A 114,699-nucleotide genomic window follows, 5' to 3' on the forward strand; every position below is an offset into this window, starting at 1 on the left:
CGGGTCGCCTGCACCGGGGCCACAAAACCGAGATCCACGTCCAGCCGGGTCGCCTCTCGCAGCTCGGCCGGGTTATGGATCGACGCCGATAACCAGCTGTGCTCCGCCACAGGCCGGGCAGAAAACCGCGACAGAGCACTGGCCGGCAGATGAAAACCGTCCACCGGCAGATGAGCGAACTGCGTCGGATCGGCATTGAGCAATACCTGGCAATCGTGGGCATGGCACAGGGCCAGCGCCTTGCGCGTCAGCGCATCGACCCGATCCGCGGCCAGATCCTTGAGCCGTAACTGGACCAGCCGCACGCCCTGTTGCAGGTTTTTTTTCAGCACGGACAACCACTGTTCCTCACTCTCGAGCGGCGGGGTAATCAGGCACTCGGGGGGCAGGCGCACGGCGTTCACAATCGGGCGATTGGCGGCGGGCATGGCATACTCGTTCAGCTTTTCCGGCGCCACCCAGCGCAACAGCTGTCCCTCGCCCCCGTGCGCCTCACCGCTAAAGGCCCGCACTGTGTGAACATCCAGCACGACATGACGATCGGCATACTCATGCGGGATGCGAATCAACGGCTCGCTGTGGCCTGGCGTAATCCCGACCTCCTCAAGGAGTTCGCGGGCCAGTGCCTGTTCCACCGTCTCACCGGCTTCCACCTTGCCACCGGGAAATTCCCACAGCCCGCCCTGGTGGCGATGTTCCGCCCGCCGGGCCAGCAACACCTCGCCAGCCGCGTTATAGATCACTCCTGCAGCAATATGGGTTACTTCAGCCATCGCCAGGAAAACAGCTCCGGCTATTGAGTCGGCCCCATTTTTCAGGGCGGGAATTAAACGCAGAGGACGCGGAGTCACAGAGGCGCGGAGTAAAAATGGTTTCTGGCGTTAAAATTACATCATTCATTTTGTTTGGCTGAAATTTTGAGAAGCGGATCGGTTTTCAATTGAACTTCTCTGCGTCTTCGCGTCTTCGCGTCTTCGCGTCTTCGCGTCTTCGCGTCTTCGCGTCTTCGCGAGAGTTCATCTGTTGTCTTCTCGCATTGCATAACAAATTAACCACCGAGGGAGCAGTTTATTGAGCATTATCAGTGTTGTTCGGTGTTTTCAGTGTTTCGATAGTCTTCAGACATCAGTCCAACACAGATCTTCCTGCGAGTTCTGGCAAGGCGACGAACACCGCGCGCTCTGATCCTAGTGACTAGCCGCTAGTGACTAGCCACTGCAGTTCATGTTCTGTATTCGGCGTTGATGCGCACGTAATCGTAGGAAAAATCACAGGTCCAGACCGTGGCTGTCACGTCGCCGCGCTGCAGATCGACCGTGACGGTGATCTCCGGCTGCTGCATGACCTTTTGGCCCCGTTCTTCGGTATAGCTGGCGGCGCGTCCGCCCGCCTCGGCCAGCAGCACATCATCCAGCCACAGGCGGACTTTTTCGACATCCAGATTGGCCACGCCGGCCCGGCCGACCGCCGCCAGCAAGCGTCCCCAGTTGGGATCGCTGGCGAAAAAGGCGGTTTTGACCAGTGGCGAGTGAGCGAGGGTATAGGCCACGGCCAGGCACTCGGCCTCATCCTGTCCGCCGTTGACCACGATATTGATCAGCTTGGTCGCCCCTTCCCCGTCGCGCACGATGGCCCGGGCCAGCTCAACACAGACCGCCGCCACCGCTTCACCCAGCTGACGGGCAGCTTCACTGTCAGCAGTCACCTGGAAGCCGCTTGCACCGGTAGCCACCAGCAAACAGGCGTCGTTGGTGGAGGTGTCACCGTCGACGGTGATGCGATTGAAAGAGTGATCCACGGCCTCTTGCAGCAAGCTCTGCGACAGGGGCGGGTCGACGGCCGCATCGGTGGCGATATAGGCCAGCATGGTCGCCATGTCGGGGCGGATCATGCCGCTGCCCTTGGCCATGCCGGTAACGGTGATCGGGCGCCCGTCCAGCTCAAGACGGCGTGAGACGAGCTTGGGGACGGTGTCGGTGGTCAGAATGCCATGGGCAGCATCAGGCCAGCCTGCTTCGCTGAGCGCCGCGCAGGCCGCCGGCAGGCCGTCGGCAATCCGCGTCACCGGCAATGGCTCGCCGATCACACCGGTGGAAAACGGCAATACCTCTTGCGGCCTGCAACCGACCTGTTCGGCCAGCGCCGCACAGCACTGGCGGGCATCGGCAACTCCGGCGGCCCCGGTGCCGGCATTGGCATTACCGGTATTGATCAGCAGATAGCGGGGTGTAGTCTGTTGCAGATGTTCGCGGGCTACCGTGACTGGCGCAGCACAAAAGGCGTTGCGGGTGAACACGGCGGCAGTCTGACTGCCCGGGGCCAGCTCCATCACCACAAGATCGCGACGAGCGGGCTTTTTGATGCCGGCACAGGCGGTGCCCAGTCGGATACCCGGGACCGGTTCGAATGCCAGGGCCTGATCAGAATCCGCCATGCAAGAGTCCGTTCAGCTCAGTTTGCCGTGGCAGTGCTTGTATTTTTTTCCAGAACCACAGGGGCAGGGTTCATTACGGCCAACCTTGCGACCTTCACGTACATACGGCGCTGCAGGGGCAGTTTCGTCCGCCGAAGCGGCCTCCTGCCCCTCTTCCATAGCACTGACTTCCCGGTGCTGGAATTCCATCTCCTCGGCATGCTGCTGGCGACGGCGCTGTTCTTCCAGCGCCTCCACATCATCCTCGCTGCGCACATGCAAACGACTGAGCGTGGTAATCGCTTCCTGTTTGATGCGATCCAGCATCTCGGAGAACAGCTGGAAGGATTCGCGTTTGTATTCCTGTTTCGGGTTCTTCTGGGCATAACCGCGCAGATGAATTCCCTGGCGTAGCTGGTCCATCATCGCCAGGTGTTCGCGCCACTGGCCGTCGAGCACCTGCAGCATCACCGCTTTTTCAACCTGACGCATGACTTCGTTGCCGACACTGGCCTCTTTGGCGGCATAGGCGGCCTCGATCTCGGTCAGAATTTTCTCGCGCAGCGACTCTTCATGCAGACTGTCGTCTTCTTCCAGCCACTGACGCACCGGCAGCTTGACGGCGAACTCGGCCTCCAGCATCTCTTCGAGCCCCGGGAGATCCCACTGCTCTTCGATGCTCTGCGGCGGTACGTAGAGACTGACCATGCTATGCACGACATCCTCGCGGAGTGCCTTGACAGTGTCGCTGATGTCGTTGGAGGACAGTAGCTCATTGCGCTGTTCGTAAATCACCTTGCGCTGGTCGTTGGCCACATCATCGTATTCGAGCAGCTGCTTACGCAGATCGAAGTTGTGGCCCTCGACCTTGCGCTGGGCATTTTCAATCGCGCGACTGACCCACGGATGCTCGATGGATTCTCCCTCCTTCATGCCCAGGCGTTGCATCAGCGCGGAGACCTTTTCGGAGGCGAAAATACGCATCAGATTGTCTTCCAGCGACAGATAAAAGCGTGAAGAGCCGGGATCGCCCTGGCGTCCGGAGCGGCCGCGTAGCTGGTTATCGATACGCCGGGATTCATGACGCTCGGTGCCGATAATATGCAGACCGCCGGCGGCGACGACCTGATCGTGACGTTGTTGCCACTCCTTGCGGGTACGCTCGCGGGCAACTTCGTCACTCTCGTCCCCGTCCCCCGATCCGGTGCCCATATTGCCACCGAGAACAATATCGGTTCCGCGACCGGCCATGTTGGTAGCGATGGTGACGGCACCGGGACTCCCCGCCTGGGCGATGATGTCGGCTTCGCGTTCATGTTGCTTGGCATTGAGCACTTCGTGGGAGATGCCTTCTTTTTTCAACACCCCGGAGAGAAACTCCGACACTTCGATAGAGGTGGTACCTACCAGTACCGGCTGACCGCGCTGGCGACAATCGCGAATGTCATCCAGTACCGCCTGATATTTTTCCGGTTGAGTCAGGTAAACCTTGTCCACCATATCCTGGCGAATCATCGGCTTATGGGTCGGAACAACGACCACCTCCAGACCGTAGATGGTCTGGAACTCGTAGGCCTCGGTATCGGCGGTGCCGGTCATGCCCGACAGCTTGTCGTAGAGCCGGAAATAGTTCTGGAAAGTAATCGAGGCAACGGTCTGGTTCTCCCGCTGGATCTCCACCCCTTCCTTGGCCTCCACCGCCTGATGCAGTCCGTCAGACCAGCGCCGGCCGGGCATGGTGCGGCCGGTAAATTCATCGACGATGACGATCTCATTATTCTGCACGATGTAATCGACATCTTTCTGGAACAGCACGTGGGCGCGCAGCGCCGCATTGACGTGATGCAACAGACCGATGTTGGTGGCGTCATACAGACTCTCGCCTTCTTGCAGCAATCCGGCCTCGGTCAGCAACTCTTCAACGTGCTGATGCCCCTCTTCGGTCAGATAAATCTGTTTGTTCTTTTCCTCGACGCTGTAATCGCCGGGGCCATCCTCTTCTTCCTGTTTGATCAGTTTGGGAACCAGGGCATTGATCTTGTAATAGTGCCCGGAGCTGTCTTCGGAAGGGCCGGAAATAATCAATGGTGTGCGTGCTTCATCGATCAGAATCGAATCCACCTCATCGATCACGGCAAAACCCAGATTACGCTGAAACTGCTCTTCCTTGCTAAAGGCCATGTTGTCGCGCAGATAGTCGAAGCCGAATTCGTTGTTGGTGCCGTAAGTAATGTCCGCCGCGTAAGCGGCCTTCTTCTCCTCGAACGGCATCCCCGAACCGATGGTGCCGACCGTCATACCGAGAAATTCATACACTTTGCCCATCCACTGGGCGTCACGCTGGGCCAGATAGTCATTGACTGTCACCACATGCACGCCGGTCTGTGGCAGGGCATTCAGATAGCATGGCAGGGTCGCCATCAGAGTTTTGCCCTCGCCGGTCCGCATTTCGGCAATCTTGCCCTGATGCAATACCATGCCGCCAATCAGCTGCACATCATAATGGCGCAGGCCCAGCGCCCTTTGTGCAGCTTCACGCACCACGGCAAACGCTTCAGGCAGCAGTTCGTCCAGTCTGGCACCCTCTGCCAGGCGCTGGCGAAATTCTGCGGTCTTGTTTCGCAGGGCGTCGTCGGAGAGCGACTGAATCCCGGGTTCCAGGGCATTGATCCGTTCGACGTTTTTGCCCATCTGTTTGACCAGCCGCTCGTTGCGACTGCCGAAGACTTTCTTGAATACTGTTTTGAGCATATATTTGCCTGTGGCGAGCCTTCGATGTAAGGACTCACTTACTGATTTAATTACTTACGCAGGGAAAAACACCTTTGCCCTGTTAAAAAGAACTATTGTACCTGCCGTCGCCGGTTTTGTCCGCTTCCGGCACAAAAGGTTCATGACGCGGATAAAGATAACCCTTACGATCGAACGCCAGCGACGGTGTTGCAAAATCTTCGGCCGTCAGCCGCGCCATGAGCCGCGCCGCCTGTTGCTGCGCATCCGGCACCGGGCCACGCGGTCGTTGCTGAACAAAAGCATGGATACGCCCCTGCACAAACCGGCCATCGGCGGCCAGCTGTGCCTCGAGTAACGGCGCCAGACCGTTCACACCACGCACGCTCATGCCAAGGTACGTGGCAAAATTGCCCAGGCTGTAGGCAATCAGGCGGCCGCGATACAGCTCCAGGGCCCGGGGCACATGGGGGCCGTGGCCGATCACCAGATCCGCGCCAGCTTCGACCGCACGTCGGGCAAAAGCGACCACATCGCCGCGTCGTTCTCCATAATAACGCTCCTCGGCAAATGGCAGATGCAGAGCCGCCTCTCCCTCGGCACCGCCATGAAAGGAGACCAGTACGATATCGTGCTGCCGCTTGAGTCCGTTGACCAGTCCCACCATGCGGGCCGTATCCAGCATATCGTGCGAATTAATAAACGGCGCAAAGGCAATAGCCGCTACCTGCAACCCGTTGACCTCCCAGCGGGCGACATCCCCATGGCGTCCGGTATGCCGGATACCGTGCTCGCGCAGGATCCGCATGCTGGCCGAGCGGCCTTCCTCGCCAAAATCGCGGGCATGATTATTGGCCAGACTCATGAGCGTGAACCCGGCAGCGCGCAGATGGTCAGCATAGCGGGCCGGTGATCGAAACAGATAACAGGCGGATGGATCCTTGCACGTTTTCACCGGCTCCCCGCCATCGAGCAGGACACCTTCGAGATTGCCGAAGGCGATATCCGCCGCCTGTAGCAGCGGGGCGGCATCGAGCAGTAGTTGAGTACCATCGCGGGGAGGCAGGCGATTACGCGGGAAATCGGTCCCCAGCATCACATCGCCAACTGCTGCTACGGTAAGCACCGGAGCGGGAAACTGAACGGAAGCAGAAGAAACAGGTTCGGGGCCAGCCGGCGGCGGGGCGACGCAGGCGCCCAGCCACAACACCGGTAACAGGGCGAATAACCGGGGCAAGCAAAATGACATACCGGTCAACCGGAGTGAGAGTGGAACAACGACTTACTTGCTGGCAAGAATATACTTTTTCGGGTCCACCGCGCGACCATTCACCAGCACTTCGAAGTGAACATGGGGACCGGTGGAACGCCCGGACGATCCCATTCTGGCAATCACCTGACCTTTTTTGACCGTCTCGCCAACTTCCACCAGATGTTCCTTGTTATGGCCGTAACGGGTGACATAGCCTTTGCCATGATTTATCTCGACCAGCTGCCCATAACCGGAACGCTTGCCGGAATAGGTCACGACCCCGGCGGCGACTGCAACGACATCCGAACCTTCCTTACCGGCAAAGTCGATGCCCGAATGATGGGCCCGGCGGCCACTGAAAGGATCGGTACGCATGCCGTAATAGGAGGATAACCAGCCACGGGTGATGGGCCGTCCCGCGGGCACGACTTCAGCCTGCAGGTTACGGGTCATCAGCATGTCTTCAAGTACACCGAGTTGCTCGCCGCGATCCTCAATCTGGGAAGAAAGTTGTTGCAGAGACTGGAGGAAATCCGGCACGGCCATGGAACTACCTGCCGCCATTTCATCGCTGCTGGTAAGCGGTCCGCCCTGAGCCGGGGGTTGCTCGAAGTTGAATTCACCGTTATCCAGGTTGGCCATCTGGGTCAGGCGCTGACCGAGGGCATCCAGGCGCACGACATGGGATTGCAGGTTTCCCAAACGCAATGCCAGCGCATCCATGTTTTCCTGGGCATTACGGGTCACTTCCTCAATTTTCAATCTTTGCGCATCGAGCTCCGATTGCAGAGCCAGGTTGAGGTCGTCCGGATTGGCTTTCATATGTGCGACCCCCAGGTAATAACCCGCGCCGATAAATGCGGCCGGCAACACGATAACCGTTCCCAGAACAAGGCTGATCAGGCGGTGCCGGGTCAGGGTCAGCAATCCTGAACTTCTTTTATTGCGTCTCAATACGACTATATTCATAGTGACAGCACAGCTCTTGTTATTTTACTGTAAGGTTAAAGTGAATTTTCCGATTAACAGGATAAATCCTTCATTAACCAGTATGAATTCTCCCAGACCATTGTACAAGCTTCTGCAGGGGGAAAAGAACCAGCTTGCGGACCTCATCACAACCACCCGCCGGCTGCGTCACCTCAACCAGTCGCTGTTATCGGTACTCGATCAGCCGTTGACAGATCACTGCCGGATCGCACGTTATGATAGCGAACAACTGGTGATTCAGACTGACTCTCCGGTCTGGGCATCACGTTTGCGCTATTACGTACCCACTCTGCTGCAAGAGCTTAAGCAAAATATCCCTGATTTACAAGGACTTAAGTCCATAAAAATCCATGTTGCCCCGGTCACACCGGCCCCGGTGGAAAAGCCCCCGCCGCAACGCGAAATCAGCCCCGCCGCCAGCCGGGACATCTACGCCATGGCCGAGGCCATCGAGGATCCGGCCCTGCGCGCAGCCCTGCAACGTCTGGGGCGGTCCCGCCGCACTGAAGATTAAGCCGTCAGTTTTACTATATTGAGTAGATTTTCGCAGATAATCAGACCAAATCACTGCCTTGCGAATTTGTCAGGCAGGCCCGAATAATCATGCAAAAACGCCGACGAAAGTCGGCGTTTGAGTTCAGTCGCTACATTTTTAACAAATTTCAGGTAGCCTGCACCGGTTGAACAAAGGAGATCGGCGCCTTGGCCGGATCTTCGAATGTAACCTCTTCCCAGGCTTCCTTATTATCCAGCAGGGTACGCAAAAGACGGTTGTTGAGGGCATGCCCCGATTTGTGGCCGCTGAAGGCCCCGATCAGGCTGTGACCCAGCAAATAGAGATCGCCAATGGAGTCCAGGATCTTGTGTTTGACGAACTCGTCTACATAACGCAGGCCGTCTTCATTCAGTACCCGGTATTCATCCACCACCACGGCATTATCCAGACTGCCGCCCAGCGCCAGATTATTGGCGCGCAGGGATTCGATCTGGCTCATGAAACCGAATGTCCGGGCCCGGCTCACTTCCTTCACAAAGGACGTAGTGGAAAAATCGACTTCGGCGGTCTGATTCTGGTCCTTGAAAACCGGATGGTCAAAATCGATGGTGAACGCGACCTTGAATCCATCAAACGGTTCAAATCGGACCCACTTGTCGTCTTCTTCGACGACAATCGGCTTTTTAATCCGAATGAACCGTTTCGGTGCTTTCTGTTCCTGAATCCCGGCGGATTGCACCAGAAAGACAAATGGTCCCGCGCTACCATCCATAATAGGAACTTCCGGCGCGTTGAGATCAATATAGGCGTTGTCGATGCCCAGCCCGGCCAGTGCCGATAGCAGATGCTCGACCGTCGAAACCCGCACGCCATCCTTGATCAGAGTCGTGGACAGGGTCGTGTCCCCGACATTCTCCGGAACTGCAGGTATTTCAACGGGTTCCGGCAGATCCACGCGCCTGAAAACAATGCCTGTATCCGCTGCGGCAGGTCGAAGGGTCAGGTAGACTTTTTCTCCGGTGTGAAGGCCCACGCCGGTTGCGCGAATGACATTTTTCAGTGTACGCTGGTTAATCACTAGCCAAATTCTCCTTTGGAAATCCAGGTCTCCCTGTGTGGTGCAAGGTGTGATGCAAGTTTCGGGCCTGTTTCACTACAAACGCATATATGACGCAAGTATAACACCGTAAGAAAACGTTCATAATAAAACAAGTTCACATCTTACAGCAACTTATACCCATCAGCGGCGGGTTATCCGAAAACTTGATACCCCGGTCACACATCTTTGCCAGCCGTTTGCAGCCCCCTCAGGGGGGGCTAATCAATCCGCCTGACGCCGCAGAAAAGCCGGAATATCCAGATATTCCATATTTCCGTCTCCCTGACGCCCCTTGTCATCCGCCGTACTCTTGTTGCGCATCACGGTCGGCCGATCCAGCTGGTTATAATCAACTTCGCCATCGCTCTTCTTGTTAACCACCAGTTTCGGTTTCTCGCCCTGTTTCAACTCGTTGCCCAGCCCGGTCGCCACCACGGTAACCCGCAATTCACCGGACATCCCGGGGTCGATGACGGTCCCGACCACAACAGTCGCGTTTTCCGAGGCAAACTGCTTGACCGTGTTACCCACTTCCTCGAATTCACCGATGGACATATCCATGCCTGCAGTGACGTTGACAAGAATCCCGCGCGCGCCGGCCAGGTTGACGTCTTCCAGCAACGGACTGGCAATCGCCGCTTCGGCCGCCTCACGAGCGCGCTCTTCACCCGAGGCCCGGCCAGATCCCATCATGGCCATCCCCATTTCGGACATCACGGTCCGCACGTCGGCAAAGTCGACGTTGATCAGACCCGGTCGGGTAATCAGTTCGGCAATGCCCTGCACCGCACCCAACAACACATCGTTGGCCGCCTTGAAGGCATCCAGCAGACTGATGTTCTTGCCCAGCACACTCAGCAGCTTTTCATTGGGAATGGTAATCAATGAATCGACATACTGCTTGAGTTCCTCCATCCCGGCCAGGGCGACTTCCATGCGCTTCTTGCCTTCGAAGGGAAACGGCTTGGTCACGACCGCAACGGTCAGTATCCCCATATCGCGGGCGATTTGCGCCACGACCGGGGCACCGCCGGTGCCGGTTCCGCCACCCATGCCGGCGGTGATAAAGACCATGTCGGCGCCTTCCAGCACTTCCTGGATGCGTTCACGATCTTCCATCGCGGCATTGCGGCCGGTTTCCGGATTGGCCCCGGCGCCGAGTCCCTTGGTGACCCCGCCGCCCAGCTGCAACAAAGTCCTGGCGGAACTGTTTTTCATGGCCTGAGCATCGGTATTGGCGCAGATAAAATCCACACCTTCAATACTCTGTACCACCATATGTTCAACGGCATTACCACCACCGCCACCGACACCGATCACTTTTATCACGGCGTTCTGACTGTAAGTATCCATTAGTTCAAACATTTTACCCCTCCTCACTGTCAATGCAGTTGTTGGTACATTGTGTCTACGTCACAAATCCTTTAGAAATTTCCCTGAAACCAGCTCTTCATCCGTCGCATGACGGTTGTAAAACCACCGCCCATGCGTGTTTCCACTTCACGCAAGGCACGATTCTGATAACCAAACAGCAATAATCCGACCCCGGTGGAGTAAATGGGGTTACGCACCACATCCACCAGGCCACTGACATATTGCGGCAGACCCTGACGAACCGGCATATGGAATATCTCCTCGGCCAGTTCCACTGTGCCTTCCATCTTGGAGCTGCCCCCGGTCAGCACGATGCCGGCAGCACACAAATCTTCAAACCCGCTACGCCGCAATTCGGCCTGAATCAGCGTAAACAGTTCTTCGTAGCGCGGTTCGACCACCTCAGCCAGGGTCTGGCGCGCCAGACGACGTACCGGCCGCTCACCGACACTCGGTACTTCAATCGTTTCGTCTGCACTGGCCAGCTGGGTGAGTGCACAGGCGTATTTGATCTTGATCTCCTCGGCATGTTGGGTCGGAGTACGCAGAGCCACGGCAATATCGTTGGTTACCTGATCGCCGGCAATCGGGATCACTGCGGTATGGCGGATGGCACCTTCGGTGAACACCGCTATATCAGTAGTACCGCCACCAATATCCACCAGGCAAACCCCCAGCTCCTTTTCATCCTCGGTCAATACAGAATGGCTGGACGCCAGTTGTTCGAGAATGATGTCATCGACTTCCAGCCCGCAGCGACGAACACATTTGATAATATTCTGTGCCGCACTCACTGCGCCGGTCACCATGTGTACCTTGGCTTCCAGCCGCACCCCCGACATCCCGATGGGTTCGCGAATACTTTCCTGATCATCGATAATGAATTCCTGCGGCATAATATGCAGGACTTTCTGATCGGCCGGTATAGCCACGGCTCTGGCCGCATCAATAACCCGCTCGACATCATATTGAGTCACTTCCTTGTCGCGAATTGCCACGATACCGTGCGAGTTGAGACTGCGAATATGACTCCCCGCTATTCCGGCATAAACGGAATGAATCTGGCAGCCGGCCATCAGCTCGGCTTCTTCCACAGCTCGCTGTATCGACTGGACGGTGGATTCAATGTTAACCACCACCCCTTTTTTCAGGCCGCGAGAAGGGTGCGAACCCAGTCCGATAATCTCGATATCATTTTCGGGGGTTACCTCGCCGACAATTGCAACCACCTTGGAGGTACCGATATCCAGGCCAACAATCAGGTTTTTTTCTGTTTTCTTAGACATTCACTGCCACTCCCCGAATCCTTTTATGCACTTTTTGATTCCCACGCGACCGCCATGCCATTGGTGTAACGCAAATCGATCCGCTTGACGTTGCCACGCTCCAGCATCTTGAGCCGGGGATAACTGCGAACAAACCGTGCCAGTCGCTCAAATTCATGTTCGCGTCCCAGTTTCAGACGCATGCCACTATGCAAGTCAATCTGCCAGGCATGACGTCTGTCCAGTTTCAACTCGCTGATTTGCATATCCAGCGGCGCCAGCAACCTGGAAAACTGTTGATATGATTTCAGCATTTTTTCCCGCAGCTTTTCTGGCCCGTGAAATACGGGCAATCCGGATGGGTAGGTCGATTGCGCCGGGCGGAATATCTCGCCACGAGTACTTAACAAACCGCCCTGTGACCACACCGCAAAAGGTTGGCGCTCGATAAAATGAATCGCCAGGGTCTCGGGCCAGATCCGGCGCACCGTTGCCTGTTCGATCCAGGGCAGGTTTTCGACCTGTTGCTGGATAGCGTCGACATTGATATCGAAATAACCCACACCTGAGACCTGCTTTGACAATGGTTTCAGCATATTTTCAGTCACATTAATAAAGCTGCCCTGTACCCGGATTTTGCTTACCGGGACATTCATCGGATTGAGCAATTGCTCAACAGCCCAGTAGAGCAATACCGCCAGCATTACCGCAGATACGACAAACAAGCTGCGGCCCGGACGAAATGTCAGCTTCGATAACGTTGATACTGGCAGGGTTTGTCTAGCCTGCGCCGACATGATTGCCCTCCTGTTGTCGATGGCCATTGTGTCCTGTCAGGGTCCTGGCGAGTATCGCGTAAACCAGCTGGTCGAAATCCATCCCGACGGCCTTCGCAGCCATCGGCACCAGAGAGTGATCCGTCATCCCCGGCACGGTATTCAATTCAATTACCCATGGCTTACCCTCTGCCGAGCAGAGAATATCGACCCGTCCCCAGTCCCGGGCTCCCACTGCCTTGAAGGCCGCCAGCGCCAGGCGTTGTAACTGACCCTCCTGTTCAACTTGCAGGCCACAGGGACACAGATAGCGAGTCTGATCTGACTGGTATTTGGCTTCATAGTCATAAAATGCATTGGGTGTCTCGAGCTTGATGACCGGCAGGGCCTGTTCACCCAGAATGGTGACGGTATATTCTCCACCCTCGATCCAGCGCTCGGCAATTACCGCACCGGAAAACTGAGCGGCCGTCGCATATGCCTCGCGCATTTGTTGCGGTTCATCGACCCGACTCATACCGATACTTGATCCTTCCAGGGCCGGCTTCACCATCAACGGCAGCCCAAGACTGGCCACGACATACTCGGGATCGGTATCGTCATCCAGCACCATGTAATCAGGGGTAGGCAAACCGGCCGCCTCAAGAATCATTTTGCTGCGCAACTTGTCCATGGCCAGTGCCGAGGAAAGTACATCGCTGCCGGTATAGGGTATATCCAGGATTTCCAGCACGGCCTGAATCCGGCCATCCTCCCCACCGGAACCATGCAGTACGATAAAGGCCCGATCGTAATTGCCGTTCTCCAGTTCCTGCAGGATCGTTTGTTTTTTTACATCGATTCCGTATGCCTCGACACCACAGCGCAACAGGGCATCCAGTACGGCCTGTCCGCTGCGCAACGAAACGGCCCGTTCGGACGACCATCCTCCCATCAGGACAGCTACCTTGCCAAGGCTCTGCGGTTTGACATTATCGCTGTTATTAATGCGACTCATCAGGTTCTCCGACGATTTGCACTTCCTTTACCAGCGTTATACCCGTTGTCTGTTTGACTTCATCGGCAACATGCTGCATCAGTAGTTCAATATCCCGAGCTGTCGCGGTCCCGGTGTTGATAATGAAATTGGCATGTTTTTCTGACACACAGGCTCCGCCGATACAGGTATTTTTCAATCCACATTGCTCGATCAGTCGCGCGGCATAATCTCCCGGTGGATTGCGAAATACTGAACCGGCAGTGGGCTGACTGGTCGGCTGCGTTGCACCACGTCGTGCCAGGTGTTGTTTGATTTTTTGCAGCCCCTCTTCCGTATTCCCGGTTTCCAGTTTCAGGGTTGCGCCGACAAACCATTCATCGATGTATCCCTTGACATAGCGATAGCCAGTTTCAAATTCACCAGCCAGCCGGGTTTTCAGGTTCCCCTGTCGATCAATAACCTGTACCGACTCGACAATACTCCAGGTCTCCCCACCCATAGCACCGGCGTTCATGGCCAATGCACCACCAAATGTCCCCGGTATTCCACAGAGAAATTCAGCTCCGTGTAACCCTTGCCTGGCGGTTTGCCGCGCCAGCTGCGGCGAGGCCAGTCCGGCTTCAACATAAACCCGGTTCCCCTCCAGCCATTCAATCCGGTTGAGTACACCACTGGTACAGATCACGGTGCCCGGCAAACCACTGTCCCGTACCAGCAGATTACTACCCAGGCCGACCCAGAACAGAGGCTCTTCCGGCGGCAGCTGTTGCAATAACTGCTGCAGATCGGTCAGGTCCGAGGGCTGATAGAAACACTCGGCAACACCGCCTGCGCGCCACGAGGTGTGACGGCTCATCGGCTCGTGTTGCTTCATGATCCCGCGTAGCTGCATTATTTCTGCCTCAAACCTGTCCATCGGTAACATCGTGTTAGGTTGCATTTAATTGCTGTTCGAGTCGGGCCGCCACGGCGCCGATATTCCCCGCTCCAAGAGTTAACAAAATATCCTGATCCTGTAATACCCCATTCAGCACTGCCGGTAACTCATCAAGTTGCTCGACAAACACCGGCTCCACCTGACCCCGCATACGAATCGCACGGGTTAATGAACGCCCATCGGCGCCGGTAATTGGTGACTCCCCGGCGGGATAAACCTCGAGCAAAACCAGAGCGTCTACTTCGGACAACACCCGGGTAAAGTCCTCGAATAAATCCCGGGTACGGGTATAACGATGAGGCTGAAATACGACCACCAGGCGTCGCTGCGGCCAACCAGCGCGGATCGCCTGAATAGTTGCCGCCACTTCGCGCGGGTGATGTCCATAGTCATCGACATGAATGACACGCCCCCGATCCACCTGGTATTCACCATAAATCTGGAAACGGCGTCCGATACCCTGAAAATTGTCCAGTGCCCGTGCAATCGCCTGATTGTCGATGCCAATTTCATGTGCCACAGCAATTGCCGCCAGAGCATTGAGTACATTGTGATGTCCCGGCATATTCAGCGTAATTTCAATCTCTTCCCCGCTGCTGCGTAACATTACGGTGAAATGAGTCTGGTTTGCCGTCTGGGTAATATTGACTGCCCGGACATCTGCTTCTTCATTCAATCCATAGGTAATCATCGGACGACTTATCACGGGCATCAGATTACGGATTTCTTCATCATCAATACAAACAACCGCCAATCCGTAAAATGGGAGATGATGCAAGAATTCCAGGAACGTCTGGCGAAGTTTTTCAAAATCGCCACCGTAAGTTTCCATATGATCGGCATCAATATTGGTCACAACTGCCATCATGGGCTGCAAGTGCATAAAGGAAGCATCGCTTTCATCCGCTTCGGCTACCAGGTAACGTCCTGCACCCAGACGAGCGTGAGTCCCGGCACTGTTGAGGCGCCCGCCAATAACAAATGTCGGGTCCACGCCACCTTCGGCCAGAACACTGGCAACCAGACTGGTCGTGGTAGTTTTGCCGTGGGTGCCGGCCACCGCAATGCCGTAACGAAACCGCATCAGCTCTGCAAGCATCTCCGCTCGCGGAACAACCGGAATACGTTGTTCCTGTGCCGCTTTCACTTCCGGGTTTTCCGAAACAATGGCACTGGAGACCACCACGACATCACAGTTGCAAATATTTTCCGCCGCATGTCCCAATGTGATACGGGCGCCGAGTTGGGCGAGATGACGCGTCACCGCATTTTCATGAATATCCGAACCGGTCACTTCATAACCCAGATTCAGCAGTACTTCGGCAATCCCACCCATACCGACCCCGCCGATACCGACAAAATGAAGACAGCTGATCCGCCCCATACCCGGTTCGCCATGACTGCTCGGCAGATCGGTTATACGTCGTGCCTGTTTAGACATGCATCACCTCCAGGCAGTGTTGCCCTACCAGCCGGGTTGCATCCGGCATAGCCTGCTGTCGTGCCTGCTGAGCCATCGATAGCAGCTTTTCTCGACCCTGTTCAAGTAACTCACGCAATACCGAGGCCAGTTGTTCGCCTGTAAAATTTGCGGCAGAGATCACTCTCGCCGCATCCGCCCGTTGCAGGTATGCTGCATTGGCGGTTTGATGGTCATCCACCGCATAAGGATAGGGGACAAGTACCGAACCCACTCCGGCCGCGGCCAGTTCCGACACGGTCAGTGCTCCGGCACGGCAAATCACCAGATCCGCCCAGCCTAATGCCGCGGCCATGTCATCGATAAACATCGTAATCTGTGCTTTGACACCGGCTCTGTTATAAGCATCCTGTGTGGCTTCCAGTTTTTCGCGCCCGGCCTGATGCTGTATGGCCACCGGGATATCGGCAGCTAGCTGTGCGATTGCCGCCGGCACGGTTTCATTGAGCGACTGCGCACCAAGGCTGCCTCCGATGACCAGTATCCGGATCGCTCCTCCATGGGTGGCGAAACGTTTTGCCGGTTCATCGAGCGCGACAATCTCTCGACGAATCGGATTGCCGGTATGTAACGCCCGATGTTTCCCGAAACTGTCCGGGAAGGCCTCCATTACCTGCAGAGCCAGATATGAAAGCAGGCGGTTGGTCAATCCGGGAATGGCATTTTGTTCGTGAATCAGTAACGGCCGGCGCAACAACCAGGCAGCGAGGCCACCTGGCCCGGTAACAAATCCACCCATCCCCAGAACTGCATCAGGTTTCAGCCGTAGACAGATAATCAGAGCCTGCGCCAGGGCATAAAACAGTTTGAACGGAGCCAGCAGCAATCCTGGCCATTTTTTGCCTCGCAGGCCACTGACTGAAATAAAGCGGATATTAAAACCTGCCTGGGGAACAAGCTGTGATTCCATACCCCGCCGGGTTCCGAGCCAGATAATTTCGATACCCTGCTCCTGCAAATAGCGAGCAACCGCCAGGGCCGGGAAGACATGGCCCCCGGTCCCTCCGGCCATAATCAATATACGTCGGGAGCCGTGTTTCATGCACGCCTCCCTGCAGGCATCGGATTACGACGATCATATTTACGGGTTTCGTAGTCAATGCGCAGCAACAACGCGATGGCTACACACATGACCAGCAAACTGCTGCCACCGTAGCTCATCAGAGGCAAGGTCAGGCCCTTGGTAGGCAAGACACCCATATTGACACCAATATTGATAAACGACTGCAGACCAATCCAGATACCAAGGCCGTACGCGACATAACCGGAGAACGGTTGCTCGCGTTTCTCGGCACGCCGACCGATACTCAGCGCCTTGAAGACCAGAAACAGATAAGCCAGGATAACCAGTATCACCATGAACAATCCAAGCTCCTCGGCCATCACAGCAAACAGAAAGTCGGTATGCGCCTCCGGCAAATAAAACAGTTTCTGAATACTCGATCCCAGGCCAACACCCAGCCATTCTCCGCGGCCGAAGGCGATCAATGCCTGAGTCAGCTGAAAACCGCTGTCATAGGGATCGGCCCAGGGATTGAGAAAGGTGGTCAGACGCTGTAATCGATACGGCGAAGTCAGGGCGAGCAGGGCCAGCGCCCCGGCCAGCGACATCAGCAATAGCATAAACTGGCTCAGACGTACTCCACCGAGCCACATCATGCCGAAAGCAGTCAGGAACAGCACCACCACCGCACCATAATCCGGCTCCAGCAACAGCAGCAGTCCAAGCAAAGTCAATAACACCAGAGGCCGCATAAAACCCATTACACGCGAGCGAACCTCGCCATGATGGCGAACCAGATATCCGGCCAGATAGATAACCGAAAACAACTTGACAAGCTCGGAGACCTGTAAAGAAAGCGGGCCAAGCATGATCCAGCGCTGACTACCGTTCACTTCACGGCCCAGCCCGGGGACAAACACCAGCATCAGTAAAAAAATGCTTAACAAGATTAATGTCAGACCACTCTTTTCCCAGGTTTCCAGGGGTATGCGCAAAACTACCGCCGCAATCAGCAAGCCCAATGCCATATAGGCAAACTGTCGCCAGAAAAAATAAAAAGGATCGTCAACCATTTTATCGGCAATGGAGGTCGACGCGGATCCAACCATGATCAGCCCCAGGCCCAACAAAAACAAAGCAACCCCTAGAAGTTGTTTATCAAGAACAGCAAAAAGCCGTACCTGCTCGCTCTTTCCACCAGCTTTGCTGAACAATTTTTTGACAGGGCTCGCTAAAATCATCACAGGCTCCTGACACTCTTGGTAAATGCTTCACCACGCTGTTCAAAGCCGCTAAACAGATCAAAACTGGCACAGGCGGGAGACAGCAACACGGTGTCCCCGGTCTGAGCAAGTACCACCGACTTGTTAACCGCATCCTGCATCGAACTGGCATCTTCGATTTTCACCAGACCTGCCAGTTCCTGTTGCAACAAGGGGGCATCTTCTCCTATTAACACGACGGCTCTTGCCCGACGCGCAATCACGTCTCGCAAAGCCCTAAAATCCTGCCCTTTCCCCTGTCCTCCCAGGATGACTACCAGCTTCTCGCCCGGCACGCCCTGGATAGCCGCTATTGCTGCCCCCACATTGGTGGCCTTTGAATCATTAATCCAGGTTACTCCTGCTTTTTTCCGAACCCACTGGCAACGGTGTGGCAAGCCTGCAAAATCCCTTAATGCCTCGAGCATGGCAGGAAGCGCCAGCCCTGCAGCCTCACCCAGTGCCAGTGCCGCCAGGGCATTGGCCAGATTATGTTCACCTGTAATTTTCAGTTCATCGCAGGCGATCAACGCCTGTTCACCTCGACATAACCAACGCTCATTCTGTTGCACGCAAATTCCATACTGATCAGCTTTCGGCATGTCGAGACTGAAACTGATCAGTTTGCGGCCAGCGGCAAACAGTTGTGCTGTGGCCATCACATGTTCATCGTCGGCATTGACCACCAGTATGCCGGAACCATAGAAAATTCGTGCCTTGGCAGCGGTGTAATCCGCCAGTGTGTCATACCGGTCCAGATGATCCTCGCTAATATTCAGTAACACTGCCGCGATTGGATCGAGCGATTCGGTCGTTTCAAGCTGAAAGCTGGAGAGCTCCAGTACACAAACCTGGTTATCTTCCCGCAACAGATCCAGTGCCGGTGTGCCGATATTGCCGCCGACGCCCGCCTTGATACCGGACCGGTTAAACATTTCACCGACCAGCGTGGTAACTGTGCTCTTACCATTGGACCCGGTAATCGCTATCACCGGAACATCAACGAACCAGGCGAACAGCTCTATATCGCCAATAATCCGGGCGCCCCTGGCACGGGCTTCAACAATTAAAGCTTCGCGCAGAGAGACACCCGGGCTCACGACAATTATATCCGCGCGACGAAACGCCAGCTCATCAAAACCGCCAAGGAATAAAGCCGTTTCTGGTAGCTCTTGCTGCAGCCTGGTCAGAAAAGGAGGTTCTGTGCGACTGTCGGTAATCGCAACATCAGCATCACAGGCAGATAAAAAATGCGCGCAGGAGAGTCCGGTCTTGCCAAGACCGACAATCAGGACTTTTTTGTCCTGTAGATACTCTGCTGCTTCCTTTGACTTCATTGTTATGTCCAGCGCCAACATGTTGTTAACGAATTTTCAAGGTTGCCAGACCGATCAAAACCAGAATGACAGTAATAATCCAGAATCGAACAATAACCCGGGGCTCCGGCCAGCCTTTTAATTCAAAATGATGATGCAATGGTGCCATTCGAAATATCCGTTTTCCGGTCAGCTTGTAGGATAAAACCTGCAGAATGACCGAAAGGGTCTCGACCACAAATACCCCACCCATAATAAATAACACCAGTTCCTGTCTGACGATAACCGCCAGAACGCCCAGTGCGGCCCCCAATGCCAACGCGCCGACATCGCCCATGAATACTTGAGCCGGGTAGGTATTGAACCAGAGGAAACCCAGCCCTGAGCCCACCAGAGCGCCACAGAAGATCACCAGCTCGCCGGATTCCGGAATGTTGGGAATTTGCAGGTATTCGGAAAAACCGGCGTGTCCGGAGGCATAGGCAAAAATACCCAGAGCCCCGCCAACCATTACCGTGGGCAGAATCGCCAGACCATCCAGCCCGTCAGTCAGATTGACCGCATTACTGGAACCGACAATTACGAAGTAGGTCAGCAGGACATAACTGACCATACCCAGTTCAATTGAAATACTTTTGATAAACGGCATTATGAGATGGGTCTCAACCGGTAACGCTGTTTTGTAAAGATATATACCTACTGCAATAGCAATCACAGACTGCCAGAAGTACTTCCAGCGCGCCGCCAATCCTTTTGGATCTTTTTTGACGAGTTTTTTGTAGTCATCAATCCAGCCGATAACACCAAACAGGAATGTGACCAGAATCACCACCCATACATAATGGTTGGTCAGATCAGACCACAACAGAGTACTGACCGCGATCGCAACCAGAATCAGTGCCCCTCCCATGGTAGGCGTGCCGGCCTTGGTCAGGTGCGTCTGCGGACCGTCATCACGAATTGGCTGCCCCAGATTGAATGTACTCAGGCGACGTATCATCGAGGGCCCTACCACCAGGGAGATTAACAGAGCGGTCAAAACCCCGAGAATCGCCCGCAACGTCAGGTAGTTGAAAACATTGAAGCCGCTGTAGAATTCCTGCAGGTATTGTGTCAAATGATAAAGCATCATCCACCCCTGTCATTTTCTGCGGCACACGCGTCAACAACACGTTCCATGTGCATCTGACGCGACCCCTTGACCAGCAGTGTGACATCCTGCTCAAGGTCGTTTTGTATTTGTTCTATCATTTCAGCATGGCTGTCAAAACAATAAGACGACTCGCCGAATGCCGTTGCCGTATGGCGCGCCAGGGCGCCAAGAGTATACAGACGTGCCACCCCGCTTTGCCGTGCATATAAACCGGCATCTTCATGCATCACATCAGCCTCGCCTCCCAGCTCACCCATGTCGCCCAGAGCAAGATAGCGCTTGCCCGGAAATTCGCTCAATACATCCAGCGCGGCATACAAAGAGGTGGGATTGGCATTATAGGTATCATCAATAAGACGACTTTCCTTGATACCTTCTTTCAACTGCAATCGCCCGTTAACCGGCGACAGACTTTCAAGACCCTGTTTGATTGCATGTAAGGGAATATTTATTGCTACGGCAGCGGCTGTTGCCGCCAATGCATTAAGCGCATTATGTTTACCCAGCAACTTGAGGCTGACGGCTACCTGACCCTGTCCGGTGGTAATGGTCAGTTCCTGCCCGGTCTGCTGGATCTGGATAGCGGCATTGACTTCCGGCTCATCACCAAAGCCAAAACCAATAACTTGTCGATCGGCATTTAACTGTTTCCAGTAATCTGCATACTTATCTTCATAATTAACAATCGCGACACCATTATTGCCGAGCCCGGAATAAATCTCGCCCTTGGCCTGCGCGACGCCCTCGACACTGCCAAATCCTTCCAGATGCGCCATGCCGGCATTCGTAATTACCGCCACATCCGGTTGTGCAATACTTGTCAGGTAACCAATCTCGCCGTGATGATTGGCCCCCATTTCGATCACCGCAAAAGCATGTCGTTCATCAAGTTCGAGCAACGTTAAAGGCATGCCGATATCGTTATTCAGGTTGCCATATGTGGCCAGCACTGTTCCCTGGCAGGACAAAATCGCAGCTAACATCTCCTTGACGGTGGTTTTACCATTACTACCCGTAATCCCGATTACTTCAACGGATAATTGCCGGCGCCATTGTGCCGCCAGCTGGCCCAGGGCGAGCCGGGTGTCCGGAACAATGATCCCATTAATTCCCTTCACAGGTTTTTCTATCAAGCAGGCTACTGCGCCTTTTTCCATAGCCTCGCTAACAAAGTTATGCCCATCAAAATTCGGGCCCTTGAGCGCTATGAATAATTGCCCCGGTTTGATTTGTCGCGTATCTGTAGAGACACCACGAAAATCAACATCAGCGCCAGGATAATCAGCCCCCAGAAATTCTGCCGCCTGTGACAGACTCATGTGAATGCCCCGTGCAGTATTGTCTTCCCTGTATGCCATTATGCTTCTAACCGCTTCAATTGCAGTTGTGCCTCGGCCAGATCACTGAATGGCCGCATCTCATCGCCAACAATCTGGTTATTTTCGTGTCCTTTCCCGGCAATCAATATGACATCCTGTGATTCTGATCCCTGGATCACGGCCTCAATCGCTCTTTTCCGGTCCTGCTCAACATAAGCCCGATCCGGCATTCTCATACCTGCCAGGATCTGTTCGATAATATCGACGGGGTTATCATGCCGTGGATTATCATTGGTCACGATCACCCGATCAGCATACTGCTCGGCAATCTTCCCCATTAACGGGCGTTTTTGTTTGTCTCGCTCTCCACCACAACCGAACACACAGGATAAAGTACCTTTGGTGTGCTCGCGCAAGGCACAAAGAACATGCCGCAGCGCATCCGGCGTGTGTGCATAGTCAATCACAACCAGTGGAAGTTCACCGCCGCCCAGTGTCTCCATACGACCACTGACCGTGCTGACATGAGCAAGCCGTTCCAGTGCTTCGTTAAAAGCCATTCCTCTGGCAAGCAGCACCCCCAGTGCAGCCATCAGATTGCTCACATTGAAGTAACCCAGTAACGGGGTTTCTATCTGCCCTTCCCCAAAAGATGATTTCACATCAAACCGCAAACCTTCCGGCAAGGCTTCTATCTTTTCCGCCAACAGCCCGGGTTCGTATTCCTTTTGTGTTCCGTAGCTAATCACCTTTACCGATCCATCAATAATCGCCAGCAGCTCGCGTCCGTAAGGATCGTCCTGATTGACTACCGCGGTTTTCAGTCCGGGCATACGAAACAATTTTTGTTTGACCGCCGCATAACTGGCCATATCACCGTGGTAATCCAGATGCTCATGGGTCAAATTGGTAAATACTGCACAGTCAAACCGGATATTGTCGACCCGTTGTTGATCCAGCGCATGAGAAGAGACTTCCATGACGACGCTGTCGGCACCCTGATCCCGCATTGTCGCCAACCAGTGGTGATTGGCGATCACATCCGGCGTGGTATGCCCTGATGCTTCGAGTTGCCCGTATAACCCCCGCCCGAGAGTACCGATCACCCCGCAGGCTTGCTTCTGACTCAGGCTCTGGGCCACAAACTGACTGCAGGAAGTTTTGCCGTTGGTACCTGTGATTCCGACTACAAATAGTTCAGCGGAGGGACTGGCATAAAAACGGTCGGCCAGCATTCCCAGCTTGCCGGACAGATTCTTGATCGCCACTACAGGGACTGTCTTACCTGATTTCGAGGTTTGCCAGCCCAGCGGGGTGACAGCACCGTCGTCATTGCGCATCTCGCGCAATACGGCCGTTGCTCCGCGGACAATAGCCTGTTCTATATAGTCTTCTCCGTTAACGCTCAGGCCTCTGCGTGCAACGAACAGAGAATCTTCGCTAACCTCACGGGAATCGGCAGTCATGTGCTTGAGTTCGTAATCCAGACTCGCCGGCACAGATATAATTCCGTCCAGCAATTTACCCAGAGTCATTACAATTTGTTTGACCTGTGCCGGCATCATGGATGCTCTCCCGCCGTTGTCTCTGTCAAATCAGCAAACTTGAATGTATTTGACTCGACATTATCCGGTGCAATATCAAACAGGCGTAACGCACCTCCCATCACCCGGGAGAAAACCGGAGCGGCCACCTGTCCCCCGTAATAATCCTCGCCAGACGGCTCATCGACGGTCACCACCATGGCAATGCGCGGATTACTGGCCGGCGCCAGTCCGGCAAAGACTGAGATATATTTTTCCGCAGTATAACCATCCGACATGACTTTCTTGACAGTCCCGGTTTTACCGGCAACCCGATAACCGGGAACACTCGCGCGTGTTCCTGTGCCACCTTCATTCGTCACTGTCTCCAGCATGCGAACCATTATCCGGGCAACATCTTTATCGATAACTCGCGTACCTTTGACGGTTTCATTCACACGTACAAAACTGACCGGCTTGATTACACCTTGATTGGCAATCGCGGCATAGCCACGTACCAGTTGCAAGGGTGTGATTGCCATTCCGTAACCGAAGGCCATGGTAGCCTGCTCAATCTCACGCCAGTTGGATGCCGGGTTCAAAACACCACTGGCTTCACCGGGAAAACCACTACTGGTCATCATCCCGAACCCGAGCTTGCTGTAAACACGCCAGATTTGTTCTGCCTTCATGGACAGCGCCAGTTTACTGGCCCCGACATTACTGGACTTCTGGATGATACGGGTGAGGTTAATCCGTCCGTAGTTACGAATATCGCGAATGGTATTACGACCGACCTTATAATACCCCGGAGATGTATCGATTACGCTGCCGACGGTATATTTATCACTTTGTAGTGCAGCCACAACGGTAAAGGGTTTGATAGTCGAACCCGGTTCAAACACATCGGTTACTGCACGATTACGCATTCTGTAGCTTTGCAAATTATTACGATTATTCGGATTGAAAGCCGGTTGATTAACCATCGCCAGCACTTCACCGGTTTTAACATCCAGAATCACGGCCGAGCCGGACCTGGCGCGATTGTTGATAACCGCACGCTTGAGCTCGCGATAAGCAAGATATTGCAAACGGCGATCGATGCTCAGAGCCAGGTCTTTTCCGGGCTGCGGTTTTTTCAAAAGCTCCACATGCTTGACAATACGCCCCAGCCGATCACGCATAACCCGCTGGCTGCCAGCTTCACCGCTCAACCATTTATTAAAGGCCAGTTCCAGTCCTTCCTGCCCCTGATCATCAATATTGGTAAAACCGACCACATGCGCGGCCACTTCACCCATGGGATAATAACGATGATACTCGCGTTGCAGCGAAACTCCGGGTATACCGAGATCCATAATCCGGTTTGCCAGAGCCGGCTCGACATGGCGTTTAATATAAACAAACTCACGATTGCTGCGTTTAGCAATGGTTTTGACCAACTTCTGCACATCGATATCCAGCATGTCGGCCAGCTGGCTCCATTGTGACCTGACCGAGACAAACTCCGCCGGATTCACCCATACCGAATCAACCGGAGTACTGATCGCCAACGGTTCACCATGACGATCAGTCATCATTCCCCGATGAGCCGCCAGCGGCAATTCACGCAAATGGCGGGCATCTCCCTGGTTTTGTAAAAAAGCTTTATTCACCACATGCAGATCAACGGCGCGCCATAACAGCAACAGTGTGATCGACACTAAAGCCAGCATCACCATGATCAGGCGAAATACCGAAGCCGGATTGTAAACTTGCTGTTTCATGGCTTGAGGATGATAACCTGTTTGTAGTCCAGTGGTTTCATGTTCAGTTTCTTTCGCGCAAGTTCCTCAATACGTCCATGCGTGGCCCAGGTGCTTTGTTCCAGCTGCAATTGTCCCCATTCAACATTCAGTTCATCCCGCGTCTGTTGGAGTTCGGTCAGTTCAACAAACAACTTGCGGCTATAATGCGTTGAATACACAACCCCGATAGCCGAAGCAAGTACAGCAAAAATCAGCGGGATCACTAGCCATGCGGCTTTCATGACAGCTTTTCCGCAACCCGCAATACAGCACTTCGCGCACGCGGGTTGGTTTTTACTTCCTGCTCGCTGGCCTGCTGCGCCTTACCTATCAACTTCATTTTGGGGTTGAGTTGACTCTGGGTAACCGGCATGTCGATCGGAAAATCATCACCTTTGCTCTGCTTGCGCATGAACTGCTTAACCCGACGATCTTCCAGTGAATGGAAACTGATCACGACCAGCCGACCACCCGCCACGAGCAGTTCGGTAACCTGCGACAGGCACTCATCCAGCTCATCAAGCTCATGGTTGATATAAATCCGAATCGCCTGGAATGCCCGAGTGGCAGGGTCCTTACCCTTTTCCCACGCCGGATTGGCGGCCGCGACAATTGCCGATAGCTGACCGGTCGTTGTGATCGATTGCTCACTTCGTGCAGCCACGATGGCCCGGGCGATCCGTTTGGCAAAGCGTTCCTCGCCATAATCCTTTAATACGCGGGCGATTTCCTTTTCTCCTGCCTCGGCCAGCCATCGAGCCGCGGTCGGACCGCGGCTGGTATCCATGCGCATATCCAGTGGCCCGTCCTTCTGAAAACTGAATCCGCGAGTAGCATCGTCGAGTTGCGGCGAGGAAACCCCGAGATCGAGCAGGATCCCGTCGACCTGATTCCAGCCCTGCCCGGCAATGTGGGGCGCCATATGGGCAAAAGAGTCCTGTACCATATGAAAACGTGAATCGTGAGAGAATCGGTCCTGTGCGATACGCAGAGCCTCGGGATCCTTGTCAAAGGCGAGCAGACGACCCTCGTCACCCAGGCACGCGAGTATGGCCGCACTGTGGCCACCGCGTCCGAAGGTGCCGTCGATATAACGACCGTCCGGTTTGATATTCATACCCCTTATCGCCTCTTCCAGCAGAACGGGCAAATGTTCCTGTTTGCCGTTCATGGTTTTATAAAGACAGTGTTTCCAGCTCAGCGGACAGTTCCGATTCCTCCTGGTTTTCCTGGGTAATCCATTGATCGCGCTGTTCGTTCCAGGTCTGCTCGTCCCAGATTTCGAACTTGTTACCTTGCCCGGTCAGGGCAATGCGTTTATCCAATTTGGCGAATTCACGAAGTGGTGGCGGGATAAGAATGCGGCCGTGACTGTCCAGCTCCAGCTCGGTGGCATGGCCGATCAGCAGGCGCTGCAGGCGACGGGCTGTGGCGTTGAGGTTGCCCAGCCGAACGAGCTTGCGCTCGATCTCTTCCCATTCGGGTAGCGGATACAACAGCAGGCACGGATCACTGCGATCGACAGTAATCACCAGTTGCCCGTCGGACTGCTCTAGTACGCCATCCCGATACCGACTCGGCATGGCCATGCGGCCCTTGGCATCCAGGCTGAGTGTGTTGACGCCACGAAACACGTTGGTTTCCCCAGGGACGAAATCCCATTAATTCCCACATTGATCCACTTTGATACACTATAGGTAGCAATATGCCCGGCTGTCAAGCAAACAGCGCCACAAAAGTGGGAATTCTTTCTTGTCTGACAGTAACTTAGCCACGCTCAGGCATGGTGGGAGGGAAACAAAGGCATCTTTTGACGGAAGTTAGTATAACGGAAAAACAACAGGTTATAGAGGGGCGTTAATGTTAATTAATAAGAAAGAGTCGGCCGTTAAGCCGGGTTCTGTCGTGGACAGTCATTCATCTGGGATGCACGTCACCGCGCACCTCTAGCGACCTACCCGGGAACCGTGTGGGCCACACGTGGCCTTGCGGCCTGCTCCCCTATTTGGTCTTGCTCCGGATGGGGTTTACCCTGCCACCGGTGTTACCACCGGCGCGGTGCGCTCTTACCGCACCATTTCACCCTTACCGGCCGCTTGCGCGGCTTGGGCGGTATATTTTCTGCGGCACTTTCCGTAGGCTCGCGCCTCCCAGGCGTTACCTGGCATCCCGCCCGATGGAGCCCGGACTTTCCTCCCCGCCAGAGGCGGAGCGACTGTCAGGCCGACTCTTGCCGACATTATATAATAAGTATGTTCCTGACGGGGGATCGCTGGCTGATTAATTCTTCATCACCAGTGCCTGTTGATAGAGCAGATTCTTTTTAATCCCCGTAATCCGCGCAGCCAGCGCTGCCGCCTGTTTGACGGGGAGTTCCTCCAGCAAGACTCCCAGCACCCGTTCGACTTCGGGATCGAGGGCCGCCTCTACGGCCGGTGCCCCCGCTACCAGCAATACTATCTCTCCTTTTTGCTGATTAGTGTCGCTGCTGACAAAGGCCTGCAGCTCGGCCAGGCTGCCGCCCTGTACAGTTTCAAAGGTCTTGGTCAACTCCCGGGCCAGCACCGCCTCCCGCTCGCTGCCCAGCATCTCGCCCATATCGGCCAGGCTCTCCAGAATCCGGTGCGGTGACTCGTAAAACGCCAGGGTACAGGGTTCGGCCGCCAGTGCCGCCAGTCGGTGACGCCGCGCAGCGGCTTTGGCCGGTAAAAAGCCGAGGAACTTGAAACAGTCAGTAGGCAAACCACTGACCGACAGGGCAGCGATCACGGCACTGGGACCGGGCACCGGAATCACCCGGAGCCCCTGCAGGCGGGCCTGCTGGACCAGATGAAAACCGGGATCGCTGAGTAATGGCGTCCCGGCATCGGAGATCAGAGCCACGCTTTCGCCATTGGCAAGACGTTGTAACAATCTGCTACTCTGTTCCCGCTCGTTATGTTCGTGCAGTGCCACGCACCGGGTTGTCACGGCAAAGTGGCGCAGCAGACGCGCGCTGTGCCGGGTATCCTCTGCCGCGATCAACGCCACTTGCTGCAGGATTTCCACGGCACGTTGTGACATGTCACCGAGATTCCCGATCGGGGTTGCGACAACATAGAGCGCACTGTTTTCAGAGTTCACGGTATAATTTCCGCCAGAATGGAATTCATCCGCCTTTATACAGCAAAAACAGGAACCCGATGAAGTGAGAATGCCACGTCAACTGATATCCCTGTGGGTTATGATTGTAACGCTTCTGCTGGCCGGTTGTGCCCAAGTGCCGGAAGAACCCGAGGTCATCGTCAAGGAAACCAATCCGGTTGCCGAAGCGGAACGACTGCTGGCAAGCGGGGGGTTTACCGAGGCGGCCCGGGCCTTTAACGAACTGGCCAAACAGGCCAGTGGCGCGCAACAAACCAATTTTCTGCTGCGCACCGCTGCTGCGCTGGCACGCGATAGCCGGATTCACAGGAGTCGGCAGATCCTTGAAACCATTCAACCTGATTCACGCAACCGGCAACAACTGTTTTTACTGCACCTGACCGAAGCGCATATAGCACTGAGTGAACGTCGGGCCCGGGATGTCCTGCATATTCTGGAGCAGGCGCCACCGCAACAGGTCAAACCGTTCTATCTGGCCGACTATCACCAGTTGCGCGCCGCCGCATACACTATGCTCGGCAACCGGGTCGATACCGCGCACGAACTGGTCGAGCGCGAAACGTATCTGCAAAACGAGGGGCTCATTGAGGCAAACCAGCGCGATATCTGGGAGGCCCTGGCCATGCTCAATGAGCGCAGCCTGGCCCAGATGCGCATGGCTACCGGAAAAAACGTGCTTGGTGGCTGGATGGAACTGGTACAAATCAGCAAAGCCTACCAGTTAAAACCCGAAATCCTGAACCGCCGTGTCGATGAATGGCAACAAAGCTATCCCGAGCACCCGGTACAGGAAAATATTCTCAAGGGACTACTTGAACGGCGTCAGCAGGACATTCTCACACCGCGTCGCATTGCCGTGTTATTGCCCTTTGACAGCCGTTTTGGCCAGGCGGCCCGGGCCGTTCGCGATGGCATCATCGCCGCCTATTACGCCCGCTCCTCGCAATATGAACAACGTATCCGGTTTTACGATACCGGTTCCGATCAAGAAACCGCTCTGGTGGCTTATCGACAGGCCATTGCCGAGGAAAGCGACTTCATAATCGGTCCATTGAATAAACAGTCGATCGAACATCTACTCGATAAACAGGAACTGGGCACACCGCTGCTGGCACTGAACTATACCCGAGAACAAAACATTCCGGACAAGCTTTTTCAATTTGGACTCTCCCCCGAAGAGGAAGCCCGGCAGGTGGCCGAGCGAACCTGGCTGGATGGCCATGTCAATAGTGTTGCGCTGATTCCAGAGGGCAGCTGGGGCGAACGGGTCTATACCGCTTTTCAGCAACGTTGGGAACAGCTTGGTGGCAAAGTGATTGAAACCCGGCGATACAATGCCGAGCGCCAGGATTTTTCCGGACCGATTCAGGATATGCTGAATATCACCGAAAGCCAACGCCGTGTCCGGGCCATGCGGCGGCTGCTGGATCGAGACATCAAATTCGAACCGCGTCGGCGCAAGGATCTGGATTTTATTTTCCTGGCCGCCTATCCGCGCCAGGCACGTCAGATTCGTCCGCAACTCAAGTTCTATCACGCATCCGATGTGCCCGTTTATGCGACATCACACGTGTTTACCGGCAGTCTGAACCAGGAACGGGATCGCGACATGGATGGCCTGATCTTTGGCGACATGCCGTGGGTCCTGGCTGGTAGCACCACGCATCGCGGCCTGCGTCCGCAAATCGAGCAGTATATTTCCCAGGCCGGCAGCAGCCTGCAACGGTTGTATGCACTGGGCATCGATGCCTATAGCATTATCTTCGCGCTCAACACACTCAAGGCTTATCCCTACGAGCGTTACGATGGAGAAACCGGCAGTCTGAGTCTCGACCCCATGCAGCGCATCAAACGCCAGTTGACCTGGGTCAAATTCCGCAGTGGCCGGCCGGTAGCGCTGGACGAAGGATTGTAGTGGCATGTGGTCCGGACCTGGACGCGCGCAACGCGGTAACCAGGCCGAACAATGGGCTCGCCGCTATCTGGAGCAACAGGGACTGCATTTTGAGCAAGCCAACTTCCGCTGCCGGCGAGGCGAGATTGATCTGATCATGCGCGATGGCGATAGCCTGGTATTTGTCGAAGTTCGCTACCGCCGTAATGACCGCTACGGCAGTGCCGCCGAAACGGTCGACCGCCAAAAACAGAGAAAACTGGTGACAACCGCGCTATTCTATTTGCAAAACAACCCGAAACAGGCCCGATTGAGCAGCCGCTTTGATGTTGTTGCCATCAGTGGTGAGGGGGATGCGCCCCGTATTGACTGGCATCCCGATGCCATCCAGATTCAGGATTGAAGTATGAGTATCAGTGACAATATACAGCAGTTGTTTGACGCCAGCGTCGAGACCAATCTACAGGCCAAGCCGGTTCTGGCCGAGCCCATCGCCCGCGGAGTTGAGCTGATGGTTGCCGCCCTGCAACGCGGTAACAAGATACTCAGCTGTGGTAACGGCGGTTCCGCGGCCGATGCCCAGCACTTTGCTGCCGAACTGGTCTGTCGTTACGAGCGCGAACGTCCCGAGCTGGCGGCCATTGCCCTGACGACCGATACCTCGGCATTAACCGCGATCTCCAATGATTATGACTTTAACCAGATCTTTGCCAAACAGGTTCGCGCCCTGGGCAAAGCCGATGATCTGTTGCTGGCCATTTCCACCAGCGGCAACTCCCCGAATGTGATCTGCGCTATCGAGGCGGCACATACCCGGGGTTTGCAGGTTATTGCCCTGACCGGTCGCGACGGGGGCGACATCAGTCAACTGCTGCAGGGCAGCGATGTCGAGATCCGCGTCCCCTCCGAGATCACCGCACGCATCCAGGAAATCCATCTGCTGGCGATTCACTGTTTTTGTCACCAGATCGACGCGCAACTTTTCGGTTAATGACTTTACCCACTGCGTTTATCAACCGCCTGCAGCAGATTCTCGGTAACGAGGGCCTGCTGAGCGATCCTTCCGAAACCTGGAACTACGGTTACGACAACAGCCGTCGTCACGCCGCGCCGGAACTGGTGGCGCTGCCCGCCAATCACGACCAGGTGGCGGCTGTGGTACAGCTGTGTTATGAGTTCAGTATTGCTCTGACCGCGCGCGGGCGCGGGACCGGCACTACCGGGGCCAGTGTTCCCCTGCAACAGGGTGTCATTCTGTCCACCGAAAAACTGAACCGGATATGCAAAATTGATCCGGCCAATCGCTACATGGTCGTCGAGCCCGGCGTCACCAATCAGCAAGTACAGGATGCCGCTGCCGAACATGGCTTTTTCTGGCCGCCCGATCCCACCAGTGCCGCCTATTGCTCTGTCGGCGGCAATCTGGCCTACAACTCGGCCGGCCCGCGGGCCATCAAATACGGCACACCACGCGATAACACCTTCGGACTGCGCGCTGTCACCGGCGAAGGCAAGAGTATCCGCACCGGCGTTTACACTACCAAAGGGGTGGTCGGTTACGACCTGACCCGTTTGTTGATCGGCTCCGAGGGCACCCTGGCTATCATCACCGAGGCCACCCTCAAATTGACACCGCTGCCACAAACCAAACGTACCGTACAAAGCATTTATCGGGACATCGACAGCGCCGCCAGGGCGGTATCCGCTATCATGGCCCAGCCGGTGGTGCCCTATGCGCTGGAATTTATGGATGGTAAAGCCATTGCCATGATTCGCGACTATTCCAATGCCGATTTACCCGCCGGAGCCGGCGCGATGCTGATGATCGAAGTGGATGGCTCTGGGGCATCGATTCAACATGAGCTCGATGCCGTCTGTGCCGCCGCCGACAATGAAGGCCTGCTGCAACTCAAGCGTGCCGAAACCGAACAGACAATCCAGGCCCTGTGGCAAACCCGCAAGGCCCTCTCCCCCGCCCTGCGCACCATTGCCCCGAAAAAGATCAACGAGGACGTGGTGGTCCCGGTCTCCAACATACCCGCTTTGATCAACGGTCTGTCGGCCCTCTCCGAACAATACGGCATCACTATCGTCAACTTCGGCCATGCCGGCAACGGCAACATCCACGTCAACCTGCTGGCCAATCCCGATAACAAAGAAGAGATGCAGCGCGCCCATCAATGCCTGGACGACGTCTTTACCCTGGTGCTCGAACTCGACGGCACCCTCTCCGGCGAACACGGTGTGGGCATCGAAAAACAGGAATTCGTCGGCCGCGAAATCGATCCGGTCACGCTGGAGCTGATGCGACGTATCAAGCAGGACTTCGATCCAAAGGGAATCCTGAATCCGGGGAAAATGTTCCCGACAGACCAAGAGCTTTAACGCAGTGGCACGAAGTTATAATTTTGAATTTAAGAGCCGGATTCCATTCACAATTCAACATTCAGAATTCTACAGTATTTTCTCCAAAACCTGCCGGTAACGCGCCGCATCCTCCTGGCTGAAGGCGCAGGCCACGATGCGTTCGAATTTCGGTTCATATATACGCATCACCCGCACAGCGATCGCCACGGCCTGGTCCCCGGGATAGCCGTAGACCCCGGTACTGATACCGGGAACGGCAATGGAGCGGATATCCCCCTGCTCCAGCGCCACGTCGAAGGAGCGCCGGTAACAACTTTCCAGCAAGGCCGGTTCACCCTGTTCGCCGCCGTGCCAGATGGGGCCGACGGTGTGAATCACATAGCGGGCGGGCAAATTAAAACCGAGGGTAATTTTGGCATCGCCAGTGTCGCAACCGTTCAGTAGCCGACAGGCTTCGAGCAATTCAGGGCCGGCGGCATGATGAATGGCACCATCCACCCCGCCACCGCCCAGCAGCGAGTTATTGGCCGCATTGACGATGGCATCCACCTGCAGGCTGGTGATGTCGCCCTGCACAACCTCGATCATAACGACCTCCCGCAATGTGTTGCCGGTACAAGATTCGAGGCCATTATAGCCTGGGCGTGGAGCTCAGTTTGTCTCTCGCAAAGGCGCGATGGTGCAAAGAAAATATCACGTTTTATTCCCAGCGACTTCGCGTCTCTGCGATAGTATGCATATAACACGTGCCTGTCCCTATAAGGAGAGTGTCGCCAGAGTCCAGATGGTCGACACCACCTGCAATCTGCGTGTAAAACAATAGCCTGGGTCAGGTTGCGCTGACGCGCTATCTGACAGTCTCCGTCCGGAAAAATCGTGGCATCAGAAACCAGGGCAGCACTCACAGAGTTTTGTGTTCTTTGTGGCCTCTGCGCTAAATCAAACTCGCGCTGAAGCGTTTACTTGACCAGCTTGAGGTTGGGTTTGCCGGATTTGTCGTCGTCCGGACCGTCATCGTCGGGCGGCGGATTGTCAGGTTCATTGAACACCATACCCTGCCCGTTTTCCTTGGCGTAGATCGCCAGAACGGCGGTAATCGGGAAACTGACATCCATCGGTTTGCCGGCAAACCGGGCACTGAAGGCGACGTATTCGTTGCCCAGTTCCAGGCCGTTGACGGCAATCGGGCTCACATTGAGGACAATCTTGCCGTTTTCCACATAATCACGCGGTATATAGGCGTAATCGTTTTCGGCGTTGACCAGAACGTAGGGGGTCATCTGGTTATCGACGATCCAGTCATAAATAGCACGAAGCAGATACGGCTGGCTGGGCGTCATGGACATGGCAATACCTTTCGGATTTATTCGTCTTTCATTTCCTTCTCACCTTCGGTGAGACTCTGTTTGAAGGATTCCCGTTCAAACATACGCTCGGCGTAATTAATCACCGGTTTGGCCGCAGACGGCAGCTCTATTCCGTAAGAGGGCAGGCGCCACAACAAGGGGATAACAGTACAGTCGATCAGGGAGAATTCATCCCCCAGGAAAAACAGCTTTTGATCGAAAATCGGTGACACCGACATCAAACTGTCGCGCAACTCTTTGCGAACCTTGTCACTGGCCGTGTCCGGATTGCCCAGCTGACGGGCCAGGCGATACCAGTCACGCTCGATACGGTGCAGCATCATACGATTACGGGCTCGCGAGACCGGATCAACCGGCATCAGTGGCGGATGTGGAAAACGCTCATCCAGATACTCCATGATCACCTGGTGCTCGAACAATACCAGATCCCGATCCACCAGGGTGGGAACTTCGTTATAAGGGTTGAGATCCTTGAGGTCTTCCGGAGTGTCGCCAAGGTCGACGTTGTGTATGTCGTAGTTAATGCCCTTCTCTGCCAGTACAATACGTACCATATGGCAATAGGGGCAGGTGTTACCCGAAAACAGGGTCATTGCCAAACGTCGATTGGCCATTTGCGCCATAACTTACTCATCCCAGTGCTGTATTCAGAAACAAAACAGGGGAAACCGGTGGGCTCCCCCTGCTTATTATACCGAACTTGTCCCTTGGTTTGGCGCTTTACGCGGGAAAAATCACGTCTTCTTGAACCCGGGTACCTGATTCGGCGCGGTCCGGCCCGACATCACGTCGCACCGGGCCCGCTGCTTCGGGGCGCAGCACCCCGTCACAGCGCCATTTAGTGGACATCCCGCCAGTATTCTTTCTTCAGCGCGTAGGCCAGGAAGAACAGTATGACCAGGAATAATATAACCCAGACGCCAATCTTATACCGATCCAGCTTGGCCGGCTCACCCACATAGACCATGAAATTGACCAGGTCACGCATGGCATCATCATATTCGGCCGGGCTCATGGAGCCTTCCTTGATGAATTCATAATCGACCACTTCCCTGACCTCTTCGCCATCGTCATTTTCGTGCGTTTCGTAGACCGGCTTTTTCAGGCCTTCCAGTTCCCACAGCACGTGCGGCATGCCGACCAGCGGAAATGCCTCATTGTTAACACCCATTGGCCGGGATTCATCCACGTAGAAGGTCTTCAGATAAGTGTAGAGCCAGTCGGGCCCCCGGGAACGGGCCACGACGGACAGATCCGGCACCTTGGTGCCGAACCAGCCCTCGGCCGCCTCGCCGGGCATGGCATTTTTCATCTTCGAACCGATTTTGGGAGTTTCCCCCTGCGGCAGGTTGGAAAAATCGGCCACGGGCATCAGATTCTGCACCACCTGCTCATCGCTCAGACCGAGATCCTCTCCCATTCGGTTGTAACGCATGTAAGAGAGAGAGTGACAGCCCATGCAGTAATTGACATATAACTGGGCTCCCCGTTGCAGGGAGGCCTGGTTATTCAGGTCAACATCCGCGTCCAGCAGTTTGACGCCCCCGCCGGCGGCCATGGAGACGACCGGTACCATCATCAACAAAAATGCAGTCAATTTTTTCATCATTTGTCAGTCACCCTTTCCGGAACCGGTTTGGTTTTGTCAATTTTGGTGTACCAGGGCATCAGCAGGAAAAACGCAAAGTACAGCGCGGTGAATATCTGCGCCAACAGCGTTTTGACCGGGGTAGAAGGCTGTACGCCCAGGTAACCCAGAACGACAAAACTGATAACAAGGATGGCCAGAGCAATCTTGAACAACGGACCACGGTAACGCACTGATTTAACCGGGCTGCGATCCAGCCAGGGCAGGAAGAACAACACCACAATTGCGGCACCCATCACCACGACACCGGGGAACTGTGAACCGAACATCGGCGGGATGGCCCGCAACATGGCGTAGAACGGCGTAAAGTACCAGACCGGGGCAATATGTTCCGGCGTCTTGAGCGGATCGGCCGGCACAAAGTTGGCGTGCTCGATGAAGTAGCCGCCCATTTCCGGGGCAAAGAAAGCCACGGCAAAGAAGAAAATCAGGAACACCACCACACCGGCAATATCCTTGACTGTGTAGTAAGGATGGAACGGAATGCCGTCAACAGGCTTGCCGTTGGCGTCCTTGTTCTTCTTGATTTCAACACCGTCGGGGTTATTGGAACCGACTTCATGCAGGGCCAGAATGTGAGCCACTATCAGGGCAATCAGCACCAGCGGCAGAGCAATCACGTGGAAGGCAAAGAACCGGTTCAGGGTCGCATCGCCGATAACATAGTCACCGCGAATCCAGATGGACAGCTCCTCACCGACAAACGGCACGGCAGCAAACAGGTTCACAATAACCTGGGCCCCCCAGTAGGACATCTGGCCCCAGGGCAGCAGATAACCGAAGAAGGCTTCCGCCATCAGCGCCAGAAAAATCAGCACGCCGAAGATCCAGATCAACTCGCGCGGGTTCTTGTAGGAACCGTACATCAGGCCGCGATACATATGCAGATACACCACGATAAAGAACGCCGAGGCGCCGGTGGAGTGCATATAACGGATCAGCCAGCCCCAGTTAACATCACGCATGATGTACTCGACCGAGGCAAAGGCCAGCCCGGCGTCGGGCTTGTAATGCATGGTCAGGAAGATACCGGTGACGATCTGGATAACCAGCACCAGCAAAGCGAGTGAACCGAAAAAGTACCAGAAGTTGAAATTTTTCGGTGCATAATATTCGGACAGATGCTCCTTCCACATCTTGCTCAGCGGGAAACGGGCATCGATCCAGTTCATCAGGGATTGTGTTTTGGTCATTATGCTGCCCCTCCGTCTTCGCCAACCAGAACCACAGAATCGCTCAGGAATTTGAAAGGTGGGATGACCAGGTTGGTCGGTGCCGGCACCCCGGCGTAAACGCGGCCGGCCAGATCAAACTTGGAGCCGTGGCAGGGGCAGAAGAAACCGCCTTTCCACTCCTTGCCACCCATATCCCTGGCGCCCGGTTCGGGACGGTAGGTCGGGGAGCAACCCAGGTGAGTACAAATCCCCACCAGCACGGCAATTTCAGGATTCGTTTCCCGGGCACGGAATTCATTCTGCGCATATTCCGGTTGCTGCGGCATTTGTGACTGGGGATCCGCCAGTCTGTCATTCAGAGTGGGCAGATCTTCCATATTCTGCTCGGTACGCCGCACCACCCAGATGGGCTTGCCTCGCCATTCCACGGTAACCCGCTCACCCGGCGCCAGTTTGCTGACATCCACTTCCACCGGCGCGCCGGCCGCCTGGGCCCGGGCGCTGGGATTCATGGAATGGATAAACGGAATCGCAATGCCGACCACGCCAGCTGCGCCCACCACACTCGTGGAGGCAAGCAGAAACCGGCGTCGGCTGGTATCAATACCATCGGTACTCATTTGAAAAATATCTCCCCGACTCAGATATGAACGATCACGGCCGTCAACCGGCTGTCATCAAAAAATGCGCTAGTGAAATCGCTGTGCCCAAATAAGAATTTCAGAATGTGGTAAACATCCGGGATTTCAGGCGCGCATAGTTTCGCGTATCGAGCCACCGGGGTCAAGAAAACCACGTAGTTCACCCGGTAGTTCAACAAGTTACTGTTTTCCCCGGCCTCAGGCCGGATTGTCGATATCGATAAATTGCTGCTCGATACCAAAATGTTCTGCCACATGCTCGCCCAGGGCCCATGCCCCGTAACGCTCTGTGGCATGGTGACCGGCGGCAAAAAAATGGATACCATTTTCCCGCGCCAGGTGCACTGTCTGCTCGGAGACCTCGCCCGTCAGATAGGCATCCACCCCCAGACGAACCGCCTCCTCGATCAGACTCTGGGCCCCCCCGGTGCACCAGGCCAGGTTACTCACTGGCGCCGTGGTCCCGCCCACATGCAACGGAGCACGTCCCAGCCGCACGGCGATCTCCTCGGCCAGCGCCTCCCCCGACAGCGGCACAGGAAGACCGCCATACAATCCAATAGCCGGATTCCCCGGCGGCCCAAAGCTGCCCGCCACCTTCAGATCCAGTACCTTTGCCAGTTGCACGTTATTACCATAAACCGGATGTGCATCCAGCGGCAGATGATAGGCCAGCAGGCTGATGTCGTTCTCCAGCAGACGGGCAATACGCCGTTTTTTAATCCCCGCGATCGGCGCCGCCTCGCCCTTCCAGAAATAGCCATGGTGCACCAGCAGGGCATCTGCCCCGGCCTCGACCGCCGCCTCGATCAGCGACTGGGAGGCGGTCACACCGCACACCAGCCGGTTGATCGTCGCGCTACCTTCCACCTGCAAGCCATTGGGGCAGTAATCGGTGAAGCGCTCCACTTCCAGCAAATCATCCAGATACCGCACCAAATCGCTCAGTTGCACCATGCGAAACCCGTCTCCATCAGTTATTATCCGGTGAATTCACACAGTGTAACCAATTCCGGAACATGATGCGCCTGACCCGTACGCTTAAATTCATTATCCAGTTCGCCATTCTCGGCCTGGCTGTCGCTTTTGTCGTCCTTTACTTACTCTCTGACAGCCGTCTGCCGTTCGGCGACAAGCCGGTGGTCGAGCTGCGGGAAGCACCACCCCGCGAATCCGCCAAACGCGGCGAAGGCCCTGTTTCCTATGCCGATGCCGTGGAAACTGCGGCGCCAGCCGTGGTCAATATCCACACCAAAAAGGTTGTCACCCGCGAGGCCCATCCGTTACTGGACGATCCCATCTTTCGCCACTTTTTTGGCGACAACTTCGGCAGTCCGAGTGAACGCGAAGAGACCAATCTTGGCTCCGGTGTCATCATCAGCAAGCAGGGCTACATCCTTACCAACAATCATGTCATCAGCGGCGCCGAAGAAATCCGGATTGCTTTGCCCGATCAACGCAGTGCCAACGCCACCGTGGTCGGCACCGACCCCGATACCGATCTGGCTGTGCTCAAGGTCGAGCTGGAGGCCTTGCCCGTTATCACCCTGGGGCGTTCCAGCCACTTGCGGGTCGGCGATGTGGTTCTGGCCATTGGCAATCCTTTTGGTGTCGGTCAGACCGTCACCTCGGGTATTGTCAGTGCTACCGGCCGCAATATGCTTGGCATCAGCACGTTCGAAAATTTCATCCAGACCGATGCCGCCATCAATCCCGGCAATTCCGGCGGCGCTCTGATTACCGCCAATGGTGAATTGATCGGCATCAACACTGCCATCTTCTCGCGTAGCGGCGGCTCGCAAGGCATCGGCTTCGCCATCCCGACCAGCCTGGCCCGGGATGTCATGCAACAAATCATTGAACATGGCAAGGTCAAACGCGGCTGGCTTGGCGTTGCCATCCAGAATATTAATGATAACCTCGCTGAATCGCTGGACCTTGATGAAGATCAAAAAGGCATCATCATCACCAGTATTCTTAATCAGGGCCCGGCTGACGACGCCGGTCTGCAACCCGGCGATGTCATCACCCGGATCGACGATCAGGCGGTGACCGATGTAGCCAGTGCCCTGGATGTCATCAGCAGTCACCGACCCGGTGACAGGATCACTATCTACATTATCCGACAAGGCAAACCGATGAAGAAAACCGCCCGGGTCATCCAGCGCCCGAAACAGGAGCAATAATCCCTGCCATGCCGGGACATAGCAGGCAGCAGGCTAGAGGATCACTTCCTGCCGGACTCCTGCAATCCCCAGGGCTGGCGCAGTGCCAGTATCAGCAGGGGAATCAGAACCAGGCTCAGCACCAAAGGTCCGTATACCAGCAAACTGACATTGTAATCAGGCTGCCCCGCGAATCGCACGGCATCGATCATCCAGGCATGTATAATCAATACGACTATCCCGTGCAGGATCACCAGAGCGCCGCTTTTCAGTGCCACCGCAAGGGAATAGATAAAATAGGGCACAAGCCCGGCCGCCAGAATCCCCGCCTGGAGGTGATAACCCAGCACCGGTTGCGGTTCAAATGACGCGATAAATGCCAGTAACACACCAATTACGATTATGCCGTATTCAACTAGTTTTAAACGGGTGTTCGCCATACAGCCCCCTGTATCATTTAATGAGTTGGACAGTATTTCTGTCTCAGCAAGTATAGTCGCCTGAGTATGATGTAAAGGCGACGGACCCGAGTGCATAGCTTTCGCACAGAAATTGCCTGAAATTATAGGGTCTTTCTCCGAACCTAAGCACTTACCCTATCGCAAAACAAGCCCCTGTGACACAAAGTCGGGCTGAATTGCTGCCACGAATTACATTACCGTCTATGCTTGCTGGATGAGTCGGCTCAAGCATGTCGTACGACCCGTGTGGAGACATGGACAATGAGTGAGTATATCCAGGCAGGCGAATTACAGATCGACCGTCTGTTGTACAATTTTATTACGGAAGAGGCCTTGCCTGGCACCGGCATCGAGTCCGGGCAGTTCTGGAGCGCGTTATCCGAGGCCGTCCACCGGTTTGGGCCACGTAATCATGAATTGCTCGAACAGCGCGACCGGTTGCAGGACGAGATAGATGACTGGCATCGCCAACATCCCCAGTTTGATGCCCTTGCCTATAAACAGTTTCTGATCGATATCGGTTACCTGTTACCCGAAGGGGAAGACTTCACCATCACGACCGCCAACGTAGATGACGAGATCGCGCTTGTCGCCGGTCCGCAACTGGTTGTACCGTTAACCAATGCACGTTATGCCCTCAATGCCGCCAATGCGCGCTGGGGTAGCCTTTACGATTCCCTCTACGGCACCGATGTAATCGACAACTCCGGCGGCGCCGAACAAACGGCCCAATACAATCCCAAACGCGGTGAGAAAGTTATCGCCTGGGCAATGGCTCTGCTTGACGAGATTACCCCGCTGGAACACGGAAGCCATGCCGATGTGTGTCACTACCGGATCAGAAATGGAACTCTGTTCAGTGAATTGACTACCGGCCACTCCACCTCGCTAAAACATCCGGCACAGTTCAACGGATTTAATGGCCATACCGACGCACCCGCGACAATATTGCTGGTCAAGCACGGTCTGCATATTGAGTTGCAAATCGACCGCGAAGACTCTGTTGGCAAAACGCATCCTGCTGGCATCAAGGATATCCTGCTGGAAGCCGCAGTCACCACGATCCATGACCTGGAAGACTCGGTCGCCACAGTGGATGCCGAAGACAAGGTACAGGCCTATCGCAACTGGCTGGGGCTGATGCAGGGCAATCTCGAAGATACTTTCTCCAAAGCCGGTAAAATGGTGACCCGTCGTCTGAACAGGGATCGGGATTATCTCTCTCCGGAGGGCCGGCCTTTTACTTTGCATGGGCGCAGCCTGATGCTGGTGCGCAACGTCGGCCATTTCCTCCACACCGACGCGGTCACAACCCATTACGGCGCGCCTATACCCGAAGGTATACTGGATGCACTGGTCACCACGCTGATCGCATTACATGACATCCATGGTGACAGTGCGCTCGGCAACTCCCGCACGGGCAGTGTCTATCTGGTCAAACCCAAGATGCATGGTCCTGAGGAAGTCGCTTTCACAAATGATCTGTTCGACTTTGTCGAGGATCAGCTCCAGCTGGCCCGCAATACCCTGAAGATGGGCATTATGGATGAGGAACGGCGTACCTCGATCAATCTGAAAGAATGTATCCGTGCCGCAAAAGATCGGGTGGTCTTTATCAATACCGGATTTCTGGATCGAACCGGCGATGAGATCCACACCAGCATGGAAGCTGGCCCTGTGGTACGCAAGAAAACAATGAAAGAGAGCACCTGGATTCAGGCCTATGAAAAAAACAACGTTGAAACCGGTCTGGCCTGCGGCTTCAGCGGTAAGGCGCAAATAGGCAAGGGAATGTGGGCCATGCCGGACAATATGCATGCAATGCTGGTTGCCAAAGTTGACCATCCCCGCGCCGGAGCCAGCACAGCCTGGGTCCCCTCCCCCACTGCCGCGGTGTTGCATGCCATCCACTACCACCAGATCAATGTCTTTGAACAGCAGGAGACCCTCGTCAGTGATGTTCGCACGCCGCCCGATGATCTGCTGGTCATTCCGCTGATGGATAACGCACAACCTGATACTGACGCCATCACACAGGAACTGGAAAACAACGCACAGGGTATTCTCGGTTACGTCGTACGCTGGATAAACCAGGGTATCGGTTGCTCCAAGGTGCCTGACATCAACAATACGGGCTTAATGGAAGATCGGGCCACTCTGCGCATCTCCAGCCAGCACATTGCCAACTGGCTGCATCACGGCCTTTGCGATGCCGGACAGGTACTGGATGTCATGCAGCGCATGGCACAAAAGGTCGATCAGCAAAACCGTGGTGATCCAACCTATACTTCCATGGGACCGGATTTCAACAACAGCCAGGCATTTCGGGCCGCGTTCGATCTCGTCATCAAAGGGCGTGAGCAGGCCAACGGCTATACCGAACCGTTACTCTATTTGCATCGGCGCATCGTCAAAGAAAAAAACCGTTCCTGAATCCGTGCAAGCAACCCTGATATCTGCCCGGAGCAATCACACAGGCAAGCAGCGAAACAAATATTACGAGTGCACAATTATTTTTAAAAATATTGCTTCGCAATCAACCAGACAATAATGTCGATACAAACAACAATATGACGAAGCACCCTGTCTGAAATAATATGCTTAACACTTGTTCAGGGGGAAGGGGCACTTCCAATCACGCTTTGGCATCCAAAAGCTGAACGGGCAACGGGCCACCTCCCCTGTGCAAAATACACGTCCATATCCTGCAGAAGCTTCGAGGGATTATTGTTTTCAACGATCCTGGCAGTCAGCCTTTCATCCAATGACTTGCCGATACCGCTGTTCTTGTTGACCATCATGCGTTCACTGGCGCGTGTAACGATTGCGCATAAAGAGTTACCTTCGAGCCTGACAAGTTCAATCCGCCACTATCTCAAATAACAAACAGCGACAACGTCCACTTCTGTACCTGTCATCATTTCGGGCGACGAGCAAGTCCGGGCATATACTGACGGGTAACAGCCTGCTTTGATTTTTCCCCGTCACCCGCCGGTCTGGCCTGAGCGATAAGCCAACATCCCGATTAAAATCGGTCCATTACCGCGGTAAATGACGAATTCCTATAGCCAGGGCAAAAAGTACGGTTGCCCCATCTATAACGTCTCCTGTAACGCGGTTCTTTGCCCGACCGATGGCCGGAGGAATCACGTTGATTGCTTCTGTCTGTAAATGAGAAACCTCTTCAACGTTTAGTGCCCTCTGGCTCGCAGGTTATCCATGTTAAATTCCAGTCCGCACCCCGGCCCGCAGCTCATATCCGGACAGCTTGTCTGTCATGACGGACAAGCGCTGGCATCGTCTGGAGAAATCATTTATCGGATCAAACCAGGATGTACCTGACAGGTATCAAATGTCAGAATGATCCTGCAAGCACAAAGCTTTCTGACGATAAAATTGAACAGATAAACACATCCCCTGGAGGATCATCTACGCCAGAGGAAAGCTTGCTCCCCCAGTGCTCACTTCTCTTATATCCCCAGCCCTTATATTTATAGAGGAATACCCTATGCCGCAACAGGTTGAGCCTGGCGGCATAAATTGGCGGCAACATTGACGCCAGCGGTTTCAACCTGAGGCAACAGTACCAGGGGCCCGATTGATCATCCGCTTTACAGGAGGGAATACATTGCTCACAACCATCCGTTTCAATTTGCAATATCGATTTTCATTTATCAAAATTATCTATAAACTGGATCGGTAGTGAAGTGATTATTTCGCGCCAGATGACTTGAAATGATGACACTACACAGGTCTATAAAAACAATAAACCAGGCCACAGGTTCCCCCTTGCAGGTACAGCCCTGACCTTGTCCTGTCACAGGTGAGAGACCAGATGGAACATATCATCATACTGATAACGGGTTTACAGATTCTCTCGGCCTTGTTGACCCATCTATTGACCCCCCGCCTGGGTCGGCAAGTTGCGCGCCTGAGCGTCACCGCAACAGCACTCACTTTCGCTCTGTCTGTCGCTGCCCTGTGGATGGTCCTGAACGGGCACAGCCGGCAAACTGTCAACCTGTTCGATTCCGGTATGCTTCTGTTGCTCGACCCGCTAAGCAGCCTGATGGCCGTGCTCATCGCCGGGATCAGTCTGGTCGTTCATGTGTATTCCCTGCGTTATATGGCCGAAGAAACCGGTTACAGCCGTTTCTTCGTGCTGCTCGATCTGATGACCGCTACATTGCTGGTGATGGTATCCGCCGGGGATCTACTGACTCTGCTTATCGCCTGGCATCTGGTCGGGGTTCTGCTCTATTTTCTGCTTGGCCAGAATACCCGTGATGTCTCGGCGTATCGCTATGCCTTCTGGACCAAGATCACCTATCGCATCGGCGATCTGCCGTTGCTGATTGCCGCGGTGTTGCTCTACCAGGCCTACGGCACCGGCTCGCTGCCGGCGATATTCGAACAGATCAGCACCGAACCGGGCCCCCATCAGGTGCTGGGCTGGCCGCTGATGGATTTGGTCGCGGGGCTCATTGCCCTGGCCGCCTTCGCCCGCTCGGCCCAGTTTCTGTTGCATACCTGGCTACCTTACTCCATGTCGGGACCGACACCGGTGTCGGCTCTGATGCATGCAGGGATCGTTAATGCCGGCGGATTTTTGATCAACCGCTTTGCACCGGTGTTCGTGCATAGCTCGGAGATCCTGCACTGGGTCTTTATCGTCGGCCTGTTTACCGCCGTCATAGGCTCGGTATTGATGCTTATCCAGAACGACATCAAGAAATCCCTGGGTTATTCCACCATGGGCCAGATGGGTTTTATGATCATGGAATGCGGCATTGGCGCCTTCTCCCTGGCCATTTATCATTTGATTGCGCACGGTTTGTTCAAGGGTACCCTGTTTCTGGGAGCCGGCGGGGTGATCAATGCCGCACGCAAGAACGATGGCGTGCCCAAACAAGATCTGTATACCTTCGTGATTGAACGCCGGCCGGTACGACAACGTGTACCCTGGTTATTGATGGCGGCAATCACCCTGGCGGTGCCAATTACTATCCTGGTATTCGCCCATTGGGTGGTCTCGGAAGATTACTTCCAGAAACAGAGCGCCATCGTGTTGCTGTTTTTCGGGTGGATGACCGGGGCGCAATTAATCTTTGCAGTTTACCGGATGCAAACCGGGAATCTGCACCGACTGGTTATGCTGAGTATCTTCTCGTTTGCGATAGTTGTTCTCGGCTATACCCTGATAAGTCACGCTTTTGACCTGTTCCTCTATCCCGATCCGGCATTTCGCGATCAAATCTACGCGGCAGCGGATTTCGAGTTAATCTGGTTCGATGTTCTGGTCATCCTGGTTGCACTGGTCATCATCTTTGGCTGGATTAGCACCAGCTTTAACGATCAACACTATCATCCCAGGGGCGAGTATCGTCGACGACTGTGGTTATCGTTCTATGCGCTGATCTCGCGCGAATTGTATATTACCGATCTGTATACACGAATCAGCCGTGCACTGCTGTCTGTGGCCGGACGGCTCAATCTCTGGTTGAGGTGGCTCTGATATGATCGATACATGGGTATATCTGCTGATCGGCCTGTTCCTGCCGCTATTCCCGCTAAGCATGGGCTTCAACTTCGTACTGGGGCGTAGTCGCTCTGTCCTGTTGCGCATCCTGTTGTTGCTGTTCTGGCCACAAATCGGTCTGATCCTGTTACAAACAGTGAACAGCCCCGTACCCGGCTGGATGGTCCCCCTGGCCCTGTTCACTGCCACACTGTATGCCCTGCGCGCCCTGGCCCTGCGCGAGGTGGGACAGTGGAGCGGATTCCTGGCTACTTCGGCCTGGGCCTTGTTGTGGGTCGTGCTGCGGGGCGATCTGCCGGTACTACAGCTGCATCTTTTTGCGCTGGGCTTCAGTACGCCCCTGGCTTTACTGGCACTGCTTGGTGCCGGGCTGGAACGCCGCTTTGGCGCCGCGTATACCGGCCTGTACGGCGGACTGGCCGAATCGATTCCCCGATTCAGCACGATACTCGTGCTGGTAGTGCTGGCAATTATCGCCACACCGCTGTTCCCGACATTTTTCATCATGCTCGTCACCGTCGTGCAGGCGGTCACGCTCATGCCGCTGGTGGCCGTCAGTGTCGCCCTCGTCTGGTTACTCTGGAGCTGGGCCGGCGCGCGCCTGTTGCAGGGATTAATCGTCGGCCCCGCAGGAGTCAATAAGGTAATCGACCTGAATCGCTTCATAACCGGCGCTTATGCGCTGGCATTAACCCTTCTGGTCGCAAGCGGTGTGTACAGCATCGGAGTCCTGTTATGACATTACCACTGGGACAACAGCTGAAAATTCGCAGCATGATTTACGTGGCCGGCGAACCGATCCCGTTTTTCTGGCCCATGCGTTCATTCATTCACCATAATCCACTGCATGGCCTGGAGCATCTCCCCTTCCCCGAAGCCGTGGAAACCGGCGCGCAACTGTTTCAGGGGCGTGGCTTTTTATCCCGACACGAATACCAGCGTTATCTGGCACAGGGCAAGGTCGATCGGGGTGCGCTGAGCGCCGGGATCGCCGACTTTGTGGCGCAGCAGCCGGCAATCACCGGCGTCAATCTGTCTCACTGGTTGATGACATTACTCACCTGCAACGAACAACCGGTCATGCGGACCCCCTCTTTGGCCAACACAAACGAAGTGCATGCCGTTATAAACCAAACCGAATACGCCGCGGCGACACTCGATACCGATACCCTGACGGCGAGGCTGTATGACACGCTGCTGGGCGCCTGTCCTTTATATGAAGCTGTGGACCGACTCTATGGTACCGGGATCGGCGCTGAACTGGATGAGCTGGTGATCAAAAGCTGTCTTGATTTCTTCGACGAGGGTCAGTCTGTCTGGCACATGCCCGGCCGCAAGCAGGGCCTGTTCAGGGCCTGGCGCGAGCTGGCCCTGCGCAACGCACGGCTGTTCATGCGCGGTCTGCATATCGAGCGGATTCTAAAAAATGAACAACACCCCGAAGGTGTGATTGCCTCGGTGATGAGCGAGCTGGGTGTTCCCGAGGATAAATGGGTCAATTGTTTCTCCCGCGAATTATCCCGCCTGCACGGCTGGGCTGGCTTCATTCGCTGGCGTGCCAACGCCAAACATTACTACTGGAGCCAGCGATATCCCGCCGACCTGGTCGACTTTCTGGCGATACGTCTGATTCTGGCCTTCGCTCTGCTCACCGAACGCTCTCGTCAGCGGATCACCTTCGACCGGCCGTCGCTGGAAAGCCTTATTCAAACCCGGCCCCGGGAAACCTGGCTGCGCCATGAATTATATAGCGGGGCGATACTGCCAGCCTACGCGCAACGCGTGGAACAAACCCTGGCACGGGGACGCCCGGACGCGATTGAACAATGCTTTAACGACTATGTTCTTGCCAAACGCCGTTACGAGGCCGAAGAGCAGGCCGCCCATCTGCGTCAGCTGGCGACCCGCGCCGATGCGAGTGCATCGCTCGAGACCCTGACACCCGATCAGCTGACCACGCTGGTACAGGTCTTACAAAAGTTTGAAAGTGCCGAGGGTATGCTCTGGCTGCGCGCGATGGAGGACCATGCCATGGAAAAGATTCTGGGCAAAGTCAATCTGACGCGACCGGTGGCGCGCGACAAACGTCCCTTTGCCCAGGCCCTGTTTTGTATCGATACCCGCTCCGAGCGAATCCGGCGCCACCTGGAAAGCGCAGGAGATTATCAGACCTTCGGCATCGCCGGTTTCTTCGGGGTACCTATCAGCTTCATGGAACTGGGCAAGGGCAGTGAAACCTATTTGTGTCCGGTCCTGCTCAAACCGAAAAACCTGGTTCTGGAAATGTCGGCCAAAACGGGGGAGGATGTGGCCGCCACTACCGTGCTGGAGAAGGTACTGCACGAACTCAAGGAATCAGTCTTCACGCCGTATGTCACCGTCGAGGCGATCGGCATGTTGTTCGGCTTTGACATGATCGGCAAAACATTCATCCCACTAAGTTACAACCGCTGGCGCCAGCGTCTGTATCGTGACAAACCCTCGACCCATCTGTTACTCGACAAACTGGATCGCGAACAGGCCGACTCCATCGTTCGTGCCGTGCAACGTGCGGTTGTGGCCAAAGCGGTGGAACAGGAGTTTGAACTCGAACCTGAAGCCGTGACCGATAACATGATTCGTGAATTGCGGGAAGTTGCGCTGGATCACGCCATACAGGCCCCGATACTGCGCGAGACGCTGAACCTGAGCCAGGAAGTCGAACAGGCCTTTATCCAGCGCCTGCGTTCGATCTACCGGATTGAGCCGGCCTTCGCCCGTCTGCAAATGGAACAGCTGGCGCGGATTGGTTTCAGTCTCGATGAACAGACCAACTTCGTCAGTCAGGCCCTGCACTCGATCGGCCTGAACCGGGATTTCTCCCGCTTCATCGTGCTGGTCGGCCACGGCAGCACCTCCGAAAATAATCCCTATGAATCAGCGCTCGATTGCGGTGCCTGCGGCGGCAATCACGGGCTGATCAATGCCCGCGCGCTGGCCCAGATGGGCAATAACCCCCGGATCCGTCAGCGGCTGCGTGCCCAGGGAATCGAAATCCCCGACGATGCCTGGTTCCTGCCGGCCCTGCACGACACCACCACTGATGAGATCAAACTGTTCGATCTCGATCGACTGCCTTCCTCGCACCTGGTCTATCTCGATCGCCTGCGCAGCGGCCTGACCGGCGCCTCACGGATGTGTGCCCAGGAACGACTCCCCGAATTGCAACTGACGCCGGGACAATGCGATCCGACCGAGGCCAATCGCCGTGCCCGCCGCAACGCAATGGACTGGTCGCAAGTGCGTCCGGAATGGGGTCTGTCCGGCAACGCCTATTTCATTATCGGCCGCCGTCAGCTAACCCGGCACCGGTCATTAAAAGGCCGCGCCTTTTTGCATTCCTATGACTATCGCGTCGATCCCAAACGACGTCTGCTGGAGACTATTCTCACCGGCCCGCTGGTAGTTGGCCAGTGGATTAACATGGAACACTATTTTTCCACCGTGGATAACGAGCGCTTTGGCAGTGGCAGTAAGGTCTATCACAACGTGGCCGGGCGCTTCGGCGTAATGACCGGCAACCTCAGCGACCTGCGCACCGGTCTGCCGGCCCAGACCGTACTCGATCAGGGACAGCCCTATCATCAGCCCATCCGCCTGATCACGGTCATCGAAGCCCCCTACGAATATGCCCGTCAGGCCATCGAGGAAATCGCTACGATCAAGAATCTGGTGCGTAACGGATGGATACGGATTTTGATCATCGATCCTGAACAACAGACAGCCCATATCTACGACCACGACGCCTGGCGGAGCCGGCCGTTATCCAGTGGCCATGCGGATGAAAAACCCACGGAGTCCACAGCCTCATGAAAAACCTGAACTTCAGTCCATTGAAAAAACTCGAGATTATTCTGAGCGGCGAACACCAGAGCTTTGCTACCGACGTGCTGGATCGGGCCGGCGTCAAGGGATACACCATCATCAATAATCTCTCCGGCAAAGGCAGTCACGGCTTTCACGAAGGGCACCTCATGTTCAACGAGGATGACGTGCTGATCATGATCATCGCCGCAGTGCCGGAGGAACGGGTCAGACCGATACTCGAAGGCCTGTCACCCTTTTACAACGAGCATTCGGGGGTGGTGTTTATCTCCGACATTCAGGTGACACGACTGGTGAAATTCAGCGACTAAGCCTCGTTGCCGTCGCGCATAGAAAGGATTCAGTCCGCAAAGCTCAACTCGGCAATGATCCGGTTCAAACGCCCCTGTTCTCCCTCATCGCCCGGTGCGGCATGGGCACTGGCTGCCGCACGCGCTTCATTCTCAATACGGGTGATATATTGTTCGTTACAGGCACTGACCACCTGCTTGAGCGACTCAAGCAATGGCGAAATCTCTTCTGGCAGGCGAACCCAGCTTTCAATAAACAGGCCGCGGGAAGCATCGATCTTGACCGAATGCCCTTTTTTGTCATTCAGTCGATTGAAATCCTCACACCAGGCTTTCGGCGCCTGGTGTGAGAGTTTGAAATAGAGATCGATATAGGGCTCTTTACGTATTCGCGGCGGACGCGTCTCATCAATGCCGCAGATCTTGATATCGCTGATACCTTCCATTATTGCCTCACTATCATTGCCCGCCGCTGCGGCGGGCATCCAGCATACGCGATAATTACTCCGGATACCCGACAATCCGCTTCCCGGCGGCGCAGAAAAGGATGCGTTTTACGCCTCCCTATCCTGGCATCAAGAATGTGGTGCGCAGACGCAAGCTATCCCGCTTTCCTCTCTTTGTATCACAGCCTTGTTATAGAATTTTCCGGTAACCGGGACGCGTTTTTTCAAGCCGGGAAAAGCAGAACCTGTTTGGCTCTCACTGCCTGAGGCAATGCTTTGCCGGGGTTTAATTAAAGGACGCCGCTTCCATTTCCAGATAAATGCGATAGGCATTGCCCCGGTTGCTGGCATCGAAGGCCGGCATGTCTTCGTACTTCGACCAGTCGGTATTGCGATAGGCCTCGTCGAAGGGCACAAAATTGCGCGCCGCTTCGCCCATTTTCCGGCGTACGTATTTCAGATAGTCCCGGGTAAAATTGATTGCCTGGTGCACGTCATCGGAGGCATCGCCATGACCGGGAATGATAAAGTGCGGCGTCGGCTCCATCTTCTTGAGATAGGCCAGTCCCTGCAGCCAGCGCTCGATATCCGTATCCGGACTGTCCAGGAAAGGAATCCGGCCCTTGTAGATCACATCGCCGCTGAACAGCACGCCGAGTTCTTTGATCAGCATGATACTGTCCCCCGGGGCGTGCGCCGGCCCCATGTGCCGCACTTCGAAAGTCAGCCCGCCCTGCTCGAAGGTAGTTTCTTTTTCAAACGTCGTATCCGGCGGCACCAGATAGGTATCCTCATCCACCCAGGGGAACAATACCTCGCGGCGCTGCTCCAGCCGCCGCTGCGCGGCTTCACCCTGGCTGGCACGATCCCCGCCGATATAGCCCAGGGCCAGACGCTGGACGATAACCTCGGGACTGCCGGCATGCTCGTCGAACGCCTGCAGGCCATAAATATGGTCAGCATGATAATGGCTGATCACCACATGCGTGATCGGTTTGTCAGTCACTTCACGGATCCGCTGCAGCATCCGGTAACCCAGTGCCGGGGTGCCCAGCGCATCAAACACTACCACACCCTCATTGGTTACCACGAAGCCGGCGTTAGACGTATGCCCCTCGTTCACCGCATCGGGCACGCCTGATTTCCCGATAATGTAATACACCGGCGCCTCCGGCACCTGATGTAGCTCAAAGGGCAAACTGACCGTCCCATACGGGGTCTTGACCGGTTCGGCCAGGACCGAAACGCTCACCAGAGCCAGAACAAACATCAACAAACGCGGCACGTTATTCACTCCCCTGCCCCGGTGAACTTCCGGGACAACACATTATAAAGCCAGGCAACAATCACTCCGCCAATTACGCCGTCGGCCAGACCATACACGCTCCCCAGTAACACCGTACCAACCCCGCCACCGGGAGCAAAACCCGGGTAGATCGAGGCGACCACCTCGAGAAACGCCATGCCATATCCCGGCCAGATCAGGTTCGCGAGCCCCGTGAGTAAAATCGCTCCGCCCCAGAGAATTCCCAGAGTCAGACCCAGTGCCAGCGCATGTAATTTCATTGAGACCTCCTGTTCACTGCCAACGGATGCCGGCAAGAAATGACCTGTTTATAGAGTACAGGTCCAAACGCCCCGGCACCAATACAGGCGAAGTGCCTCTTGGACCTTATTTGAGTGCGTCATACACGGAAAAGAACTGGCTGCAGCATTCTTCATCGCCCTGATCGTAATAAAGCGTATTGAGAACAAAATCGACCGGCGGATCGAGCAGCCGCCCCTCCAGCAGCGTGTGATAGGACGCCCCTCCAAGCAATCGATGAACCTGGGTCAGATAGAGGCGATTGATCACCCCGGCCGTTACCAGCGTCTCCAACACTGCTGTGCCGGCGATGGAATAGATACAGCAAAAGCCCTCGGCGGTGAGCGCATCGAACAACGCCTTGCCTTCAACCTGCCGTCCTTCCCCGGCGATCAATACTTTCGCCCCGACGGCCTGCAACGTTTTGATACGTTCGGGATCCGCCTGTGCTCCGGTGGCCACATACACCGGTCGATCCAGCTGTTCGCACAATACTTCCAGCGGCAGATCCAGACTGGCACTGAGCACCACCACCGCCGGCTGCGGCGGCAAGCCCTGCGCACGGCGCCATTCATGCAGATCCGCGTAGGCCGAATCGTCACTCAGCGGCAACGCCGCCTGCGCCTCCCCCGCCGCAAAATCCCGCACATAGCGTGCACTGGTCACCAGAATATCCGCCTGCGCTGCCAGCTCCTGGTACAGCCGCCAGTCGCGCGGATTGGTAATCGCCGCCGGCACCCCCTTCTCCCCCGTCTCAGGGTGGGCTATCGCAATCCGCCCGTCCAGGCTTTCGATAAAGTTGCTGTACACCAGCGGTGTCTCCTGCAACTGTGCACGATGCAGCGCATGCTGCAGATACAGCCCCTCGAGGGCAACATCTTCCTCGCGAGAGGGGAACAGGCGGGTAAGTGAGTTGTTAGTCGTCAAGATGAAACCTTCGGTTGCTAAAAAAAAGTGGCCAAGAATTTAACGCCCCTGTTGCGTTCAGGTCACGAAAACCGCACTTGATCGAGTTATCCTGAAATAACAAACCCGGGAAACAAGGCATAGATTGCGAATAGAAAATATTTTGCATTGACGCCATTTTTCCTGTCCTATTATTTAACTTATATTTCTATATATAGCAAAGTTGAGAAGCCCATGCAGATTGGCATTTTAATCATCGGTGATGAAATATTGTCCGGCCGGCGCCAGGACAAACATCTGGAGTATGTCATTCACACCCTGGCACAGCGCCATCTCACCCTCGCCTGGGCCCGCTACGTGGGTGACGATGAAGCTAACCTGATCAACAACTTTAGTAACATAGCGACACAGGGCGATCTCTGCTTCAGCTTTGGCGGCATCGGCGCCACCCCGGACGATATCACCCGACAATGCGTGGCCAGAGCACTCGACCTGCCCATCGTTCGTCACCCCGGAGCCATCGGCGAAATCGAGGCCCAGTTTGGCGACAAAACCTATCCCCACCGCATCCGGATGGCCGACCTGCCGGATGGCGCGGGCCTGATTCCCAACCCCCGCAATCGCATTCCCGGCTTTACCATCGGCCACATCCACTGCCTGCCCGGCTTCCCGGAGATGGCGTGGCCGATGCTGGAGTGGGTACTGGAAAATCATTACCCCGATCTCAGAGGTACCGAGACGGTACACTACATTCTGAAAGTGCATAACGCCCACGAAAGCGAGCTGATTCCGCTGATGGAACAGATCCAGCGCGACTATCCGACGCTCAGGATCTCCAGCCTGCCAAAATTCCTGGCCAAGGGTCAGAGTGAAATTGAACTGGGATTCAAAGGCGATGAAGTCACAGTCAACGCGGCATGTGATGCAATAGCAACCGAGCTGCGGGAGCGCGGCCTGGAAATATCGCCAATGTAAATCAGTGCAAGAGCAGACAGATAGATGTCGCTAAAACATGAAGGTCAGACTGGCACTGACAGCATCCTCATCAGTAAAACGCCCCTGGAGATCAATAGCCAAGCGATCAGTCGGAACGATTGAGACGCCCGCGAATGCCCCGGCCCGGCTATCCATATCGGTAGAACCCAGCTCATAGGTTTTACCACCGGCAGTCGTCGAAGCCGAATAATCGCCACCGACAAACTTGATCCCCGCATACGGGGTCAGGCTGTTGAACTTGTAGCTCAAACCCAGTGCCATCTGCCACTGCTCAAAATCAGCATCCTGTTCGGCAGTCAGCTGTGAACGCGTATAGGATGTTCCATCGACAACAACCGAATCATAATCGCCAGTTTGTACAGCTCGATACTTCAAGTCCGTATTGATAGCCAGGCCGCTGGGGTCTTCATACAGCAAGACAGCGATGCCCGCTCCCCAAGTAAACTCATCCGAACGCTTAAAGGTGACATTACTGCCTCTGATCGTAGCTGTATACTCCAGCCCACTGGCAACCCCAAAATCTGCGTAGATATCTACCCGTTTGGCTACGGAATAAATAACCTTAATAGTGTTGATGCTGGCTTCTATTTTTCCCTGATAGTCACTAAGTTCAATTTCATCGATGAAATTGCTCTCAATAGCCATAGCCAGCTTAGCTTTTGCCCAATCCTCACCACCTTGATGAACCGTCCCCTTCAAATTCTTTACTCCTGAGGGAAGCGTTACAGGATCGGCATAAAGCGTCGGGATTAGACTAAAAATAATCAGAAATAATGAGGCCCTTGTAATAAACATGCGCATTTCAGTATCTTCTTTTTATAAATTTTCAAACAGCATAAATATTATTCGTATAAAGTTCAATGCATAGGGGAAACCATGAAATTGGCGTATTTACTGGAAGATTCAAAGCTACTCGATTAGACGCCGCCTGTGCTCGGCAAGAGCGAACCCCAGCAGAAGCCAGAAGCCTCCGACAAGAAAACCGGCGGCAACGTCACTCACGTAGTGCACACTCAACAGCATGCGACTGAAACCCACCAGCGCAATCAGCACGGCAGCCCAGTAGATGATCTCGAAGCGCGGTCTAATCCCGGCAACACGGGTGGCCAGGATGCAGGCGATGAAACCATACACGGCCATGGCGCTGGTCGCATGTCCACTGGGGAACGAAGGCGTTAGTGCGACAACTTCCGTGATAAATTCCGGGCGCGGGCGCGCGATCACGTACTTGCCGGTATAGGTGGTAATCTGTGAGCCGATGAGAGTTAACCATAACGGCGCAATCATGTAGCCATGACTACGCCCCCACAACAACCCCGTGGTAACGAGGGCCACGGCAACCAGGGTGGCCGAACTGCCAAGATCAGTGATCCAGGCAAACAGGGTGATCACCCCGTCCGTGCGCAACGGTGCAAGTTGCTGATTGAGCCACTGATCAAACCGGACGAGCTCGTCAGCCTCGAACAGCTCCTCTACCAGTCCCCCGAACAATGCCGCGAGGTAAAACGCCGCAATGACCACCAGTGTAAGCGGAAGGCCCGTAAACCGATCCGGTGTCAGTCTGGCGTGAAGGAAGCCGGCTGTTCGGGGAAACCTTGCTTCGAACTTCGCCCCCAGCGCCGTGATATCGTCCCGCTGTCGGACTTGGCTTATGACCGTGATCAAGCGGGAGAAAAGGTACGAAACCAATCGCCATCCCCACCAGGCGATCAGCCTGAGTACCACGACTATCGCCAGAATCACCAGTACTATCGCCACTGTCCAGTTCATCTACAGCCACTTGGTCAGCATTGATGATTGAAGAAAATGATGACCGCTTATCAAATTATTAACACCGAAAGGCCTCGCGACACGGGCGCAAGTGCCCGCTTTCAGGATTCAGCTCGTCCGCAGGGCGCTCGTTTTAGTGGAGATTAGCGGGTAACTTCGGGAGATTGCCACGCTTCGCTCGCAACGACGATAGTAGTAAGAATAGATTCCGGATCGCGCCTCCGGCTTGTCCGGAATGACGGGCAAGGCAGGAATTACAGAACCTTCTTAAGCGCCGCGAGAAACGCCGCATTCTCTTCCGGCGTGCCGACGGTGACGCGCAAACAGTCCTTCAACAACCCGCCGGCTTTGTCGAGATTCTTGATCAAAACACTCTCACCTTTCAGAGCCTCGAAGATATCGGTGGCCTTGCCGGGCTGGGTGCGAAACAGAATGAAGTTCGCCTGACTCGGATAAACAGTTAACCCGTCGATCTTCTGCATCTCGGCAAACAACAATTCCCGATCGGTACAGATCTGATCGGTTTGCGCATTCAGCACATCGCGATTCTGCAGGGCAAACCCGGCGCTGGCCTGGGTCAGGCTGCTGATGTTGTAGGGCAGGCGCACCTTGTCGAACTCGTTGAGCCAGGCCGGGTTGCCGGCCAGCAGTCCCAGCCGCAATCCGGCCAGGCCCATTTTGGAGACGGTGCGCATCACCAGCATGTTGTCGTAATGAGTCACCTCATTCATGAACGAGTCACCGGCGAAAGCATGGTACGCCTCGTCGATGATCACCAGCCCCGGCGCGGCATCGATGATCTGCTTGATATCGTTCTTGTCGAACAGGTTACCGGTTGGATTGTTCGGGTACGCCAGGAAGACCACCGCCGGCTGGTACTGCTCGATGGCGTGCAGGACTTCTTTGCTATCCAGCGAGAAGTCATCCTGTAGCGGTACGCCGATGTACTGCATATCGGTGAAGGTGGCGATCATGTGATACATGACAAAGCCCGGCTCCACCGACAGCACGCTGCGCTGTTCGTCGGCCAGGGTCATGAGAATCATCTGGATGATCTCGTCCGAGCCGTTGCCCAGCAGAATCTCCGCACCTTCGGGCACGGCCATCGCCTCGCGCAGGTGTTGCTTCAAACTGGCGGCGGAGGGATCGGGATAGCGGTTGAGTTCCACCTGGCGCACCACGTCCAGCCATTGATCCAGCAACGGCTCGGGCCAGCGATAGGGGTTTTCCATCGCATCAAGTTTGATCAGGCCCTTCGCGGGCGGCACGTGATAGGCCTGCAGGCCGTGGATCTCGGGGCGTATCCATTTGTCGATGCGCGAGCCGGTCATGGTTTTTTATCAATCCTTGATGCGGTATTCGGCGGAACGGGCGTGCGCGGTGAGGCTTTCGCCGCGCGCCAGCACCGAGGCGGTCTTGCCCAGTGTTGAGGCACCGTCGGCCGAACACATGATCAGACTCGAACGTTTTTGAAAATCGTACACGCCCAGCGGCGAGCTGAAACGCGCGGTGCGCGAGGTCGGCAGCACGTGATTGGGGCCAGCGCAGTAATCGCCGATCGCCTCGGCGGTATAGCGGCCCATAAAGATGGCACCGGCGTGGCGGATCTGTTTCGCCGTCGCTTCGGGATTGTCGATAGACAGCTCCAGATGTTCCGGCGCGATGTGGTTGGCCACCGCGATTGCCTCGTCCATGTCTTTGACTGCGATCAGCGCGCCGCGATCGGACAGGGAGGTTTCAATGATGGTCTTGCGTTCCATCTCCTGTAGCAGGCGATCGATGCTTTGCGTCACCTGGTCGAGGAAACCGGCATCAGGCGAGACCAGGATCGACTGGGCGTCTTCATCGTGTTCCGCCTGGGAAAAGAGGTCCATGGCGATCCAGTCGGGGTCGGTTTTGCCATCGCAGACCACCAGAATCTCCGAGGGCCCGGCGATCATGTCGATGCCGACCCGCCCGAACACCATCGACTTGGCGGTGGCCACATAGATATTGCCGGGGCCGACGATCTTGTCCACCGGCGGCACTGTCTCGGTGCCGTAGGTCAGTGCAGCCACGGCCTGCGCGCCGCCCAGGGTGAAGACACGGCTCACCCCGGCGATACGCGCGGCAGCCAGTACCATCTCGTTGGCCTCGCCGTCGGGCGTGGGCACGACCATGATAATTTCTTTGACCCCGGCCACGTGTGCGGGAATGGCGTTCATCAGCACCGACGAGGGATAGGTGGCCTTGCCGCCGGGCACATACAGCCCGACTTTATCCAATGGCGTTACCTGCTGGCCGAGTAGCGTGCCGTCGGCCTCGGTAAAGGACCAGGACTCCATTTTCTGATGCGCATGATAGTTACGCAGCCGCTGCGCGGCGGTTTCCAGCGCTTCTCGGGTTTCGACAGGGATATTGTTCAGAGCCGCTTCGAGGCGATCCATATCCAGGGTGAGATCAGCCATGCTGGCGGCAGCCATGCGATCGAACTGATTGGTGTATTCGACCAGCGCGGCGTCACCCCGGCTGCGCACATCCCTGAGGATGTTTTTGACCGTGGTGTTGACCGCCTCGTCGGAGACCCCCTCCCAGTCGAGCAGTTCATCCAGCTCGGACCAGAAGCCGGGGTCTGTGCTGTTGAGTCGTTTGATGTCCATGTTAATTCACCGCCTCGCCGATGCGATCGATCAGGGCCTTGACCCGGGCGTGTTTCATTTTCATCGACGCCTTGTTGACGATCAACCGCGAGCTGATCTCGGCCATGTGCTCCAGCGGTTCCAGGCCGTTGGCCTTGAGGGTATTGCCGGTGTCGACCAGATCAACGATAAAGTCGGACAGTCCGACGATGGGGCCCAGCTCCATGGAACCGTACAGTTTGATCACTTCCACCTGCTTACCCTGCTCGGCGAAATAGCGCCGCGCGACATTCACATACTTGGTACAGATGCGCAGGCGTCCTTCAGGGACCGTCGCACCTTCGGGGCCGGCGATCATCATTTTGCACCGGGATATTTTCAGATCCAGCGGTTCATACAGCCCTTCACCACCGTGCTCCATCAGCACGTCCTTGCCAGCCACACCGATATCGGCCGCGCCGTACTGCACGTAGGTCGGCACGTCGGTGGCCCGGATGATCACCAGTTTGATGTCATCAATGTTGGTGTCCAGGATCAGCTTGCGGCTGGTTTCGGGATCGTCCAGCGGCTCGATGCCGGCGTGCCTGAGCAGCGGCAGCGTCTCTTTGTAGATGCGGCCCTTGGACAGGGCAATCGTCAGTTGTTCACTCATGATAATGTAATGCCGGCACCCGTCGAATCCGGGCTCCCAGTTGTTGCAGTTTTTCCTCGATACATTCGTATCCGCGATCGATATGATAGATGCGATCCACGGTGGTGGTGCCCTCGGCCACCAGTCCGGCGATAACCAGACTGGCCGAAGCGCGCAAATCAGTCGCCATGACCGGCGCGCCGGTCAGCTGTTTCACTCCGGTGGAAAACGCGGTGTTGCCTTTTAACTGGATGTCCGCACCCATGCGCTGCAGTTCCTGCACGTGCATGAAGCGGTTTTCAAACACTGTTTCGGTGATGGTCCCCGAGCCTTTGGCGATCGAGTTCATGACCGAAAACTGCGCCTGCATGTCGGTGGGAAACGCCGGGTACGGCGCGGTCTGCAGATCCACCGCTCTGGGTCGCTTGCCGTGCATATCGATCGTGATGGAGGTACTGTCGATATCCAGATGGGCGCCCGCCTCTTCCAGCTTGGCCAGCACCGCGTCAAGCAGGCTGGCGTCGGTATTCTTCAGCTTTACTTTGCCACCGGTAATCGCCGCCGCCACCAGGTAGGTGCCAGTCTCGATGCGATCGGGCAGCACGTTATAATCGGTGCCGTGCAGGCGTTCCACACCATGGATCACGATCTTGTCCGTGCCGGCGCCTTCGATATCAGCCCCCATACTGTTCAGGCAGTTGGCCAGATCCAGCACTTCCGGTTCGCGCGCGGCGTTTTCGATCACCGTGGTGCCTTTGGCCAGCGTTGCGGCCATCATCAGGTTTTCGGTGCCGGTCACGGTGACCATGTCCATCACCAGCTTGGCGCCCCTGAGCCGTTTGGCGCGCGCCCTGATATAGCCGTTTTCGACGCTGATCTCGGCGCCCATCTGTTGCAGGCCGTGGATGTGCAGATTGACCGGTCGCGAGCCGATGGCACAACCGCCCGGCAGCGACACTTCCGCCTCGCCGAAGCGGGCAACCAGCGGACCCAGCACCAGGATCGAGGCGCGCATGGTCTTGACCAGGTCGTAGGGCGCCACGTATTCCCTGATCGTCGAGCTGTCGACCTCGACTCCCATATTGTCGGTCATGGTGATCTGCACACCCATGCGCCCGAGCAGTTCCATGGTGGTGGTGATATCGTGCAGGTGCGGAATATTGCCGATGTTGACCGGCTCGTCGGCCAGCAGCGTCGAGGCAATAATCGGCAAGGCGGCGTTCTTGGCACCGGAAATACGAATCTCACCCTGCAGGTTGGCGCCGCCGGTGATTAGAAGCTTGTCCATCGGGTCTGTCTTGTCCTGTAAGGCACCGCTCACGCGGCGGGCAGCAGCACTCAGGATGAGATCTGCAGTTCGCGAGCCTTCTCCCACTCGTCTGGGGTATAGGCCTTGATGGTCAGGGCATGCAGCTCGCCGGAGGTGATCTTGTCGGTCACCGTGGCGTAGACCATTTGCTGTTTTTTCACCGGGCTCAGGCCCTCGAAATCGGGGCTGACCACGACCGCGTCAAAATGGCTGCCGTCGCCGTTAACGGTGGCTTCACAGCCGGGAATCCCGGCTTCAATCAGTTGTTTAACCTCATCGGGGCTCATGGTTCCAACTCGCATCGGGCTGTGTATGAGCTGGCTATTGTATCCGCTCAGCCGCTGGCCGCACAGGGCAAAACCGGACCGGATTGGAAATTTGGCAGGAAAACCACAGACTTGCCCCGTAATCAGGTGCCAGGGACCAGGGGCTAGTGCCGGGATCAGGGGTGTCACGGAGGCTATCGCCAACCTGACCTGCGCAACGCCCATCCCTCATGCCAGGCATGTCCCGGGATCTGGATTCCGGGTCGCACCTCCGGCTTGCCCGGAATGACGGGTAAAGGGAGTATTTTCCGCGTCCCTCGTAACCCGTCCCCCGGACCTTGTATTTATGCGAGCGGCAGGAGATCTTCCAGCCCACTGATCCGGGCAATATCCCGTAGCTGATCCGGCAGGTTGCGGAAACTTAGCTTGCGATCCTGCTGGCGGGCGAACTGCATCCACTCCACCAGCAGAGCCAGGCCGGCGCTGTCGCTGCGGGTGACGGCCTGCAGATCGAAACAGACTTCGCCATGACTGGTGCCCAGGATCGGCTCGACCTGTTGCAACAGGCCTGGCACGGTTTGCATGTTGAGCTCGCCACTGATGAGATAGCTGTTGTCATTCTGGGGCTTGATGGCAGTGTCACTCATTGGCGGGATCCTCCTGTCCGGTTGTTTGTTCCAGGCGCGCGATCAGCGCCTCCAGCCCGTGTGCCTTGATCTCGCTGGCAAAACTGGTGCGGTAGTTGGCCACCAGGCTGATGCCATCGACGCTGATGTCATACACCCGCCAGCGGCCGTCATGCTGCCACAGGGTATAGTTCAGGGCGATGAGCGGCTTGCCCGGCTGGACGATCCGGGTACGTACTGTCACCTCGCCGCGGGCCGGATCTTCACGCAGGGGCAAATATTCAATGGTCTGCCCCCGATATTCCAGCAGGGCGACGGCGTAGGTCCGCATCAGCTGTTGGCGAAAGGCGGGGACGAAACGCCGCTTTTGCTCCAGGCTGGCGCGCGGCCAGTCCTGGCCCAGCACCCAGGCCGACATGCGACCAAAATCGAAATGGGGCAGGACAATTTCGCCAACCAGTTCGTAAATCAGCGCCGGCTGCTGTTCGAGTTGCGGGCCGTGCTCTTCGAGCGCCGCCAGCATGCGTTCGGTGGTGTTGATCACCCGTTGCTGCGGTTCCGCCACGGACTGGATCTGATCCCGGCCCGTCTCCTGGGCCGCAGCCTGCGGGATTTCGCCCAGGAACATGGCCAGCAGCACCAGACCTGACAGCCGCTGCCACCGACCCCGGTTGCCGACGTTCACCTATTGATCTCCGCTGTCATCCATAAACCGGCTGATGAACTGACCGATCAGTTTTTCCAGCACCAGCGAATCCTGGGTCAGTTTGATCTCGTCGCCCTGATCCAGCACTTTCATCGCTCCGCCCGGTTCAAGGCCGACGTATTTTTCCCCCAGCAGCCCGGCGGTATAGATGCTGGCCGAGGTGTCTTTCGGCAGGGTTTCACGATACTGCTCTTCGATACGCAGAGTGACCACCGCCTCGAAGGTTTGCTCATCGAAACCGATCCCTCTTACCCGGCCGATGGTCACGCCGGCCATGGTCACCGGCGAGCGGACCTTGAGACCGCTGATATCCTCGAAGCGGGCGCTGATCTCGTAACCTTCGTCGTTACTGTAGGTGTTGAGGTTGCTGACCTGCATGGCCAGCATGAACAGCGCCGCCAGTCCCGCGGCAACAAAAATTCCGACCCAGATTTCAACCAGACGCGAATTGTTCATCTTTATTCTCCAAACATGAGCGCTGTTAGTACAAAGTCCAGCCCCAGCACAGCGAGCGAGGCATGCACAACCGTCCGGGTGGTGGCGCGACTGATCCCTTCGGATGTCGGGGTGGCATCATAGCCTTCGAATACCGCGATCCAGGTGACCACCACGCCAAAGACCAGGCTTTTGATAACACCATTATAAATATCATCGTAGACATCGACGTTGGCCTGCATCTGTGACCAGTAGGCGCCCTGGTCCACACCGAGCAGGCCCACGCCGACAAAATAGCCGCCCAGTACACCGACCGCACTGAAAATCGCCGCCAGCAATGGCATGGACAAAAAGCCGGCCAGAAAACGCGGCGCCAGTACCCGACGAACAGGATCGACGGCCATCATTTCCATGGCCGAGAGTTGCTCGGTGGTTTTCATCAGGCCAATTTCGGCAGTCAGTGCCGAGCCGGCGCGTCCGGCAAACAACAGGGCGGTCACCACCGGCCCCAGTTCGCGCACCAGACTCAACGATACGATCACGCCGAGCGACTCCTCGGCGCCGAAGTCGACCAGCGTATTGTAACCCTGCAGACCCAGCACCATGCCGACAAAAGCGCCCGAAACCAGAATGATCAGCAGCGACAGCACACCCACCGAATAGATCTGCTGGATCACCAGGGTGAATTTGGGTACCAGCGATGGCATGCCTTCGAGAATGCGCAGTAACAGCAGATGACCGCGCCCCAGTCGCTGGAAAAAGCCCAGCGCCTTGTGTCCCAGTTGTTGCAGCATCGAGAGCATCAGTCACCTGCCCCGTTCTGATCGACCAGATCCTCGGCATATGTGCCGGCCGGATAATGAAACGGCACCGGCCCGTCCGGCAGCCCCTGCATGAACTGCTGCGCCCATTCGGAGTCGGAGTTGCGCAGGTCCTCGCGCGAACCGTGCGCCACCACCTTGCCCCCGGAGAGCAGATAAATGTCATCGGCAATCTCGGAGGTCTCGGCGATATCGTGCGAGACGATCACGCTGGTCAGTCCCAGTGAATCATTAAGATCCTTGATCAGCCGCACCAGCACGCCCATGGAGATCGGGTCCTGGCCGGTGAACGGCTCGTCATACATGATCATCATGGGATCCAGGGCAATAGCGCGCGCCAGCGCCACACGCCGCGCCATGCCGCCGGACAGTTCGGCCGGCATCAGATCCCGCGCACCACGCAGGCCCACCGCTTCGAGTTTCATCAGAACCAGAGTCCGGATCAGGCGTTCGGGCAGTCGGGTATGTTCGCGCAGGGGAAAGGCAACGTTATCGTACACGTTCATATCAGTGAGCAGCGCGCCGTTTTGAAACAGCATGCCCATACGCTTGCGCAATTCAAACAGGGCACCGCGCCCGAGCCGGTTCACGTTCTCCCCGTCGACCGTAATGTTGCCGGCATCGGGTTGCAGTTGCCGGCCTATCAGGCGCAACAATGTTGTCTTGCCCGTACCGCTGGGGCCCATGATGGCCGTGATGCTGCCACGACGAATATCAATATCGATATCATCGAATATGACATTACGGCCCCGACGAAAGCTGAGATTACGAATCTCGACCAGGTTTTCAACTACAGCCATGCGTGCGCAATTCCTTGATTGACCATACCGGGTTGGCAGTACCAACATTGGCGGTGCCGGCATTGTGACCCACGGCCCGGGCAATGACAATGCTTGCCGGGTTACCGGCCCTGTTCATTAACAACCGGCTCACAGTAACTCTTCGATCTGTTTTGCCTGGCGCAGGGTTTCCACGTCAGGCGGTTGACCGTCGAGTACCAGCGCCACATTACGCGTCGATGAGCTGACAGCCAGGCCGGCCTGAAGATAATCACGTATCTGCCGCGGCGAACAGTCGTCACCCGGCCGGATCACCGCCAGAGGACCGAGTGCCAACCCGTCAGTATCACTGTGTGGATTCCAGCTCCAGCCGATGCTCCGTGCCCGCAGTGCATCGCGCCATGCCCCGTCCAGCAAGCGGCAGGGATCGACGCACAGCGGATAACCGTTGAGGCGGGTCTCGATCTGCGCCAGCCACGCTTCGGGATCGCTGTGCGCTGTCGGATCAAGTGGCAACAATATCCCTCCCTGACGGGGCAGCTGTTGCAGCAAACCCACAGCCGATTCCAGCCCGGCGTCATTCGGGACAGTCACCAGCACCCACAGGTCCTCGCGACACGCCTCCATCTCGGCGGGAATATCCCTCTCCAGCGTCCGTTCGCGTTCGGTGATCACCGCCAGGGGAAACTCGTTGCTGTAATAGCCCAGGCGCCAATCCGGGGGCAGATCGGCCGGGTAGTAGCTATCCTGCCAGTCCTCATGCTGCCAGCCGCAACTGCCGATCAGCAGGCGATGTGTCTGTTCCGTCATCTCCACTCCCGATGCTATTCACATAACAAAGCTGACAAACATACCCATTCACGGTCATAATTGAAACGGTATGCATGACGGAAACCGGCCATGGCGGATGTAATTCCCTTTAAAAAGCCCAAAGCCAGCGAACAACATCGTGGCAAAACCCTGTGCAAAAGCGGTTTTCACAAATGGGAAGTGGTCAAGGGGAACCCGTTTGACGTCAAGCAGGGTAAAATGGTCACCCGTTATCGTTGCCGCCGCTGCGGTGCCACGCGCACCGAGGCCAAGTAAAAACCAGAGCAAACTACCGAGGTCACAGAGGTTCACAGAGAAAGGGACTTATCCCCTCCTGCCGAAGCTCCGCTTTAACATATGATAAAAAATAACAACCTGGCCGGTTCTCTCCTGCATGTCGTATTACTTGCCGCTACCCTGCTGATATCCGGCTGCGCCAGTACCAATGGCCCTGCCGATGACGGGCAAAGCGATCCGCTCGAGTCCTATAACCGCGCGATGTACAAATTCAATGATACGGTCGACCGGGCGGTCCTGCGACCGGTCGCACAGGCTTACAAGGATACGGTTCCACAACCGGCGCAAACCGGCGTATCGAACTTTTTCAGCAACCTGGATGATGTCTGGGTCATGGTCAACAACCTGCTGCAACTGAAGTTCGAGGCAGCCGCATCGGATTTCTCGCGCGTGGTCTGGAACTCCACCGTGGGGGTATTTGGCCTGATTGATGTCGCCACCCCCATGGGCCTGCCCAAACACAATGAGGACTTCGGCCAGACCCTCGGCTACTGGGGTGTCGGCGAGGGTCCGTATATTGTGCTGCCCTTCCTCGGCCCCAGCACCCTGCGTGACACCGGCGGGCGGGTCGCCGACTGGGAATATGAGCCGCTACAGGAAATCGAGGACGACGAAGCTTACTGGAGCGCGGTGGTGCTGCGTGCCATCGATAGCCGCGCCGGCCTGCTCGGTGCCAGCCGTATGCTGGAAAAATCCGGTGCCGATCCCTACACTTTCATGCGCGACGCCTATCTGCAGCGCCGCCGCAGTCTGGTCCATGACGGCAACCCGCCGCGCCCCGAACGGCTACAATTCGATCGTAGCGACGAAGATCGGGCGCTGGAGCGTGAACTGGAAATGGAACTCGAACGCGAGCTGCAGTAGTCAGGTTACTCGCCGCAGAGACGCAGAAAATATAATTTTGAATTACTAACAGGCAGTTAATTCAACACTCAGCATTCAAAATTCAACATTACACAACCCCCTCGCACGCTGGCGACAAGCTGGTATCATACGCGCCGAACAATCCGGCCCATCACCCTGAACCTGGTTTTATGCCAACTGACATGCTGCTTTCCGTTATCGCCGTCATTCTCGGTTTTGTCATTGTTATGAAAGGCGCCGACTGGTTCGTGCAGGGGGCCGGCGCCACGGCGCGCAATCTGGGGGTCTCGCCGCTAATCATCGGCCTGACCATTGTCGGTCTGGGGACGTCTGCGCCGGAGATGTTGATCTCCATCATCGCCACCCTGGAAGGCAACAGTGGTCTGGCCGTGGGCAATGCGGTGGGCTCGAACATTGCCAACATCGCCCTGGTACTGGGGATCACGGCCCTGGTGGTGCCGCTGGTGGTGCGTTCGGAAACCCTGCGCCGTGAATATCCGGTCATGTTTCTGGTTATGCTCGTCAGCCTGATGCTGGTGGCTGATGGCGAGCTGAGCATGCTGGACGGGCTGATCCTGCTCGTCGGCATGGTATTGATGCTGTGGTGGATGGTGCTGCTGGGCAAGCGCAAGGATCACGACCCGCTGGAGGCCGAATACGCCAGCGAAATTCCGACCATGACTACGCCCCGTGCGATGCTGTGGCTGGTGATTGGCCTGGTGCTGTTGTTGGCCAGCTCGCGGGCGCTGGTCTGGGGGGCGGTGAATATCGCCCACTTTTTCGGTGTCAGCGATCTGATTATTGGCCTGACGATTGTCGCCATCGGTACCAGCCTGCCGGAACTGGCCGCCTCGTTGATGGGCGCGCTGCGCAAGGAGCCGGACATTGCCATTGGCAACGTTATCGGTTCCAATATGTTCAATCTGCTGGTTGTGCTCAGTATCCCGGGTCTGCTGGGGCCGGTCACACTGGAGACCGCGGTTCTGAGCCGGGATTTCCCGATGATGATCGGCCTGAGTATCGCCCTGTTTGTTATGGCTTACGGCTTTCGGGGCGATGGCAGAATCAACCGCTTTGAAGGCGGGCTGTTATTGCTGGCCTATGTGGCCTATCTCACACTACTCTATTTCAATATCCAGCAAGCGTGATACAGGGGCGAACGCTGATGACTGAAACATTGCACATTACGGCACAGAACATCAAATGCGGAGGCTGCGTCGCTGCGATTGAAAACGGCCTCAGGGCCCTGCCCGGGATCGAACAGGTGGAAGTGACCATCGACAACGGCCAGGTGCGCATCGAAGGCGAGGATCTGTCTGAGCAGACGATTCGCGACAAACTGGCGGAACTGGGTTATCCCGTCGCCGACCCGTCCTGATTGTTCAGCTGTTCAACCCGTCTCTGGAACTGCAGTTATGAAAGATATCCTTGCCCGCGCCGCCGAGATCAAACTGGTGGTCTTCGATGTCGACGGAGTATTGACCGATGGATCCCTGTTTGTCGGTGACGACGGGCAGGAATACAAGGCGTTTCATTCGCGCGACGGCTTTGGCATCAAACTGCTGCGGCAAAGCGGGGTGCAGATCGGAGTGATTACCGCCCGCAATTCCCAGGTTGTCCTGCACCGGATGAAAAACCTCGGTATCGAGCACGTTTATCAGGACCGGCTGGAAAAATTACCGGCTTTCGAGGAACTGATTGCCAAGCTGGAACTACAGCCGGAACAGGCCGCCTACGTGGGGGATGACGTGGTGGATCTGCCAGTCATGCGCCGCGCCGGCCTGGCTATTGCGGTGCAGGACGCTCATCCGCTGGCCAAGCAGCATGCCCACTGGCAGACCCCGCACGGCGGCGGCCGGGGCGCGGCTCGTGATGTATGCGAACTGATCATGGAAGCGCAAAAGACACTGGATGAACAGCTGAGCAAATACCTGCATGAATAAACTGCAGATCGTCAGCGTCATTTTGCTGGTCATGCTGATCGGCGCTTTCAGCAACTGGCTGTTGACCGACCTGGATACCCAGCCCCGTATCATTCCGCGCGAAGTTCGCCACGATCCCGATTATTTCCTGGAAAACTTTCGTGCCACCAGTATGGGCCAGGACGGCAAGCCGCAGCACCGCCTGGTCGGTGATTACCTGGAACATTTTCCCCACGATGATACGGTCGTCATCCAGCAGCTGAAGCTGGATCTGTTTCGCGAGGGCCTGCCGCCCTGGACGGCCAGCGCCAACCAGGGAATCGTCTATGAGCGGGGAAAACGTGTCGAATTGAGCGGCGAAGTGGAACTGTACCGGCCGGCTACCGAACACAATGAGGCACTGCGCCTGACAACCGAGGCGCTGACAGTTTATCCACAGCGGGAATACGCCGAGACCGACGTGGCTGTTACAATATCCAGCGATCGCAGCAAAACCCGGGCGATCGGTATGCGTCTGGATGCGACTCAGGGCGTGCTTGAACTGTTATCTCAAACCCGAGGGAGCTATGTTATTACTCCGCGCTAAATCGCTGTTGCTACTGGTCCTGCTGGGCTTCGCCCCTGTCAGTGTCTGGGCGCTGAGTAGCGATCGCGAGCAGCCGGTGAATATCAGCGCCGATCGCATGCGCGCCGACGAACGTCACGGGATCAGTCACTACATAGGCGATGTGTTTCTCAAACAGGGCTCGCTGGAAATCCGCTCCGACGAGCTGACCGTCCATCTGGAGGACGGCGAGGTACGGCAAATCATTGTCATCGGTCAGCCGGCCAGGCTGCAGCAAAAACCGGATAATCGCGAAATGGTCTACTCCGAGGCCCGGCGCATGGAGTACGACACCCGCAGCGGCGAGCTGCTGCTGATCGACGAGGCCCGGGTCACACAGGGCGCCAACCGCTTCAGCGGCTCGCGCATTCATTACGACACCCGCAACAGCATCGTCGCCGCTAACAGCCAGGGACAGAGTTCGACCTCCCCGGAGGCGCCCGACGACGGCCGGGTAAAGGCCATTATCGAGCCGGCCGACAAGGCCGGGGACAATGCCCAATGAGCCAGCTTGTTGCCAACCAGCTGGGCAAACGCTACAAGGGCCGTGAGGTGGTCAAGGATGTCTCGCTAACGGTGAAAAGCGGCGAGATCATCGGTCTGCTGGGTCCCAACGGGGCCGGTAAAACCACCTCATTTTATATGGTAGTGGGACTCATTCAGGCCGATCAGGGACAAATCCATCTGGACGACGAGGATCTGACCCACCTGCCCATGCATCTGCGGGCGCGGCGCGGCATCGGCTATCTGCCGCAGGAAGCCTCGGTGTTTCGCAAGCTGAGCGTGGCCGAGAATATTCTGGCCATTTTGCAAACCCGCAAAGAGCTGGCCCCCTATCAGCAACAGCAGAAGCTCGAAGAACTGCTCGAAGAGCTGCACATCAGTCATATCCGCCAGAGCAAAGGGGTCAGCCTCTCCGGCGGAGAACGCCGGCGGGTGGAAATTGCCCGGGCACTGGCCACCGAGCCGCGTTTTATCCTGCTGGATGAGCCGTTTGCCGGCGTGGATCCGATATCGGTGCTGGACATCCAGAGTATCATCCGGCATCTGAAAGACCGGGATATTGGTGTACTGATAACCGACCATAATGTTCGGGAAACCCTGGGGATCTGCGAGCGGGCCTATATCATCAATGCCGGTGAAGTCATCGCCCAGGGCGAACCGGCGCAATTATTACAGAACAAACAGGTCCGCAAGGTGTATCTTGGGGAAAACTTTCGTCTCTGACTGTCTGGCTGTTGTATTCAGGTCGCCAGACAAGAAATCCGGTCCAAAGGCCTCGGCAGTTACGAACGAAATACGCTAAAATTATAATTAGCCAGCATGCTGGTTCACTGGTCATTTCACACCATAATATGAAGCAAACCCTACAACTTCGACTCGGTCAGCATCTGACCATGACCCCACAGTTGCAGCAAGCCATTCGGCTGCTGCAATTGTCGACGCTTGAGCTACAAACCGAAATCCAGGACGCGCTGGATTCCAACCTGATGCTGGAAGTCGATGAAGAGGGGGATAACAGTACAGAGAACGCCGAACCGGCCGATAACTATACTGTCGCCGAGGCGCCCCCGGGCGCGGAAACGTCGGAGTCCGCCACCGGCCAGGAAGAAAGCGAGCCGGCCGGTTCCGGCGACACAAGCAGCGAAATTCCCGAGGATCTGCCGGTCGATAGCAGCTGGGATGACATTTACGACAACATCGCCGCGCCTGTGACAGGCACTTCGGGCGAGAGCAGCCAGGACTATGAAATCTCCGGCACCACCAGTGAAAGTTTGCAGGATTATCTGCGGTGGCAAATGGAACTGAGCCATTTCAGCGATACCGATCACGCGATTGCCGAGGTCATTATCGACTCGATAGATGACGACGGTTATCTGGGCTGCAGCATCGAGGAAGTTCAGCAGGCACTGGGCGACGAGGAAATCGAGCTCGATGAGGTCGAGGCCGTTTTACATCGCATCCAGCATTTCGATCCCCCGGGCGTCGCTGCACGGGACCTGCGGGAGAACCTGAGTCTGCAACTCAGGCAGTTTCCGCTGGAACATCCCCGCCTGCAAAAAGCCCGGGAGCTGGTCGAACACCATTTTGATCTGCTCGCGCATCGCGATTACGCCCAGTTGCAGCGCAAGCTGAAACTCAACGACACCGAATTGCGGGAAGTAATTCAGCTAATCACCTCGTTGAATCCCCGACCCGGCGGCCAGATTGCGACCGGTCAGCCTGAATACATTGTCCCCGATGTCATCGTCAGCAAGGTCAAGGGGCAATGGCGAGTGGAACTGAACCCCGATGCCGCGCCCAAACTGCGCATCAACCCCCATTACGCCAGCCTGATCAAGCAGATCAAAAGCGATGAGGACAGCAACACCCTGAAAAACCATCTGCAGGAAGCCCGCTGGTTTCTCAAAAGCCTGACCAGTCGTAACGAAACCCTGCTCAAGGTCGCCACCAGCATTGTCGAACGTCAGAAAGACTTTCTGGAACATGGCGAGGAAGCCATGAAAGCCCTGGTACTGCATGATATTGCCGAGGAAGTCGAAATGCACGAATCGACCATCTCGCGGGTCACCACCAAAAAATACATGCACACGCCTCGCGGCATCTATGAATTGAAATATTTTTTCTCCAGCCACGTCTCTACTTCCAGTGGCGGAGAGGCATCGGCCACGGCCATTCGGGCCCTGATCAAGAAGCTGATTGCCGCTGAAACACCGAGCAAACCCCTGAGCGACAGCAAAATCGCCACCATCCTGTCAGACCAGGGGATTAATGTTGCCCGGCGCACTGTCGCCAAGTACCGTGAAGCGCTGGCGATACCTCCATCCAACGAACGCAAACGTCTGGCTTAACCCGGGAGATAATCATGCAAGTCAACATCACAGGACATCATGTCGACATTACTGAATCCATGCACGACTACGTCATCAGTAAACTGGAACGGGTAGAAAGACACTTTGATAACGTCACCAACGTGCACGTAATTTTGAGTGTGGAAAAAAATCGTCAGAAAGCCGAAGCCACTGTGCACATCAGTGGCGGTGAACTTTTCGCCACTGCCGAAAACGAAGACATGTACGCAGCCATTGATGCGATGACTGACAAACTGGACCGTCAAATCAAGAAGCACAAGGAAAAGCTGACCGACCACCATCGGGCTGAAGGTGGCCTGAAAAAGCAGCCCATCGAATAAACCCTGACAGGCCTGATCATGCAACTATCAGATTTTCTCAGCCCGGAACGCATTGTTTGCGGATCGCAAGCCTCAAGCAAAAAGCGTGTTCTGGAATTGCTTAGCGAACTGCTGGCCACTGACCAGCAAAATGCCGGCTCAACGGAGATATTTGAAAGCCTGATATCCAGGGAACGCCTGGGGGGAACCGGTATCGGTTATGGTGTCGCGATTCCCCATGGCCGCCTGAAAAGCTGCGACCATGCCAGTGCCGCCTTTGTGCAGCTCAAACAACCTATCGATTTTGACGCGATAGACAAACAGCCGGTGGATTTGCTGTTCGCCCTGATCGTGCCCGAAGAGTCGAGCCAGGAACATCTCAAGCTGCTGGCCATGCTGGCCGGCATGTTCAATGACGATGAATTCCGACAACGGGCGCGACAATGCCCCGACAATGACTCAATGCATCAGCTGTTGAGCGAACAGACCCGGAACTGAGTGTATGACCAGACCGGTTACCACCAACGATATTTTCCAGGCATATCAAAAGCAACTGGGTCTGGAATGGGTGGCCGGTCAGGAAGGTGAACGGCAATTGAGTGAAGCGGATACTCGCCTCACGGATAACAACCTCATCGGTCATCTGAATCTGGTTCGCCCCAATTATATTCAGGTATTGGCCAGTACCGAACTCGACTATCTTGACAGACTGGGCAAGAATTCATTGCAAGACACCCTGCAATGCCTGGTCGAATCCCGCCCTTTGATGGTTATTATTGCCGCCAGTATAAGCCCGCCAGCGGCGCTGCTCGAATTTTCCCAACGCACCGAAAGCCCCTTGCTGACCTCCACCGAAAGCAGCCACAAGATTATTGATCATTTGCGTTATTTCCTGAGTAATCTGTTGAGCGAAAAATCGGTCTTTCACGGGGTATTCATGGAAGTCTTTGGCATCGGTGTGCTGCTGACCGGGCCCAGCGGCGTCGGTAAAAGCGAACTGGCCCTGGAGTTACTCAGCCGCGGCCATAGACTGGTGGCCGACGACGCCCCGGAATTCCGACGCACCTCGCCGGATGCTATCACCGGTACCTGCCCCAGCCTGCTGACTGATTTTATCGAGGTACGCGGGCTGGGCGTTTTGAACATCCGTGCTATGTACGGCAACAATGCCATCCTCGATCACAAGCGTCTGCGGTTAATCATCCAGCTGGCTTCCGAACCAAATCCTGACGATAAGTCGATTGAACGGCTGGATCACAACGGTCGTACCCGGCGCATACTGGATGTCGATATTCCTGAAGTCTGCCTGCCGGTTGCGCCTGGCCGTGACCTGGCCGTGATTATTGAAGCGGCTGTGAGAAATCATGTACTCTATCTGGACGGCTATAATGCCGCTCAGGATTTCATCGAACGTCAGCAACGCCTTATCAACAAACAACCCCAATCTTCATAATGAAGCTGCTCATCATTAGCGGACTTTCCGGCTCGGGCAAGAGTGTCGCCCTGCACGTACTGGAAGATCTGAACTATTACTGTATCGATAATCTGCCAATCGGGATGCTTCCCTCGCTGGCTGATGAAATTGTGCAGGCCAATCAGCATCACGAACAGTGGTTTGCCGTTGGCATTGATGCACGTAATCTGCCCGGCGAACTGGTGAGTTTCCCCCGTGCTCTACAGGTACTGGATGATGCGGGTATTCAGTGTGAGATTTTCTTCCTCGAGGCGGACGAGGTCACTCTGCTCAAGCGCTTCAGCGAAACCCGTCGTAAACATCCGCTCAGCAATGATGAAGTCCCTCTGAATGAGGCCATCCTGCAGGAACATCAGTTACTGGAACCGATTTTCTCTCGGGCCGGTTTGCGTATCGACACCAGCATGACTAATATTCACCAATTGCGAGACATCATTCGCAACCGGGTGGACAACGCTGCCAGCCCCCAGCTGTCGATCCAGTTCCAGTCTTTCGGTTTCAAGCACGGGGTACCGGTGGATGCGGACTTTGTCTTTGATATTCGATGCATTCCCAATCCGCACTGGGTGACCGAATTGCGCCACCTGACCGGACAGGATCAGGCAGTGGCGGATTATCTGGAACAACATGACCTGGTACACGATATGTACAACGATATTCGCCAGTTTGTTGAAAAATGGATCGGCTGTTTTGAGTCTGACAACCGCAATTATATGACAGTCGCTATTGGCTGTACCGGTGGCTACCATCGTTCGGTCTATATAGTGGAAAAACTGGCAAATTATTTTCATTCACAACGTGACGGTATTCTGGTTCGCCACCGGGAGCTGACATGAGCGTTGCCGTTTTATTAATCACACATGACAAGATCGGCCAGGCTGTGCTGGATACGGCGGCCAAGATCATCGGCGAGATGCCCCTGAACATCAAACGCATGGGGGTCAGCATGACTGCCGGTCTGGAAGAAACGCTCGACAAGGCACACGCGCAGATCGTTCAGCTGGACGAAGGCCAGGGAGTGCTGGTTCTGACCGATCTGTTCGGAGCCACACCGAGTAATATTGCCCGGCAATTACATACAGGCAATATCGCCGTCATCAGCGGTCTTAATCTCCCCATGCTGATCCGGGTTCTTAACTACCCCCGGCTGAGCCTGCCTGAAATGGTCGAAAAAGCAGTTTCCGGTGCACATGACGGGATTATTGTCATTCAATCTGCCGGAGAAACTGACGCTTGATCGAACATTCAATTGAAATTATTAACAAACTTGGGCTGCACGCCAGAGCGGCAGCCAGGTTCGTAACCCTGGCTTCGAAGTATGATGCCGATATTCATCTTCGACATAAAGAGAACCGTGTTAACGGTAAAAGCATTATGGGGGTCATGATGCTGGCTGCGGCCAAAGGTTCCAGCGTTATTCTTGAAATAGACGGTCCGGACGAAGAAGAGGCCTGCCAGGCATTGCAGGAACTGATTAATAATCGCTTCGACGAGTCCGAATAACACTACCATCATATCCTGCCAATAAATATCAATCCGGCAGTTCCCATTCTGTAATCGACCTTGTTACACTTTAAAGCCGGGTGAATATGGGAACGGGTTAATGGCCGAGGTTGAAGCAAAAGAGGAATATCGTGACGTACTGCAGTCACTGCTCAATATTCTTCACTCGGAAGATGAGGATCAGGAGCAGATAGAAGATTTCCTGGAGGAGATGCATCCGCAGGAAATCGCGCATTTGCTCGAGTCCCTGCCCGCCAATGATCGCCAGATCGTATGGGAACACGTTCCGGCCGACTCCGAAGGCGAAATTCTGGTTCACCTGGCCGATGATGTACGTAGCGCTATCATCGACAAGATGGATGCCGAACAGCTGGTCGCGGCCACCGAATCCCTGGATACCGACGATCTTGCCGACCTGCTGCCGGAAATGCCGCGTGATATTGTGCAGGAAATCCTGCTGTCGATGGAACAGCAGGAACGCGAGCGCCTGCATTCCGTGCTCTCCTACTCGGAGGACTCCGCCGGCGGCCTGATGGACCTGGACATGGTCACCGTCCGGGCCGATACCAGCCTGGATGTGGTCCTGCGCTACCTGCGTCGGCGCGGCAGCATCCCTGAATCCACCGACAGTCTGTTCGTTATGGATCGCGAAGGTCGCTTTCAGGGGCTGTTACCACTGACCGTGATCCTGACCAACGACGTGGAAATGCACGTTTCAGAAGTCATGGAACACGATGTAATCGGCATCCCGGTCGACATGCCGGCTCGAGATGTCGCCAACCTGTTCGAACGCCGTGATTTGATTACCGCGCCGGTCATCGCCGAGGACGGCCAGTTGCTCGGCCGTATCACCATCGATGACGTGGTCGATGTTATTCGCGAGGAAGCCGACCACTCCCTGATGAGCATGGCCGGCCTGAACGAGGAGGAAGACATGTTTGCGCCGGTCCTCACCAGTACCCGGAGGCGCAGCATCTGGCTGGCGATCAACCTGCTTACCGCGCTGCTGGCAGCCTGGGTCATCGGGCAGTTCGAGGGTACCATCGAGAAACTGGTGGCACTGGCGGTTCTGATGCCGGTAGTCGCCAGCATGGGCGGCATTGCCGGCAGTCAGACTCTGACTCTGGTGATTCGCGGTATGGCACTGGGCAAAATCAACCCCAGTAACGCGCGAACCATCTTTCGCAAGGAACTGGGAGTCGGAATCTGGAATGGCCTGATCTGGGCCATCGTCATTGCAGTGGTGGCCGGATTGTGGTTCAACAGCGTCTCTCTGAGCCTGGTGATTGCCAGCGCGATCGTGCTAAATCTGATTGTCGCCGCTATCTCCGGCGCCGTGATCCCGCTGATCCTCAAACGCTTCGGCATCGACCCGGCCCTCTCCGGCTCGGTCATCCTCACCACCGTCACCGACGTCGTCGGCTTCTTCGCCTTCCTCGGCCTGGCGACGCTGTTTCTGATTTAAAAAAAGAGATTAACGCAGAGGCGCAAAGGCGCGGGGTATAATTTTGAATGTTGAATTTTAAATTGTGGACAGGCATTTAATTCAAAATTCAGCATTAAAAATTCAACATTACTTTGTATCCTCTGCGCCTCCGCGCCTCTGCGTTGGATTTTTCTCTCGCTGAGGGGATCCGCGGTCAGTCCCCGGCGACGGTCAGGTTGTCGATGAGCCAGGAACCGGTGATGATGTTGCCGCGGGCGTCGGTGTCGTTGCCGACGGCCTGCAGGCCCCGGTACATGTCCTGCAAACGACCGCCGAGGGTGACTTCATCCACCGGGTACTGTATCTGGCCGTTTTCCACCCAGAAGCCCGCGGCGCCGCGAGAGTAGTCACCCGTGACAGTATTGACGCCCTGGCCCATCACATCGGTGACCAGCAGACCGCGATCCATCTTTTTTATCAGCTGTTCGCGATCCAGTGCGTCATGATTGATATACAGATTATGCACTCCGCCGGCGTTGCCGGTGGTGGGCAGGCCGAGCCGACAGCCGCTGTAGCTGTCGAGTACATAGCCCTGCAGCACGCCCGCCTCAATCAGGGTTCGGGGCGCTGTCGCAACGCCTTCGTTATCGAAGGGGGCACTGCCCAGCGCGCCCGGCAAATGGGGACGTTCATCGACATGCACCCGCTCGGGAAACAATTGCTGTCCTCTGGCGTCGACCAGGAAGCTGGCATTGCGATACAGGGCGCCACCGCTGATGGCACGCACCAGATGGCCGAGCAATCCGCGTGCTACATCGGCTTCGAACATTACAGGGACCTGACAGGTGGGGATCTTGCGCGCACCCAGGCGGGCAACGGTGCGCTCGGCCGCCCGCACCCCGACCGACTCGGCGCTGTCGAGCTGCTGCGGATCACGGGCCAGCGTGTACCAGTAATCGCGCTGCATTCCCGACTCATCCTGACCAATCACGGTACAACTCATACTGTGACGGGAGCTGGGATAGGCACCGATAAAACCGTGACTGTTGGCATAAACGCGCAAACCGCTGTGGCTGGTAATACTGGCGCCTTCGGAATTGGTAATGCGTGAATCATGCTCGCGGGCGACGGTCTCGCAGGCCAGTGCCCGTTCAATGGCTTCCGGTGTTTCGAGTGCCCAGGGGTGATAGAGCTGCAGCTCGGGAATATCCGTCGCCATCAGCGCCGCCGGGGCCAGTCCCGCACAGGGATCCTCCTCGGTATAGCGCGCGATATCACAGGCAGCCCGGACCGTCTCGCGTACCGCCCCGGGACTGAAATCGGAGGTACTGGCCGAGCCCTTGCTGTGTCCGAAATAGACCGTGATACCCAGCCCCTTGTCGCGATTATGCTCGACCGTTTCCACTTCGCCGAGACGCACGGTCACCGACAGACCGGATTCGATACTCAGCGCTGCCTCGGCCGCGCTGGCTCCCAGTCGTTGGGCCTCGGCAAGCAGATCGGCGACGATCTGCTCGTAGCGCCCGGGCTCAAGCAATTCATCGACGGTTCGGGAGGTGACGGGATTTTCGGACATGCTTTTCTCGCTTTTTCAGGTTAACCGGGCCATTCTACGGGGGCCCGGCTGACGGGACAAATGCCCCCCGACAAAAAGGGGTCGCCATGCAATTTTCTACCTCTCAGGAGGCCGGATACAGGTAAAATAGCCCCATGACTTACGACGACCATGACGAAGAGTGGATCAGCAAATCCCGGCGCAAGCGTGAATGCCACGCCCTGCAGGATCTGGGCAGTGAACTGGTCAAACTGTCCCGGGCCGATCTGGACAAGATCCCGCTGGACGATGAATTGCAACAGGCCATCAATGAAGCTCGCCGTATAAAACAACGCGGCGCACTCAAACGCCAGATGCAGTTTATCGGCAAGCTGATGCGCCAGCGCGACGCCGAAGCCCTGCAACAGGCCTATGATCGGGTGATGCACCCCTTCGAGGAAGACATCAAACACTTCCACCAGCTGGAGAAGTGGCGCGAACGCCTGCTAACCGACGGCGACGCGGCACTCGAAAAACTGGTGGAAGAACAGCCCGACACCGATCGCCAGCACGTGCGACAACTGATCCGCAGCGCCCGCAACGAACAGAAACAGAACAAGCCCCCCAAAGCCGCCCGCGAACTGTTCCAATATCTCAAAAGCCTTATGGGTTCCTGAAAACCCAACGCAGAGGCGCAAAGTAATTTTGAATTTTTAATGCTGAATTTTGAATTAAATGCCTGTCCGCAATTCAAAATTTAAAATCCAACATTCAAAATTATATCCTGCGTCTTTGCGCCTCTGCGTTGATAATTTTTTTCAGGCCGTCCCTCCGACGGTGATGCTGCTGATCTTGAGGGTCGGCTGGCCGACGCCGACGGGGACGCTCTGGCCTTCCTTGCCGCAGACGCCGACGCCACTGTCCAGTTGCAGGTCGTTGCCGACCATCTCGATCTTGTTCATGACGTCCGGGCCGTTGCCGATCAGGGTGGCGCCCTTGACCGGCCGGGTCACCTTGCCGTTTTCGATCAGGTAGGCCTCGTTGGCGGAGAATACGAAACGCCCCGAGGTGATGTCCACCTGGCCGCCGCCGAAATTGACAGCGTAGAGGCCCTTCTCGACCGAGGCGATGATCTCGCCCGGATCGCTGTCGCCAGCCAGCATGTAGGTGTTGGTCATGCGCGGCATGGGCAGGTGGGCATAGGATTCGCGCCGGCCGTTACCGGTGGCGGCCACGCCCATCAGCCCGGCGTTCATCTTGTCCTGCATGTAGCCTTTGAGTATGCCGTTTTCGATCAACACGGTATGGCCGGTGGGCGTGCCTTCGTCGTCCACATTCAGCGAGCCCCGGCGTTCGGCCAGGGTGCCATCGTCCACCACGGTGCATAATTTCGAGGCGACCTGCTCGCCGATCCGCCCGGCAAAGGCCGAACTGCCCTTGCGATTGAAATCCCCTTCCAGACCGTGACCGACCGCCTCGTGCAGCAGCACCCCGGGCCAGCCCGGGCCCAGCACCACCGGCATACTGCCGGCCGGCGCATCAACCGCTTCGAGATTGACCAGCGCCTGGCGCACGGCTTCGCGGGCATAGTGCAGGCCGCGCTCCTCCTGCTGAAAATAGTCGTAACTGATTCGACCGCCGCCGCCGGCACTGCCCTGCTCGCGGCGCCCGTTGTGTTCGGCAATGACGTGCACATTGAGGCGCACCAGCGGGCGTACATCCGCCCCCAGAGTGCCGTCGCTGGCGGCCACCAGCACCACTTCCTGAACACCGCCCAGGCTGACGATCACCTGCTTGACCCGCGGATCCTGGCGACGGGCTTCGCGGTCCAGCGCCTGCAACAGCGCGATCTTGTCGGCGGTGTCGAGCGAATCCAGCGGATCGCCGGGCTGATACAGCGTATGCCCGCTGTGCCGTTGCCAACTCTGTACCTGGCCCGACTGACCCTGCCGGGCGATGGCGCGGGCAGCATTGGCCGCTTCGGTCAGGGCCGGCAGCACGATCTCGTCGGAATAGGCAAAGCCGGTTTTCTCGCCGCTGATGGCGCGTACGCCAACCCCCTGTTCGATGTTGTGACTGCCTTCGCGAACGATACCGTCTTCCAGAACCCAGGATTCCTGACGGACAAACTGGAAATAAAGATCGGCGCTGTCGATGCGGTGCCCCATCAGTTGATCGAGAGTACGTTGCAGTTCCAGTTCGCCGAGGCCGGCGGGGGACAGCAAGGTTTGTTGTGCGATGTCGAGTACAGGTTGAGTCATGAGATCACTTTACAGGGTATTTTACGGTGTTGCAGCGCCGGAAAGTTGCGCCGGGTATCGGTGATGCGTTTGGGGTTCACTTCGGCACTGACAAAGCCCGAACCGCTGGGCAGCTGGTCCAGAATCAGCCCCCAGGGATCCACAATCATGCTATGGCCATAGGTTTCCCGCCCATTGACGTGATAGCCACCTTGCGCGGCAGCCACCATGTAAACCAGATTTTCGATCGCCCGGGCACGGACCAGCACTTCCCAATGGGCCCGGCCGGTGATGGCGGTAAAGGCCGAGGGTAACGCGATCAGTTCCACTCCTTCATCGGCCATACGCCGGAACAGCTCGGGAAAACGCAGATCGTAACAGACCGCCAGTCCCAGCTTGCCAAAGGGTGTCTCCACCACCGTGGGTTCGCGCCCCGGCTCGATGGTTTCCGATTCATTGTAAGTTTCGGCATTCTCTTCCAGATGCACATCAAACAGGTGGACCTTGTCATAACGGGCCACCTGCTCGCCCTGATCATTAATCAACAAACAGGCGGCACGAATCCGCTTGTCATCCTCCGATTGCAACGGAATGGTGCCCCCCACGATCCAGATGTTGTGTTTTTTTGCCTGCTCGGTGAGAAACTCCTGCATCGGCCCCTGCCCCGGCGCCTCCCGATGTTTGACCTTGTCGGTTTCCTGCATGCCCATGATGGCAAAATTCTCCGGTAATACGATCAGCTCGGCACCGGCATCCACCGCCCGGCCGATCAGGCGACCGGCCTCGGTCAGATTGGCGCTCACATTAGGGCCGGAAGCCATCTGGATAGCTGCCACACGTTTCATCAGGGTACCTCGTTAATAATGCAGGAGAAAAACCGCTCGGGATTACTCGACGTGCTCCCCGGGGAGTATCGTCATGACAGGTGGGGTTTTGTTACCGCCTGAAACCACTTCCAGCTCAATTACATTGATATTGGCGCTACCGGCATGCATTTCAAGATCGGTAGAGGGCACACCCAGGGTCACCAGCCAGGCATGCAACTCTGCCGCCCACAGACGGCCCCGGTCGCCCCCGGGATGATGAATCCGCAAGCGGGCATTGGCTGTCGCCTGAAAATCCTGCATGGCCCGGGACAGGGCCGGCATGGCTACGACCGACTCAGGATTGCGAGGCAGGGACCATTGCTCCCGGGTTAATCGATGTGCGGTATCAATTGCCAGAACCGTGCCACTGAAACACAGCAGAATGACGCTCAGAATCATTTTCATGGACCTAGAATACCATTAAACCGGCCGCAGGATCAGGTTCCACCAAACAGGGGGTGGATTACTTGCTGGTATTGTCCAGCGGTGTAATGACCGGTTCTTCCCAGCTGCCGGTGATGTGATAACGTTTTGCCGTCGCCTTGTCGAGGCCGCCGCCAAACAGCTTTTCCAGGAACAGAATAGCGGCGCCCACCTGGGTACCAAACAGCAACCCACTGGCCACAGGCAGAGTGTTTCCCACCTGCGGTATCACCGTCATCCGTTGATCGAAGTCCCGCTCTGCCAGGCCGGTTCGTCCCTGGATCAGGATTTTCGCGCCTGGCGCATCAATCTTCAACGCGTCATTGTAGGAATTGCCATCACGTAACTCGAATTCACCTTCCATATTGTCGAAATGGAAGCCCTCCTGAAAGGTATCACTAAAATCAAGCATCAGCCGGCGCGGCAAGGCCGACAGACTGAACAGACCCAGCAAGCGTCCGGCACCGGGGTTAACATTGACCAGACTGCCGTCCTGGACATGCACCGATATCTCACCCGTTAACAGGCCGGGTTTAAAACCCAGGGGGGGGGCTCTCCAGTGCAGCTCGCCCCGGCTTTTCAACTCACCGTCCCCGATAATGGCGGCAAACCCGAGATTGTCGAGCAATTGGCCGAGATTGGGGCTGATCAGGTCATAATTGAGCTGCGTGGAGTGGCGCCCCATTTCATACCACCAGTCGCCACTGGCTTGCAGACGTAAATTTTCACCCCGCAGACGCAGTCTTTGCAAACGCACCCCTTTTGACAGCGAATGCAGCTCGAAATCAAGATGCCCCAGCGGATAGTCACCGTACTGGAATTGTTCGATACGTCCCCGGATGCCTGGCAGATTCGTCGGCGGCGGGGAATTCGACGATGATTTTGCCGGGGTCGACGGTTTCACCTGTTCAGGCTGTTCCGGCTGTTCCGGGCGGGCCAGCGTCAGCCGTTCCATGTCGAACCGGATCGGAAGCTGCCATGCACGGGCCGAATCGTCCCCGGAGACTTTCGCAGATCGGAGGATCTGTCGCCATTGTCCCGGATCAACCCCGTCCAGCGTGCCGCCGATCAGCAGGATCTGTTCGCTCGGCAAAGCGGCCGATGCTGCGGCGCCGAAATGGACACTCCCCCGCTCCAGCTGTGTCAGCCCATCACGTTCGCTCAGCTCAAAGCGCGTGGATAGTCGCTCGGCCAGGTTCAGTGAGACGTTATTACGTTCAGCTCCGAACCGCACTTCGAACAGCAGCCGCATCGCCTCCGTGGTGGATTTGTTCAGCGGCGCCGGCAAATCCGAGCTAATTCCATACAGAGTCGAGTCAATGCGCAATAGCGGTTGTTGTGTTGCGTTTTTATCCCCTCCCAATATTACGGCAGCATGCCAGGATGTGGTTCCCGAGACTCTGTGCGACCAGCGCGGTGCGAGACGTTCGGCCAGTTGTGGGGCGTTGATGCGCCCATGCGCCAGAATACTGATCTGGCGACTGCTTTCGGATTGGCCCGTGGTATCCAGTTCCAGGGTCACCGGTTCATCAAGCAGCTGCGCCTGCAGCGCCCTGGAACGGACACCGGCCTGATCGAAATTTACTTCCCCCTCGATCGATTGCATCGCCAGCTTTTCATCCAGCAGGTATAACTGCCCGTTACGCAAAGTAATCTTGCCCTGATAACGTGTCGGAGCCTGTTCCTGCATTTGTGAACTCAGGGGAATCCATGCTTCGAAACGGGTATTCGCCGTTCCTTCGATACGGGACTGCTCGATAAAACGTGAACCGCCCGGAGCAATCGGGCTGCGGGTCAAAAACCGGGCTACATCGCTCAGTTTGCCATTAGCATCCACCTGTAATTGCAAACGGGGATTCCGAAAGCTGGCAATGCGTGCCCGGGAGGGTGACAGCCGGGTATCAAATAAACGTCCCTGACGGGTCAGAATCTCCATCCTCTGGCTGGTGAAGGTAGCCGACAAGTCAATGCCTGTGATCGCCGGCCAACCCTCGCGATAATTCAAACGCACATCCCGGGCATCCAGATCAACTTTGAACTGTCCGCGCTGATCACGAAAAGGAAAGTCTCTCAGACGACCGTTGAACACCAGACCGCCCTCACTGACATGGCCGCTGACGATGCTGCGATCCAGCCAGTTCACCAGCGGCTGTTTCATAATGCCGGTCGGGAAATAACGAGAGGCATGTTCCACCTTACCGTTTTTAAACTGCGCCTGCAGGTCCAGATAAGGTGACACAGAATGGTCCTGTGGCAGGCTCAGTAAAAGATCGGCTGCAAGTTGGATGTGGTCAGTCTCCATCTGTAACTGTTCGCTTTGCAACTGCCAGCCCTGCTCGTCCCGCGACCAGCGTAACCTGCTGTCCAGTCGGTTCAGCATCAACGGCTCACGGAACAGACGCGGCGCATCAACACTGGCATATCCGGAATACACTTCAGCCCGACCCTGGCGATGGTCGGTATAAAGCTGTCCCTGCAGGCCGGTTACCCCCGGAAAATCACGCCAGGGCTCGGAGGAGAGATGCTCGAAATCGACCTGCAGCCGGTAACGGGGTTCCTGTTGTGCATTGCGTGTATGGCGAAAGTGCAGACGCTGGACATCTCCCACCGGCTTGACGCTTTGCAGAAACTCACGCTGTCGGTCATCAGGCAGGTTGCTCTGCAGCAGCAGACCGGCGACATCCTCGATCCGGAAATAGTCGCTGTCTATTTGCCACTCGGCAGCCCGGATTTTGTCACCGGCGGTATGGCGAATACTGAAACGGGTTTGCGGCCAGACATCGCCGGCGCTCATGTACTGGAAACGATCCACATTGAGTGTCCAGCCATCGGTATGATTGTCGACGTCAAACAGTCCTCCCATCAATCGTACGTGATAGGAGTCATCCATAATCGGTAGCGACATATCCAGATCGTAGGCGGTGAGATCACCGCTGAGTTGCGCGATTGCGTTATCTTCCCAGGTTCCCCAGAGCTGGAAATCGGCAGTCCCTGAATTGAGGCTGACGCCCTGGTATTCGGGTTTGACACCCCATTGATCCAGTTGTACCGCGTCGCCGCGCAGATAGATGTCGCCTTTCATCTTGCGCGGGTTGAGGATGTCGCCACGAACGTCCATGGCAATTTCAAAGTGCTTGCCCATGCGCGCGGGTAGTTTAATCTTGCCGTTAAGCTGATGGCGTTGATTGTCATTGCGCAACACCAGGTTGACATCATCGAAACGCAGGGTATTGCCGTCCTGCTTCAGATCCTTCCAGATAATTGTACTGTTACGCAGGGACAGTCTGCTGCGTTTGAACAACCAATTGGCCAGTTCCCCCGATCCGTGAGGCCGCCCGGTTTGGAAAGTCTTTTCGAGATTGCTGACATTGACACCCTGCAATAAGAATCGCCCATCCTGCTGCCGGGTTATCGCCAGCTGAATGCCATCAATTGTAAAGTCGCGAGGCACGACCTGACGCTGGCGAACCGAGTCGATCAAAGCCACACCCAGCCGTGCCTGGTCAAAGCGCACAATTTCACGCTCGCCGGTTTTATCCAGCATGTAGACATCATCGAAGATTAGTGTAGGAGTAAAGCCGACCAGCCGCGCATCCATGGACTCGATTCTTACGGTATGATCCAGGAAAGCACTGGCCAGTTCTTCCAGTTCAGAACGGTAAGCAGTCAGATCCGGTAAAAAAATACGAAACAGCGAGACCAACACGGCCAGAATGACAACCAGTGCCGCCAGGCTGTACCACAGGATACGCCGAAAAGTACGCAGATATTGTTTTGCAGTGGACACGTTAAACCATCGTCATTCTATCTGGACGCAGCCATTATCAGTTACATCAGCACCACATCAAACTGTTCCTGGGTATATTCCGATTCCACCTGGAACTTGATCGGCTTGCCGATGAACTCCTCCAGCTCTGCCACACTGGTTGATTCCTCATCCAGCAACATATCCACCACCGGCTGGGCAGCCAGCACCAGATACTGCTGGGCATCAAACTGGCGCGCCTCGCGCAGAATTTCACGGAAAATCTCGAAACAGACTGTTTCCGCAGTCAACAAGGTACCGCGCCCGTTACAGGTAGGACAGGGCTCGCACAGGATATGTTCCAGGCTTTCACGGGTTCGCTTGCGGGTCATTTCCACCAACCCCAGATTCGAGACTTCGCTGATGTTAGTTTTGGCATGGTCCCGTTCGAGACTCTTCTCCAGGGCCCGCAAAACCTGACGCCGGTGCTCGATATCCACCATGTCAATAAAGTCGATAATAATGATCCCGCCCAGGTTGCGCAGACGCAGCTGGCGCACTATCGCCTGGGTAGCTTCCAGGTTGGTCTTGAAGATAGTTTCTTCGAGATTGCGATGTCCGACGAAAGCGCCGGTATTGACGTCGATGGTATTCATCGCCTCGGTCTGATCGATAATCAGATAGCCGCCGGATTTGAGTTGCACCTTGCGCTCCAGGGCACGTCGAATCTCATCCTCGACTCCGTAAAGATCGAAAATGGGCCGTTCACCGGGATAATATTCAATCTGATCAACCAGCTCGGCAATGAACCTGGCTGCGAATTTTTTGACCTTATGATAGGTTTCATTGGAATCGATGCGAATTTTCTCAATATCACTGCCACTGAGATCGCGCATGGTACGCATGACCAGCGGCAGATCCTCGTACAGCAGGTTGCTGTCATCACCAGTAGCGGCAGTATTGCGCTCCTGAATCGACGTCCACAGCTTCTGTAAAAAACACATGTCATTATAAATTGCCTCGTCGGGGACACCTTCGGCCACGGTGCGGACGATATAGCCACCCGGATCAAACTGCGGGGCATAACGGCCGACGCTCTCTTTCAAACGCTGGCGCTCGGTCTCCTCATCGATTTTTTGCGAAACACCAACATGTTCCGCGCCAGGCATATAAACCAGATAACGAGAGGGAATGGATAGCTGAGTGGTCAGGCGCGCGCCTTTGGAACCCATTGGATCCTTGACCACCTGGACTACCACCTCCTGGCCTTCGGAGAGCAGTTCCATGATAGTTTGCGAGTTTTTCTCGCCCTCATTGTCATTGCGCACGGCAATGTCGGAGACATGCAAAAATGCCGTACGCTCCAGTCCCATCTCGATAAAAGCAGCCTGCATTCCAGGCAAGACCCGGCTGACCTTGCCACGATAGATATTGCCTACCAGACCGCGCTTGCGCGCTCGCTCTATGTGCACCTCCTGCAATACGCCGTTTTCCAGATAGGCGACACGGGTCTCCTGCGGGGTAACATTAATTAACAGTTCTTCACTCATTCTGCCCGCTCACTCCTGATCCGGGAACAATCCGATACCCGCCTGTTGTAATAATTGTGCGGTCTCATACAACGGTAACCCCATCACACCCGAGTAACTGCCTCGCAGTTCGCGGATAAAGGCCGCCGCATAACCCTGAATGGCATAGGCACCTGCCTTACCCTGGCTTTCACCGGTTTGCCAGTAACGTTCACATTCCGGCCGGTTCAACTCACGAAACGTAACCTGGCTGATATTGAGTGCCTCGTGTTCCTCGCGGTCGATCAGCGTAACACCGCTGAGGACCTGGTGAGTTCGCCCTGACAGTCGCAGCAGCATAGCGATGGCTTCATCCCGATCCCGCGGTTTACCCAGGACCTCATCCTCAATAGCGATAACCGTATCAGCGCCGAGTACCGCTCGGGGCGCCGTTGGATCGACCAGATCCAGACCGGCACGCGCCTTGTCCCGCGCCACCCGGCGGACGTATGCCTCAGGCGTTTCATTATCCATCCGGGTCTCGCTGACCGAGACATCCAGCAACCGGTAACGGACACCGATCTGTCCCAGCAAATCGCGACGCCGCGGCGAGGCCGATGCCAGATATATATCAAAAAGTTCCATACCTGTGAGTGTAACCTGTTCCGGCCATGGGTTTCAGTGCCCGGCATGGCCGTTTGGGGATGATCCGGTTTCGGCACTATTTATGATAGGGATGGTGCTTGAGTATGCTCATGGCCCGGTACAGCTGTTCTGCCACAATAATGCGCACCAGTGGATGAGGCAAGGTCAGAGGGGAGAGCGACCAGCGGCCCGCGGCGTGTTGCAAACAATCGCCTGCAAGACCGTCCGGGCCACCGATCATCAGCGCAACATCCTGCCCGCCCTGCAGCCAGTTGCGCAACTGTTCGGCCAGCTGTTGGGTCGACCAGTTCCTGCCCCGACTATCTAGCGCCCAGAGCAGGCTGTTTCTGGGCACCGCCGCCAGGAGCTTTTCGCCTTCCTGCTGTTTGAGCTTTTCGACGGCGCTGGTCTTGGCGCGTTTGGCCAACGGAATCTCGACCAGATTCAGACGGCACTCGGGCGGCATACGTCGGGCGTATTCCGCATAACCGTCCTGAACCCAGCCGGGCATTTTGCTGCCTACCGCCAGAAGATGAATGTGCATACCTGCCTGCCGGTTATCGCAAAAGTGTCCATGTATTCATGGTTTGTCCGAATTCTTTCGGCACAGGTGGATAACCACCGACTACATTGAATACACCGAATGAACTGAAAAATACTGAATTATATAAATCGAACATCTCTGGTGATTTCAGTGCCTTCAGGGTTCATCTTGCACTGTAGCGGACCGCTCCCGCCGCGGCACCCGGCACCCCGTTTATTTCTCAGCGGCAGAGGGGCTGGTCTCGCCCCAGAGTTTTTCCAGGTTGTAAAAATCACGTATCGACGGCTGCATGATATGTGCCACCACGTCGCCGAGATCGACCAGCACCCATTCGGCATGTTGCTCGCCTTCCACGCCCAGAGGTTTGACGCCGGCGGCTTTGGCCTTTTCGATTATATTGTCGGCAATGGCCTTGACCTGGCGCGCGGTATTGCCACTGGCAATCACCATGACATCGGTCACGCTGGACTGGCCGCTGACGTCCAGAATCTTCACATCGACGCCCTTGACGTCCTCGATTGCGTCCACCACCAGTTGTTTCAGTTGTTCACCATTCATGAGCGTCTCTGTTTTATCCGTAGATGTGTTGCGTTTTGATCAGTTGCTGGACGGTATCCGGCAACAAATAGCGGATATCCCGTCCTTTTGCCAGTTCCTCGCGAATGCCGCTGGCGGAAATGTCCAGCTGGGTCACCGACTGGAAACCGAGTTTGCCGGCGGGTCGACGGACCAGTTGTCCCGGTTCGCTGTAACGCGCCTGGATTTCATTGGCCAGAATCGAGCCTGGAGGCTTGTCCCGCAACGACCAGCCGGGTCGGTGGGTAATCACCAGATGGGCATAATCGAAGAGCTCCTGCCATCGGTGCCAGCCTTCCAGCCCCAGAAAGGCATCCAGCCCCAGGATCAGGCACAGCGGGGTTTCGCTCCCCAGCTCTTCGCGCAGGCTGTGCAGGGTATCGACCATGTAGGAGGGACCGGTACGGCGCAATTCCCGATCGTCGATCACAAAACCGGGCTGCTCGGCTATCGCTGCGCGCACCATCATCAAACGCTGCAGGGCCGATGCGCGGGGCTTGTCCCGGTGCGGCGGTTCGGCACTGGGAATAAAGCGCAGCTCGCGCAGCCCCAGGGCCTGATAAATTTCCAGCGCCGGACGCAAATGGCCGAAATGGATAGGATCGAACGTCCCGCCAAGCAGACCAATCATAAGTACAGGGCCGAGGGACGAGGGACGAGGGACGAGCAAAGGAATGCCGTCACAATCCCGAATACCAATGTTTTCCTCGTCACTCGTCCCTCGTAACTCGTCACTGTGATGGTCATTGTCTTATGTGACCATCGCCAATGACGATGTATTTTTGTGAGGTCAGACCGTGAAGACCCACCGGCCCCCGGGCGTGAATTTTATCGGTACTTATCCCGATCTCGGCGCCCAGACCGTATTCGAATCCGTCGGCAAAACGGGTCGAGGCGTTAACCATGACCGAACTGGCATCCACCTCGCTGAGAAAACGTCGCGCCCGGCCGATATCCTGGCTCAGGATCGATTCGGTGTGGCCCGACCCGTGTGCATGAATGTGTTCGATCGCCGCATCCAGATCATCCACGATCCGGATCGACAGGATCGGCGCCAGGTACTCTGTATCCCAGTCTTCTTCAGTGGCGGCTATCGCCTCTTTTAACAGGGCGCGGGTCGCCTCGCAGCCCCGCAGCTCGACGCCCTCTTGCTGATATAACCGGCCGAGTTGTGGCAGGACCTGATCGGCCACCGCTTTGTGCACCAGCAGGGTTTCCATGGTGTTGCAGGTGCCGTAGCGCTGGGTCTTGGCATTGAACGCCACGGCCACCGCCTTGTCGACGTCGGCCCGCTCATCGATATACACATGGCAGACGCCGTGCAGGTGCTTGATCACCGGCACGCGGGAATCCGCCGTGATGCGCTCGATCAGCCCCTTGCCGCCGCGCGGGACGATCACATCCACGAACTCGGGCATCGTGATCAGTTCCCCGACCGCCGCGCGATCGGTGGTCTCGATCACCTGCACGGCCTCGTCGGGCAGTCCGGCCTGCTGCAGGCCCTGATGAATACAGGCGGCAATGGCCTGATTGGAGTGCTCGGCCTCGGAACCGCCGCGCAGGATCGCGGCATTGCCCGATTTGAGGCACAGGGCGGCTGCATCAGCGGTCACATTGGGACGCGATTCGTAAATGATGCCGATGACCCCCAGCGGCACCCGCATCTTGCCCACCTCGATGCCCGAGGGGCGATAGGCCATCTCGCTGATCTCCCCCACCGGATCGGGCAGCGCGGCAATCTGGCGCAGCCCTTCGGCCATGGCAGCAATGCGCTCGGCGTTGAGTTCCAGGCGATCCAGCAGGGCCGCATCCAGCCCCTTGTCCCGTCCGGCCTGCATGTCTTCGCGATTGGCGGCCAGCAGGGCATCCTGACCGGCCTCCAGGGCTGCGGCGATCGCCTCCAGCGCGGTATTTTTCTGGTTGGTTCCTGCACGCGCTATCCCCCGCGAGGCCTGGCGGGCCTGGCGGCCCAGTTGGGTCATGTACTGCTTGATATCGACTTTGGCGTTCATGGTGTTCGGTTTTACCTGTAATGTGAAATCAGCTGTCGGCCCGACCGGGTTCAAACAGGGGACGTTCGGCCAGCGCCATGATCAATTGTAACAACTCCTCCCACGGCTCGCCCGCCACCTGCCCCTTGAGACAGCGATCGATCTGCCCGCAACGCTGCAACAGCGATCGCCACAGCGCGGCCCGCGGATGACGACGCAGAGCGGCGCTCACCGGAGGCTTGCGTTTGTCCCAGACCCGGTATTGCTGTAGCACGGCTGCCAGCGGCTGACCGTTCTCCAGCGTGGTGGCCATGCCGGCCAGTGAACGGATCTCACGGCTCAGGGCCCACAATACCAGAATCGCTTCGACCCCCTCGCCGCGCAACCCATATAGCATGCGCTGGGCCCGCACCCGGTCTCCGTTCAGGGTGACATCCACCAGCGAGAACAGATCATAGCGGGCGCTGTCGGCCACCGCCGCCGCCACCTGTTCGGCATCGATAGGACCGGGGCCATTGAGCAGACGCAGTTTTTCCAGCTCCTGATCGGCGGCCAGCAAATTGCCTTCGATGCGATCCACCAGCAGTTGCAGGGCCGCCTCGTCGGGCTGCATCTCGCGCAGAGCCATGCGTTGCTTCAGCCAGGCGGGCAACTGCGCCGCCTCGATGGGCCACACCGCCAGTGTCACCCCGGCCCGGTCGATAGCTTTGTACCATTTACTGTTCTGCTGGGTTTTATCCAGTTTGGCGCTGATGATCAGCAACAGCGTATCCGACGGCGGGTTATTGAGATAGGCCTGCAGCGCCTTGCTGCCCTCGGTTCCCGGCTTGCCGGTGGGCAGGCGCAGTTCGATCAACTGCTTTTCGGCAAACAGGGACAGATTGGCCGTGGAAGCGCCCAGATTCTGCCAGTCAAAGCGGGCATCGGCATGCAGCACCTGGCGATCGGTATAGCCCTGCTGCCGGGCGTGCTGACGCAGGGCATTGACGGCCTGATCGATCTGGAAGGGTTCGTCGCCGCTGATCAGATACACCGGGGCCAGCTCCTTTTGCAGCCGGGCGGGAAGCTGATCAGCGCGCAGCTTCATCGTCGCCCTGGTTGTCCGCCTCGAAAGCGGGCTCGGATTGTTCGGCGTCGGGCGCAGGTTGATCCGCGCGTTGACGCATCTGGAAGGTAATGCGCCGCATCATCTGCAGCGCCGCTTCTTCGGCCAGCAGGCGCTCGAGACGTGCTTCCTCGTCATCCATGGCCAGGGCATTGTTCGGATCGAACTGGTAAGAGCGGCGGACACTGATCGTCTGATTCTGCAGCAGCGGCTGGCCGTCGGCATTCTCGAGCGTGAAGCTGACCTGATAACGCAGCTCGTACTCGTTGGGCCGCCCGGCACTGTCTACCGACAAGGTACGTCGTGTCACGTCCTCCCGATTGATCACCAGTCGTGCGGCCGCGCCTGTCGCATCGCCGAACTCCAGCTTCGCGTCTGACAGGCGCCAGGAGCGGCTCAACGATTCGCCCAGAGCCGAATAGGGCGCGACGCCTTCGGCCACCGTGTATTGCAATTGGGGGGGCATATCCACCGCGCCGCGCAGGCGAAACCCGCAGGCCTGCAGCACCAGGGTCAGAATCAATAACAGCGGCAGCCAGTAACGTGTCTTGGACATTGTGCGCCTCTATTTGACCACGATATTGACCAGCTTGCCCGGGACCACGATCAGCTTGATGATCCCCTTGCCCTCGATAAAGCGTTGCACATTTTCTTCCTGCTGGGCAGCCTGCTCGATCTGATTGCGCCCGGCATCCACCGGCATGCTGATGCGACCGCGCAGCTTGCCGTTGACCTGCACCACCAGCTCGACCTCTTCGCGCACCAGGGCCGACTCATCCACCTGCGGCCAGGGCTGTTCGATTACCGCCTTTTCATGACCCAGTGCCTGCCATAGCACGTGGGTAATATGCGGCACGATGGGGGATAACAACAGCACGACCGTCTCCAGGGCTTCCTGGACCACAGCCCGGCCCGCCCGGGAATCATCCTCGAACTTGCCCAGTGCGTTCATCAGTTCCATGACAGCAGCAATGGCCGTGTTGAAGGTAAAGCGCCGGCCCATATCGTCGGTGCACTTGGCGATGGTTTCGTGCACCTGACGGCGCAGTGTTTTCTGTTTGTCCGACAGGGCGGCGGGATCGACCGCCCCGGCCGGGTCGCCCTCGACATGTTGCTGCACCCTGGTCCACAGACGCTTGAGAAACCGGTAACCCCCGTCGACGCCCGCATCGGACCATTCCAGAGACTGTTCCGGCGGCGCGGCGAACATCATGAACAGTCGCGCGGTGTCAGCGCCGTATTTGTCAATCAGCGCCTGCGGGTCCACCGTGTTGCCCTTGGACTTGGACATCTTGGCGCCGTCTTTTAACACCATGCCCTGGGTCAGCAGACGGGTAAACGGTTCGGCATTTTGAATCAGCCCCACATCGCGCATCAACTTGTTATAAAAGCGCGCGTATAACAAATGCAGGATGGCGTGCTCGATACCACCGATGTACTGGTCCACCGGCAGCCAGTAGTCGGCGCGAGCATCCAGCATCGCCTTGTCGTTGTCCGCGCTGGCATAGCGAGCGTAATACCAGCTCGACTCCATGAAGGTATCGAAGGTATCGGTTTCACGCTCGGCCTTGCTGCCGCATTTGGGACAGCGGGTATTATAAAATTCCGGCATCTGCTTGAGCGGCGAGCCAACCACGCCCTCGAAGTTGACCTCTTCGGGCAACACCACCGGCAGGTCCTTTTCCGGCACCGGCACTTCGCCGCATTGTTTGCAGTGAATGATCGGAATCGGTGCGCCCCAGTAACGCTGACGTGACACCCCCCAGTCGCGCAGGCGGTAGGTGACCCGTTTCTCGCCGCGCTTTTGTTTTTTCAGGTGATCGGCAATCCGGTCGAACGCCAGTTCGGAAGTCAGGCCATCGAACTCGCCGGAATTGATCAAATTGCCTTTGTCGGTGAACGCGCCTTCATCAAGATCGGGTAATTCGCCCTCGATCGGGGCGATCACCGGTCGAATCGGCAACCCATAGGCGCGGGCAAACTCCCAGTCGCGCGGATCGTGCGCGGGCACCGACATGACCGCCCCTTCGCCATAACTCATCAACACGAAGTTGGCCACGTAGATCGGCAGCTGATCGCCGCTGATCGGATGCACCGCCTTGAAGCCGGTATCGATACCCTTCTTCTCCAGGGTTTCGAGCGTGGCTTCGGCGGTCCCGGTCTGTTCGCACTCTTTTATAAAGTCGGCCACATTGGCATAGCGCTCGCCCGCTTCCTGCGCCAGCGGGTGTTGTGCCGCCACCGCCATATAGGTCACACCCATCAGGGTATCCGGGCGGGTGGTAAAGACTTTCAGACGTTCCTTGCGCCCGGCCAGGTCGAAGGCAATCTCCACCCCATGGGACCGGCCGATCCAGTTGCGCTGCATGGTGCGCACCTGCTCCGGCCAGCCCTCCAGGTTATCCAGCTCCTCCAGCAGTTCATCGGCATAGGCAGTGATCTTCATGAACCATTGCGGGATGTCCTTGCGCTCCACTGCGGTATCGCAACGCCAGCACTTGCCCTCGATCACCTGTTCGTTGGCCAGCACGGTCAGATCGTTCGGACACCAGTTGACCGGCGAGGTCTTTTTGTAAACCAGTCCTTTTTTATACAGTTTGGTAAACAGCCACTGCTCCCAGCGGTAATAATCGGGATCGCAGGTGGCCAGTTCCCGATCCCAGTCGTAACCGAGCCCCAGCCTCTTGAGCTGGGTGCGCATGTAATCGATGTTCTGCCGGGTCCAGATGGCCGGGGCCACCTGGTTCTGCATGGCCGCGTTTTCCGCCGGCAGACCGAAGGCGTCCCAGCCCATCGGCTGCAGCACATTCTTGCCCTGCATGCGCTGATAGCGGCTGATCACATCCCCGATGGTGTAATTGCGAACATGGCCCATGTGCAGGCGGCCGCTCGGATAGGGAAACATGGACAGGCAATAGAATTTCTCCCTGTCCGGATCCTCGCTGACCTTGAAGGATTGCTGCGCTTCCCAGTACTGCTGGGCGGTCTGCTCGATCTGTTCGGGGCGGTATTGTTCGTCCATTCGCTCGCTGCTTCGGTTGATCATCGGATTGGGATAAGCGACCTATTCTACTCCGCCCGCACGCCGGGCAAAACCGCGATATTCGGCCCCCGGGGCTTGCAAGTGCCGGCCAGCGGACCCAAGATAACCTTATCTGGTTGAAAAAAATAAGGAATCGACACCATGAACGATACTCAGGATCGGCTGCTCAAGGCCTACCGCGATATGATGCACCACCTGCGCGACGCGTGGACGGATGTAGAAGAAAAAGCATTGCCACCGCTGCAGGAACGCCTCGACAAAGCGATGCAACAGGCTTCGGAGATGGGCGAGCTCAGCCGCGAGGAGGCCGAACGAGTCCGCGAATATGTGCGCCGTGATGTGGAAGAAGCGGCAGATTTCATGAGCGAGAATGGTCGCCAGCTCAAGGAGTGGCTCCAGTTCGATCTCCAGTTTGCCGAATCCAAATTCGCCGAAATGTTTGCCGCCGTAGCGGATCGAACCCGGCTGGAACTGGAGTTGCTGGCCGAGCGGGCCCGTCGGGTCGGCGAATGGCATACCGGGGAAATCACCGGCATCGGTGTCCTGCAGTGCAAGCAGTGTGGCGAGAAGCTACACTTCGAAAAACCGGGCCACATTCCGCCCTGTCCCAAATGCCGGGCTACCGTCTTCAAGAAATATTTCGGCCCGCCACAAGAATAATACCGCCCCCCCTCTGCGTGTCTGCGCATAATCCGGAGCGTGATGTCCCGTAACCTTCCCGGATCGGGACAGATCGTTCGCAACAATTCACCGACAATATCCGACATGCCAAAGTATGTGCGGGACCCTTCTTACTCACGCATGATCGAGCGCCAAACCCGGCAGCGGCTTGTAGTTGGCCAGACAGGGCACGGTTATTTCCGGGCACAGCGGCATGGTTGTGGTCATGCCCCCTCGCCGTGATGCCTGGCAAACAGACATCCCCACGCAACAGGCGCCAAATTTATGACCCTGTTCAGATCGTCAAAATCTCATCGCCCCACTGGCGGATGACTGGCTCAGCTGAGGACTTTATCAGGGCATAATTGTCAGGAAATATACCCGGAGTTGCCTTTACATAACATATAAACTATAAGGGTATAAAAGTCCGATATCCGCTAACAGCATCCGGATTCCGCAACTTGAAGGTCGGCGTCATGATCCAGCTCTCGAAAAATATCGGTCCCATCGAACGTAGCATACGCAGCCTTGTTGGATTGTTGCTGATTTACCTGGGATTCATCGAGACCAGTATTATTCCGGATCCATTGTTTTCCTTTCTGGTCGGAATATTCGGCGCCGCCAATCTGTTCAGCGGATTGCTGGGATGGTGTCCGATGTACCATCTGACCCGAACCACTGCCCGCGACGGCGAGTAAAGCCTGATGCAGTTACGCGGCTGGCTGGTTATCGCTTTTGGTACCCTGTCTCTGTGTATCATTATCATTTTCGGTTACATGGCTCATCGCACCTCGCATGATGCGCGCCTGAACACCGGGTACAACTTTATCCAGCAACGTCTGCATACCCTTGGCGGGCTGCTTGGACAGGAAACACGCGCCTCCCGGGCTCCTTTATCGCTTACTCTCGGGGTCGTTATCGACAAGCTGATTGCCGCCGATGAATTCCTTGTTATTCAAAACAGTCAGGGCAATATTCGTATCCTGGGAAATCCGCCCGCAGACTGGCAAAAAGCAGCCCATGATATTCACACCCAGGGGGATACCTCGCTTGTCCGTATAGACAATCAACGATTTATAGCCGGAACCACTACCCTTGATAACGGCTTGCAACTGTCACTATACAGTCTGGTCAGTAACCGATTAGCGGTTTTTCAAGGCTACTCTGCCTGGAGCCGGTTCATTGTGGCTGCCCTGCTGACCCTCTGGCTGGCCATATGGAGCGCGTTAATCCTTGCTGGCTGGATAAACCGTCAGCTTGATCGGCAAAACAGGCGCCTGTTTTACCATGCCATGCATGACAACCTGACGGGACTGCCCAACCGTCTCATGTTACGCCAGGAACTCGAAAAATTTGTCACCCGGCCTTCCGGGCCGTTTGTTGCTCTATATATCCTTGATATCAAACACTTCCAGGAACTGAATGATACCCTGGGTCATGTTTATGGTGATGACCTGCTGAAAAAAATTGGCCAACGCCTCAGCAGAAATAAACTTTCCTATGAACTGATGGCGCGCATGGGCAGTGATGAGTTCGGAATTATTGCGCAGCATGAGCGGGAGGAACAAATAAAGGAACTTGCCGAGCAGATCAACCGTCAACTGGAAAGACCGGTCAGTTTTGACAAGATACAGTTTCATACCAAGCTTAACATCGGTGTGGCGGTGTTTCCGGAGCATGGCAAACAGGCTGATATTCTTATACAAAACGCCGAAGTCGCCTTGTCCAGGGCCAAGTCACTGAAACAACCTCTTGTACTGTACAAACACGAAGACAACCCTTATAGCATCGCTCGCCTTAAATTGATCAGCGAATTACATCATGCCATCAAACATCACGATCTGCAGATCTATTATCAACCAAAATATGATCTTGAGAGCGGCCAAATCACCGGCGCCGAAGCCCTGGCTCGCTGGGAATACGGCAAGGATAACTATATTCCTCCTGCTACCTTTATACCGCTTGCTGAACAAACCGGCCTGATCGGTCAGCTTTCCAGGCAAATGCTCTACGGCGCCATCCGGCAATGGCATGAATGGTATCAGCAAGGCTACGACATGCAGATATCGCTTAATATATGTTCCAGTGACTTTGAGGATCCGATATTCAGGGAAGATATTCGCCGCTGTCTGGCCCAGTGGCAGGTGCCTCCGGACAGGATTATTCTGGAGATCACCGAAAATACATTGATGGAAACTCACGATACCAATCGACGCCTGCTCGAATCTCTGCGTGACAGCGGCGTCATATTATCCATCGATGATTTCGGTACGGGATTCTCTTCCCTGGCCTATCTGCGCCATTTGCCGATTACCGAAATCAAAATAGACAAAATCTTTGTCCAGGGAATGTTAAATAACATCAATGACCGGGCTATTGTCAGAACCATCATTGATCTGGCACATAATCTTGGATTCCAGATCGTGGCAGAGGGCGTTGAAGACCACCAGACTCTGTTGTTGTTACAGGAAATGGGATGCGAGTTCATCCAAGGTTACTATATTGGCAGACCTGTTCCGCCAGGGGAATTTAAAAGCCAGCTTTCAAAACAGGAAACCATTACAGAACCATAATATCCGTGGCTGGCCTGTCGCCAGTAACGGTCCAGCCGTTGTTCCCGGAAGTCCGGACTGACCCGTACTTTAAGCCAGGTACGGGCGATAAGATGCAGCGCAAATCCGCAGCGGATAAAAATTCTCGAATCTATGAAGGAAGTGTGAAATGGCTTGCCGGATTGCGTGGCTCATGCCCCCAGAGCCTCAATTGTAAGGTCGACGGCCATCAGTTCGCAGCGCACAGCGATTACCCGGGAAATTTTCTGCCGGGTTTGCATTGTCTCTCGGATTGCCTGGCGGAGGTTTCTGGTCTCTGTCAGTCGGATTTGGCGACAGGTCGGCTCCTGGCGAGCCAAACGAGTACAACGCCGCTGAGTAACAATAACAGCAAAACCGGATAGTTTCCGAAACGGATATACGGGGTGCTGCCCTGTCGGGGCTGGATATCCCCCCGGGTGACATGTGTTTCAAACTGGACAGAACGGGCAATCAGGCGACCCTTGTGATCGACGATAGCACTGATACCGTTGGTGGTCGCACGCAATAATGGTCGCCCGGTTTCCAGGGCACGCATGCGGGCAATTTGCAGATGCTGATGCGGTGCGAAGGAATCACCATACCAGGCGTTATTGCTGCCATTGATCATCAGCGTCGCTTCGGGCAGTTGCCGGATCACTTCCTCACCGAACACATCCTCGTAACAGACCGTGGCGGCCACCGAATGACCGGCGGCCTGTAACAGGGGCTGATCAGGATCGCCTGCACTGAAGCTGGACATAGGCAGATCGAAAAAGGCAATCATGCCACGCAGCATCGACTCCAGCGGCACATATTCACCAAACGGAACCAGGTGAGTCTTGTGATACATTCCCGGGGTGCGGCCCACGCTGAGCAGACTGTTGTAATAGGCCCGGCTCTGGCGATCCATTACAGGTAGACCCAGCACAATATCCGTGTCATGTTCTCGCGCCCGCTGTTGCAGTTCAGCCAGATAACCATCCTTGATATTGTGATAAAAAGTGCTCACCGCGTTTTCCGGCCAGACAACCAGATCGCTGTTCCATTCCTGTTCGGTCAGTTCCCGATATAATGACAACCGTTTGCTCAAAGCCTCCGGATCCCATTTGGTGGCCTGAGGCAGGTTGCCCTGAATCAGACTCGCGCGCAGCGGCTGCCCCTCGGGCTGGGTCCAGGTGATCTGCAATAATCCGTAACCCAGCAGATGCAGGGCAACAAACAGCAGCAACAGGCCGAGTTGTTTGCGTCGGCTACGATAGAGCAGGATCAGTAACAACAATGCCGCGCCCAGCAAGGTGACCCAGCCCAGACCATAACTGCCCAGCACTGGCGCATAACCGGCCAGGCCACTGTCGATCTGGCTGTAGCCCAGATTCAGCCAGGGGAAACCGGTCAAAAACCAGCCGCGAACCCATTCCAGCCCGATCCACAACGCCGGAAAAACCAGTAACAGGCTCAATAAACGCTGATGCCGATGTCTGGCAAGCGCGTTGCGTATCCGCACGGCGAGATAGCCGAGTAATCCGTAATAGAGCGCGACAAAAGCGACGAACAGGGCAGTTAACAAGGCCGCCAGCATGACCGAGGCAGAACCAAACTCATGAATGGCGACATACACCCAGGAGACACCGACGCCGAACAGGCCAAGCCCGAACAGATAGCCACTGAACAGAGCCTGCCGCGGCGTGGCATCCAGCCACAGATAGAACAGTAATGCCGGGGCCAGATAGGCCAGCGGCAGAAAGACGAACGGTTCAAACGCCAGCGGCAGGGCTGCGCCGGCCAGAAGCGCCAGGCCATAGCGGGCATGGCGCTGGCTTAACAAGGGTTCAGCCGCCCCGCGCACTGCTGCGTTCGACGCTCTCGGCTTGCGCCGGGGTTTCGAGCTGACGTACCTCCAGCAGATGGACCTGGCGATTGGTTGCCCGCAGGACACGGAACTGCAGATTCCCCAGCTCGATCACTTCGCCACGCTTGGGCAGATGTCCCAGCTGATTGATCACCAGGCCACCAATCGTGTCGAATTCTTCGTCACTATAATCGGTACCGAAGTGATGATTGAAATCCTCGATGGGCGTAATGCCCTTGACCGTAGCGGTCTGGTTTTCATGTTGCAGGATCTGCGTATCTTCCTCGAAGTCGTGCTCATCCTCAATCTCGCCGACAATCTGCTCCAGCACGTCCTCGATGGTCACCAGGCCGGCCACGCCACCGTATTCATCGACCACGATCGCCATGTGGTTACGATTGGCGCGAAACTCCTTGAGCAGCACGTTCAGTCGTTTGCTTTCGGGAATGATGACGGCGGGACGCAGGATATCGCGAATATTCAGCCGGCTTTGTTCGCCTTCGAGAAAATAGGGCAGCAGATCCTTGGCCAGCAGAATGCCGATCACATCGTCCTTGCTCTCTCCCACGGCCGGAAAGCGCGAGTGGGCGGAATCGATCACCGTTTTTAATATCTGTTTGGGATCGGCATCGCGTTCGACGACGGTCATTTGCGAGCGCGGGATCATGATATCGCGCACCTGCATGTCGGAGACCTGCAGGACACCTTCGATCATGGCCATGGCATCGATGTCGATGACCTGATTACGGTGTGCTTCGTGCAGGGCTTCCTGTAGCTGGTCCAGATCTTTCAGGTCGCCCTGCAGGGCCTGACCCAGCCGTTCCAGCCACGATTTTTGCGGTTTGGTATCTTTGTCGGGGTTCCCCGATCGATCTTCGCTCATTGCGCTTCTTCCAGTCGGTAAGGATTGGTATAGCCCAGTTCTTCCATGATGCTGATTTCCCGACGCTCCATTGCTTCTGCCTCGTCCTGTTGCAGATGATCATACCCCAGTAAATGCAGGGTGCCGTGTACTACCATATGCGCCCAGTGGGCTGTCTCTTGCTTGCCCTGTTCAGTGGCCTCGCGCTGTACCACCGGGGCACAGATCACCAGATCACCGAGCAAAGCCAGTTCGACCTCGGGTGGACACTCGAACGGAAACGACAAGACGTTGGTCGGTCCGCTTTTGTGCCGGTATTGCTCGTTCAGTTCGGCGCTTTCGGCTTCCTCGACGAGGCGTACCGTTAATTCAGCCTCTTCACGCTTCTCGGCCTGCAGAGCCGCGCTGGCCCAGCGCTGAATTTCCGCGTCAGGGGGGCCGGTCGCCGCGATCCGCTGCACCTCCACTTCAATACTCATGGCAACGGATCTTCGCCGCGCGCCTCGTACGCCTGGACAATGCGTTGCACCAGCGGATGGCGTACCACGTCCCTGGCGTTAAAAAAGGTAAAGCTGATCCCTTCCACGTCCTTCAGCACTTCAATCACCTGGCGCAGCCCCGATTGCTGGTTGCGTGGCAGATCCACCTGGGTCACGTCGCCGGTCACCACTACTGTGGAACCAAAACCGATCCGGGTCAGGAACATCTTCATCTGTTCCACGGTGGTGTTCTGCGCCTCATCGAGAATAATGAACGACTCGTTCAGGGTGCGCCCGCGCATGTAGGCCAGTGGCGCCACTTCGATCACGTTACGCTCCATCAGCCTGGCCACCGTTTCAAAGCCCAGCATTTCGTACAGTGCGTCGTAGAGCGGGCGCAGGTACGGGTCGATCTTCTGCGCCAGGTCACCGGGCAAAAAGCCCAGGCGCTCGCCCGACTCCACCGCCGGGCGGGTCAGCACCAGCCTTCGTGCTTCCTCGCGCTCCAGCGCCTGAACGGCCGCCGCCACGGCGAGATAGGTCTTGCCGGTCCCGGCCGGGCCGATACCAAAATTGAGATCGTTGTCCTTGAGGTTACCCAGGTATTGTTTCTGGTTCGGGCCGCGCCCGCGGACTGTGCCGCGCGGGGTGGTCAGGATCACCTCATCTTTCGGTGTGATGTCCGCCACCAGCGCAGCGACGCCGGACTCCTGTAAATGGAGATTCACCTGCGACGGATTCAAGGTCTGGTGTTCAGTTTCGGCATACAAATCGCGCAGCACCTCGCCGGCCGCCTGCACCGAACGGCTGTCGCCGATCACCCGGAAATTGTTGCCGCGATTGTTCACTTCCACGCCCAGACGCCGTTCAATCTGGCGCAGATGCTCGTCGAACTGACCACACAGGTTGGCCAGCCGCTGATTATCAGCGGGTTCGAGAACGATATCGGTGGAAAAAGCGTGGTTGGTCAAGACGGGATCTGGGTTATCTTAAAGGTACAGGCAATCAGGCACAGCGGACGGACTGGCTCACCAGTTCGCCGCGCAGGGAGTTGGGCATAGCTTCGGTAATCGTCACCTCGACAAACTCACCGATCAGTTCGGAATCACCCTTGAAGTTTACCACACGATTGTTGGCCGTGCGCCCGGCAAGTTGGCCCGGATCTTTCCGGGAAGGGCCGCTGACCAGAATCTGCTGGGTGGTGCCGATCATGTTGCGGCTGATTTCGGCCGTCTGCTGATTGATGCGATCCTGCAAAATGGCCAGTCGCTGTTTTTTTACGTCCAGTGGCACATCGTCCGGTAAAGAGGAGGCAGGCGTTCCCGGCCGGGCGCTGTAAACAAAGCTGAACGAATGATCGAAGCCGATTTCGGCGATCAGATCCATGGTCGCCTCGAAGTCGGCATCACTCTCGCCCGGGAAACCGACAATAAAATCCGAGGAAAGACTGATGTCCGGACGCACCTCGCGCAGGCGCCGGATAGTCGCCTTGTATTCAATGGCAGTATGCTTGCGTTTCATCAGCGCCAGAATCCGATCCGAGCCGCTTTGCACCGGCAGGTGCAGGTGACTGACCAGCTCGGGCACCTCGGCATAGGCCTGAAACAGGCTCTCGTTCATTTCCAGCGGATGGGAAGTGGTATAACGAATCCGATCGATACCGTCGATAGCGGCCACGTACTGGATCAGCAGGCCGAGATCGGCCAGCTCGCCGTCATCCATCACGCCACGATAGGCATTGACGTTCTGCCCCAGCAGAGTCACCTCGCGCACGCCGCGCTCGGCCAGCTCCGCTACTTCAGCAATCACATCATCGAATGGCCGGCTGAACTCCTCGCCACGGGTATAGGGCACCACGCAAAAACTGCAGTACTTGCTGCACCCTTCCATAATGGACACAAAGGCGCTGGGACCGTCGGTCCGGGATTCGGGCATGTGGTCGAATTTTTCGATCTCGGGGAAAGAGATGTCCACTACCGGGCGTTTGCGGGCGCGTGCATCGTCCAGCATCTGCGGCAGACGGTGCAGGGTCTGGGGACCGAAGACCAGATCCACATAGGGTGCGCGCTTCAAGATGGCATCCCCTTCCTGACTGGCGACACAGCCGCCCACACCAATCACCAGCTCCGGGCGGGCCTGTTTCAGTTCGCGCCACATACCCAGGTGGGAGAATACTTTCTCCTGGGCCTTTTCGCGCACCGAGCAGGTGTTGAGCAGCAATACATCGGCTTCGTCGACCTGATCGGTCAACTCCAGGCCGTGCGACGCCCACAGCACGTCGGCCATCTTGGCCGTGTCGTACTCGTTCATCTGGCACCCAAAAGTCCGTATGTGAAGCTTGCCCATTTTTTAACCAGTTAAATTCGGGAGCGCAAAGGTAGCATTTTCACTCCGGCGTTTCCAGTAGTGCAAATATCTATACTCCTGTATTTATCATACACTCAGGTCAGTGGCCGCAGCCATGCGAGCCGGACGATCCCGACCGCCAGGGAGGAGCAATGCTTGAAAATGTCTTTGTCCAGTTCGGAACCATCATTGGCCTGGCCGCCGTCGTCGGGGCGCTGGCCCAGTGGCTGCGCCAGCCGCTGATCGTCGCCTTTATCGCGGTCGGGATCCTGCTGGGTCCCTCGGCGCTGGGCTGGGTCACCCATAGCAGCGAGATTGAGCTGTTCGCCCGCCTGGGTATTGCCCTGCTGCTGTTCGTAGTCGGCCTGAAGCTGGACCTGCACATCATTCGCAGCGTCGGCCCGGTCGCTCTGGTCTCCGGTCTGGGGCAGGTGATTTTCACCTCGGTGATCGGCTATCTGATCGGTCTGGCGCTGGGCATGGAACATGTTACCGCCCTCTACGTGGCGGTCGCCCTGACCTTCTCCAGCACGATCATTATCGTCAAACTGCTGTCGGACAAGCGCGAGGTCGATTCCCTGCATGGGCGGATCGCGGTGGGCTTTTTGATCGTGCAGGACATCGTGGTAGTGCTGGTCATGATCGCCCTGACCGCGTTTGGCAGCCAGAGCAGCACCGATCTCAATATGCTTCAGGAAGCGCTGTTCATTCTGCTCAAAGGGGTGCTGATGCTGGGCAGCGTGGCCCTGTTAATGCGCTATATCCTGCCAGCCCTGTTGCATCGTCTGGCCCATTCGGCGGAGTTGCTGATGCTGTTTGCCATTGCCTGGGCGGTGCTGGGTGCCGCTGCCGGTGATGCGCTGGGTTTCAGCAAGGAAGTGGGTGCCTTTCTGGCCGGAATTTCCATCGCCTCCACTCCCTACCGTGAAATGGTGGCCGCACGTCTGGTCAGTCTGCGCGATTTTCTGTTGCTATTCTTTTTTATCGAGCTGGGTGCCAGCCTGGAACTGGGGACCCTCGGGGCCCAGCTGGGCGCGGCGGGACTCTTCTCGGTCTTCGTGCTGATTGGTAATCCGCTGATCGTCATGGCCATCATGGGCTATATGGGCTATCGCAAACGGACCGGTTTTCTGGCCGGTCTGGCAGTGGCGCAGATCAGTGAGTTCTCACTTATCCTGGCGGCTCTGGGCCTCAGCCTCGGTCATCTGGGCCAGGAGACCGTCGGCCTGATTACCCTGGTGGGGCTCATCACGATCAGTCTCTCCACCTATATGATTCTCTATTCACATCCGCTGTACGATCGCCTCGCCCCGTATCTTGGGATCTTCGAACGCAAGGTTGCCTACCGTGAATCAGGCCAGACAGCGGGGGACACCGAGGAGGCCAGCATTCTGCTGTTCGGCCTGGGGCGTTTCGGTGCGACTGTAGCAGCCAACCTGCGCGGCCACGGTTACCGGATTCTCGCGGTGGACTTCGACCCGGAAGTGGTCCGGCTGCACACCCGTGAAGGCTACGCCGCCCGTTATGGCGATGCCGAGGATCCTGAGTTTCTCGCCACGCTGCCACTGGATCGGGTGCGCTGGGTCATCAGTACCATTCGGGATCGAAGCATCAACCGTATGCTACTCAGTGGTCTGCGCCAGCAGGGCTATCATGGCCGGATCGCGCTCTCCACTGCCCATCGTCATGATGCCCAGATGTACGCGCAGGATGACATCGATCTGGTGCTGGTACCCTATGCCGATGCCGCCAGGGAAGCCGCCGAGCGGATCCTGGCCGCCGACGCGCAGCCCGGCGAGCGCTCGACCTGATACCGTACTCAGTCGATGACCGATTCGGAGGCGATCTTGTGAATGCTCAGATCGGCGCCGCGATACTCCTCTTCCTGGCTCAGACGGATTCCGACCAAGGCTTTGAGCAGGCCATAGACCAGCAACCCGCCAAGCAACGCAATCCCCACACCGATCAGAGTCCCGACCAGCTGGGCCATGAAACTGACGCCAGCCATGCCCCCGAGGGCTTCCAGGCCGAAAATACCGGCCGCCAGTGCGCCCCAGGCACCGCAGAGGCCATGCAACGGCCAGATCCCGAGCACATCATCGATACGCCATTTGTTCTGGGCCTGCATGCAGCCCCAGACGAACAACGCCCCCGGCTACCGCGCCAGTCATCAGCGCACCAGGTGGATGCATGATATCGGAACCGGCACAGACGGCCACCAACCCGCCAGTGGACCGCTATGCACGAAACCGGGATCATTTTTGCCCGTCACCAGCGCGGCGAGAATTCCGCCGACCATGGCCATCAATGAGTTGATGGCCGCCAGCTGCGGATAGAAGCGGGTCCGCTCGGCGAGCCCGCCGGAGATGATGGCCGGAATGGCCGCGGCAAACGTCAACAAGAAGAAAAATTTCACCAGCTCATCACCGCTGTTTGCGGTCAGCGCTGGCGCGGCCTGGAAAAAACCCGTGCCGCAGGCAATGACGTAACCGATAAAAACAGGCGATCGTCGAGGCGGCGAAATCGCTGATGATCTTGACCAGGGCGTTGACCTGATTCTTTTTACGCACCGTGCCAACTTCCAGAAAAGCAAAGCCCGAATGCATGGCCAGCACCATGATGGCCCCCGAGAAGAATGAGCAGCACGTCAGTAGCGGTTTGAAAATGTTCCATCTTGTTATCCTGAAAATACTCAAAGTTGGTTCAGGATTTAGCAAGATACGCATCACTTCGGCGCTGACAGTATTTACAAGCAGTTAGAAAAACCCGACGCCTTGCAAGGGATCCATTATGCGCCGTTTTTAGTGCAATACTGTAATATTGTATAGACCGCACCATAATAGCGCGTTAAGGGGGCTCCCCGGCCCGGCACTCAGCGCGAGCGAAAACCGCGTGGCAGGATCACTTCCAGGGCATCGCTGAATAGTGGGCCGGCACGCTGACACAATGGTTCGATGAGTGATTCATCCCGATTGAGGGTCTGCCAGGCGAGGGGATCGATGGGCTGGACATAGACCTCACTATTGCTATCGAGCCCCTGCTCGGCCAGGCCGGTGATACTGTTGGCGATATGGACAATACAGGCCTCAACCAGATGCGCCGGCGCCTCCGTCGGCCGGTGATGGTAATCGACCGCTGCACATAACGAGTCGGGCATTTGCCAGGCCCTGAGCAGCTCCCCGCCGATACGGGCGTGATCGAAACCCAGCAGACGCTGTTCGGCCTCGAAGTCTCCGCAGGGCTGTTCCGCGGCCAGTTCGATCGCGGCGCGCGACTGTTCAGGCAGGCGGTTATACATCACCAGTTTGCCAATATCGTGCAACAGGCCTGCGACAAACAACCGCTCGCTATGTAACACATGGCACTCTTCGGCCAGTAACTGGGCCACCACCGCACAATACACACTGTGTCGCCAGAAATGGACCATGTTTAACAGATCGGTCGGAATCCGCGAGAAGGTCTCCACTGCGGAAGCGGCCAGCACCAGGCCGCGCAATTCACGCAGACCGATCACTGTCACGGCCCGGGAAACCGTTTCGATACGGGATGGAAAACCGTAAAAGGAGCTGTTCACAATCTTGAGCAGGCGGGCCGTCAAACTCGCGTCCTGGCTGATCACCTTGCCCAGTTCACTGGCCGAAGTCTCGGGTTCCTCGACCATTTCATTGACCCGCAAACAAACTTCCGGCAGGGAAACCAGGCGCACGGCCCCACCGACCAGCTCAGAAGGAGAAATACCGGCAGGATAGTCGCCGGAAGCCTGTGGGGTTACATCACTCATTGAAAAAAGTTAGCGACTGTCGCAGCAACAACTTTAACAAGGGTTTACTCACCGGCTTCCTCGCGGCGTTTGGCCAGGCTCAATTGCGCCATCTGACTGACCCCGGACAGAGGATCCCCGCTCAGACGCTGCAGGGTGGGGACAGCAGTATTCCAGTTGCGCGCCACCTCCAGACGAACCTCCCCATTGTTATCCGTCGCGAGGATCGCCAGCGCCCTGGCCGGGACATATTCAAAACGGGCTACCACACTGCGCACAGCCGGTTCGGGATCGTGGGCCAGTTTGAGGAATGTCCGATCGGCTGTATCAAGATTGGTGGCCACACCAATGCGTACCTGGGGATGCGAATCGTCCGCCAGTTGATGCAGCAGTTCGGGTGGCGCACGACGGTTGCGGGCGACTCGCTGGCGCACTTCCCAGTCGCTGTCCCGGGCCAGCGTTTGCAGGCGCTCGGCCGAAGTAGCAGGATGGGACGCGTCCCGCCGGCGCTGCTGTGATTCATCGGCCAGCGCCGGGGGCAGGGCCAGTAACAGAATCAGGCTCCCTGCAACGGACCATCGGGCATAACGCATGGCGGGTTCCTTGTCATGACGGAATCGGGCAAGTGCCTATCCTTCCCCGCCCGCCTTATTTCGTCAAGCTTTGTTCGAGTGTGCCGACAACCTTTATCAGGCAAGGACGGTGTATCACCTGAAAACTGTCCTGACGACTTTGCCTGGCCCGGCATATCCCGATATGCTTGAAACGTGTCAGGCCTGCTGCCATATAACACCAACAACGATAATCGTGATGGAAGACGACGAGAATAACATTCCCCGCATTCTGACCGTAGACGACTCCCGCGTAATGCGCCGGGCCATGACCAAGGTTCTGGGCAAGGCATACCACGTGATAGAGGCCGAGCACGGCGAGGATGCCTGGACCTATCTCACCAACGACCCTGATATCCAGGTAGTCTTTACCGATCTTTCCATGCCCTATCTGGACGGCTTCGGTCTGCTGGAGCGCATGCGCGAGTCGGACGAGGATCATCTGCGCGAAATGCCGGTCATCATTATCACCGGCAAGGAGGATGACGACGAAACCAAGCAACGGGCGCTGGACAAGGGCGCATCCGACTTTATTACCAAGCCCTTTGATTCGATCCAGTTACAGGCCCGCGCCAAAGCCCACGTCAACTTCGAGCAGACCACCCGCAAACTCAGCGAAACCTCGGACAAACTGCAACAACAGGCGGCAATCGATCAGGTCACCGGTCTGAGCGGACAGACCTACTTCTGCCGTGCGGCCGATGAAAGTCTGGCCTATTTCAAACGTCACGGCGGTCAGTTCACGCTGTTGCGCATGGATATCGATAATTTCAATGCCCTGTTTATCGCCAACGGCAAACCTCTGGCTGATAAAATACTGCAACAGATCGGCAAGACCCTGACCCACCTGGTGCGCAAGGAAGATATGCTGGCCCGCATCGGACTGGCCAAGTTCGCCATGTTGTTGCGTGACACGCCGATAGAAGATGCCACTCGACTGGCCGAGCGGATATGTCAGGAAATCAACGCCCTGAGTTTTGATGCCGGGGGACAGCAACTGCATGTCACTGTCAGCATTGGTCTGTTCGAACCGCACCTGAACGAGGACTCGGAAATCCATGCCCTGATTGCAGAGACCGAAAAATACCTGGACAAGGCGATCGAAGCCGGTGGCAACCAGATGGTAGTCAAATCCCTGCGCAAGGGGGGCGGCGGTGCCGAGCACCTTGATGTACAACAGGCGCTCAAGCTGCTTGCCGAAGGCAAGGAGGATCTGCTCAAACCCCATCTTGGCAGCCTGATCAGACAGGTCATGCCCCTGTTAAACTACATCGGCCAGCAGTCCACTGATGATATGGCCCGGGCCATTCAGGCGCTCAAGGAAAAGCTGGAAAAATAATCCCTGCGCGCATCCGGCGAGGACATCATTTCATCCACCATAACCGCAAGCGCATTCCCCATTCGGAGGTATAACCCACCTCTCGAAAAGCGATTTCGCCATCAGAATTAATCAATAACGTGGTGGGGACACCACGTACGCCAAAACGACTCGCCAGTCGACCTTCCTCATCCAGCAGAGTGATAAAATTCAGCCCCGCTTCCTGCATGTAATTTTGCACCTCTTCCCTGCCCCCGGATTGCATCGCAACACTGATAACCTGATGGTCACGACTCAATGCCTGGATAGTGTCCTGTTCAAAACGGCAAATCGGGCACCAGCTGGCCCAGAAGTGCAAGACATACGGCTTGCCCGCCAGATCCCGCGAATCGAAATAGGCACCCTGCAACAGGGGCGCACTGTAATCCGGCACCGGGCCGCTAACCAGGTTCCGTTTTTGATACTGTTGCGCACCAAAATAGACCAGCGCAAACACCAGCAACCAGAGCAGAAAGCGGACGGGCCTGGGAAGTTTTTTAATCGGCATGGCGACAGATACCGTTACGGATTATTTCAAACAGAATGAATTGAACCACAGAGGACAAGGGGGTCATAGAGCAATCAAGCACTACCCACAAAGCAAGTAATGTAATACTCTCGCAGAGACGCAGAGCACGCCAAGAATAAACGATATTAGTTACTCTGCGCCTTGGCGTCTCCGCGAGAGTTCTGCTTTGTCCTTCTACTGCACACCAGCTTTGTAGGTCACGTTAGCGAAGCCTACGTGACGGCCTCCGCGCGACAATTATCCCGGTTAATTTTCACCACGAAGACACGAAGGAACGAAGCTAAAATGTCAGGTAGCGCGGTGCGCTACCTGACCTATGCCAATACGCATCTGTCAGGAAAGTTATTCAGTTGTCGGAATAGCGCTGGAACACCAGGGTGGCGTTGGTACCGCCGAAGCCGAAGCTGTTGGACATAACGCAGTTGATATTCGCGTCGTCCTGACGTTCACGGACGATAGGATAACCTTCGGCGCCGGGATCCAGCTCCTGGATATTCGACGAGGCGGCAAGGAAGTTCTCCTGCATCATCAACAACGAGTAGATCGCCTCATTAACACCGGCCGCACCCAGGGCATGACCGGTCAGTGATTTGGTCGAGGCGATAGCCGGCATATTATCACCGAAGACCTCTTTAACGGCTTCCAGTTCACGTATATCACCCACCGGGGTACTGGTGCCGTGGGCGTTGATGTAATCCACCGGTGCCTTGACCTCCTGCAGAGCTTGCTGCATGCAGCGTACCGCCCCTTCACCGGAGGGCTGCACCATGTCGAAGCCGTCGGAGGTGGCCCCGTAGCCGACCAGTTCGGCGTAAATAGTCGCGCCGCGGGCTTTGGCGTGTTCCAGTTCTTCGAGCACCAGCACGCCGCCGCCGCCGGAGATGACAAATCCGTCGCGATTGACATCATAGGTACGCGAGGCAGTCTCGGGGGCGTCGTTATATTTTGAAGAAAGCGCGCCCATGGCATCGAACAGCACGGACAATGTCCAGTGAACTTCCTCTCCTCCGCCGGCAAAAACGATATCCTGCTTGCCCATCTGAATCAGCTCGTAACCGTTACCGATGCAATGGGCCGAAGTAGAACAGGCGGAACTGATGGAATAATTAACGCCCTTGATCTTGAACGGGGTGGCCAGACAGGCGGAGTTGGTGCTGGACATCGTCCGCGGCACCATATAAGGGCCAACCTTGCGTACACCTTTTTCCCGCAGGATATCGGCGGCCTGGACAATATTCTGGGTGGAAGGTCCGCCCGAACCGACAATCAGACCGCTGCGGGGATTGGAAATCTCGCTTTCATCCAGTCCGGCATCGGCAATGGCCTGTTCCATGGCCAGATAATTGAATGCCGCGCCGTCGCCCATGAACCGTTTAAGCTTGCGGTCAATCATCTCATCGAGATTCAGATCGATCGGCCCGTCGATCTGGGAACGAAAACCGAGCTCAGCATACTCGGGATTAAAACGAATTCCGGAATGCCCCTGGCGCAGGGAGTCGGTCACTTCCTCCCGGTTATTGCCAATGCTTGAAACAATTCCGAGACCGGTAATAGCAACGCGTCTTAATGGCATGATCGAATATACAGCTTAAAGTTGGTCAGTTGAGGTAAACAGGCCGACCCGCAAATCTTCGGCGGTATAGATTTCGCGGCCATCGACTTCCAGGCAGGCATCTGCGATGCCCATAAACAGTTTACGCATAATCAATCGTTTCAGGTTAATGCGGTAGGTCACCATTTTGCAATCAGGAGTTACCTGACCAGTAAATTTGACGTCGCCGGCACCCAGTGCCCGGCCGTGGCCCGGTCCACCCATCCAGCCGAGGAAAAAGCCAATCAGCTGCCACATAGCATCCAGCCCCAGACAACCAGGCATCACCGGATCACCTTCAAAATGACACTGGAAGAACCACAAGTCCGGTTTGATATCCAGCTCGGCAATAATCTCACCCTTGTCGAAATTCCCGCCGCTGTCACTGATATGAGTAATCCGATCAAACATCAGCATCGGGGGCAAAGGCAGCTGGGCATTTCCGGGCCCAAACAGCTTGCCGTGACCACACTGAATCAGTTCGTCATAGGTGTAGCTGTGTTTCTTCTGGGCTGAGGCCTCGCTGGCTGAATCCATAAAAATATTATTTCCGATTATCAGTGAGTTATATCCCCCGGGCCTCACAGGAACCCGGGGATGAAAATATCGTCAGGCTATTTTAACTGCGGAACGCGCGGGAAATAAAGCCATTGCGACGGGTTTTCCCGCCTCAGTCCCGGTCACGATGAAATCCGCGTTTCGAGCCGGCAATAAACTCCGCCAGACGGCCTGTCGAATCCGCGCCCAGCTCCTGGAGCTGCTGCAGGCGCGCAGCCAGATCAGCCTCGCCGCGAAACAGGATCCGGTACGCCTGCTTCAGGGTGCGCAGATCCGGAGCCTGATATTCCGCCCGCCTGAGTCCCACCACGTTCAGGCCCCGTACCCGCCCCGGCATCCCGTCGGTAATCATAAACGGCAATACATCCCGCGTAATCTTGCTGTTACCGCCGATCATCGCCAGTTCACCCACCCGGGCGAACTGATGAATCATCACTCCGCCGGAGATAAAGGCGCGATCGGCCACGCTGACAAAACCGCCCAGAGCGGCATACGGCGCAATGATTACCTGATTGGCGAGTACGCAATCATGGCCAAGATGTGCACCGTTCATCAGATAATTGCGATTGCCCAGCCGGGTGTGTTCGTTGGCCACACTGGCTCGATGAATAATAACCGCTTCACGCAGAACATTCTCGTCCCCGAGTGTCACATAACTGGGTGTGGCGGCATCGAACCCGAGATCCTGTGGCAGGCCCCCGATAACCGCATGTTCATGAATCCGGTTCGCATTACCGATCCGGCTGCCGCTGTGCACGACCGCGCCGCTGTGCAGAACATTATTGTCCCCCAGTATGACGTCGTCATGTATCACCACGAACGGACCAATCTGATTGCCACTGCCAAGCCGGGCCTGTTCGGAAACCACCGCAGCGGGATGAATCGTGTTGCTCATGAACAAGTTCGCCTGGATAAAATCATCATATTATCGGTTTTTCAGATAGCCCCGGGGCCGGATTGCCACGGTACTTTTGACCACACTGCAACGCTCGCCGTCGGCACGATAAAAAGCATACTGGAAGGTCGGTGTACTGCGACCCTTTTCGGCCAGTTCGCGACGGATCTGTTCCTCCAGTTCCGGCGGGAACGTGAAACGCAGCTCCAGATCACTGTTGCCCACCTGCTGAAAATCCACCTCATGCGCCCGGGTCCAGACCGCAGTACCGGGAAACAGCCGGGCGCAGGCCAGCGCGGCGATCGGATCCGACAAAGCGCACTGGTAGCCGCCAAACATGGTATTCCCCATATTACGCGAGAACATATTCAATGGCAGCAACAAACGGACACGACGCCAGTCATCGCTCAACTCCAGCACCTTGACCCGCATCAGCCAGAACGGTGGATACCATTGCAGGCGACGCTTTTCGGACAAAAAGTGCAGCCGGCCCAGCAGTTTCAGGAGGTTGAAAGTCATTTAGCTCTGGTATTGATCCCGGATAATACTATACACCTGTAGACTACCGGGTGTAATTGTGTGGCACCACGTTACAATACCAAGCATGCCTGATACCGCAAGACAAACGGAAACACGTCTGCAGGACATACTGCAATTCGACAACCGTTTTGCCCCGCCTGCCGGAACGATTCTACTCTCGCGTAAAACCGACACCGTTTGAAGCCCCGCATCACCTGATCAGTTTCAACCCGGACGTGGCCCGACTGCTGGGTATTGATCCGGACCGGGTATCCCCCGCTGAATGGATCGATCTCATCAGCGGGCGCCGCTTGCCGGCCGAATGCGAACCGCTGGCGATGCTGTATGCCGGCCACCAGTTCGGTCACGTTGTCCCGCAACTGGGGGATGGCAGGGCGACTCTGCTGGGCGAGATACGCAATCAACAGGGCGAGAAGTACGATATCCAGCTCAAGGGCAGCGGCCTGACCCCCTATTCCTGCGGCGGGGACGGCCGTGCCGTGCTGCGCTCCACCATTCGTGAATACCTTTGTTCCGAGGCGATGCACGGACTCGGTATTCCCACCACGCGGGCCCTGGCCATTGTCGGCAGCGATGCCGAGGTCTATCGCGAACAGATCGAAACCGGTGCTATTCTGGCACGTATTGCATCCTCGCATTTACGCTTCGGCTCCTTCGAGGTCTTTTATCACCGCGACCAGCATGACGCCGTGCAGCAACTGGCCGACTTTGTCATCGCCGAACACTATCCCGATCTGGCAACACACGACAAACCGTATGTTGCCCTGCTCGAAGAAGTCGTCCGGCGCACCGCCCGGCTGATCGCCCGGTGGCAAGCGGTCGGCTTTGCCCATGGCGTGCTGAATACCGATAACATGTCGATCCTGGGCCTGACCCTGGATTACGGTCCCTTCGGAGTTATGGAGCAGTATCAGCCCGGCTATATCTGCAATCACTCTGACTTCCACGGCCGTTATGCCTTTGACCAGCAACCGGGTATCGGTCTGTGGAACCTGAACCGTCTGGCCCAGGCATTAATCCCGCTGATGAGTGTCGAGCAGGCCAAAGTCACGCTGGAGCAATACGAACCGCTGTTCGTCGATCACTATTTTGAGTTGATGCACGCCAAACTGGGACTGAAAAACCAGGATGACATGAGCCGGGAACTGATCAGCGATTTGCTGTCGGCCATGCAGGCCAACCAGGTGGATTATACCCGGCTGTTCCGGGCGCTGTGCGATTTTGTTCCCCCTCCACAAGCCCGCAATGAAGCGATCCGCAACCTGTTTGTCGAGCGCGAAGCGTTCGATATCTGGGCACAACAATATCGCCGGCAGCTGGAGCGGGAGCAGAACCACGTTACGTCACGTCGGGAAGCAATGCGCCAGGTCAATCCCAAATATGTATTGCGTAACTACATGGCCCAGATCGCCATCGACAAGGCACAGCAAAACGATTTCAGTGAAATAGACAGATTGCTGGACATCCTGCGCGATCCCTTCGCCGAACATCCCGACATGGACCATTACGCCGGCGAGCCACCCGGGTGGGCCAATCAGATTGAGGTGAGTTGTTCTTCATAGGCCTGCGGCCGGGACGAGGGCCGAGGTACAAGCAGGATACAGGTATGTAAAACACACCCTCAATTTATTTTTTTGCCTCAGGAGGTAAAGGTCTAGCGTCGCAGACACATACTACTCGGCCCTCGTAACTCGTCCCTCGTTACTGACAGTCCGAAGGACTGTCAGCCGGCTGCCCCGCAGGATCCACACGCCCCGCTGCCCCCGATACTCTGGAAGACGTTGTTGAAGACAAATGAGGCACGTCCTTCTTCGGTATAGTCAATGTCGCAGCCTTTGAGGTAACTCAGAGCAATGGCATCCACTACCACCTTGATACCGTCTCTATCGAGCACTTTGTCACGAGGGTCGAGAATTTCCGCATAAGTCATGCCGTAGGTCATACCACCGCAACCACCGCCGGTTACAAAAATGCGAATGCCTTCGATGCCGTCCTCGGCGTTTTGCATAATAGCTCGCAGCTGGCTCGCAGCCTTGTCGCTGATTTGTATATCCTGCGAGTTAATCTCCGGTTCAAACGCCAGCGCCTGACTCATGCTGTTTACCTCCTGACGGGCGGCCTTGCGAGACCGCGGTGAATTACAGATAATAATCGAGTCTGTTACCAATCTTATCATACAGACATGGCGATACCA

111 protein-coding genes, 1 other RNA gene and 1 pseudogene are annotated in these 114,699 nt (G+C 56.3%); 35 read left to right on the top strand and 78 right to left on the bottom strand.

Annotated features, from left to right (window positions below; all coding sequences use genetic code 11):
* From R6U90_RS03155 to R6U90_RS03175, 5 genes are all read right to left on the bottom strand, one after another.
* Positions 1-773 (bottom strand): Nudix family hydrolase (locus R6U90_RS03155; RefSeq protein WP_410351211.1); only part of this gene is annotated, 773 nt, incomplete at its 3' end.
* A 449-nt stretch (positions 774-1,222) separates the two neighbouring features.
* Complete coding sequence (gene argJ / locus R6U90_RS03160) at positions 1,223-2,434, bottom strand: bifunctional glutamate N-acetyltransferase/amino-acid acetyltransferase ArgJ (RefSeq protein WP_410351212.1); 1,212 nt, start codon at positions 2,432-2,434, stop codon at positions 1,223-1,225.
* 12 nt (positions 2,435-2,446) lie between these two features.
* Complete coding sequence (gene secA / locus R6U90_RS03165; RefSeq protein ID WP_410351213.1) at positions 2,447-5,164, bottom strand: preprotein translocase subunit SecA; 2,718 nt, start codon at positions 5,162-5,164, stop codon at positions 2,447-2,449.
* Positions 5,165-5,246: 82 nt separating this feature from the next.
* Positions 5,247-6,392, bottom strand: a complete 1,146-nt coding sequence (locus R6U90_RS03170; protein ID WP_410351214.1) for a CapA family protein — start codon at positions 6,390-6,392, stop codon at positions 5,247-5,249.
* Between the two features lie 33 nt (positions 6,393-6,425).
* Positions 6,426-7,364 carry a M23 family metallopeptidase gene (locus R6U90_RS03175; RefSeq protein WP_410351215.1) on the bottom strand — a complete coding sequence of 313 codons (939 nt, stop codon included), beginning with the start codon at positions 7,362-7,364 and terminating at the stop codon, positions 6,426-6,428.
* Between the two features lie 82 nt (positions 7,365-7,446).
* Here R6U90_RS03175 and R6U90_RS03180 point away from each other — a divergent pair, with 82 nt between their 5' ends.
* Positions 7,447-7,899 carry a DUF721 domain-containing protein gene (locus tag R6U90_RS03180; RefSeq protein WP_410351216.1) on the top strand — a complete coding sequence of 151 codons (453 nt, stop codon included), beginning with the start codon at positions 7,447-7,449 and terminating at the stop codon, positions 7,897-7,899.
* A gap of 148 nt (positions 7,900-8,047) precedes the next feature.
* On the opposite strand, the gene lpxC is transcribed toward R6U90_RS03180, so the two are convergent.
* The 19 genes from lpxC to rsmI all read right to left on the bottom strand — a co-directional run bounded on the left by lpxC (position 8,048) and on the right by rsmI (position 28,277).
* A complete protein-coding gene (gene lpxC / locus R6U90_RS03185) occupies positions 8,048-8,959 on the bottom strand; it encodes a UDP-3-O-acyl-N-acetylglucosamine deacetylase (protein WP_410351217.1) in 912 nt (303 codons plus the stop codon).
* A gap of 243 nt (positions 8,960-9,202) precedes the next feature.
* On the bottom strand, positions 9,203-10,345 hold the full coding sequence (gene ftsZ, locus R6U90_RS03190; protein WP_410351218.1) for a cell division protein FtsZ: 1,143 nt from the start codon (positions 10,343-10,345) through the stop codon (positions 9,203-9,205).
* Between the two features lie 59 nt (positions 10,346-10,404).
* The gene (gene ftsA / locus R6U90_RS03195) at positions 10,405-11,640 is read right to left on the bottom strand and encodes a cell division protein FtsA (RefSeq protein ID WP_410351219.1); all 1,236 of its coding nucleotides are present in this window, start codon (positions 11,638-11,640) and stop codon (positions 10,405-10,407) included.
* A 23-nt stretch (positions 11,641-11,663) separates the two neighbouring features.
* The gene (locus R6U90_RS03200; protein WP_410351220.1) at positions 11,664-12,416 is read right to left on the bottom strand and encodes a cell division protein FtsQ/DivIB; all 753 of its coding nucleotides are present in this window, start codon (positions 12,414-12,416) and stop codon (positions 11,664-11,666) included.
* Entirely contained in the window at positions 12,400-13,392 is a 993-nt protein-coding gene (locus R6U90_RS03205; RefSeq protein WP_410351221.1) for a D-alanine--D-alanine ligase, read from the bottom strand. Before R6U90_RS03205 ends, R6U90_RS03200 begins: the two co-directional genes overlap by 17 nt.
* On the bottom strand, positions 13,379-14,290 hold the full coding sequence (gene murB, locus R6U90_RS03210; protein WP_410351222.1) for a UDP-N-acetylmuramate dehydrogenase: 912 nt from the start codon (positions 14,288-14,290) through the stop codon (positions 13,379-13,381). Before murB ends, R6U90_RS03205 begins: the two co-directional genes overlap by 14 nt.
* 13 nt (positions 14,291-14,303) lie before the next feature.
* The gene (murC, locus tag R6U90_RS03215) at positions 14,304-15,752 is read right to left on the bottom strand and encodes a UDP-N-acetylmuramate--L-alanine ligase (RefSeq protein WP_410351223.1); all 1,449 of its coding nucleotides are present in this window, start codon (positions 15,750-15,752) and stop codon (positions 14,304-14,306) included.
* Positions 15,745-16,833: an undecaprenyldiphospho-muramoylpentapeptide beta-N-acetylglucosaminyltransferase gene (gene murG / locus R6U90_RS03220; protein ID WP_410351224.1), complete on the bottom strand. Its 1,089-nt coding sequence runs from the start codon at positions 16,831-16,833 to the stop codon at positions 15,745-15,747. Before murG ends, murC begins: the two co-directional genes overlap by 8 nt.
* Positions 16,830-18,035 carry a putative lipid II flippase FtsW gene (gene ftsW / locus R6U90_RS03225; RefSeq protein ID WP_410351225.1) on the bottom strand — a complete coding sequence of 402 codons (1,206 nt, stop codon included), beginning with the start codon at positions 18,033-18,035 and terminating at the stop codon, positions 16,830-16,832. The genes murG and ftsW overlap by 4 nt, the downstream gene beginning before the upstream one ends.
* Entirely contained in the window at positions 18,035-19,393 is a 1,359-nt protein-coding gene (murD, locus tag R6U90_RS03230) for a UDP-N-acetylmuramoyl-L-alanine--D-glutamate ligase (protein ID WP_410351226.1), read from the bottom strand. The genes ftsW and murD overlap by 1 nt, the downstream gene beginning before the upstream one ends.
* 25 nt (positions 19,394-19,418) lie before the next feature.
* Positions 19,419-20,501, bottom strand: coding sequence for a phospho-N-acetylmuramoyl-pentapeptide-transferase (gene mraY / locus R6U90_RS03235; RefSeq protein WP_410351342.1), 1,083 nt, complete (start codon positions 20,499-20,501; stop codon positions 19,419-19,421).
* Positions 20,501-21,844: a UDP-N-acetylmuramoyl-tripeptide--D-alanyl-D-alanine ligase gene (gene murF, locus R6U90_RS03240; RefSeq protein WP_410351227.1), complete on the bottom strand. Its 1,344-nt coding sequence runs from the start codon at positions 21,842-21,844 to the stop codon at positions 20,501-20,503. The genes mraY and murF overlap by 1 nt, the downstream gene beginning before the upstream one ends.
* A gap of 38 nt (positions 21,845-21,882) precedes the next feature.
* On the bottom strand, positions 21,883-23,409 hold the full coding sequence (locus tag R6U90_RS03245; protein WP_410351228.1) for a UDP-N-acetylmuramoyl-L-alanyl-D-glutamate--2,6-diaminopimelate ligase: 1,527 nt from the start codon (positions 23,407-23,409) through the stop codon (positions 21,883-21,885).
* Positions 23,406-25,133, bottom strand: a complete 1,728-nt coding sequence (locus R6U90_RS03250) for a peptidoglycan D,D-transpeptidase FtsI family protein (RefSeq protein WP_410351229.1) — start codon at positions 25,131-25,133, stop codon at positions 23,406-23,408. Before R6U90_RS03250 ends, R6U90_RS03245 begins: the two co-directional genes overlap by 4 nt.
* Entirely contained in the window at positions 25,130-25,396 is a 267-nt protein-coding gene (gene ftsL / locus R6U90_RS03255; protein ID WP_410351230.1) for a cell division protein FtsL, read from the bottom strand. Before ftsL ends, R6U90_RS03250 begins: the two co-directional genes overlap by 4 nt.
* Complete coding sequence (rsmH, locus tag R6U90_RS03260; protein WP_410351231.1) at positions 25,393-26,325, bottom strand: 16S rRNA (cytosine(1402)-N(4))-methyltransferase RsmH; 933 nt, start codon at positions 26,323-26,325, stop codon at positions 25,393-25,395. The genes ftsL and rsmH overlap by 4 nt, the downstream gene beginning before the upstream one ends.
* Positions 26,326-26,329: 4 nt before the next feature.
* Positions 26,330-26,788 carry a division/cell wall cluster transcriptional repressor MraZ gene (gene mraZ / locus R6U90_RS03265; protein ID WP_410351232.1) on the bottom strand — a complete coding sequence of 153 codons (459 nt, stop codon included), beginning with the start codon at positions 26,786-26,788 and terminating at the stop codon, positions 26,330-26,332.
* A gap of 239 nt (positions 26,789-27,027) precedes the next feature.
* An RNA gene (gene rnpB, locus R6U90_RS03270) (RNase P RNA component class A) lies at positions 27,028-27,385 on the bottom strand.
* Between the two features lie 49 nt (positions 27,386-27,434).
* A complete protein-coding gene (gene rsmI / locus R6U90_RS03275) occupies positions 27,435-28,277 on the bottom strand; it encodes a 16S rRNA (cytidine(1402)-2'-O)-methyltransferase (protein WP_410351233.1) in 843 nt (280 codons plus the stop codon).
* A 70-nt stretch (positions 28,278-28,347) separates the two neighbouring features.
* On the opposite strand from rsmI, the gene R6U90_RS03280 reads away from it, so the two are divergent.
* From R6U90_RS03280 to R6U90_RS03295, 4 genes are read left to right on the top strand one after another with little or no spacing between them, the layout of a single operon-like run.
* A complete protein-coding gene (locus tag R6U90_RS03280) occupies positions 28,348-30,213 on the top strand; it encodes a penicillin-binding protein activator (protein WP_410351234.1) in 1,866 nt (621 codons plus the stop codon).
* 4 nt (positions 30,214-30,217) lie between these two features.
* Positions 30,218-30,595, top strand: a complete 378-nt coding sequence (locus tag R6U90_RS03285; RefSeq protein WP_410351235.1) for a YraN family protein — start codon at positions 30,218-30,220, stop codon at positions 30,593-30,595.
* A 3-nt stretch (positions 30,596-30,598) separates the two neighbouring features.
* A complete protein-coding gene (locus R6U90_RS03290) occupies positions 30,599-31,183 on the top strand; it encodes a phosphoheptose isomerase (protein WP_410351236.1) in 585 nt (194 codons plus the stop codon).
* Positions 31,183-32,577: an FAD-binding oxidoreductase gene (locus R6U90_RS03295; RefSeq protein ID WP_410351237.1), complete on the top strand. Its 1,395-nt coding sequence runs from the start codon at positions 31,183-31,185 to the stop codon at positions 32,575-32,577. Before R6U90_RS03290 ends, R6U90_RS03295 begins: the two co-directional genes overlap by 1 nt.
* A gap of 69 nt (positions 32,578-32,646) precedes the next feature.
* On the opposite strand, the gene R6U90_RS03300 is transcribed toward R6U90_RS03295, so the two are convergent.
* The 7 genes from R6U90_RS03300 to R6U90_RS03330 all read right to left on the bottom strand — a co-directional run bounded on the left by R6U90_RS03300 (position 32,647) and on the right by R6U90_RS03330 (position 38,347).
* Positions 32,647-33,147, bottom strand: a complete 501-nt coding sequence (locus tag R6U90_RS03300) for an O-acetyl-ADP-ribose deacetylase (protein WP_410351238.1) — start codon at positions 33,145-33,147, stop codon at positions 32,647-32,649.
* Between the two features lie 371 nt (positions 33,148-33,518).
* A complete protein-coding gene (locus tag R6U90_RS03305; RefSeq protein WP_410351343.1) occupies positions 33,519-33,899 on the bottom strand; it encodes a ClpXP protease specificity-enhancing factor in 381 nt (126 codons plus the stop codon).
* A gap of 23 nt (positions 33,900-33,922) precedes the next feature.
* Positions 33,923-34,549: a glutathione S-transferase N-terminal domain-containing protein gene (locus tag R6U90_RS03310; RefSeq protein ID WP_410351239.1), complete on the bottom strand. Its 627-nt coding sequence runs from the start codon at positions 34,547-34,549 to the stop codon at positions 33,923-33,925.
* Positions 34,550-34,764: 215 nt separating this feature from the next.
* Positions 34,765-35,532, bottom strand: a complete 768-nt coding sequence (locus R6U90_RS03315) for a cytochrome c1 (protein WP_410351344.1) — start codon at positions 35,530-35,532, stop codon at positions 34,765-34,767.
* Positions 35,532-36,767: a cytochrome b gene (locus R6U90_RS03320; RefSeq protein WP_410351240.1), complete on the bottom strand. Its 1,236-nt coding sequence runs from the start codon at positions 36,765-36,767 to the stop codon at positions 35,532-35,534. The genes R6U90_RS03315 and R6U90_RS03320 overlap by 1 nt, the downstream gene beginning before the upstream one ends.
* A complete protein-coding gene (gene petA / locus R6U90_RS03325) occupies positions 36,767-37,369 on the bottom strand; it encodes a ubiquinol-cytochrome c reductase iron-sulfur subunit (RefSeq protein WP_410351241.1) in 603 nt (200 codons plus the stop codon). The genes R6U90_RS03320 and petA overlap by 1 nt, the downstream gene beginning before the upstream one ends.
* A 219-nt stretch (positions 37,370-37,588) precedes the next feature.
* Positions 37,589-38,347: a Nif3-like dinuclear metal center hexameric protein gene (locus R6U90_RS03330; RefSeq protein ID WP_410351242.1), complete on the bottom strand. Its 759-nt coding sequence runs from the start codon at positions 38,345-38,347 to the stop codon at positions 37,589-37,591.
* Positions 38,348-38,418: 71 nt separating this feature from the next.
* Here R6U90_RS03330 and R6U90_RS03335 point away from each other — a divergent pair, with 71 nt between their 5' ends.
* Positions 38,419-39,576 carry a Do family serine endopeptidase gene (locus R6U90_RS03335; protein ID WP_410351345.1) on the top strand — a complete coding sequence of 386 codons (1,158 nt, stop codon included), beginning with the start codon at positions 38,419-38,421 and terminating at the stop codon, positions 39,574-39,576.
* Between the two features lie 41 nt (positions 39,577-39,617).
* Here R6U90_RS03335 and R6U90_RS03340 read toward each other — a convergent pair whose 3' ends face one another.
* The gene (locus R6U90_RS03340) at positions 39,618-39,995 is read right to left on the bottom strand and encodes a hypothetical protein (protein WP_410351243.1); all 378 of its coding nucleotides are present in this window, start codon (positions 39,993-39,995) and stop codon (positions 39,618-39,620) included.
* Positions 39,996-40,277: 282 nt separating this feature from the next.
* On the opposite strand from R6U90_RS03340, the gene R6U90_RS03345 reads away from it, so the two are divergent.
* The 5 genes from R6U90_RS03345 (at position 40,278) to R6U90_RS03365 (ending at position 49,730) form a co-directional block, all read left to right on the top strand.
* Positions 40,278-42,449 (top strand): malate synthase G, encoded by a 2,172-nt coding sequence (locus tag R6U90_RS03345; protein WP_410351244.1) that lies wholly within the window; start codon positions 40,278-40,280, stop codon positions 42,447-42,449.
* A gap of 1,402 nt (positions 42,450-43,851) precedes the next feature.
* Positions 43,852-45,531 (top strand): NADH-quinone oxidoreductase subunit L, encoded by a 1,680-nt coding sequence (locus tag R6U90_RS03350; protein ID WP_410351245.1) that lies wholly within the window; start codon positions 43,852-43,854, stop codon positions 45,529-45,531.
* A gap of 1 nt (position 45,532) precedes the next feature.
* Positions 45,533-46,294, top strand: coding sequence for a hypothetical protein (locus R6U90_RS03355; protein ID WP_410351246.1), 762 nt, complete (start codon positions 45,533-45,535; stop codon positions 46,292-46,294).
* Positions 46,291-49,407: a DUF2309 domain-containing protein gene (locus tag R6U90_RS03360; RefSeq protein ID WP_410351247.1), complete on the top strand. Its 3,117-nt coding sequence runs from the start codon at positions 46,291-46,293 to the stop codon at positions 49,405-49,407. Before R6U90_RS03355 ends, R6U90_RS03360 begins: the two co-directional genes overlap by 4 nt.
* Positions 49,404-49,730: a P-II family nitrogen regulator gene (locus R6U90_RS03365; protein ID WP_410351248.1), complete on the top strand. Its 327-nt coding sequence runs from the start codon at positions 49,404-49,406 to the stop codon at positions 49,728-49,730. The genes R6U90_RS03360 and R6U90_RS03365 overlap by 4 nt, the downstream gene beginning before the upstream one ends.
* Positions 49,731-49,759: 29 nt before the next feature.
* Here the strand turns inward: R6U90_RS03365 and R6U90_RS03370 are convergent, their stop codons facing one another.
* From R6U90_RS03370 to R6U90_RS03385, 4 genes are all read right to left on the bottom strand, one after another.
* Positions 49,760-50,155, bottom strand: coding sequence for a hypothetical protein (locus R6U90_RS03370; RefSeq protein WP_410351249.1), 396 nt, complete (start codon positions 50,153-50,155; stop codon positions 49,760-49,762).
* A gap of 286 nt (positions 50,156-50,441) precedes the next feature.
* Positions 50,442-51,425 carry an MBL fold metallo-hydrolase gene (locus R6U90_RS03375; RefSeq protein ID WP_410351346.1) on the bottom strand — a complete coding sequence of 328 codons (984 nt, stop codon included), beginning with the start codon at positions 51,423-51,425 and terminating at the stop codon, positions 50,442-50,444.
* A gap of 20 nt (positions 51,426-51,445) precedes the next feature.
* A complete protein-coding gene (locus R6U90_RS03380; RefSeq protein ID WP_410351250.1) occupies positions 51,446-51,721 on the bottom strand; it encodes a hypothetical protein in 276 nt (91 codons plus the stop codon).
* Between the two features lie 106 nt (positions 51,722-51,827).
* A complete protein-coding gene (locus tag R6U90_RS03385) occupies positions 51,828-52,667 on the bottom strand; it encodes a RibD family protein (protein WP_410351251.1) in 840 nt (279 codons plus the stop codon).
* Positions 52,668-52,880: 213 nt separating this feature from the next.
* Between R6U90_RS03385 and R6U90_RS03390 the strand changes: the two genes are divergently transcribed.
* A complete protein-coding gene (locus tag R6U90_RS03390; protein WP_410351252.1) occupies positions 52,881-53,621 on the top strand; it encodes a competence/damage-inducible protein A in 741 nt (246 codons plus the stop codon).
* A gap of 30 nt (positions 53,622-53,651) precedes the next feature.
* Here R6U90_RS03390 and R6U90_RS03395 read toward each other — a convergent pair whose 3' ends face one another.
* From R6U90_RS03395 to R6U90_RS03460, 14 genes are all read right to left on the bottom strand, one after another.
* Positions 53,652-54,443, bottom strand: a complete 792-nt coding sequence (locus R6U90_RS03395; RefSeq protein ID WP_410351253.1) for a hypothetical protein — start codon at positions 54,441-54,443, stop codon at positions 53,652-53,654.
* A gap of 108 nt (positions 54,444-54,551) precedes the next feature.
* Entirely contained in the window at positions 54,552-55,412 is an 861-nt protein-coding gene (locus tag R6U90_RS03400; protein WP_410351254.1) for a phosphatase PAP2 family protein, read from the bottom strand.
* Between the two features lie 254 nt (positions 55,413-55,666).
* The gene (gene hisC / locus R6U90_RS03405) at positions 55,667-56,743 is read right to left on the bottom strand and encodes a histidinol-phosphate transaminase (RefSeq protein ID WP_410351255.1); all 1,077 of its coding nucleotides are present in this window, start codon (positions 56,741-56,743) and stop codon (positions 55,667-55,669) included.
* A gap of 9 nt (positions 56,744-56,752) precedes the next feature.
* On the bottom strand, positions 56,753-58,051 hold the full coding sequence (hisD, locus tag R6U90_RS03410; protein ID WP_410351256.1) for a histidinol dehydrogenase: 1,299 nt from the start codon (positions 58,049-58,051) through the stop codon (positions 56,753-56,755).
* 1 nt (position 58,052) lies between these two features.
* Positions 58,053-58,682: an ATP phosphoribosyltransferase gene (hisG, locus tag R6U90_RS03415; protein WP_410351257.1), complete on the bottom strand. Its 630-nt coding sequence runs from the start codon at positions 58,680-58,682 to the stop codon at positions 58,053-58,055.
* The gene (murA, locus tag R6U90_RS03420) at positions 58,675-59,949 is read right to left on the bottom strand and encodes a UDP-N-acetylglucosamine 1-carboxyvinyltransferase (RefSeq protein WP_410351258.1); all 1,275 of its coding nucleotides are present in this window, start codon (positions 59,947-59,949) and stop codon (positions 58,675-58,677) included. Before murA ends, hisG begins: the two co-directional genes overlap by 8 nt.
* Positions 59,950-59,999: 50 nt before the next feature.
* Positions 60,000-60,257 (bottom strand): BolA family protein, encoded by a 258-nt coding sequence (locus tag R6U90_RS03425; RefSeq protein ID WP_410351259.1) that lies wholly within the window; start codon positions 60,255-60,257, stop codon positions 60,000-60,002.
* A 323-nt stretch (positions 60,258-60,580) separates the two neighbouring features.
* Positions 60,581-60,883, bottom strand: a complete 303-nt coding sequence (locus tag R6U90_RS03430) for a lipid asymmetry maintenance protein MlaB (RefSeq protein WP_410351260.1) — start codon at positions 60,881-60,883, stop codon at positions 60,581-60,583.
* Complete coding sequence (locus R6U90_RS03435; protein ID WP_410351261.1) at positions 60,876-61,547, bottom strand: phospholipid-binding protein MlaC; 672 nt, start codon at positions 61,545-61,547, stop codon at positions 60,876-60,878. The genes R6U90_RS03430 and R6U90_RS03435 overlap by 8 nt, the downstream gene beginning before the upstream one ends.
* On the bottom strand, positions 61,548-62,024 hold the full coding sequence (gene mlaD, locus R6U90_RS03440; protein WP_410351262.1) for an outer membrane lipid asymmetry maintenance protein MlaD: 477 nt from the start codon (positions 62,022-62,024) through the stop codon (positions 61,548-61,550). It abuts the gene before it with no gap.
* A 2-nt stretch (positions 62,025-62,026) separates the two neighbouring features.
* On the bottom strand, positions 62,027-62,806 hold the full coding sequence (gene mlaE / locus R6U90_RS03445) for a lipid asymmetry maintenance ABC transporter permease subunit MlaE (RefSeq protein WP_410351263.1): 780 nt from the start codon (positions 62,804-62,806) through the stop codon (positions 62,027-62,029).
* A complete protein-coding gene (locus R6U90_RS03450; RefSeq protein WP_410351264.1) occupies positions 62,806-63,624 on the bottom strand; it encodes an ABC transporter ATP-binding protein in 819 nt (272 codons plus the stop codon). Before R6U90_RS03450 ends, mlaE begins: the two co-directional genes overlap by 1 nt.
* The gene (locus R6U90_RS03455; RefSeq protein WP_410351265.1) at positions 63,611-63,757 is read right to left on the bottom strand and encodes a hypothetical protein; all 147 of its coding nucleotides are present in this window, start codon (positions 63,755-63,757) and stop codon (positions 63,611-63,613) included. Before R6U90_RS03455 ends, R6U90_RS03450 begins: the two co-directional genes overlap by 14 nt.
* Entirely contained in the window at positions 63,754-64,413 is a 660-nt protein-coding gene (locus R6U90_RS03460; protein WP_410351266.1) for a hypothetical protein, read from the bottom strand. The genes R6U90_RS03455 and R6U90_RS03460 overlap by 4 nt, the downstream gene beginning before the upstream one ends.
* A 90-nt stretch (positions 64,414-64,503) precedes the next feature.
* Here R6U90_RS03460 and R6U90_RS03465 point away from each other — a divergent pair, with 90 nt between their 5' ends.
* The 16 genes from R6U90_RS03465 to mgtE all read left to right on the top strand — a co-directional run bounded on the left by R6U90_RS03465 (position 64,504) and on the right by mgtE (position 75,714).
* Complete coding sequence (locus R6U90_RS03465) at positions 64,504-64,689, top strand: hypothetical protein (RefSeq protein ID WP_410351267.1); 186 nt, start codon at positions 64,504-64,506, stop codon at positions 64,687-64,689.
* A gap of 81 nt (positions 64,690-64,770) precedes the next feature.
* Positions 64,771-65,574 carry a VacJ family lipoprotein gene (locus R6U90_RS03470; protein ID WP_410351268.1) on the top strand — a complete coding sequence of 268 codons (804 nt, stop codon included), beginning with the start codon at positions 64,771-64,773 and terminating at the stop codon, positions 65,572-65,574.
* A 182-nt stretch (positions 65,575-65,756) separates the two neighbouring features.
* Positions 65,757-66,722: a calcium/sodium antiporter gene (locus R6U90_RS03475; protein ID WP_410351347.1), complete on the top strand. Its 966-nt coding sequence runs from the start codon at positions 65,757-65,759 to the stop codon at positions 66,720-66,722.
* A gap of 17 nt (positions 66,723-66,739) precedes the next feature.
* Positions 66,740-66,952 carry a heavy-metal-associated domain-containing protein gene (locus tag R6U90_RS03480; RefSeq protein WP_410351269.1) on the top strand — a complete coding sequence of 71 codons (213 nt, stop codon included), beginning with the start codon at positions 66,740-66,742 and terminating at the stop codon, positions 66,950-66,952.
* 37 nt (positions 66,953-66,989) lie between these two features.
* Complete coding sequence (kdsC, locus tag R6U90_RS03485) at positions 66,990-67,517, top strand: 3-deoxy-manno-octulosonate-8-phosphatase KdsC (RefSeq protein WP_410351270.1); 528 nt, start codon at positions 66,990-66,992, stop codon at positions 67,515-67,517.
* Complete coding sequence (gene lptC, locus R6U90_RS03490) at positions 67,510-68,082, top strand: LPS export ABC transporter periplasmic protein LptC (RefSeq protein ID WP_410351271.1); 573 nt, start codon at positions 67,510-67,512, stop codon at positions 68,080-68,082. Before kdsC ends, lptC begins: the two co-directional genes overlap by 8 nt.
* The gene (gene lptA / locus R6U90_RS03495; protein WP_410351272.1) at positions 68,063-68,605 is read left to right on the top strand and encodes a lipopolysaccharide transport periplasmic protein LptA; all 543 of its coding nucleotides are present in this window, start codon (positions 68,063-68,065) and stop codon (positions 68,603-68,605) included. The genes lptC and lptA overlap by 20 nt, the downstream gene beginning before the upstream one ends.
* Complete coding sequence (gene lptB / locus R6U90_RS03500) at positions 68,602-69,327, top strand: LPS export ABC transporter ATP-binding protein (protein ID WP_410351273.1); 726 nt, start codon at positions 68,602-68,604, stop codon at positions 69,325-69,327. The genes lptA and lptB overlap by 4 nt, the downstream gene beginning before the upstream one ends.
* A gap of 128 nt (positions 69,328-69,455) precedes the next feature.
* On the top strand, positions 69,456-70,952 hold the full coding sequence (locus tag R6U90_RS03505; RefSeq protein WP_410351274.1) for an RNA polymerase factor sigma-54: 1,497 nt from the start codon (positions 69,456-69,458) through the stop codon (positions 70,950-70,952).
* A gap of 14 nt (positions 70,953-70,966) precedes the next feature.
* Positions 70,967-71,293 carry a ribosome hibernation-promoting factor, HPF/YfiA family gene (hpf, locus tag R6U90_RS03510; protein WP_410351275.1) on the top strand — a complete coding sequence of 109 codons (327 nt, stop codon included), beginning with the start codon at positions 70,967-70,969 and terminating at the stop codon, positions 71,291-71,293.
* 18 nt (positions 71,294-71,311) lie between these two features.
* Entirely contained in the window at positions 71,312-71,770 is a 459-nt protein-coding gene (gene ptsN, locus R6U90_RS03515) for a PTS IIA-like nitrogen regulatory protein PtsN (RefSeq protein WP_410351276.1), read from the top strand.
* A gap of 4 nt (positions 71,771-71,774) precedes the next feature.
* A complete protein-coding gene (gene hprK, locus R6U90_RS03520) occupies positions 71,775-72,725 on the top strand; it encodes an HPr(Ser) kinase/phosphatase (RefSeq protein WP_410351277.1) in 951 nt (316 codons plus the stop codon).
* Positions 72,725-73,582, top strand: a complete 858-nt coding sequence (gene rapZ, locus R6U90_RS03525; protein WP_410351278.1) for an RNase adapter RapZ — start codon at positions 72,725-72,727, stop codon at positions 73,580-73,582. The genes hprK and rapZ overlap by 1 nt, the downstream gene beginning before the upstream one ends.
* The gene (locus R6U90_RS03530; protein WP_410351279.1) at positions 73,579-73,983 is read left to right on the top strand and encodes a PTS sugar transporter subunit IIA; all 405 of its coding nucleotides are present in this window, start codon (positions 73,579-73,581) and stop codon (positions 73,981-73,983) included. Before rapZ ends, R6U90_RS03530 begins: the two co-directional genes overlap by 4 nt.
* Complete coding sequence (locus R6U90_RS03535) at positions 73,980-74,249, top strand: HPr family phosphocarrier protein (protein ID WP_410351280.1); 270 nt, start codon at positions 73,980-73,982, stop codon at positions 74,247-74,249. Before R6U90_RS03530 ends, R6U90_RS03535 begins: the two co-directional genes overlap by 4 nt.
* Before the next feature lie 100 nt (positions 74,250-74,349).
* Positions 74,350-75,714, top strand: a complete 1,365-nt coding sequence (gene mgtE / locus R6U90_RS03540) for a magnesium transporter (protein ID WP_410351281.1) — start codon at positions 74,350-74,352, stop codon at positions 75,712-75,714.
* Between the two features lie 175 nt (positions 75,715-75,889).
* Here the strand turns inward: mgtE and pmbA are convergent, their stop codons facing one another.
* Positions 75,890-77,251 carry a metalloprotease PmbA gene (gene pmbA / locus R6U90_RS03545; protein ID WP_410351282.1) on the bottom strand — a complete coding sequence of 454 codons (1,362 nt, stop codon included), beginning with the start codon at positions 77,249-77,251 and terminating at the stop codon, positions 75,890-75,892.
* 134 nt (positions 77,252-77,385) lie between these two features.
* On the opposite strand from pmbA, the gene yjgA reads away from it, so the two are divergent.
* Positions 77,386-77,886, top strand: a complete 501-nt coding sequence (yjgA, locus tag R6U90_RS03550) for a ribosome biogenesis factor YjgA (RefSeq protein ID WP_410351283.1) — start codon at positions 77,386-77,388, stop codon at positions 77,884-77,886.
* Positions 77,887-78,027: 141 nt separating this feature from the next.
* Here the strand turns inward: yjgA and tldD are convergent, their stop codons facing one another.
* The 13 genes from tldD to leuS all read right to left on the bottom strand — a co-directional run bounded on the left by tldD (position 78,028) and on the right by leuS (position 93,874).
* The gene (gene tldD, locus R6U90_RS03555; RefSeq protein WP_410351284.1) at positions 78,028-79,470 is read right to left on the bottom strand and encodes a metalloprotease TldD; all 1,443 of its coding nucleotides are present in this window, start codon (positions 79,468-79,470) and stop codon (positions 78,028-78,030) included.
* On the bottom strand, positions 79,467-80,294 hold the full coding sequence (locus R6U90_RS03560; RefSeq protein WP_410351285.1) for a carbon-nitrogen hydrolase family protein: 828 nt from the start codon (positions 80,292-80,294) through the stop codon (positions 79,467-79,469). Before R6U90_RS03560 ends, tldD begins: the two co-directional genes overlap by 4 nt.
* Positions 80,295-80,336: 42 nt before the next feature.
* On the bottom strand, positions 80,337-80,720 hold the full coding sequence (locus R6U90_RS03565; RefSeq protein ID WP_410351286.1) for a hypothetical protein: 384 nt from the start codon (positions 80,718-80,720) through the stop codon (positions 80,337-80,339).
* A gap of 58 nt (positions 80,721-80,778) precedes the next feature.
* Positions 80,779-84,525, bottom strand: coding sequence for a YhdP family protein (locus R6U90_RS03570; RefSeq protein ID WP_410351287.1), 3,747 nt, complete (start codon positions 84,523-84,525; stop codon positions 80,779-80,781).
* A 41-nt stretch (positions 84,526-84,566) separates the two neighbouring features.
* Positions 84,567-86,033: a ribonuclease G gene (gene rng, locus R6U90_RS03575; RefSeq protein WP_410351288.1), complete on the bottom strand. Its 1,467-nt coding sequence runs from the start codon at positions 86,031-86,033 to the stop codon at positions 84,567-84,569.
* Between the two features lie 9 nt (positions 86,034-86,042).
* On the bottom strand, positions 86,043-86,636 hold the full coding sequence (locus tag R6U90_RS03580; RefSeq protein ID WP_410351289.1) for a Maf family protein: 594 nt from the start codon (positions 86,634-86,636) through the stop codon (positions 86,043-86,045).
* A gap of 76 nt (positions 86,637-86,712) precedes the next feature.
* Positions 86,713-87,180 carry a 23S rRNA (pseudouridine(1915)-N(3))-methyltransferase RlmH gene (rlmH, locus tag R6U90_RS03585; protein WP_410351290.1) on the bottom strand — a complete coding sequence of 156 codons (468 nt, stop codon included), beginning with the start codon at positions 87,178-87,180 and terminating at the stop codon, positions 86,713-86,715.
* Between the two features lie 213 nt (positions 87,181-87,393).
* Complete coding sequence (rsfS, locus tag R6U90_RS03590) at positions 87,394-87,738, bottom strand: ribosome silencing factor (RefSeq protein WP_410351291.1); 345 nt, start codon at positions 87,736-87,738, stop codon at positions 87,394-87,396.
* Positions 87,739-87,751: 13 nt separating this feature from the next.
* Positions 87,752-88,387 carry a nicotinate-nucleotide adenylyltransferase gene (gene nadD / locus R6U90_RS03595; RefSeq protein WP_410351292.1) on the bottom strand — a complete coding sequence of 212 codons (636 nt, stop codon included), beginning with the start codon at positions 88,385-88,387 and terminating at the stop codon, positions 87,752-87,754.
* Between the two features lie 112 nt (positions 88,388-88,499).
* The gene (locus R6U90_RS03600) at positions 88,500-89,768 is read right to left on the bottom strand and encodes a glutamate-5-semialdehyde dehydrogenase (RefSeq protein ID WP_410351293.1); all 1,269 of its coding nucleotides are present in this window, start codon (positions 89,766-89,768) and stop codon (positions 88,500-88,502) included.
* Between the two features lie 28 nt (positions 89,769-89,796).
* Positions 89,797-90,834, bottom strand: a complete 1,038-nt coding sequence (gene holA, locus R6U90_RS03605) for a DNA polymerase III subunit delta (RefSeq protein ID WP_410351294.1) — start codon at positions 90,832-90,834, stop codon at positions 89,797-89,799.
* On the bottom strand, positions 90,818-91,408 hold the full coding sequence (gene lptE / locus R6U90_RS03610; protein ID WP_410351295.1) for an LPS assembly lipoprotein LptE: 591 nt from the start codon (positions 91,406-91,408) through the stop codon (positions 90,818-90,820). Before lptE ends, holA begins: the two co-directional genes overlap by 17 nt.
* A 9-nt stretch (positions 91,409-91,417) precedes the next feature.
* Positions 91,418-93,874 carry a leucine--tRNA ligase gene (gene leuS, locus R6U90_RS03615; RefSeq protein ID WP_410351296.1) on the bottom strand — a complete coding sequence of 819 codons (2,457 nt, stop codon included), beginning with the start codon at positions 93,872-93,874 and terminating at the stop codon, positions 91,418-91,420.
* 162 nt (positions 93,875-94,036) lie between these two features.
* Here leuS and R6U90_RS03620 point away from each other — a divergent pair, with 162 nt between their 5' ends.
* The 3 genes from R6U90_RS03620 to R6U90_RS03630 all read left to right on the top strand — a co-directional run bounded on the left by R6U90_RS03620 (position 94,037) and on the right by R6U90_RS03630 (position 97,128).
* Positions 94,037-94,555 carry a zinc ribbon-containing protein gene (locus R6U90_RS03620; RefSeq protein WP_410351297.1) on the top strand — a complete coding sequence of 173 codons (519 nt, stop codon included), beginning with the start codon at positions 94,037-94,039 and terminating at the stop codon, positions 94,553-94,555.
* A 476-nt stretch (positions 94,556-95,031) separates the two neighbouring features.
* A complete protein-coding gene (locus R6U90_RS03625) occupies positions 95,032-95,253 on the top strand; it encodes a DUF2892 domain-containing protein (protein WP_410351298.1) in 222 nt (73 codons plus the stop codon).
* A gap of 6 nt (positions 95,254-95,259) precedes the next feature.
* A complete protein-coding gene (locus R6U90_RS03630; protein WP_410351299.1) occupies positions 95,260-97,128 on the top strand; it encodes a putative bifunctional diguanylate cyclase/phosphodiesterase in 1,869 nt (622 codons plus the stop codon).
* Positions 97,129-97,426: 298 nt separating this feature from the next.
* Here the strand turns inward: R6U90_RS03630 and lnt are convergent, their stop codons facing one another.
* Genes lnt through miaB form a run of 5 tightly spaced genes read right to left on the bottom strand, consistent with a single transcriptional unit; the run spans position 97,427 to position 102,664 of the window.
* Positions 97,427-98,974, bottom strand: a complete 1,548-nt coding sequence (gene lnt, locus R6U90_RS03635; protein WP_410351300.1) for an apolipoprotein N-acyltransferase — start codon at positions 98,972-98,974, stop codon at positions 97,427-97,429.
* The gene (locus tag R6U90_RS03640) at positions 98,958-99,860 is read right to left on the bottom strand and encodes an HlyC/CorC family transporter (RefSeq protein WP_410351301.1); all 903 of its coding nucleotides are present in this window, start codon (positions 99,858-99,860) and stop codon (positions 98,958-98,960) included. The genes lnt and R6U90_RS03640 overlap by 17 nt, the downstream gene beginning before the upstream one ends.
* Positions 99,857-100,318: an rRNA maturation RNase YbeY gene (ybeY, locus tag R6U90_RS03645; protein WP_410351302.1), complete on the bottom strand. Its 462-nt coding sequence runs from the start codon at positions 100,316-100,318 to the stop codon at positions 99,857-99,859. The genes R6U90_RS03640 and ybeY overlap by 4 nt, the downstream gene beginning before the upstream one ends.
* On the bottom strand, positions 100,315-101,289 hold the full coding sequence (locus tag R6U90_RS03650; RefSeq protein WP_410351303.1) for a PhoH family protein: 975 nt from the start codon (positions 101,287-101,289) through the stop codon (positions 100,315-100,317). The genes ybeY and R6U90_RS03650 overlap by 4 nt, the downstream gene beginning before the upstream one ends.
* A gap of 34 nt (positions 101,290-101,323) precedes the next feature.
* Positions 101,324-102,664, bottom strand: a complete 1,341-nt coding sequence (gene miaB, locus R6U90_RS03655) for a tRNA (N6-isopentenyl adenosine(37)-C2)-methylthiotransferase MiaB (RefSeq protein ID WP_410351304.1) — start codon at positions 102,662-102,664, stop codon at positions 101,324-101,326.
* Between the two features lie 152 nt (positions 102,665-102,816).
* Here miaB and R6U90_RS03660 point away from each other — a divergent pair, with 152 nt between their 5' ends.
* Complete coding sequence (locus R6U90_RS03660) at positions 102,817-104,475, top strand: cation:proton antiporter (protein ID WP_410351305.1); 1,659 nt, start codon at positions 102,817-102,819, stop codon at positions 104,473-104,475.
* 8 nt (positions 104,476-104,483) lie between these two features.
* On the opposite strand, the pseudogene R6U90_RS03665 reads toward R6U90_RS03660, so the two are convergent.
* The 3 genes and pseudogenes from R6U90_RS03665 to R6U90_RS03675 form a co-directional block, all read right to left on the bottom strand.
* Positions 104,484-105,337 (bottom strand): annotated as a pseudogene (locus R6U90_RS03665) (ammonium transporter).
* 199 nt (positions 105,338-105,536) lie between these two features.
* Entirely contained in the window at positions 105,537-106,445 is a 909-nt protein-coding gene (locus R6U90_RS03670; protein WP_410351306.1) for an HDOD domain-containing protein, read from the bottom strand.
* A gap of 44 nt (positions 106,446-106,489) precedes the next feature.
* Positions 106,490-107,017 (bottom strand): hypothetical protein, encoded by a 528-nt coding sequence (locus tag R6U90_RS03675; RefSeq protein ID WP_410351307.1) that lies wholly within the window; start codon positions 107,015-107,017, stop codon positions 106,490-106,492.
* Between the two features lie 217 nt (positions 107,018-107,234).
* Here R6U90_RS03675 and R6U90_RS03680 point away from each other — a divergent pair, with 217 nt between their 5' ends.
* The gene (locus tag R6U90_RS03680) at positions 107,235-108,374 is read left to right on the top strand and encodes a diguanylate cyclase (protein WP_410351308.1); all 1,140 of its coding nucleotides are present in this window, start codon (positions 107,235-107,237) and stop codon (positions 108,372-108,374) included.
* Between the two features lie 25 nt (positions 108,375-108,399).
* Here the strand turns inward: R6U90_RS03680 and R6U90_RS03685 are convergent, their stop codons facing one another.
* The 5 genes from R6U90_RS03685 to R6U90_RS03705 all read right to left on the bottom strand — a co-directional run bounded on the left by R6U90_RS03685 (position 108,400) and on the right by R6U90_RS03705 (position 112,484).
* Positions 108,400-108,900, bottom strand: coding sequence for a protein disulfide oxidoreductase (locus R6U90_RS03685; protein ID WP_410351309.1), 501 nt, complete (start codon positions 108,898-108,900; stop codon positions 108,400-108,402).
* A 367-nt stretch (positions 108,901-109,267) separates the two neighbouring features.
* Positions 109,268-110,494: a beta-ketoacyl-ACP synthase I gene (gene fabB, locus R6U90_RS03690; RefSeq protein WP_410351310.1), complete on the bottom strand. Its 1,227-nt coding sequence runs from the start codon at positions 110,492-110,494 to the stop codon at positions 109,268-109,270.
* A gap of 15 nt (positions 110,495-110,509) precedes the next feature.
* Positions 110,510-111,049 (bottom strand): 3-hydroxyacyl-[acyl-carrier-protein] dehydratase FabA, encoded by a 540-nt coding sequence (gene fabA / locus R6U90_RS03695; RefSeq protein WP_410351311.1) that lies wholly within the window; start codon positions 111,047-111,049, stop codon positions 110,510-110,512.
* Between the two features lie 133 nt (positions 111,050-111,182).
* On the bottom strand, positions 111,183-111,965 hold the full coding sequence (gene lpxA, locus R6U90_RS03700; protein ID WP_410351312.1) for an acyl-ACP--UDP-N-acetylglucosamine O-acyltransferase: 783 nt from the start codon (positions 111,963-111,965) through the stop codon (positions 111,183-111,185).
* Between the two features lie 30 nt (positions 111,966-111,995).
* On the bottom strand, positions 111,996-112,484 hold the full coding sequence (locus R6U90_RS03705) for a PaaI family thioesterase (protein ID WP_410351313.1): 489 nt from the start codon (positions 112,482-112,484) through the stop codon (positions 111,996-111,998).
* A gap of 149 nt (positions 112,485-112,633) precedes the next feature.
* Between R6U90_RS03705 and R6U90_RS03710 the strand changes: the two genes are divergently transcribed.
* Positions 112,634-114,067 carry a protein adenylyltransferase SelO gene (locus R6U90_RS03710; RefSeq protein WP_410351314.1) on the top strand — a complete coding sequence of 478 codons (1,434 nt, stop codon included), beginning with the start codon at positions 112,634-112,636 and terminating at the stop codon, positions 114,065-114,067.
* Between the two features lie 161 nt (positions 114,068-114,228).
* Here the strand turns inward: R6U90_RS03710 and R6U90_RS03715 are convergent, their stop codons facing one another.
* A complete protein-coding gene (locus R6U90_RS03715) occupies positions 114,229-114,600 on the bottom strand; it encodes a HesB/IscA family protein (RefSeq protein WP_410351315.1) in 372 nt (123 codons plus the stop codon).
* Positions 114,601-114,699 lie beyond the last annotated feature (99 nt).

The sequence above is a fragment of the Thiohalophilus sp. genome (assembly GCF_046483665.1).
Classification (GTDB): domain Bacteria; phylum Pseudomonadota; class Gammaproteobacteria; order UBA6429; family Thiohalophilaceae; genus Thiohalophilus.

Excerpts from the sequence above, each read along its gene's own strand:
- argJ (WP_410351212.1), bottom strand. The coding sequence starts at position 2,434 with ATGGCGGATTCTGATCAGGCCCTGGCATTCGAACCGGTCCCGGGTATC.
- secA (WP_410351213.1), bottom strand. The coding sequence starts at position 5,164 with ATGCTCAAAACAGTATTCAAGAAAGTCTTCGGCAGTCGCAACGAGCGG.
- R6U90_RS03170 (WP_410351214.1), bottom strand. The coding sequence starts at position 6,392 with ATGTCATTTTGCTTGCCCCGGTTATTCGCCCTGTTACCGGTGTTGTGG.
- R6U90_RS03175 (WP_410351215.1), bottom strand. The coding sequence starts at position 7,364 with ATGAATATAGTCGTATTGAGACGCAATAAAAGAAGTTCAGGATTGCTG.
- R6U90_RS03180 (WP_410351216.1), top strand. The coding sequence starts at position 7,447 with ATGAATTCTCCCAGACCATTGTACAAGCTTCTGCAGGGGGAAAAGAAC.
- ftsZ (WP_410351218.1), bottom strand. The coding sequence starts at position 10,345 with ATGTTTGAACTAATGGATACTTACAGTCAGAACGCCGTGATAAAAGTG.
- ftsA (WP_410351219.1), bottom strand. The coding sequence starts at position 11,640 with ATGTCTAAGAAAACAGAAAAAAACCTGATTGTTGGCCTGGATATCGGT.
- R6U90_RS03200 (WP_410351220.1), bottom strand. The coding sequence starts at position 12,416 with ATGTCGGCGCAGGCTAGACAAACCCTGCCAGTATCAACGTTATCGAAG.
- R6U90_RS03205 (WP_410351221.1), bottom strand. The coding sequence starts at position 13,392 with ATGAGTCGCATTAATAACAGCGATAATGTCAAACCGCAGAGCCTTGGC.
- murB (WP_410351222.1), bottom strand. The coding sequence starts at position 14,290 with ATGGACAGGTTTGAGGCAGAAATAATGCAGCTACGCGGGATCATGAAG.
- murC (WP_410351223.1), bottom strand. The coding sequence starts at position 15,752 with ATGTCTAAACAGGCACGACGTATAACCGATCTGCCGAGCAGTCATGGC.
- murG (WP_410351224.1), bottom strand. The coding sequence starts at position 16,833 with ATGAAACACGGCTCCCGACGTATATTGATTATGGCCGGAGGGACCGGG.
- ftsW (WP_410351225.1), bottom strand. The coding sequence starts at position 18,035 with ATGATTTTAGCGAGCCCTGTCAAAAAATTGTTCAGCAAAGCTGGTGGA.
- murD (WP_410351226.1), bottom strand. The coding sequence starts at position 19,393 with ATGAAGTCAAAGGAAGCAGCAGAGTATCTACAGGACAAAAAAGTCCTG.
- mraY (WP_410351342.1), bottom strand. The coding sequence starts at position 20,501 with ATGCTTTATCATTTGACACAATACCTGCAGGAATTCTACAGCGGCTTC.
- murF (WP_410351227.1), bottom strand. The coding sequence starts at position 21,844 with ATGAGTCTGTCACAGGCGGCAGAATTTCTGGGGGCTGATTATCCTGGC.
- R6U90_RS03245 (WP_410351228.1), bottom strand. The coding sequence starts at position 23,409 with ATGATGCCGGCACAGGTCAAACAAATTGTAATGACTCTGGGTAAATTG.
- R6U90_RS03250 (WP_410351229.1), bottom strand. The coding sequence starts at position 25,133 with ATGAAACAGCAAGTTTACAATCCGGCTTCGGTATTTCGCCTGATCATG.
- ftsL (WP_410351230.1), bottom strand. The coding sequence starts at position 25,396 with ATGAAAGCCGCATGGCTAGTGATCCCGCTGATTTTTGCTGTACTTGCT.
- rsmH (WP_410351231.1), bottom strand. The coding sequence starts at position 26,325 with ATGAACGGCAAACAGGAACATTTGCCCGTTCTGCTGGAAGAGGCGATA.
- R6U90_RS03280 (WP_410351234.1), top strand. The coding sequence starts at position 28,348 with ATGCCACGTCAACTGATATCCCTGTGGGTTATGATTGTAACGCTTCTG.
- R6U90_RS03285 (WP_410351235.1), top strand. The coding sequence starts at position 30,218 with ATGTGGTCCGGACCTGGACGCGCGCAACGCGGTAACCAGGCCGAACAA.
- R6U90_RS03290 (WP_410351236.1), top strand. The coding sequence starts at position 30,599 with ATGAGTATCAGTGACAATATACAGCAGTTGTTTGACGCCAGCGTCGAG.
- R6U90_RS03295 (WP_410351237.1), top strand. The coding sequence starts at position 31,183 with ATGACTTTACCCACTGCGTTTATCAACCGCCTGCAGCAGATTCTCGGT.
- R6U90_RS03300 (WP_410351238.1), bottom strand. The coding sequence starts at position 33,147 with ATGATCGAGGTTGTGCAGGGCGACATCACCAGCCTGCAGGTGGATGCC.
- R6U90_RS03305 (WP_410351343.1), bottom strand. The coding sequence starts at position 33,899 with ATGACGCCCAGCCAGCCGTATCTGCTTCGTGCTATTTATGACTGGATC.
- R6U90_RS03310 (WP_410351239.1), bottom strand. The coding sequence starts at position 34,549 with ATGGCGCAAATGGCCAATCGACGTTTGGCAATGACCCTGTTTTCGGGT.
- R6U90_RS03315 (WP_410351344.1), bottom strand. The coding sequence starts at position 35,532 with ATGAAAAAATTGACTGCATTTTTGTTGATGATGGTACCGGTCGTCTCC.
- R6U90_RS03320 (WP_410351240.1), bottom strand. The coding sequence starts at position 36,767 with ATGACCAAAACACAATCCCTGATGAACTGGATCGATGCCCGTTTCCCG.
- petA (WP_410351241.1), bottom strand. The coding sequence starts at position 37,369 with ATGAGTACCGATGGTATTGATACCAGCCGACGCCGGTTTCTGCTTGCC.
- R6U90_RS03330 (WP_410351242.1), bottom strand. The coding sequence starts at position 38,347 with ATGGTGCAACTGAGCGATTTGGTGCGGTATCTGGATGATTTGCTGGAA.
- R6U90_RS03340 (WP_410351243.1), bottom strand. The coding sequence starts at position 39,995 with ATGGCGAACACCCGTTTAAAACTAGTTGAATACGGCATAATCGTAATT.
- R6U90_RS03345 (WP_410351244.1), top strand. The coding sequence starts at position 40,278 with ATGAGTGAGTATATCCAGGCAGGCGAATTACAGATCGACCGTCTGTTG.
- R6U90_RS03350 (WP_410351245.1), top strand. The coding sequence starts at position 43,852 with ATGGAACATATCATCATACTGATAACGGGTTTACAGATTCTCTCGGCC.
- R6U90_RS03355 (WP_410351246.1), top strand. The coding sequence starts at position 45,533 with ATGATCGATACATGGGTATATCTGCTGATCGGCCTGTTCCTGCCGCTA.
- R6U90_RS03360 (WP_410351247.1), top strand. The coding sequence starts at position 46,291 with ATGACATTACCACTGGGACAACAGCTGAAAATTCGCAGCATGATTTAC.
- R6U90_RS03365 (WP_410351248.1), top strand. The coding sequence starts at position 49,404 with ATGAAAAACCTGAACTTCAGTCCATTGAAAAAACTCGAGATTATTCTG.
- R6U90_RS03370 (WP_410351249.1), bottom strand. The coding sequence starts at position 50,155 with ATGGAAGGTATCAGCGATATCAAGATCTGCGGCATTGATGAGACGCGT.
- R6U90_RS03375 (WP_410351346.1), bottom strand. The coding sequence starts at position 51,425 with ATGTTTGTTCTGGCTCTGGTGAGCGTTTCGGTCCTGGCCGAACCGGTC.
- R6U90_RS03380 (WP_410351250.1), bottom strand. The coding sequence starts at position 51,721 with ATGAAATTACATGCGCTGGCACTGGGTCTGACTCTGGGAATTCTCTGG.
- R6U90_RS03390 (WP_410351252.1), top strand. The coding sequence starts at position 52,881 with ATGCAGATTGGCATTTTAATCATCGGTGATGAAATATTGTCCGGCCGG.
- R6U90_RS03395 (WP_410351253.1), bottom strand. The coding sequence starts at position 54,443 with ATGCGCATGTTTATTACAAGGGCCTCATTATTTCTGATTATTTTTAGT.
- R6U90_RS03400 (WP_410351254.1), bottom strand. The coding sequence starts at position 55,412 with ATGAACTGGACAGTGGCGATAGTACTGGTGATTCTGGCGATAGTCGTG.
- hisC (WP_410351255.1), bottom strand. The coding sequence starts at position 56,743 with ATGACCGGCTCGCGCATCGACAAATGGATACGCCCCGAGATCCACGGC.
- hisD (WP_410351256.1), bottom strand. The coding sequence starts at position 58,051 with ATGGACATCAAACGACTCAACAGCACAGACCCCGGCTTCTGGTCCGAG.
- hisG (WP_410351257.1), bottom strand. The coding sequence starts at position 58,682 with ATGAGTGAACAACTGACGATTGCCCTGTCCAAGGGCCGCATCTACAAA.
- murA (WP_410351258.1), bottom strand. The coding sequence starts at position 59,949 with ATGGACAAGCTTCTAATCACCGGCGGCGCCAACCTGCAGGGTGAGATT.
- R6U90_RS03425 (WP_410351259.1), bottom strand. The coding sequence starts at position 60,257 with ATGAGCCCCGATGAGGTTAAACAACTGATTGAAGCCGGGATTCCCGGC.
- R6U90_RS03430 (WP_410351260.1), bottom strand. The coding sequence starts at position 60,883 with ATGAGTGACACTGCCATCAAGCCCCAGAATGACAACAGCTATCTCATC.
- mlaD (WP_410351262.1), bottom strand. The coding sequence starts at position 62,024 with ATGAACAATTCGCGTCTGGTTGAAATCTGGGTCGGAATTTTTGTTGCC.
- mlaE (WP_410351263.1), bottom strand. The coding sequence starts at position 62,806 with ATGCTCTCGATGCTGCAACAACTGGGACACAAGGCGCTGGGCTTTTTC.
- R6U90_RS03450 (WP_410351264.1), bottom strand. The coding sequence starts at position 63,624 with ATGGCTGTAGTTGAAAACCTGGTCGAGATTCGTAATCTCAGCTTTCGT.
- R6U90_RS03460 (WP_410351266.1), bottom strand. The coding sequence starts at position 64,413 with ATGACGGAACAGACACATCGCCTGCTGATCGGCAGTTGCGGCTGGCAG.
- R6U90_RS03465 (WP_410351267.1), top strand. The coding sequence starts at position 64,504 with ATGGCGGATGTAATTCCCTTTAAAAAGCCCAAAGCCAGCGAACAACAT.
- R6U90_RS03470 (WP_410351268.1), top strand. The coding sequence starts at position 64,771 with ATGATAAAAAATAACAACCTGGCCGGTTCTCTCCTGCATGTCGTATTA.
- R6U90_RS03475 (WP_410351347.1), top strand. The coding sequence starts at position 65,757 with ATGCTGCTTTCCGTTATCGCCGTCATTCTCGGTTTTGTCATTGTTATG.
- R6U90_RS03480 (WP_410351269.1), top strand. The coding sequence starts at position 66,740 with ATGACTGAAACATTGCACATTACGGCACAGAACATCAAATGCGGAGGC.
- kdsC (WP_410351270.1), top strand. The coding sequence starts at position 66,990 with ATGAAAGATATCCTTGCCCGCGCCGCCGAGATCAAACTGGTGGTCTTC.
- lptC (WP_410351271.1), top strand. The coding sequence starts at position 67,510 with ATGAATAAACTGCAGATCGTCAGCGTCATTTTGCTGGTCATGCTGATC.
- lptA (WP_410351272.1), top strand. The coding sequence starts at position 68,063 with ATGTTATTACTCCGCGCTAAATCGCTGTTGCTACTGGTCCTGCTGGGC.
- lptB (WP_410351273.1), top strand. The coding sequence starts at position 68,602 with ATGAGCCAGCTTGTTGCCAACCAGCTGGGCAAACGCTACAAGGGCCGT.
- R6U90_RS03505 (WP_410351274.1), top strand. The coding sequence starts at position 69,456 with ATGAAGCAAACCCTACAACTTCGACTCGGTCAGCATCTGACCATGACC.
- hpf (WP_410351275.1), top strand. The coding sequence starts at position 70,967 with ATGCAAGTCAACATCACAGGACATCATGTCGACATTACTGAATCCATG.
- ptsN (WP_410351276.1), top strand. The coding sequence starts at position 71,312 with ATGCAACTATCAGATTTTCTCAGCCCGGAACGCATTGTTTGCGGATCG.
- hprK (WP_410351277.1), top strand. The coding sequence starts at position 71,775 with ATGACCAGACCGGTTACCACCAACGATATTTTCCAGGCATATCAAAAG.
- rapZ (WP_410351278.1), top strand. The coding sequence starts at position 72,725 with ATGAAGCTGCTCATCATTAGCGGACTTTCCGGCTCGGGCAAGAGTGTC.
- R6U90_RS03530 (WP_410351279.1), top strand. The coding sequence starts at position 73,579 with ATGAGCGTTGCCGTTTTATTAATCACACATGACAAGATCGGCCAGGCT.
- mgtE (WP_410351281.1), top strand. The coding sequence starts at position 74,350 with ATGGCCGAGGTTGAAGCAAAAGAGGAATATCGTGACGTACTGCAGTCA.
- pmbA (WP_410351282.1), bottom strand. The coding sequence starts at position 77,251 with ATGTCCGAAAATCCCGTCACCTCCCGAACCGTCGATGAATTGCTTGAG.
- yjgA (WP_410351283.1), top strand. The coding sequence starts at position 77,386 with ATGACTTACGACGACCATGACGAAGAGTGGATCAGCAAATCCCGGCGC.
- tldD (WP_410351284.1), bottom strand. The coding sequence starts at position 79,470 with ATGACTCAACCTGTACTCGACATCGCACAACAAACCTTGCTGTCCCCC.
- R6U90_RS03560 (WP_410351285.1), bottom strand. The coding sequence starts at position 80,294 with ATGAAACGTGTGGCAGCTATCCAGATGGCTTCCGGCCCTAATGTGAGC.
- R6U90_RS03565 (WP_410351286.1), bottom strand. The coding sequence starts at position 80,720 with ATGAAAATGATTCTGAGCGTCATTCTGCTGTGTTTCAGTGGCACGGTT.
- rng (WP_410351288.1), bottom strand. The coding sequence starts at position 86,033 with ATGAGTGAAGAACTGTTAATTAATGTTACCCCGCAGGAGACCCGTGTC.
- R6U90_RS03580 (WP_410351289.1), bottom strand. The coding sequence starts at position 86,636 with ATGGAACTTTTTGATATATATCTGGCATCGGCCTCGCCGCGGCGTCGC.
- rlmH (WP_410351290.1), bottom strand. The coding sequence starts at position 87,180 with ATGCACATTCATCTTCTGGCGGTAGGCAGCAAAATGCCCGGCTGGGTT.
- rsfS (WP_410351291.1), bottom strand. The coding sequence starts at position 87,738 with ATGAATGGTGAACAACTGAAACAACTGGTGGTGGACGCAATCGAGGAC.
- nadD (WP_410351292.1), bottom strand. The coding sequence starts at position 88,387 with ATGATTGGTCTGCTTGGCGGGACGTTCGATCCTATCCATTTCGGCCAT.
- R6U90_RS03600 (WP_410351293.1), bottom strand. The coding sequence starts at position 89,768 with ATGAACGCCAAAGTCGATATCAAGCAGTACATGACCCAACTGGGCCGC.
- holA (WP_410351294.1), bottom strand. The coding sequence starts at position 90,834 with ATGAAGCTGCGCGCTGATCAGCTTCCCGCCCGGCTGCAAAAGGAGCTG.
- lptE (WP_410351295.1), bottom strand. The coding sequence starts at position 91,408 with ATGTCCAAGACACGTTACTGGCTGCCGCTGTTATTGATTCTGACCCTG.
- leuS (WP_410351296.1), bottom strand. The coding sequence starts at position 93,874 with ATGGACGAACAATACCGCCCCGAACAGATCGAGCAGACCGCCCAGCAG.
- R6U90_RS03620 (WP_410351297.1), top strand. The coding sequence starts at position 94,037 with ATGAACGATACTCAGGATCGGCTGCTCAAGGCCTACCGCGATATGATG.
- R6U90_RS03625 (WP_410351298.1), top strand. The coding sequence starts at position 95,032 with ATGATCCAGCTCTCGAAAAATATCGGTCCCATCGAACGTAGCATACGC.
- R6U90_RS03630 (WP_410351299.1), top strand. The coding sequence starts at position 95,260 with ATGCAGTTACGCGGCTGGCTGGTTATCGCTTTTGGTACCCTGTCTCTG.
- R6U90_RS03640 (WP_410351301.1), bottom strand. The coding sequence starts at position 99,860 with ATGAGCGAAGATCGATCGGGGAACCCCGACAAAGATACCAAACCGCAA.
- ybeY (WP_410351302.1), bottom strand. The coding sequence starts at position 100,318 with ATGAGTATTGAAGTGGAGGTGCAGCGGATCGCGGCGACCGGCCCCCCT.
- miaB (WP_410351304.1), bottom strand. The coding sequence starts at position 102,664 with ATGGGCAAGCTTCACATACGGACTTTTGGGTGCCAGATGAACGAGTAC.
- R6U90_RS03660 (WP_410351305.1), top strand. The coding sequence starts at position 102,817 with ATGCTTGAAAATGTCTTTGTCCAGTTCGGAACCATCATTGGCCTGGCC.
- R6U90_RS03670 (WP_410351306.1), bottom strand. The coding sequence starts at position 106,445 with ATGAGTGATGTAACCCCACAGGCTTCCGGCGACTATCCTGCCGGTATT.
- R6U90_RS03675 (WP_410351307.1), bottom strand. The coding sequence starts at position 107,017 with ATGCGTTATGCCCGATGGTCCGTTGCAGGGAGCCTGATTCTGTTACTG.
- R6U90_RS03680 (WP_410351308.1), top strand. The coding sequence starts at position 107,235 with ATGGAAGACGACGAGAATAACATTCCCCGCATTCTGACCGTAGACGAC.
- R6U90_RS03685 (WP_410351309.1), bottom strand. The coding sequence starts at position 108,900 with ATGCCGATTAAAAAACTTCCCAGGCCCGTCCGCTTTCTGCTCTGGTTG.
- fabB (WP_410351310.1), bottom strand. The coding sequence starts at position 110,494 with ATGCCATTAAGACGCGTTGCTATTACCGGTCTCGGAATTGTTTCAAGC.
- fabA (WP_410351311.1), bottom strand. The coding sequence starts at position 111,049 with ATGGATTCAGCCAGCGAGGCCTCAGCCCAGAAGAAACACAGCTACACC.
- lpxA (WP_410351312.1), bottom strand. The coding sequence starts at position 111,965 with ATGAGCAACACGATTCATCCCGCTGCGGTGGTTTCCGAACAGGCCCGG.
- R6U90_RS03705 (WP_410351313.1), bottom strand. The coding sequence starts at position 112,484 with ATGACTTTCAACCTCCTGAAACTGCTGGGCCGGCTGCACTTTTTGTCC.
- R6U90_RS03715 (WP_410351315.1), bottom strand. The coding sequence starts at position 114,600 with ATGAGTCAGGCGCTGGCGTTTGAACCGGAGATTAACTCGCAGGATATA.